At 74.1% G+C, this 114,763-nt stretch carries 103 protein-coding genes, 1 tRNA gene, 1 other RNA gene and 2 pseudogenes (2 of these 107 running past the window's edge); 77 read left to right on the forward strand and 30 right to left on the reverse strand.

Annotated elements, in window-relative coordinates; genetic code table 11:
• Positions 1-880, forward strand: partial view of a mannose-1-phosphate guanylyltransferase gene (locus V6V16_RS00765; protein ID WP_334558506.1) — the 3' portion only. It extends 212 nt beyond the left edge of the window; the window shows 880 of its 1,092 coding nt (coding positions 213-1,092); its start codon lies beyond the left edge, outside the window; the stop codon is at positions 878-880.
• Here V6V16_RS00765 and V6V16_RS00770 read toward each other — a convergent pair.
• Positions 849-1,430: an NUDIX hydrolase gene (locus tag V6V16_RS00770; RefSeq protein ID WP_334558993.1), complete on the reverse strand. Its 582-nt coding sequence runs from the start codon at positions 1,428-1,430 to the stop codon at positions 849-851. The genes V6V16_RS00765 and V6V16_RS00770 overlap by 32 nt on opposite strands.
• Positions 1,431-1,502: 72 nt before the next feature.
• Between V6V16_RS00770 and V6V16_RS00775 the strand changes: the two genes are divergently transcribed.
• Both V6V16_RS00775 and V6V16_RS00780 read left to right on the forward strand, forming a co-directional pair.
• Positions 1,503-2,537, forward strand: coding sequence for a hypothetical protein (locus tag V6V16_RS00775; protein WP_334558508.1), 1,035 nt, complete (start codon positions 1,503-1,505; stop codon positions 2,535-2,537).
• Positions 2,538-2,809: 272 nt separating this feature from the next.
• Complete coding sequence (locus V6V16_RS00780; RefSeq protein ID WP_334558509.1) at positions 2,810-3,814, forward strand: ArsR/SmtB family transcription factor; 1,005 nt, start codon at positions 2,810-2,812, stop codon at positions 3,812-3,814.
• A 97-nt stretch (positions 3,815-3,911) separates the two neighbouring features.
• Here V6V16_RS00780 and V6V16_RS00785 read toward each other — a convergent pair whose 3' ends face one another.
• Together V6V16_RS00785 and cofD are read right to left on the reverse strand one after the other, a co-directional pair.
• Positions 3,912-5,000 carry a coenzyme F420-0:L-glutamate ligase gene (locus tag V6V16_RS00785; RefSeq protein WP_334558511.1) on the reverse strand — a complete coding sequence of 363 codons (1,089 nt, stop codon included), beginning with the start codon at positions 4,998-5,000 and terminating at the stop codon, positions 3,912-3,914.
• On the reverse strand, positions 4,997-5,944 hold the full coding sequence (gene cofD, locus V6V16_RS00790) for a 2-phospho-L-lactate transferase (RefSeq protein WP_334558512.1): 948 nt from the start codon (positions 5,942-5,944) through the stop codon (positions 4,997-4,999). Before cofD ends, V6V16_RS00785 begins: the two co-directional genes overlap by 4 nt.
• Positions 5,945-6,042: 98 nt before the next feature.
• On the opposite strand from cofD, the gene V6V16_RS00795 reads away from it, so the two are divergent.
• The 3 genes from V6V16_RS00795 to V6V16_RS00805 all read left to right on the forward strand — a co-directional run bounded on the left by V6V16_RS00795 (position 6,043) and on the right by V6V16_RS00805 (position 10,544).
• Complete coding sequence (locus V6V16_RS00795; protein WP_334558513.1) at positions 6,043-6,987, forward strand: hypothetical protein; 945 nt, start codon at positions 6,043-6,045, stop codon at positions 6,985-6,987.
• A gap of 170 nt (positions 6,988-7,157) precedes the next feature.
• Positions 7,158-9,665, forward strand: coding sequence for a bifunctional FO biosynthesis protein CofGH (locus V6V16_RS00800; protein WP_334558514.1), 2,508 nt, complete (start codon positions 7,158-7,160; stop codon positions 9,663-9,665).
• 621 nt (positions 9,666-10,286) lie between these two features.
• Entirely contained in the window at positions 10,287-10,544 is a 258-nt protein-coding gene (locus V6V16_RS00805) for a WhiB family transcriptional regulator (RefSeq protein WP_088980572.1), read from the forward strand.
• Between the two features lie 36 nt (positions 10,545-10,580).
• Here V6V16_RS00805 and V6V16_RS00810 read toward each other — a convergent pair whose 3' ends face one another.
• Positions 10,581-11,030 (reverse strand): metallopeptidase family protein, encoded by a 450-nt coding sequence (locus V6V16_RS00810; RefSeq protein WP_089001916.1) that lies wholly within the window; start codon positions 11,028-11,030, stop codon positions 10,581-10,583.
• Between the two features lie 152 nt (positions 11,031-11,182).
• Here V6V16_RS00810 and V6V16_RS00815 point away from each other — a divergent pair, with 152 nt between their 5' ends.
• Positions 11,183-11,551: a DUF3499 domain-containing protein gene (locus V6V16_RS00815; RefSeq protein ID WP_334558516.1), complete on the forward strand. Its 369-nt coding sequence runs from the start codon at positions 11,183-11,185 to the stop codon at positions 11,549-11,551.
• 18 nt (positions 11,552-11,569) lie between these two features.
• Here the strand turns inward: V6V16_RS00815 and V6V16_RS00820 are convergent, their stop codons facing one another.
• Together V6V16_RS00820 and V6V16_RS00825 are read right to left on the reverse strand one after the other, a co-directional pair.
• The gene (locus V6V16_RS00820; RefSeq protein ID WP_334558517.1) at positions 11,570-12,916 is read right to left on the reverse strand and encodes an aspartate aminotransferase family protein; all 1,347 of its coding nucleotides are present in this window, start codon (positions 12,914-12,916) and stop codon (positions 11,570-11,572) included.
• 433 nt (positions 12,917-13,349) lie between these two features.
• A complete protein-coding gene (locus V6V16_RS00825) occupies positions 13,350-13,862 on the reverse strand; it encodes an Lrp/AsnC family transcriptional regulator (protein ID WP_334558519.1) in 513 nt (170 codons plus the stop codon).
• A gap of 203 nt (positions 13,863-14,065) precedes the next feature.
• Between V6V16_RS00825 and V6V16_RS00830 the strand changes: the two genes are divergently transcribed.
• From V6V16_RS00830 to V6V16_RS00860, 7 genes and pseudogenes are all read left to right on the forward strand, one after another.
• Positions 14,066-15,250, forward strand: a complete 1,185-nt coding sequence (locus V6V16_RS00830; protein ID WP_334558520.1) for a polyamine ABC transporter substrate-binding protein — start codon at positions 14,066-14,068, stop codon at positions 15,248-15,250.
• A gap of 5 nt (positions 15,251-15,255) precedes the next feature.
• Positions 15,256-16,422 carry an ABC transporter ATP-binding protein gene (locus V6V16_RS00835; protein WP_334558521.1) on the forward strand — a complete coding sequence of 389 codons (1,167 nt, stop codon included), beginning with the start codon at positions 15,256-15,258 and terminating at the stop codon, positions 16,420-16,422.
• Entirely contained in the window at positions 16,419-17,333 is a 915-nt protein-coding gene (locus V6V16_RS00840; RefSeq protein WP_334558523.1) for an ABC transporter permease, read from the forward strand. The genes V6V16_RS00835 and V6V16_RS00840 overlap by 4 nt, the downstream gene beginning before the upstream one ends.
• 59 nt (positions 17,334-17,392) lie before the next feature.
• Positions 17,393-18,196 (forward strand): ABC transporter permease, encoded by an 804-nt coding sequence (locus V6V16_RS00845; RefSeq protein ID WP_334558524.1) that lies wholly within the window; start codon positions 17,393-17,395, stop codon positions 18,194-18,196.
• Between the two features lie 134 nt (positions 18,197-18,330).
• Positions 18,331-18,835, forward strand: a pseudogene (locus V6V16_RS00850) (NAD(P)/FAD-dependent oxidoreductase); the annotation flags it as partial.
• Positions 18,835-20,037 (forward strand): saccharopine dehydrogenase family protein, encoded by a 1,203-nt coding sequence (locus V6V16_RS00855; protein WP_334558526.1) that lies wholly within the window; start codon positions 18,835-18,837, stop codon positions 20,035-20,037. The pseudogene V6V16_RS00850 and the gene V6V16_RS00855, both read left to right, overlap by 1 nt.
• Before the next feature lie 265 nt (positions 20,038-20,302).
• Positions 20,303-21,148, forward strand: a complete 846-nt coding sequence (locus V6V16_RS00860) for a DUF559 domain-containing protein (RefSeq protein ID WP_334558528.1) — start codon at positions 20,303-20,305, stop codon at positions 21,146-21,148.
• Between the two features lie 261 nt (positions 21,149-21,409).
• Here V6V16_RS00860 and V6V16_RS00865 read toward each other — a convergent pair whose 3' ends face one another.
• Positions 21,410-22,171: an NADPH-dependent F420 reductase gene (locus V6V16_RS00865; RefSeq protein ID WP_334558529.1), complete on the reverse strand. Its 762-nt coding sequence runs from the start codon at positions 22,169-22,171 to the stop codon at positions 21,410-21,412.
• On the opposite strand from V6V16_RS00865, the gene V6V16_RS00870 reads away from it, so the two are divergent.
• Entirely contained in the window at positions 22,147-22,512 is a 366-nt protein-coding gene (locus V6V16_RS00870; protein WP_334558530.1) for a winged helix-turn-helix transcriptional regulator, read from the forward strand. The genes V6V16_RS00865 and V6V16_RS00870 overlap by 25 nt on opposite strands.
• 10 nt (positions 22,513-22,522) lie before the next feature.
• On the opposite strand, the gene gabT is transcribed toward V6V16_RS00870, so the two are convergent.
• Both gabT and V6V16_RS00880 read right to left on the reverse strand, forming a co-directional pair.
• Entirely contained in the window at positions 22,523-23,785 is a 1,263-nt protein-coding gene (gabT, locus tag V6V16_RS00875) for a 4-aminobutyrate--2-oxoglutarate transaminase (RefSeq protein ID WP_334558531.1), read from the reverse strand.
• A 138-nt stretch (positions 23,786-23,923) separates the two neighbouring features.
• Positions 23,924-25,360, reverse strand: a complete 1,437-nt coding sequence (locus V6V16_RS00880) for a gamma-aminobutyraldehyde dehydrogenase (RefSeq protein ID WP_334558532.1) — start codon at positions 25,358-25,360, stop codon at positions 23,924-23,926.
• A gap of 132 nt (positions 25,361-25,492) precedes the next feature.
• On the opposite strand from V6V16_RS00880, the gene V6V16_RS00885 reads away from it, so the two are divergent.
• A complete protein-coding gene (locus tag V6V16_RS00885) occupies positions 25,493-26,932 on the forward strand; it encodes an aldehyde dehydrogenase family protein (RefSeq protein ID WP_334558533.1) in 1,440 nt (479 codons plus the stop codon).
• Positions 26,933-26,935: 3 nt separating this feature from the next.
• On the opposite strand, the gene V6V16_RS00890 is transcribed toward V6V16_RS00885, so the two are convergent.
• Positions 26,936-28,168, reverse strand: a complete 1,233-nt coding sequence (locus tag V6V16_RS00890) for an SUKH-3 domain-containing protein (protein ID WP_334558534.1) — start codon at positions 28,166-28,168, stop codon at positions 26,936-26,938.
• A 74-nt stretch (positions 28,169-28,242) separates the two neighbouring features.
• Between V6V16_RS00890 and V6V16_RS00895 the strand changes: the two genes are divergently transcribed.
• The 13 genes from V6V16_RS00895 (at position 28,243) to ahcY (ending at position 43,587) form a co-directional block, all read left to right on the forward strand.
• Entirely contained in the window at positions 28,243-28,662 is a 420-nt protein-coding gene (locus V6V16_RS00895; protein WP_334558535.1) for a YbaB/EbfC family nucleoid-associated protein, read from the forward strand.
• Positions 28,662-29,000: a hypothetical protein gene (locus tag V6V16_RS00900; protein WP_334558538.1), complete on the forward strand. Its 339-nt coding sequence runs from the start codon at positions 28,662-28,664 to the stop codon at positions 28,998-29,000. Before V6V16_RS00895 ends, V6V16_RS00900 begins: the two co-directional genes overlap by 1 nt.
• 18 nt (positions 29,001-29,018) lie before the next feature.
• The gene (locus V6V16_RS00905) at positions 29,019-33,398 is read left to right on the forward strand and encodes a toxin glutamine deamidase domain-containing protein (protein ID WP_334558540.1); all 4,380 of its coding nucleotides are present in this window, start codon (positions 29,019-29,021) and stop codon (positions 33,396-33,398) included.
• Complete coding sequence (locus V6V16_RS00910) at positions 33,395-33,844, forward strand: hypothetical protein (protein WP_334558542.1); 450 nt, start codon at positions 33,395-33,397, stop codon at positions 33,842-33,844. The genes V6V16_RS00905 and V6V16_RS00910 overlap by 4 nt, the downstream gene beginning before the upstream one ends.
• Before the next feature lie 233 nt (positions 33,845-34,077).
• Complete coding sequence (locus V6V16_RS00915; RefSeq protein WP_334558544.1) at positions 34,078-34,518, forward strand: hypothetical protein; 441 nt, start codon at positions 34,078-34,080, stop codon at positions 34,516-34,518.
• Entirely contained in the window at positions 34,518-35,243 is a 726-nt protein-coding gene (locus V6V16_RS00920) for an endonuclease V (RefSeq protein ID WP_334558547.1), read from the forward strand. The genes V6V16_RS00915 and V6V16_RS00920 overlap by 1 nt, the downstream gene beginning before the upstream one ends.
• A gap of 279 nt (positions 35,244-35,522) precedes the next feature.
• Positions 35,523-36,656, forward strand: coding sequence for a hypothetical protein (locus V6V16_RS00925; RefSeq protein ID WP_334558548.1), 1,134 nt, complete (start codon positions 35,523-35,525; stop codon positions 36,654-36,656).
• 69 nt (positions 36,657-36,725) lie between these two features.
• Positions 36,726-38,111, forward strand: coding sequence for a phosphomannomutase/phosphoglucomutase (locus V6V16_RS00930; RefSeq protein WP_334558549.1), 1,386 nt, complete (start codon positions 36,726-36,728; stop codon positions 38,109-38,111).
• 62 nt (positions 38,112-38,173) lie between these two features.
• Positions 38,174-38,356, forward strand: coding sequence for a Trm112 family protein (locus V6V16_RS00935; protein WP_334558552.1), 183 nt, complete (start codon positions 38,174-38,176; stop codon positions 38,354-38,356).
• Positions 38,353-39,549, forward strand: coding sequence for an SIS domain-containing protein (locus tag V6V16_RS00940; RefSeq protein WP_334558554.1), 1,197 nt, complete (start codon positions 38,353-38,355; stop codon positions 39,547-39,549). Before V6V16_RS00935 ends, V6V16_RS00940 begins: the two co-directional genes overlap by 4 nt.
• A gap of 73 nt (positions 39,550-39,622) precedes the next feature.
• Positions 39,623-40,624, forward strand: a complete 1,002-nt coding sequence (locus V6V16_RS00945; protein WP_334558556.1) for a cation diffusion facilitator family transporter — start codon at positions 39,623-39,625, stop codon at positions 40,622-40,624.
• A 3-nt stretch (positions 40,625-40,627) separates the two neighbouring features.
• The gene (gene manA, locus V6V16_RS00950; RefSeq protein ID WP_334558557.1) at positions 40,628-41,791 is read left to right on the forward strand and encodes a mannose-6-phosphate isomerase, class I; all 1,164 of its coding nucleotides are present in this window, start codon (positions 40,628-40,630) and stop codon (positions 41,789-41,791) included.
• A gap of 296 nt (positions 41,792-42,087) precedes the next feature.
• On the forward strand, positions 42,088-43,587 hold the full coding sequence (gene ahcY / locus V6V16_RS00955) for an adenosylhomocysteinase (protein WP_334558559.1): 1,500 nt from the start codon (positions 42,088-42,090) through the stop codon (positions 43,585-43,587).
• An 89-nt stretch (positions 43,588-43,676) separates the two neighbouring features.
• On the opposite strand, the gene V6V16_RS00960 is transcribed toward ahcY, so the two are convergent.
• The 4 genes from V6V16_RS00960 to V6V16_RS00975 all read right to left on the reverse strand — a co-directional run bounded on the left by V6V16_RS00960 (position 43,677) and on the right by V6V16_RS00975 (position 46,294).
• Positions 43,677-43,844, reverse strand: a complete 168-nt coding sequence (locus V6V16_RS00960) for a hypothetical protein (protein ID WP_334558561.1) — start codon at positions 43,842-43,844, stop codon at positions 43,677-43,679.
• Positions 43,832-44,704, reverse strand: coding sequence for a tetratricopeptide repeat protein (locus tag V6V16_RS00965; RefSeq protein WP_334558562.1), 873 nt, complete (start codon positions 44,702-44,704; stop codon positions 43,832-43,834). Before V6V16_RS00965 ends, V6V16_RS00960 begins: the two co-directional genes overlap by 13 nt.
• A complete protein-coding gene (locus V6V16_RS00970; RefSeq protein ID WP_334558563.1) occupies positions 44,701-45,147 on the reverse strand; it encodes a hypothetical protein in 447 nt (148 codons plus the stop codon). Before V6V16_RS00970 ends, V6V16_RS00965 begins: the two co-directional genes overlap by 4 nt.
• An 85-nt stretch (positions 45,148-45,232) precedes the next feature.
• Positions 45,233-46,294 carry an RDD family protein gene (locus V6V16_RS00975; RefSeq protein WP_334558566.1) on the reverse strand — a complete coding sequence of 354 codons (1,062 nt, stop codon included), beginning with the start codon at positions 46,292-46,294 and terminating at the stop codon, positions 45,233-45,235.
• A gap of 33 nt (positions 46,295-46,327) precedes the next feature.
• Between V6V16_RS00975 and V6V16_RS00980 the strand changes: the two genes are divergently transcribed.
• Entirely contained in the window at positions 46,328-47,326 is a 999-nt protein-coding gene (locus tag V6V16_RS00980) for a stage II sporulation protein M (RefSeq protein WP_442934004.1), read from the forward strand.
• 12 nt (positions 47,327-47,338) lie between these two features.
• Here the strand turns inward: V6V16_RS00980 and V6V16_RS00985 are convergent, their stop codons facing one another.
• Genes V6V16_RS00985 through V6V16_RS01005 form a run of 5 tightly spaced genes read right to left on the reverse strand, consistent with a single transcriptional unit; the run spans position 47,339 to position 52,536 of the window.
• The gene (locus tag V6V16_RS00985; protein WP_334558568.1) at positions 47,339-48,649 is read right to left on the reverse strand and encodes a DUF58 domain-containing protein; all 1,311 of its coding nucleotides are present in this window, start codon (positions 48,647-48,649) and stop codon (positions 47,339-47,341) included.
• A complete protein-coding gene (locus tag V6V16_RS00990) occupies positions 48,646-49,638 on the reverse strand; it encodes an AAA family ATPase (RefSeq protein WP_334558569.1) in 993 nt (330 codons plus the stop codon). The genes V6V16_RS00985 and V6V16_RS00990 overlap by 4 nt, the downstream gene beginning before the upstream one ends.
• A complete protein-coding gene (locus V6V16_RS00995) occupies positions 49,635-51,134 on the reverse strand; it encodes a DUF4350 domain-containing protein (RefSeq protein ID WP_334558570.1) in 1,500 nt (499 codons plus the stop codon). Before V6V16_RS00995 ends, V6V16_RS00990 begins: the two co-directional genes overlap by 4 nt.
• Complete coding sequence (locus V6V16_RS01000) at positions 51,131-51,697, reverse strand: DUF4129 domain-containing protein (RefSeq protein WP_334558572.1); 567 nt, start codon at positions 51,695-51,697, stop codon at positions 51,131-51,133. The genes V6V16_RS00995 and V6V16_RS01000 overlap by 4 nt, the downstream gene beginning before the upstream one ends.
• Positions 51,694-52,536 carry a hypothetical protein gene (locus tag V6V16_RS01005; protein WP_334558575.1) on the reverse strand — a complete coding sequence of 281 codons (843 nt, stop codon included), beginning with the start codon at positions 52,534-52,536 and terminating at the stop codon, positions 51,694-51,696. Before V6V16_RS01005 ends, V6V16_RS01000 begins: the two co-directional genes overlap by 4 nt.
• A 199-nt stretch (positions 52,537-52,735) precedes the next feature.
• Between V6V16_RS01005 and mtrA the strand changes: the two genes are divergently transcribed.
• The 5 genes and pseudogenes from mtrA (at position 52,736) to hpf (ending at position 58,599) form a co-directional block, all read left to right on the forward strand.
• Positions 52,736-53,425: an MtrAB system response regulator MtrA gene (gene mtrA, locus V6V16_RS01010; RefSeq protein WP_334558577.1), complete on the forward strand. Its 690-nt coding sequence runs from the start codon at positions 52,736-52,738 to the stop codon at positions 53,423-53,425.
• Positions 53,426-53,437: 12 nt separating this feature from the next.
• A complete protein-coding gene (gene mtrB, locus V6V16_RS01015) occupies positions 53,438-55,216 on the forward strand; it encodes an MtrAB system histidine kinase MtrB (protein ID WP_334558578.1) in 1,779 nt (592 codons plus the stop codon).
• Positions 55,213-57,003 (forward strand): LpqB family beta-propeller domain-containing protein, encoded by a 1,791-nt coding sequence (locus tag V6V16_RS01020; protein WP_334558580.1) that lies wholly within the window; start codon positions 55,213-55,215, stop codon positions 57,001-57,003. The genes mtrB and V6V16_RS01020 overlap by 4 nt, the downstream gene beginning before the upstream one ends.
• Positions 57,004-57,049: 46 nt before the next feature.
• Positions 57,050-57,714: pseudogene (locus tag V6V16_RS01025) on the forward strand (ComF family protein).
• A gap of 246 nt (positions 57,715-57,960) precedes the next feature.
• Positions 57,961-58,599 carry a ribosome hibernation-promoting factor, HPF/YfiA family gene (gene hpf, locus V6V16_RS01030; RefSeq protein WP_334558581.1) on the forward strand — a complete coding sequence of 213 codons (639 nt, stop codon included), beginning with the start codon at positions 57,961-57,963 and terminating at the stop codon, positions 58,597-58,599.
• Between the two features lie 72 nt (positions 58,600-58,671).
• On the opposite strand, the gene V6V16_RS01035 is transcribed toward hpf, so the two are convergent.
• Entirely contained in the window at positions 58,672-59,781 is a 1,110-nt protein-coding gene (locus tag V6V16_RS01035) for a GNAT family N-acetyltransferase (protein WP_334558582.1), read from the reverse strand.
• Positions 59,778-60,941: a GNAT family N-acetyltransferase gene (locus V6V16_RS01040; RefSeq protein WP_334558584.1), complete on the reverse strand. Its 1,164-nt coding sequence runs from the start codon at positions 60,939-60,941 to the stop codon at positions 59,778-59,780. The genes V6V16_RS01035 and V6V16_RS01040 overlap by 4 nt, the downstream gene beginning before the upstream one ends.
• A gap of 161 nt (positions 60,942-61,102) precedes the next feature.
• On the opposite strand from V6V16_RS01040, the gene secA reads away from it, so the two are divergent.
• A complete protein-coding gene (gene secA / locus V6V16_RS01045; protein WP_334558586.1) occupies positions 61,103-64,024 on the forward strand; it encodes a preprotein translocase subunit SecA in 2,922 nt (973 codons plus the stop codon).
• Positions 64,025-64,096: 72 nt separating this feature from the next.
• On the opposite strand, the gene V6V16_RS01050 is transcribed toward secA, so the two are convergent.
• On the reverse strand, positions 64,097-64,699 hold the full coding sequence (locus tag V6V16_RS01050; protein WP_334558588.1) for an Rv3235 family protein: 603 nt from the start codon (positions 64,697-64,699) through the stop codon (positions 64,097-64,099).
• A gap of 103 nt (positions 64,700-64,802) precedes the next feature.
• On the reverse strand, positions 64,803-65,030 hold the full coding sequence (locus tag V6V16_RS01055) for a helix-turn-helix domain-containing protein (protein WP_334558590.1): 228 nt from the start codon (positions 65,028-65,030) through the stop codon (positions 64,803-64,805).
• Between the two features lie 217 nt (positions 65,031-65,247).
• On the opposite strand from V6V16_RS01055, the gene V6V16_RS01060 reads away from it, so the two are divergent.
• Entirely contained in the window at positions 65,248-65,760 is a 513-nt protein-coding gene (locus V6V16_RS01060) for a DUF6912 family protein (RefSeq protein WP_334558592.1), read from the forward strand.
• A 70-nt stretch (positions 65,761-65,830) separates the two neighbouring features.
• Here the strand turns inward: V6V16_RS01060 and V6V16_RS01065 are convergent, their stop codons facing one another.
• Positions 65,831-66,898 (reverse strand): hypothetical protein, encoded by a 1,068-nt coding sequence (locus V6V16_RS01065; protein ID WP_334558593.1) that lies wholly within the window; start codon positions 66,896-66,898, stop codon positions 65,831-65,833.
• Between the two features lie 327 nt (positions 66,899-67,225).
• On the opposite strand from V6V16_RS01065, the gene pruA reads away from it, so the two are divergent.
• The 9 genes from pruA (at position 67,226) to V6V16_RS01110 (ending at position 75,703) form a co-directional block, all read left to right on the forward strand.
• Positions 67,226-68,854 (forward strand): L-glutamate gamma-semialdehyde dehydrogenase, encoded by a 1,629-nt coding sequence (pruA, locus tag V6V16_RS01070; RefSeq protein ID WP_334558594.1) that lies wholly within the window; start codon positions 67,226-67,228, stop codon positions 68,852-68,854.
• A 109-nt stretch (positions 68,855-68,963) separates the two neighbouring features.
• Positions 68,964-69,767 carry a tryptophan 2,3-dioxygenase gene (locus V6V16_RS01075; RefSeq protein WP_334558596.1) on the forward strand — a complete coding sequence of 268 codons (804 nt, stop codon included), beginning with the start codon at positions 68,964-68,966 and terminating at the stop codon, positions 69,765-69,767.
• Positions 69,768-69,874: 107 nt separating this feature from the next.
• On the forward strand, positions 69,875-70,390 hold the full coding sequence (locus V6V16_RS01080) for a PadR family transcriptional regulator (protein WP_334558597.1): 516 nt from the start codon (positions 69,875-69,877) through the stop codon (positions 70,388-70,390).
• A 287-nt stretch (positions 70,391-70,677) separates the two neighbouring features.
• A complete protein-coding gene (prfB, locus tag V6V16_RS01085) occupies positions 70,678-71,799 on the forward strand; it encodes a peptide chain release factor 2 (RefSeq protein WP_334558598.1) in 1,122 nt (373 codons plus the stop codon).
• A 118-nt stretch (positions 71,800-71,917) separates the two neighbouring features.
• Complete coding sequence (ftsE, locus tag V6V16_RS01090) at positions 71,918-72,598, forward strand: cell division ATP-binding protein FtsE (protein WP_091622236.1); 681 nt, start codon at positions 71,918-71,920, stop codon at positions 72,596-72,598.
• Between the two features lie 65 nt (positions 72,599-72,663).
• The gene (ftsX, locus tag V6V16_RS01095; protein ID WP_334558599.1) at positions 72,664-73,539 is read left to right on the forward strand and encodes a permease-like cell division protein FtsX; all 876 of its coding nucleotides are present in this window, start codon (positions 72,664-72,666) and stop codon (positions 73,537-73,539) included.
• A 136-nt stretch (positions 73,540-73,675) separates the two neighbouring features.
• A complete protein-coding gene (smpB, locus tag V6V16_RS01100; protein ID WP_334558600.1) occupies positions 73,676-74,155 on the forward strand; it encodes an SsrA-binding protein SmpB in 480 nt (159 codons plus the stop codon).
• A gap of 107 nt (positions 74,156-74,262) precedes the next feature.
• Positions 74,263-74,638, forward strand: a transfer-messenger RNA (tmRNA) gene (gene ssrA / locus V6V16_RS01105).
• A gap of 87 nt (positions 74,639-74,725) precedes the next feature.
• Positions 74,726-75,703 carry a hypothetical protein gene (locus tag V6V16_RS01110; protein ID WP_334558602.1) on the forward strand — a complete coding sequence of 326 codons (978 nt, stop codon included), beginning with the start codon at positions 74,726-74,728 and terminating at the stop codon, positions 75,701-75,703.
• Between the two features lie 100 nt (positions 75,704-75,803).
• On the opposite strand, the gene mdlC is transcribed toward V6V16_RS01110, so the two are convergent.
• A complete protein-coding gene (mdlC, locus tag V6V16_RS01115; protein WP_334558603.1) occupies positions 75,804-77,399 on the reverse strand; it encodes a benzoylformate decarboxylase in 1,596 nt (531 codons plus the stop codon).
• A 129-nt stretch (positions 77,400-77,528) separates the two neighbouring features.
• A complete protein-coding gene (locus V6V16_RS01120; RefSeq protein ID WP_334558605.1) occupies positions 77,529-78,332 on the reverse strand; it encodes an S-methyl-5'-thioadenosine phosphorylase in 804 nt (267 codons plus the stop codon).
• A 151-nt stretch (positions 78,333-78,483) separates the two neighbouring features.
• On the opposite strand from V6V16_RS01120, the gene V6V16_RS01125 reads away from it, so the two are divergent.
• From V6V16_RS01125 to V6V16_RS01185, 13 genes are all read left to right on the forward strand, one after another.
• Positions 78,484-79,077: a YqgE/AlgH family protein gene (locus V6V16_RS01125; protein ID WP_334558607.1), complete on the forward strand. Its 594-nt coding sequence runs from the start codon at positions 78,484-78,486 to the stop codon at positions 79,075-79,077.
• Between the two features lie 78 nt (positions 79,078-79,155).
• Positions 79,156-79,228, forward strand: a tRNA-Ala gene (locus V6V16_RS01130).
• Between the two features lie 474 nt (positions 79,229-79,702).
• On the forward strand, positions 79,703-79,861 hold the full coding sequence (locus V6V16_RS01135; RefSeq protein WP_334558608.1) for a hypothetical protein: 159 nt from the start codon (positions 79,703-79,705) through the stop codon (positions 79,859-79,861).
• Positions 79,862-80,095: 234 nt separating this feature from the next.
• Positions 80,096-80,959 carry a JmjC domain-containing protein gene (locus V6V16_RS01140; RefSeq protein ID WP_334558609.1) on the forward strand — a complete coding sequence of 288 codons (864 nt, stop codon included), beginning with the start codon at positions 80,096-80,098 and terminating at the stop codon, positions 80,957-80,959.
• Complete coding sequence (locus tag V6V16_RS01145; RefSeq protein WP_334558610.1) at positions 80,959-81,843, forward strand: JmjC domain-containing protein; 885 nt, start codon at positions 80,959-80,961, stop codon at positions 81,841-81,843. Before V6V16_RS01140 ends, V6V16_RS01145 begins: the two co-directional genes overlap by 1 nt.
• Before the next feature lie 67 nt (positions 81,844-81,910).
• Positions 81,911-83,911: an alpha/beta hydrolase family protein gene (locus V6V16_RS01150; protein WP_334558612.1), complete on the forward strand. Its 2,001-nt coding sequence runs from the start codon at positions 81,911-81,913 to the stop codon at positions 83,909-83,911.
• On the forward strand, positions 83,901-85,175 hold the full coding sequence (locus V6V16_RS01155) for a YcaO-like family protein (protein ID WP_334558613.1): 1,275 nt from the start codon (positions 83,901-83,903) through the stop codon (positions 85,173-85,175). Before V6V16_RS01150 ends, V6V16_RS01155 begins: the two co-directional genes overlap by 11 nt.
• Positions 85,172-85,879 carry a TfuA-like protein gene (locus tag V6V16_RS01160; protein WP_334558614.1) on the forward strand — a complete coding sequence of 236 codons (708 nt, stop codon included), beginning with the start codon at positions 85,172-85,174 and terminating at the stop codon, positions 85,877-85,879. Before V6V16_RS01155 ends, V6V16_RS01160 begins: the two co-directional genes overlap by 4 nt.
• On the forward strand, positions 85,872-87,128 hold the full coding sequence (locus tag V6V16_RS01165; protein ID WP_334558615.1) for an MFS transporter: 1,257 nt from the start codon (positions 85,872-85,874) through the stop codon (positions 87,126-87,128). Before V6V16_RS01160 ends, V6V16_RS01165 begins: the two co-directional genes overlap by 8 nt.
• A 32-nt stretch (positions 87,129-87,160) precedes the next feature.
• Positions 87,161-87,682: a GNAT family N-acetyltransferase gene (locus V6V16_RS01170; RefSeq protein WP_334558617.1), complete on the forward strand. Its 522-nt coding sequence runs from the start codon at positions 87,161-87,163 to the stop codon at positions 87,680-87,682.
• A gap of 15 nt (positions 87,683-87,697) precedes the next feature.
• Positions 87,698-88,723 carry an aldo/keto reductase family protein gene (locus V6V16_RS01175; RefSeq protein WP_334558618.1) on the forward strand — a complete coding sequence of 342 codons (1,026 nt, stop codon included), beginning with the start codon at positions 87,698-87,700 and terminating at the stop codon, positions 88,721-88,723.
• A gap of 46 nt (positions 88,724-88,769) precedes the next feature.
• Positions 88,770-89,462 carry a thiamine pyrophosphate-dependent enzyme gene (locus V6V16_RS01180; RefSeq protein WP_334558997.1) on the forward strand — a complete coding sequence of 231 codons (693 nt, stop codon included), beginning with the start codon at positions 88,770-88,772 and terminating at the stop codon, positions 89,460-89,462.
• Between the two features lie 15 nt (positions 89,463-89,477).
• The gene (locus V6V16_RS01185; protein WP_334558998.1) at positions 89,478-90,377 is read left to right on the forward strand and encodes a transketolase family protein; all 900 of its coding nucleotides are present in this window, start codon (positions 89,478-89,480) and stop codon (positions 90,375-90,377) included.
• A gap of 21 nt (positions 90,378-90,398) precedes the next feature.
• Here the strand turns inward: V6V16_RS01185 and mgrA are convergent, their stop codons facing one another.
• Positions 90,399-91,400 (reverse strand): L-glyceraldehyde 3-phosphate reductase, encoded by a 1,002-nt coding sequence (gene mgrA / locus V6V16_RS01190; RefSeq protein WP_334558620.1) that lies wholly within the window; start codon positions 91,398-91,400, stop codon positions 90,399-90,401.
• 70 nt (positions 91,401-91,470) lie between these two features.
• Here mgrA and V6V16_RS01195 point away from each other — a divergent pair, with 70 nt between their 5' ends.
• The 6 genes from V6V16_RS01195 (at position 91,471) to V6V16_RS01220 (ending at position 99,159) form a co-directional block, all read left to right on the forward strand.
• Positions 91,471-92,439, forward strand: coding sequence for an aldo/keto reductase (locus V6V16_RS01195; protein ID WP_334558622.1), 969 nt, complete (start codon positions 91,471-91,473; stop codon positions 92,437-92,439).
• Between the two features lie 173 nt (positions 92,440-92,612).
• Entirely contained in the window at positions 92,613-93,857 is a 1,245-nt protein-coding gene (locus tag V6V16_RS01200) for a sensor histidine kinase (RefSeq protein ID WP_334558624.1), read from the forward strand.
• A complete protein-coding gene (locus tag V6V16_RS01205) occupies positions 93,854-94,522 on the forward strand; it encodes a response regulator transcription factor (RefSeq protein ID WP_334558626.1) in 669 nt (222 codons plus the stop codon). Before V6V16_RS01200 ends, V6V16_RS01205 begins: the two co-directional genes overlap by 4 nt.
• Positions 94,523-94,599: 77 nt before the next feature.
• Entirely contained in the window at positions 94,600-95,676 is a 1,077-nt protein-coding gene (locus V6V16_RS01210; RefSeq protein ID WP_334558627.1) for a hypothetical protein, read from the forward strand.
• Positions 95,677-95,746: 70 nt separating this feature from the next.
• A complete protein-coding gene (locus V6V16_RS01215) occupies positions 95,747-97,201 on the forward strand; it encodes a magnesium chelatase (RefSeq protein ID WP_334558629.1) in 1,455 nt (484 codons plus the stop codon).
• Between the two features lie 2 nt (positions 97,202-97,203).
• Complete coding sequence (locus tag V6V16_RS01220; protein WP_334558631.1) at positions 97,204-99,159, forward strand: VWA domain-containing protein; 1,956 nt, start codon at positions 97,204-97,206, stop codon at positions 99,157-99,159.
• Positions 99,160-99,256: 97 nt separating this feature from the next.
• Here V6V16_RS01220 and V6V16_RS01225 read toward each other — a convergent pair whose 3' ends face one another.
• Positions 99,257-99,541 carry a DUF427 domain-containing protein gene (locus V6V16_RS01225; RefSeq protein ID WP_334558633.1) on the reverse strand — a complete coding sequence of 95 codons (285 nt, stop codon included), beginning with the start codon at positions 99,539-99,541 and terminating at the stop codon, positions 99,257-99,259.
• 108 nt (positions 99,542-99,649) lie between these two features.
• Between V6V16_RS01225 and V6V16_RS01230 the strand changes: the two genes are divergently transcribed.
• The 8 genes from V6V16_RS01230 (at position 99,650) to V6V16_RS01265 (ending at position 108,057) form a co-directional block, all read left to right on the forward strand.
• The gene (locus V6V16_RS01230) at positions 99,650-101,050 is read left to right on the forward strand and encodes an FAD-binding oxidoreductase (protein ID WP_334558635.1); all 1,401 of its coding nucleotides are present in this window, start codon (positions 99,650-99,652) and stop codon (positions 101,048-101,050) included.
• Complete coding sequence (locus V6V16_RS01235; protein ID WP_334558636.1) at positions 101,047-102,390, forward strand: class I SAM-dependent methyltransferase; 1,344 nt, start codon at positions 101,047-101,049, stop codon at positions 102,388-102,390. Before V6V16_RS01230 ends, V6V16_RS01235 begins: the two co-directional genes overlap by 4 nt.
• A gap of 69 nt (positions 102,391-102,459) precedes the next feature.
• Positions 102,460-103,341, forward strand: coding sequence for an SRPBCC family protein (locus V6V16_RS01240; RefSeq protein ID WP_334558638.1), 882 nt, complete (start codon positions 102,460-102,462; stop codon positions 103,339-103,341).
• Between the two features lie 59 nt (positions 103,342-103,400).
• Positions 103,401-104,240, forward strand: coding sequence for a sugar phosphate isomerase/epimerase family protein (locus V6V16_RS01245; protein ID WP_334558640.1), 840 nt, complete (start codon positions 103,401-103,403; stop codon positions 104,238-104,240).
• Positions 104,241-104,306: 66 nt separating this feature from the next.
• Positions 104,307-104,540 (forward strand): zinc-ribbon domain-containing protein, encoded by a 234-nt coding sequence (locus V6V16_RS01250; protein WP_334558642.1) that lies wholly within the window; start codon positions 104,307-104,309, stop codon positions 104,538-104,540.
• 236 nt (positions 104,541-104,776) lie between these two features.
• The gene (locus V6V16_RS01255) at positions 104,777-105,250 is read left to right on the forward strand and encodes a hypothetical protein (protein ID WP_334558644.1); all 474 of its coding nucleotides are present in this window, start codon (positions 104,777-104,779) and stop codon (positions 105,248-105,250) included.
• A gap of 79 nt (positions 105,251-105,329) precedes the next feature.
• Positions 105,330-106,439, forward strand: a complete 1,110-nt coding sequence (locus tag V6V16_RS01260) for a hypothetical protein (protein WP_334558646.1) — start codon at positions 105,330-105,332, stop codon at positions 106,437-106,439.
• A gap of 61 nt (positions 106,440-106,500) precedes the next feature.
• Positions 106,501-108,057, forward strand: a complete 1,557-nt coding sequence (locus V6V16_RS01265; protein WP_334558648.1) for a hypothetical protein — start codon at positions 106,501-106,503, stop codon at positions 108,055-108,057.
• Between the two features lie 21 nt (positions 108,058-108,078).
• On the opposite strand, the gene V6V16_RS01270 is transcribed toward V6V16_RS01265, so the two are convergent.
• Positions 108,079-108,993, reverse strand: coding sequence for a S41 family peptidase (locus tag V6V16_RS01270; protein WP_334558649.1), 915 nt, complete (start codon positions 108,991-108,993; stop codon positions 108,079-108,081).
• A gap of 56 nt (positions 108,994-109,049) precedes the next feature.
• Here V6V16_RS01270 and V6V16_RS01275 point away from each other — a divergent pair, with 56 nt between their 5' ends.
• Genes V6V16_RS01275 through V6V16_RS01285 form a run of 3 tightly spaced genes read left to right on the forward strand, consistent with a single transcriptional unit; the run spans position 109,050 to position 110,717 of the window.
• Positions 109,050-109,589: an ArsR/SmtB family transcription factor gene (locus V6V16_RS01275; RefSeq protein WP_334558651.1), complete on the forward strand. Its 540-nt coding sequence runs from the start codon at positions 109,050-109,052 to the stop codon at positions 109,587-109,589.
• A gap of 49 nt (positions 109,590-109,638) precedes the next feature.
• Complete coding sequence (locus V6V16_RS01280) at positions 109,639-110,397, forward strand: MerR family transcriptional regulator (protein ID WP_334558652.1); 759 nt, start codon at positions 109,639-109,641, stop codon at positions 110,395-110,397.
• Between the two features lie 35 nt (positions 110,398-110,432).
• Complete coding sequence (locus V6V16_RS01285; RefSeq protein WP_334558653.1) at positions 110,433-110,717, forward strand: putative quinol monooxygenase; 285 nt, start codon at positions 110,433-110,435, stop codon at positions 110,715-110,717.
• A gap of 56 nt (positions 110,718-110,773) precedes the next feature.
• Here the strand turns inward: V6V16_RS01285 and V6V16_RS01290 are convergent, their stop codons facing one another.
• Positions 110,774-112,297, reverse strand: a complete 1,524-nt coding sequence (locus tag V6V16_RS01290; protein WP_334558656.1) for a gluconokinase — start codon at positions 112,295-112,297, stop codon at positions 110,774-110,776.
• A 176-nt stretch (positions 112,298-112,473) separates the two neighbouring features.
• Between V6V16_RS01290 and V6V16_RS01295 the strand changes: the two genes are divergently transcribed.
• Positions 112,474-114,763: the 5' portion of an acylase gene (locus tag V6V16_RS01295; protein ID WP_334558659.1), read on the forward strand. The gene runs 89 nt beyond the window's last position; 2,290 of the gene's 2,379 nt are visible here — the first part of the coding sequence; the start codon lies at positions 112,474-112,476; the stop codon falls past the right edge of the window.

Genomic DNA, 114,763 nt, shown 5'->3' on the forward strand with positions numbered 1-114,763 from the left:
CGGGCTGCCGGAGGAGAACATCCTGGTCGAGCCCTCTCCCCGGGACTCGTGTGCGGCGATCGCCCTGGCCGCCGCGGTCGTCGCCCGGCGCGACCCGGAGGCGGTGATGGGCTCCTTCGCCGCCGACCACCTGATCGGCGACGCGGAGCGCTGGCGGGAGGTCGTCCGGGAGGCGGTACGCGGCGCCGAGCAGGGCCTGCTGATGACCGTCGGCATCACCCCGACCCGGGCCGAGACCGGCTACGGCTATCTGGAGACCGGCGACCCGGTCGACGGCGGCCCGCTGCGGCCGGTCGCCGAGTTCAAGGAGAAGCCGAGCGCCGAGGTCGCCGAGGCGTACCTGCGTTCGGGGCGGCACCTCTGGAACGCCAGCATGTTCGTCTGGCGGGTGGACGTCTTCCTCGCCGAGCTGGCCCGCCAGCAGCCGCAGCTGCACGCCGGCATCGTCGCGATCGCCGAGGCGTGGGGCACCGAGGAGCAGGACGAGGTGCTGGGTACGGTCTGGCCGACGCTGCCCAAGATCTCCGTGGACTACGCGGTGATGGAGGGCGCGGCGACCGCCGGGCGGGTGGCCACCGTGCCCGGCGACTTCGGCTGGAACGACGTCGGCGACTTCCACACCCTGGGCGAGGTGCTGCCGGCCGACGCGGACGGCAACGTGGTGCTCGGCACCGACGCCAAGCCGGGCGTGCTGCTGCGCGACTGCGGCGGGCTGGTGGTGGTGCCGCACTCGGGGCGGCTGGTGGCGGCCGTCGGCGTGCACGACCTGGTCATCGTGGACACTCCCGACGCGCTGCTGGTCTGCCCCCGGGACCGGGCGCAGGACGTCAAGAAGGTCGTCGACGAGCTCAAGGAACGGGGCGAAGAAGGGCTCGTCTGAGTGTCGCCAGGGCCGGGGCCACCAGGTGCGCCGTCCCGCCGGCCAGCGGCTCCGGCAGCCGGTCCGGCGGGAACCAGCCCAGCGCCTCGGACTCCTCGCTGACCCGTTCCGCGGCGCCGGGCGGGGCGAGGACGGCGAAGCGGACGTCGTGGTGCAGCGAGCCGCCCTGGCAGCTCACCGGGTGGATGTCGACGTCGATCGGCACGGGGTCGATACGCAGGCCGGCGATGCCGGACTCCTCGCCCGCCTCGCGCAGGGCGGCACCGGCGAGGGTCCGGTCGCCCGGCTCGCAGTGCCCCCCGAGCTGCACCCAGCGGTGGAACTTGCCGTGCAGGCAGAGCAGCACCCGTGACCCCGTGGAGTCGAGCACCAGCGCGCTCGCGGTGACGTGCCCGGGCAGGTGCGCCCGGCTCATCGCCACCGGACCGGCGGCCAGCAGCGCCACCGTGCGGTCGCGGGCCGTCGCGGCGGCCGGGGCGGTCGGCTCCCAACGGCCCAGCGTCGCGACGGCGTCGGCGTGCAGCGCCGCGTACGCCTCGGTGTCCGGCATCGGTCGGGGCCCGGCGGCGGGGGAGTCGGCCATGCCGACACTCTACGAGCCGGCGCTTCGTACGCTGGCCGGGTGACCCTGCGACTGTTGGAGTTCGTCGTGGCCGGCAACGAGGCCAGCGACCTGCTGCCGGTGCGTTCCGTGCCGTTGCTGCGGGCGCACGGCGCCCGTCGCGGCTTCTGGACGGTGCTGGACGAGGGGCCGGTGGAGCGCTGCCTGGCCCTGCTGCTGGAGCTGGACGACGGCCGCTGGGTGGCGCACCACGTGGCCGCCGACGCCGGGGCGGAGAACGGCCGCACGGAGGACGGCGAGGCGCTCGCCCACCACGACGGCTGGGTGTACGTCTTCGGCTCGCACTTCGGCTCGAAGGGCGGGCCGCTACGCCCGCGGCGTGCCTTCGTGGCCCGGTTCCGGGAGGACGACGCCGCGCGGGGCCGACTGCCCGTGCGGGTGGTGCGCAACCGGTTCCGGCTGCACCGGGCGGTCAACGACGCCCTGCTCAAGGCGGCGTTCACCTCGCTGCCGCCCGGCGCGAACGTGCGCGCCCGCTTCATCGGGGCGACCGTGGCCCGGGGCACCGCCCGCGCGAAGGGCTGGGTCGACCGGCTCGTCGCCGACGACGTGCCGATGAACGTCGAGGCGGCCGTCTTCACGCCGGCCGGCGACGTCCTGCTCGGGCTGCGGTTCCCGGTCACCGTGGACGGCGAGCCGATCCTGGTCGGGCTGACCGGGGTGCCGGGCATGTTCGACCCGACGCCGAGCTGGCCGCGGGCCTCGGGGGCGTACGCCCTGACGGGGGTGACCCCGCCCGGCGCGCTGGCCGGCTTCCGGGCGATCGCCCCGGCGGCCGACGGCGGCTACGCGGCGGTGATCGGGTCGATCGACGCGCTCGGCAAGGGCTCGGTGCTGCTCGACGACCACCCGACCGGCGGCGACGTCACCTCCCGGCACGTCCGGTTCCCCCCGCCCGGCGACGGGCATCTGGTCGCCGGCGAGGTGGTGGCCGACCTGGCGCCGTTCCACCACGTGGAGGGGCTGGCCGAGTGGGAGGGGCAGCGCTTCTACGTCACCGACGAGGACCATCGGGTCGCGCTCTGGGTCGACTGACCGGCGACGGGCCGACGACCGGAGGGCGCCTCCGCGGAACTGGGCCGCAGACCCTCGTGGCGCCGCCCGGCCGTCGATCCTCTCGCACCCGCGCCCGGTTCCGGGCGTGGGTGACGTCCCCGCCCCCGTGCGGGTAGGGGAAGCATGCCCAAGGGGGCCGGGGAGCGTCGAGGTCTTTCAGCCCAGGCTTAAAGACGGAGCCGGGTGCCGGCCCGGGTACAGTGCAAACGGTTGCCGGCTGCCCCCTCTGCCAGGCGACACGGGAGCTGTCCATGCTGAAGATCTACTTTTCCGCCGAGGACATCCTCCGGACCCGGGTGGCTCCGGCGGCGGACCCGGTGTGGGAACTGGTTCTCAGCCTGCACCTGCTACCCGGTCGTGGCCGCGACCCGCTGCTGGCGGGCTGGCGGCGCAGTGTGACGCGCGGGCTGGGCGAGGGCAGCGGCTCGGCGGGGCTGCGACTCCTGCTGGCACTCAACCCGCCCCGCGGCTACTTCCCCGACTTCCTCACCCCGTACGAGAGCGTGTCGGGGTTCGAGGCCGGCCTGGAGGCGGTCCGGAGCACACCCCTGGCACGGCTGCGCCGCGACCTGACGTTGCTCGGCACCGCCGGCACCCTGCCCGCCGACGCGGGGGCGCTGGCCCGGGGGGAGCCCGACACGCTGCGCGGCCTGACCGGCGCGATGCAGCGGTACCGCGCCCTGGCGATCGACCCGTACTGGACCCGGATCCAGGCGGCGGTGGAGGCCGACCGGTCCCGGCGGGCCCGGGCCCTGCTCGACGGCGGGGTGGAGGGGCTGCTGGCCGGCATGCGACCCGCCATGCGCTGGGAGTCCGGGGTGCTGGAGATCCGCGACTACCCGCACAGCCGGGAGCTGCACCTGGACGGGCGCGGGCTGCTGCTGGTGCCGTCGTTCTTCTGCGCGTCCACCCCGGTCGCCCTGCTCGACCCGGCGCTGCCGCCGGTGCTGGTCTATCCGGTGGACCGGCTCGGCGGGCTGTTGCCCGCCCCCGGCGAGGGCGCCGGCCCCGGCGCGCCGGACCCGGGGCGGGAGGCGCTGGCCGCGCTGCTCGGGCGCACCCGGGCCGCCGTGCTGGCGGCGAGCGACGACGGCTGCACCACCGGCGAGGTGGCCCGCCGGCTGAACATCTCGCCGGCCGCGGCGAGTCAGCACACCACCGTGCTGCGCAACGCCGGTCTCCTGGTCAGCCACCGCGACCGCAACACCGTGCTGCACACCCTGACCCCGCTGGGCCGGGCGATGCTCAACTCCTGAGCGCGGCCCCGGCCAGCCCGGGTGCCGGCACCCGGTCGGGTGGGCGCCGGCGGCGGTGCCGGGCCACCGGCGCGCCCCGTCCTGCGGGCGCGGCGGGTCACAGGGCCAGGCAGGCGCTGGCGGTGGTGCCCGGGGGCGGGGGGAGCAGCAGGGAGGCGACGCCCTCCGCCGCCAGGGCGGTACGCAGGCGTTGCAGGTCGGCGCCGAAGCGGACCAGGTCGGCGGGGCCGGCCGGGGTGGCCGGGGAGCCGAGCAGCAGCGCCGTCGCCTCCGCCGGCCAGCCGGGCACCCGGGCCACCAGCCCGGCCCGCAGCTCCTCGTCGGCGACCAGCGTGAAGACCGTGCCGGGCGCGACCACCCCGGCGACGGCGTCGGTCGCCCGCCGTACGGCCGCCGGGTCGGGCGGGGTCGGGTTGGCGCCGTCGCGCAGGGTGGCGGCGGCGGCCAGCCCGGCCGCCTTCGCCTCGGCGGTGCCGAGCGAGAAGAGGTCCATCGAGGCGTCCCGGATCAACGCCGCCGCGCCCTCGCCGTCGTCCGGCCTGGGCGTGCCGAGGTAGCCGCGTACCACCGCGACCGGCACCTGGTCGCACTTGCCCTTGATCAGCTCGCCCGCGCCGGCCAGCTCGTCCACGACCGCCATCTGGGTGATCTGGAGCTCGTTGCCGTACGGGTCGAACTCGCCCCGGTGGTCGCGGATCGCGTCCATCCCGGCGACGCCGAGCGCCACGTCGGTGAGCCCGTTGCGCCAGGGCCGGCCCATCGTGTCGCTGACGATCACCGCGACGTCGACGTGGAACCGGTCGCGCAGGGCGGCGCGCAACGCCCGCGCCGAGGCGTCCGGATCCTCGGGGAGCAGGACCAGCCGGGTCTTGTCCACGTTCGAGGCGTCGATGCCGGCCGAGGCCATCACGAAGCCGTGGTGCGTCTGCACGATCCGGGTGGCGCCCCGGGTCGCCACCACCCGGGCCGTCTCGGCGGCCAGCACCTCGTCCCGCGCGGCGAGCCGCTCGGGCCCGTCCGCCGGGACGTCGACCAGCCGTCCCTCCGCCTTCGACACGATCTTGCTGGTGACCACCAGCACGTCGCCGTCGCGCAGCCAGGGCGCGGCGGTCGCGATCAGCGCGGCCAGGTCGTCGCCCTCGGACACGTGGCCGATGCCCGGCACCGGCAGGATCTCCAGCCTCACGTCAACTCCAGCGCGGCACGGACCATCGCCGCCGTCGCCGCCTCGTCGGTCATCCGCAGCGGCGCCGCGTGGACCGTCACCTCCGGCACCACGGTGCCGGCGTCCTCCTCGGCCACGAGCCACCCGTCGAGCAGGCCGCCGGCCGACCGGCCGCCGTAGAGCCGGCCCACGCCGGCCGCGCTGCACTCCACCCCGAGCACCGCCAGGCAGCGGTCGGCCATGCCGCGCACCGGCGCGCCGCCGATGATCGGCGACACGCCGACCACCGGGGCCGGGCCGTCGGCGACCGCCTCGCGCAGGCCGGGCACGGCCAGGACCGGGGCGATGCTCACCACCGGGTTGCTCGGCGCGATCAGCACCACGTCCGCCCCGGCGACGGCTTCCACCACGCCCGGCGCGGGCCTCGCGCTCTCCGCGCCGACGAAGACGAACCGGTGGGTGGGGACGTCGCCGCGGTGGCGCACCCACCACTCCTGGAAGTGGATCGCCCGCTGGCCGCCGTCGAGGTCGACCACGCAGTGCGTCTCCAGCCGGTCGTCGGTCGCCGGCAGCAGGCGTACGCCGGGCTGCCAGCGGGTGGCCAGCGCCTCGGTGACGGCGTGCAGCGGGTAGCCGGCGTTGAGCATCGTGGTGCGTACCAGGTGGGTGGCGATGTCCTTGTCGCCGAGCCCGAACCAGCTCGGCTCGGCCCCGTAGGCCGCCAGTTCCCCCTTGACCGTCCAGCTCTCCCCGACGCGTCCCCAACCGCGCTCGGGGTCGGCGCCGCCACCCAGCGTGTACATGACGCTGTCCAGATCGGGGCAGACCCGCAGCCCGTGCAGGAGCAGATCGTCGCCGACGTTGACCACGGCGGTCACCTCGGCGCCGACCTCGCGGGCGTACGCCCGCACGCCGACCAGGAAACGAGCGCCTCCGATGCCGCCCGTCAGAACCACGATGCGCATGCGACCATCCTCGCGTACGGGCCGCCCGCGGTCCGCCCGAGGGCCGAGAGACTAGGCTCACGTCGGCAACTGTCCGCATTCGCCCCGAGGGGGAGCCCGTGACCAGCCCCGCCGAGCCCGCGTCGAACGACGCGACGCAGGCCAGCCAGTTGACCAAGCCGTTGCGGGAACTCGCCGCGTTCGCGCTCCTCGGCGCGAACGCCGTGTTCCTCTTCGTCGGCCTGATCCGGCTGGTGACGCCGACCGAGTACAGCACGTTCGGCAGCCGGGCGGGCAGCGCCTTCTTCGCCTTCGTCGGCGTGGAGGCGGTGTTCCTGCCGCTGCTGGCCGTGCTGCTCGCCACGCACGTGCGCCCCCCGGTGCCGAAGGCGAAACTGATCACCCAGGTGGCGCTGGCCGAGTACGCCGTCAGCGCGCTCTTCGGCGGGCTGACCTTCCTCTTCTGGACGGTCAACCGGCTGGCCGAGGGCGAGATCCTCGACGCCTTCCTGGGGCTGCTCAGCCGGGTGGCCTGGCTGGCGCTGCTCGCGGTCGCCGCGTACGTCGTGTTCAAGGTGTGGCGCACCCTCTACCACGTGCCCAAGCCGAAGGCCCAGCCCGGCGTGTACGGCCAGCCGCAGCCCGGCTGGCCCCAGCAGCAGGGCGGCTACCCGGCCCCCGGCCAGCCGGGCGGTCAGCAGGCCCCCGGCCAGCCGGGCGCCTGGTCGCCCCCGGGCCCCTACGGCGCCCCGTACGGCCAGCAGCCGCCGTTCGCCGGCGCTCCGCAGCCCGGCTCGCCGTACAACCCGGCGCCGCAGTCGGCCCCGCCGGCCGCGCCGTACTCCGCGCCGCCGTTCGGGCAGCCGCAGGCCGCCGCGCCGGCCAACCCGCCGCACTCGGCGCCGCCGTTCGGGCAGCCGCCCTCGGCCGACCCGACCCAGGCGATCCCGCGCCAGTCCACCGAGCCCACCGAGCCCACCCAGGCGGTTCCGCGGCCGGCCGACGGCGAGGCCGACCGCACCCAGCGCATCAACCCCGGCGAGAACCCCGACGCCCCCCGCTGAGGCGGACGGAGACCGGTCCCACCGAGCGCCCCGCGCGGTACCGCGCGGGGCGCTCGCCGTCGCGCACCGGGCGTCCGCCGCCGCGCCGCCCGTCCCCCGCCCGGGAAGGGTGCCCTGGTTCACGGTGCGCACCGGGCGGGCGGGCGGAGCCGAGCGCTTAGGCTGGGCGAATGGTTGATCGCAGCGTGCCCGGCCCGACCGACGCGAGCGTGCGGCGGGCCCTGCGCCGGGCCGCGAGCGGGCGGGCCCTCGACGTCGACGAGGCCGCCGCGCTGCTGGCCGCCCGGGGCGACGCGCTGGACGAACTGCTCGACGTGGCGGGCGCCGTCCGCGACGCCGGCCTGCGCGAGGCCGGCCGTCCGGGCGTGGTCACGTACTCGAAGAAGGTCTTCATCCCCCTCACCCGGCTGTGCCGCGACCGGTGCCACTACTGCACCTTCGCGACCGTGCCGCACCGGCTGCCGGCGGCCTTCCTCGACCGCGACGAGGTGCTCGCCGTCGCCCGGGCTGGCGCGGCCCAGGGCTGCAAGGAGGCCCTGTTCACGCTCGGCGACCGGCCGGAGGAACGCTGGCCGGCGGCCCGGCAGTGGCTGGACGAGCGCGGCTACGACTCCACCCTGGACTACCTGCGGGCCTGCGCGGTCGCGGTGCTTGAGGAGACCGGGCTGCTGCCGCACCTGAACCCGGGCGTGCTCTCCTGGTCGGAGTTGCAGCGGCTCAAGCCGGTCGCGCCCAGCATGGGGATGATGCTGGAGACCACGGCGACGCGGCTCTGGTCGGAGCCGGGCGGCCCGCACTTCGGCTCGCCCGACAAGGAGCCGGCGGTCCGGCTGCGGGTGCTCGACGACGCGGGCCGGGTCGGCGTGCCGTTCACCACCGGCATCCTGATCGGCATCGGCGAGACCCCCGCCGAGCGGGTCGACGCCATCTTCGCGATCCGCCGGGCGCATCGCGAGTACGGCCACCTCCAGGAGGTGATCGTGCAGAACTTCCGCGCGAAGCCGGACACGGCGATGCGCGGGATGCCCGACGCCGAGCTGCACGACCTGGCCGCCACGGTGGCGGTGGCCCGGGTGCTGCTCGGGCCGAAGGCCCGGATCCAGGCCCCGCCGAATCTCATCGCGGGCGAGTACGACCTGCTGCTGCGCGCCGGCATCGACGACTGGGGCGGGGTCTCCCCGCTGACCCCGGACCACGTCAACCCGGAGCGCCCCTGGCCGCAGATCGACGAGCTGGCCCGGCACACGGAGAAGTCCGGCTTCACCCTGCGCGAACGGCTGACGATCTATCCCGAGTACGTGCGGGCCGGCGACCCGTGGCTGGACCCGCGGCTGCTGCCGCACGTCGGCGCGCTGGCCGACCCGGCGACGGGGCTGGCCGTCGAGGAGGCCCGGCCGGTGGGCCGGCCCTGGCAGGAGCCCGACGAGACGTACGGCGGTCGGACCGACCTGCACGCCACCATCGACACCACCGGGCGGACCGACGACCGGCGCGGCGACTTCGACCACGTCTACGGCGACTGGTCGGAGGTGGCCGGCAAGGTCACCGCCGGGGGCGGGGCGGGGACGGACGACGACCTGCGGGCGGGGCTGCGGCTGGCGGCCGACGATCCGGCCGCGCTGCTGGAGCCGCGGCACGCCGACGCCGCGCTGGCGTTGTTCGCCGCCGACGGGCCGGCGCTCGACGAGCTGTGCCGCCTCGCCGACGACGTCCGCCGGGCGGCGGTGGGCGACGACGTGACGTACGTGGTCAACCGCAACATCAACTTCAGTAACGTCTGCTACGTCGGCTGCCGGTTCTGCGCCTTCGCGCAGCGGGAGCGCGACGCCGACGCCTACCGGCTCTCCGTGGAGCAGGTCGCCGACCGGGCCGAGGAGGCGTGGGCGGCCGGCGCGAGCGAGGTCTGCCTCCAGGGCGGGATCGACCCGAAGCTGCCGGTGACCGTCTACGCCGACCTCGTGCGGGCGATCAAGGCGCGGGTGCCGGGGATGCACGTGCACGCGTTCTCGCCGATGGAGATCGTCACGGCCGCCGCCAAGGCCGGCGTGCCGGTGCGCGAGTGGCTGACCGGGCTCCGCGAGGCCGGGCTGGACACCATCCCGGGAACCGCCGCGGAGATCCTCGACGACGACGTGCGCTGGGTGCTCACCAAGGGCAAACTGCCGGCCGCCGCCTGGGTCGACGTGGTCGGCACGGCCCACGAGCTGGGCATCCGGTCCAGCTCCACGATGATGTACGGCCACGTGGACCACCCGGCGCAGTGGCTCGCGCACTTCCGGGTGCTCGCTGGGGTGCAGGACCGCACAGGCGGGTTCACCGAGTTCGTGGCGCTGCCCTTCGTGCACACCAACGCGCCGATCTACCTGGCCGGCATCGCCCGTCCCGGGCCGACGTGGCGGGAGAACCGGGTGGTGCACGCGATGGCCCGGCTGCTGCTGCACGGCCGGATCGACAACATCCAGTGCTCGTGGGTGAAGCTCGGCGACGAGGGCACGGCGGCGATGCTCCGGGGCGGCTGCAACGACCTGGGCGGCACGCTGATGGAGGAGACGATCTCCCGGATGGCCGGCTCCGGCAACGGCTCGGCGCGTACGGAGGAGCAGCTGGTCGCCATCGCGACGGCCGCCGGCCGGCCGGCGCGGCGACGCACGACGGCCTACGGCCGCCCCCGGCCGTAGGGAGCGGACGGTGCCGCTCGGCCCGTCCGCCGTCGGCGACTTCGCCGTACCGCCTGGTGGGATTGCTCGCCGTCGGCGACGAATCGTACGTCGACAGTGGAGCGTGTGCCGGATGCCCGGTCGACCAGCGCCCTCATGGCTCTGCGGCGTTCCGTCGACGCCCTGCGGCGGTGCCGTTTCGTCCACATGCTGGGCCGGAGGCCCCCGCTGCTGCGCCACTCGACGGGCGGTCCGCGTCAACTCGGGTTAACCTGTGCCCCACCAAGATCAACGGATCGCGGTGGGTGGATTCCGGGGGCCTTCACCCGGTCGTCCATCCGGCTCCGCGGGGAGGCGCCACGGGAGAAAACTCGGGCAACTCGCCGGAGAGGGCGTTACTCGGCCGGGGTCTGAATCGATAGGGCAGGTTGCGAGGCCGGGTGGTCGGGTGACCGTCCGGAGTGTTGTCGGGAGGGCGACTCCATTATCAAGTCCGGCTTGACGGCGCACGCATTACACGCGTGTAATTTGAATGGGGTTGTTCGCGCGTAACGCAACAAATCGGGACCGTACGGACAAGCACGCCTTCCGCGTGGGGGGTTGCAGCGGCGATGACGCCGGTGCGCGACAAGGAGGCATCTGATGGACGGCCAGCTTGAGGTGGCCGACCTGCTCGGAAACGCGCCGGAGTGGCAGGAGCGGGCGCTCTGCTCGCAGACCGATCCGGAGGCGTTCTTTCCCGAGAAGGGCGGCTCGACCCGCGAGGCGAAGCGGATCTGCTCGCGCTGTGAGGTGAAGACGGAATGTCTCGAATACGCTCTCGGTCACGACGAGCGGTTCGGGATCTGGGGTGGGCTCTCGGAGCGGGAGCGCCGCAAGCTCAAGCGGCGGGTCGCCTGAGCGCTGCCCGGGCCGGGGCGGTGGGGGCCGCCCGGCTCAGGCCAACTCGTCGGGGTCGACCCCGAGCAGGTTGGCCACCTGTTCGATGATCACGTCGTGCACGAGGTCCGCGAGATCCTCGCGGTCCATCGCACGGAACTCCAGCGGCCTCCGGTAGAGCACGATCCGCGGGGGCACCTCCTGCCGGCCCGGCCGGCCGGGCAGCAGCCGGGCGAGCGGCACCTCGCCGTCCTCCAGGACGTCGGAGTCGTAGACGTTCAGGTCCGGCGGAACGTCCTCCACCGCGAACTCGACCCCGGCCAACTCCTTGGCGAACCGCCGTTCGAGCGTCTCGACGGTGTCCAGCACCAGGTCGTCGAAGATCTCCGCCTTCGTGCGGGCCAGCGGCACCGTCGCCGGCACCAGCCGGCCGCGCAGGCCGCGCCCGTGCCGGTCGCGGTGGGCGCGCCGGCCGGGGCCGGGGCGGCGGTGTTCCGGACTGGTCATGAGCAAAGGTTAGCCGCCGTACCGACGTGCCCCACGGCAGCGCCACCGGCGCGGCGCGGCGCGGGCCCGCCGGCCGAATTGTGATCACCACTTCGGGCGTGTCGCAACGCGAAGCAGTGCGCCGGACCCGGTAATGGGGATACCCTGCCGCCGTGAGGTCACCACGGCGCTGCTCCCGTAACGGCTGCCCCCGGCAAGCGGTCGCCACGCTGACCTATGTCTACAACGAGTCGACAGCGGTGGTGGGGCCCCTGGCGGCCTTCGCCGAGCCACACACGTACGACCTCTGCGAGCCGCACGCCCGCAGCCTCACCGCGCCGCGCGGCTGGGACGTGGTGCGCCACGAGGGAGAGTTCGAGCCCCCGCCGCCCACCACCGACGATCTGGTCGCCCTCGCCGAGGCCGTCCGGGAGGCCGCCCGTCCGGTGGCGCCCCGTCCGCCGCAGGACGACGAGACCCTCAACCCCGCCCCCCAGACGGGCCGCCGGGGCCACCTCCGGGTCATCCCCCCGAACCACTGACCCGGTGGGGCTCGCGGGTCACAGGCGGGCCCACGCCTCGGTGAGCACGGCGCGCAGGATCTGCTCCATCTCGTCGAACTGCTGCTGCTCGGCGATCAGCGGCGGGGCGAGCTGCACGACGGGGTCGCCCCGGTCGTCGGCGCGGCAGTAGAGCCCGGCGGAGAAGAGCGCCGAGGAGAGGAAGCCGCGTAGCAGCCGCTCGGACTCGGCCTCGTCGAAGGTCTCCCGGGTCGCCTTGTCCTTGACCAGCTCGATGCCGTAGAAGTAGCCCTCGCCGCGCACGTCGCCGACGATCGGCAGGTCGTGCAGCTTCTCCAGGGTGGCGCGGAACGCCGCCTCGTTGGCCCGTACGTGCCCGGTCAGGTTCTCCCGCGCGAAGACCTCCAGGTTGGCCAGGGCCACCGCGCAGGAGACCGGGTGGCCGCCGAAGGTCACCCCGTGGGCGAACATGCCGGTCTCGGTCAGGAACGGTTCCATCAGCCGGTCGCTGGCGATCATCGCGCCCAGCGGGGCGTAGCCGGAGGTGATGCCCTTGGCGGTGGTGACGAGGTCGGGCTGGTAGCCGTACCGGACGGCGCCGAAGTACTCGCCCAGCCGCCCCCAGGAGCAGATCACCTCGTCGGAGACGAGCAGCACGTCGTACGCGTCGCAGATCTCGCGGACCCGCTCGAAGTAGCCCGGCGGCGGCGGGAAGCAGCCGCCCGAGTTCTGCACCGGCTCCAGGAACACGGCGGCGACGGTGTCCGGCCCCTCCCGCTCGATCGCCCGGCGGATCTCCTCGGCGGCCCAGCGACCGAACGCCTCGGGGGAGTCGCCGTGTTCCGGGGCGCGGTAGAAGTTCGTGTTCGCCACCTTGATCCCCCCGGGCACCAGCGGCTCGAAGTCGCTCTTGATGCCGGGCAGGCCGGTGATCGACAGGGCTCCCATCGAGGTGCCGTGGTACGCGAGGAAACGGCTGACCACCTTGTGCTTGGTCGGCTTGCCGGTGCGCTTGAAGTAGGCCCGGGCCAGCTTCCACGCCGCCTCCACCGCCTCGGAGCCGCCGGTGGTGAAGAAGACCCGGTTCAGGTCGCCGGGGGCGAGCGCGGCGATCCGCTCGGCCAGCTCGACCGCCTTCGGGTGGGCGTACGACCAGAGCGGGAAGTAGGCCAGCTCGCCCGCCTGCTTGGCGGCGGCCTCGGCCAACTCGGTGCGCCCGTGGCCGGCGTTGACGACGAAGAGCCCGGCGAGGCCGTCCAGGTAGCGGCGGCCCTCGGTGTCCCAGACGTACGCGCCCTCGCCGCGCGCGATGGTCGGCACCCCTCCCGGGGGGTAGCTCGCCATCCGGGTGAAGTGCATCCAGAGGTGGTCGGTGGCGTCGGCCATGTCAACCCCATCGGTTCACGGGCCGGTCAGGGGGTGGCACCGGCGCTCTGCCCATGGTTATCCCACAGCCCGGCTGCCGGTTGCAAGTGGTATCGGCAGCGCTCGCGCTTGTCGGCGACGGAATCAGCGGGTACAGGCAGGCGCCGCGACGGATTTCGCACCGGCAATCCGGGCGGGCGCTCCCGACGGTCGACCGCCGGCGCGGGCAGGGTGGGTGGGTGCGGCCCTTTCGAGGTGAGTCGTTTGCGACATCGCCCGGCCGCGTGCGGGTCCGGCCGGCCGAGTCGTTCACGACATCGCCCGGCCGGGTGTGGCCCCCGGCCGGTTGAGTCGTTTACGACATCAGCTCCAAAGGGGCGGGAGGTGGTGGTGGCGCTCGGCGGCGACGCGGCCCCGGCCGGAGCGCGCCGGCCGCCGCGCCCGTGCCGACCGGTCAGGCGGTGCCCCAGGTGTACGTCTGCTTGCGCAGCTTGAGGTAGACGAACGCCTCGGTGGAGAGCACGCCGTCGACCGCCCGCAGCCGTTGCAGGATCTCCAGCAGGTGGTCGTCGTTGCGGCAGACCACCTCGGTCAGCAGGTCGAACGAGCCGGCGGTGATCACCACGTAGTCGACCTCGTCCAGCTCGGCGAGGCGGTCGGCCACGGCCTCCAGGTCGCCGTCGGTGCGCAGCCCGATCATGGCCTGGCGGGAGAAGCCGAGTTGGAGCGGGTCGGTCACCGCGACGATCTGCATCACGCCCGTGTCGAGCAGCCGCTGCACCCGCTGGCGCACGGCCGCCTCCGAGAGCCCGACCGCCTTGCCGATGGTCGCGTACGGGCGTCGGCCGTCCTCCTGGAGCTGCTCGATGATCTGCTTGGCCACGTCGTCGAGCAGGGCATGGCTGGCGCCCCCGCGGACGGTCACCCGTCGCCCGCCGGTGCCGCTGTCGTGCTGCCGGTTCGTCATCGACCGCTCCCCACGTTCGTTCGCGGGCTGAGCCTAGTCCTCGCGCGCGGTCTGGCGTAATTCGTGGTGGATGGCTATTGACGCAACGGAATCCCTTGTAAGCGAGGTCCTCTCATGTCACGATCAGTCGTCACCGCACCTGACCTCCCGCCGGCGCGCCGCCCCCGTCCCGCTCGCCGTCGATGACCTCAAGGAGTCGTCACATGCGAGCTCCCTCTCGGCCCCTGACCCGGCGGGGACTGCTGGCCGGCACCGTGGGCTCGACCGCGCTGCTGGCCGCCGGCGGGGCGCTGGCGGGCTGCGGCACCAGGGCGGCCACCCAGACGGAGACCGGGTGCGTCAGCGAGGACCTCTCCGCCGCCGAGAAGACGCTGACGTTCTCCAACTGGCCGCAGTACATGGACGTGGCCGAGTCCGACGCGTCCAAGCGGCCGACCCTCGACGCGTTCGTGGCCCGCAGCGGCATCAAGGTCGCCTACACCGAGGACGTCAACGACAACAACGAGTTCTTCGGCAAGGTGCGGAACCAGCTCGCCGGGTGCCAGTCGACCGGGCGGGACATCATGGTCCTCACCGACTGGATGGCGGCGCGGATGATCCGGCTCGGCTGGGTCCAGAAGCTCGACAGGTCGAAGCTGCCCAACGTCGAGGCCAACCTGCTGCCCTCGCTGCGCGGGCGCTCCTTCGACACGGAGAACCAGCTGGCGATCCCGTGGCAGTCCGGGCTGGCCGGCCTCGCCTACAACGGCCGGGTGACCAGGGAGCTCCGGACGGTCGACGAGCTGCTCACCCGTCCCGACCTCAAGGGCAGGGTGACCGCGCTATCGGAGATGCGCGACACCATGGGCCTGCTGCTCCAGTCGAACGGCCACGACCCGGCCAACTTCACCGCAGCCCAGTTCGACGACGCGCTGGCCAAGCTCAAGAGGGCCGTCGACTCCGGCCAGCTCCGCCGCTTCACCGGCAACGACTACGCGCCCGACCTCGCCAAGGGCGACATCGCCGCGTGCATCGGCTGGTCCGGCGACGTTATCCAGCTCGGCTTCTCCGACGACAAGGTCAAGTTCGTGGTGCCGGAATCCGGGGCGATGATCTGGTCGGACAACGTGGTGGTGCCGAACAAGGCCACCCACAAGGGCAACGCCGAGCAGCTCGTCAACTACTACTACGAGCCGGCGGTCGCGGCCCGGCTCGCCGCGTTCGTCAACTACATCTGCCCGGTTCGGGGCGCCCGGGCCGAGATGGAGAAGATCGACCCGGCGCTGGCCGCCAACCCGCTGATCTTCCCCGACGACGCCATGCTCGCGAGGTCCGCCGTCTTCATGGCCCTCGACGAGAAGCGGGAACGCGAGTACGAGGGCAAGTTCCAGCAGGTCATCGGGGCGTGAAGGGGATGGGTGGGACGACTGCGGGACGCGGGATTCCGGCCGGCGACCTGCGGCTGGACAACCTCACCAAGCGGTTCGGCGCCGTCACCGCGGTGGACGACCTCAGTCTGACCGTCCCGCAGGGCTCGTTCTTCGCCCTGCTCGGCGCGTCCGGCTGCGGCAAGACCACCACACTGCGGATGATCGCCGGCCTGGAGGAGCCGACCGCCGGGCGGGTGCTGCTCGGCGAGCGGGACGTCACCCGGCTGCGGCCGTACCGGCGGCCGGTGAACACCGTCTTCCAGAGCTACGCGCTCTTCCCGCACCTGGACGTCTTCGAGAACGTGGCGTTCGGCCTGCGCCGGCGCGGGATCCGCTCCGTCGACGACGAGGTCATGAACATGCTCGCGCTGGTGCAGCTCGACGACCACGGCCGTCGCCGTCCCGACCAGCTCTCCGGCGGGCAGCAGCAGCGGGTCGCCCTGGCCCGCGCGCTGGTCAACCGCCCGCAGGTGCTGCTGCTCGACGAGCCGCTCGGCGCGCTGGACCTGAAGCTGCGCCGGCGGATGCAGGTCGAGCTGAAGCGGATCCAGACCGAGGTCGGCATCACCTTCGTGCACGTCACCCACGACCAGGAGGAGGCCATGACGATGGCCGACACCGTGGCGGTGCTGGACAAGGGGCGGATCGAGCAGCTCGGCACCCCCGCCGACCTCTACGAGTACCCGGCCACGGCGTTCGTGGCGAGCTTCCTCGGCCAGTCCAACCTGATCGACGGCGAGGCCGCCGGTGGGGGCGGCGACGGCGTGGCGGTCTCGGCACACGGCAGTCGCTTCTGGGTGCCCGCCGGCCGCGCCCGGGTCGCGCGAGGGCCGGTCCACCTGGGCGTACGCCCCGAGAAGACGCACCTGGTCGACTCCGTCGACCGGGTCCCCGCCGGCTGTCAGCACGTCACCGGGGTGCTCACCGACGCCGCCTACGTGGGGGTGAGCACGCAGTACCTGCTGCGAACGGCCTGGGGCGGGGAGCTGTCGGTCTTCGTGGCCAACAACGGGGCCGCCGCCGCGTTGCCGGTGGGCACGCAGGCGGCGGCGTACTGGGACCCGAGGCACGCCTTCCTGCTGCCCCGCGAGGCCGGCGGGCCCGCCCGGAGCACGCCGACGCGGGACCAGCCGGTGGGCGCACCCTCGTGAGCGCCCTGGCGCGCCTCCCCAGCGGGCCCGGGGACGCGGCACCCGCGGCGCCCCGTCCGCCCGGGCGGCACCGGCTGCTGCCGTACCTGCTGCTGCTGCCCGCGGCGGCCTGGCTGCTCCTCTTCTTCGCGGTGCCGCTGCTCCAGCTCGCCGCCGCGAGCCTCTACGACCCCGCCGGCTCGCTCGCCACCGGCTACGCGATGACCTGGGCGTTCGGCAACTATCCCGATGCCCTCGCCGCGTACTGGCCGCAGTTCTTGCGCTCCTTCGGCTACGCCGGCGCCGCGCTGGTGCTGGCGCTGCTGACGGGCTACCCGTTGGCGTACGCGATCGCGCAGAAGGCCGGCCGGTGGAAGAACCTGCTGCTGGTCTGCGTGGTCGCGCCGATGTTCACCAGCTTCCTGGTGCGCACGCTGGCGTGGAAGACGATCCTGTCGGACAACGGTTGGCTCGTCGGGCTGCTGCGCGCCGCGCACCTGCTCGACCCCGACGGCCGCCTGCTGGCCACCCCCGTCGCGGTGGTGCTCGGCCTGACGTACAACTTCCTGCCCTTCCTGGTGCTGCCGCTGTACGCGAGCCTGGAGCGGCTGGACCCCCGGCTGCTGGAGGCCGCCGCCGACCTCCACGCCGGCCCGCTCGGGGCGTTCCGCAGGGTGACCCTGCCGCTCTCCATGCCCGGTCTGGTCGCCGGCACGCTGCTGTTCTTCATCCCGGCCAGCGGCGACTACATCAACGCCGAACTGCTCGGCACCCCCAACGAGTACATGATCGGCAACGTCATCGACTCGGCGTTCCTGGTCCGGCTGGACTACCCGCAGGGCGCGGCCCTGTCGTTCCTGCTGATGGCGGCGATCCTCGCGGCGGTCTTCGGCTACCTGCGCCGGACGGGCCCGGAGGAGGTGCTCGGGTGAGCGCGAGGGGCGCAGCGCAGCGGAGCCCCGCGGTCGCGAACGAAGGGCGGCGCTGAGAGATGGGACACCGCTTCGGACGATGGTTGGCCGACCGCTGGGTGATGGGGGTGGCGCTGCTGGTGCTCGGCTACCTCTTCCTGCCGATCGCCGTGGTCGCCGCGCTCTCCTTCAACCGGCCCTCCAGCCGCCTCTCGTACGACTTCAACGAGTTCACCCTCGACAACTGGCGCAACCCGTGCGCCACCTCCGACATGTGCGACGCGGTGCTGCGCAGCGTCCAGATCGGCTTCGTCGCGACCGTGCTCGCCACGGTGCTCGGCACCATGATGGCCTTCGCGCTGGTGCGGCACCGGTTCCGCGGGCGCTCCGCGACCAACGTGCTGATCTTCCTGCCGATGGCCACCCCCGAGCTGGTGATGGGCACCTCGCTGCTGGCCCTCTTCGTCTCCGCCGGGGTGCCGCAGGGCTTCTGGACCGTCGTCGTGGCGCACGTGATGTTCTGCGTGTCCTTCGTGGTGGTCACGGTGAAGGCGCGGCTCACCGGAATGGACGCGCGCCTGGAGGAGGCCGCGATGGACCTGTACGCCAGCGAGTGGCAGACCTTCCGGCGGATCACGCTGCCCCTGGTGCTGCCCGGCGTCGTGGCCGCCGCGCTGCTGGCGTTCTCGCTGTCCTTCGACGACTTCATCGTCACGAACTTCAACGCCGGCACCACCGTCACGTTCCCGATGTACGTCTGGGGCGCCGCCCAGCGGGGCATCCCGCCGCAGGTCAACGTCATCGGCACCGCGATGTTCGTGATCGCGCTGCTGCTGGTGCTGGCGGGCAGCCTGCGGGGGCGGCGGACGAAGCGGGCCTCGTGACGCCCCCGCCCACCGGACCTGCGCTCGCCGACGCGGCCCCCGTGCCGTACTGGCTGGACCGCCCCGAGCGCCCCGACCCGCTGCCACCCCTGGTCGGTGGTCGGGGAGGGCGCGGCGACCCCCGGGGGCGGGGCGCTCCCGGCCGGGTGCGGGCGCGGCGGGTGGTGCTCGCCACCAACGCGTTCCCGCCGCTGCTGCGCCGGCTGTGGGCGTACGCGGTGCCCGTCTACGACTACGCCCTGACGACCGAGCCGCTCACCGCCGGGCAGCGCGAAGCCGTCGGCTGGCGCAACCGGCAGGGGCTGGCCGACACGGGCAACCAGTTCCACTACTACCGGATCACCGGCGACGGGCGGATCCTCTTCGGCGGCTACGACGCCGTCTACCACTACGGCAACCGGGTCGCCCCGGAGCTGGCGCAGCGCCCGGCCACCTTCACCGCCCTCGCCGCGCACTTCTTCACCACCTTCCCGCAGCTCGCCGACGTGCGGTTCAGCCACCGCTGGGGCGGCGTCATCGCTGCGAGCCACCGGCATCAACGTCACCCGCTGGTCCATGGCCCGCGCCGACGCGCGTGCGGGCCGGCGCAACCTCTGGCTCCGTACGCTCGACCGTCTTGGTTTGGGGTTTGACTCGTGATGCGGATCCTGCTCGTCGGGGCCGGTGGCGTCGGTTCCGCCGCCGTCGCCATCGCCGCCCGCCGCTCCTTCTTCGAGCTGATGGTCGTGGCGGACCACGACCCCGAGCGCGCGGTCCGGGCGGTGGCCGGCCACGGTGACCGCTTCGTCGCCGGCACCGTCGACGCCGGTTCGGCCGACGCGGTCGCCGCGCTCTGCCGCGCGCACGGGATCACCCACGTGCTGAACGCGGTGGACCCGCGCTTCGTCATGCCGATCTTCGACGGGGCGTTCGCGGCCGGCGCCGACTACCTCGACATGGCGATGTCGCTGTCCCACCCGCACCCGACCCGGCCCTACGCGGAGACCGGCGTAAAGCTCGGCGACGACCAGTTCGCCGTCGCCGACCGGTGGTCGGCGGCCGGCCGGCTCGCGCTCTGCGGCATCGGCGTCGAGCCAGGGCTGTCGGACGTCTTCGCCCGCTACGCCGCCGACGAACTCTTCGCCGAGATAGACGAGATCGGGGTACGCGACGGCGCCGACCTGACCGTCGACGGCTACGCCTTCGCGCCGTCCTTCTCGATCTGGACCACCATCGAGGAGTGCCTGAACCCGCCGGTGGTCTGGGAGGCGGGGCGCGGCTGGTTCACCACCCCGCCGTTCTCCGAGCCGGAGGTCTTCGACTTCCCGGCGGGGATCGGCCCGGTCGAGTGCGTGAACGTCGAGCACGAGGAGGTGCTGCTCATCCCGCGCTGGGTCCGGGCCCGGCGGGTCACCTTCAAGTACGGCCTCGGCAACGAGTTCATCGAGGTGCTCAGGACGCTACGCAAGCTGGGCCTGGACTCGGTGGCCCCAGTGCAGGTCGGCGACGTGTCCGTGTCGCCCCGGGACGTCGTGGCCGCCTGCCTGCCCGACCCGGCGACCCTGGGCGACCGGATGCGCGGCCGGACCTGCGCCGGCACGTACGTGACCGGCACCGGCGTCGACGGCCGGCCCCGGAAGGTCTACCTCTACCACGTCGTCGACAACGAGTGGTCCATGCGCGAGTACGGCCACCAGGCCGTCGTGTGGCAGACGGCGGTGAACCCGGTCGTCGCCCTCGAGCTGCTGGCCGGGGGCGCGTGGTCCGGCACCGGCGTACTCGGCCCCGAGGCCCTCCCCCCGCGCCCCTTCCTCGACCTCCTCATTGCCTACGGCACCCCCTGGCACCTCCAAGACCGCTAACCCCACCCCCCACACCCCACCCCCCCCACCTCCCGCTCCCCGCCCCCCCCGCCCCCGCCCTCTCTGCGCGGCGATCTTGCACTTTCCGCCCGGGGATATCGGGCATTCCTCACTCCGCCAGGGCCGAAAGGGCAAGATCGCGGAGCTCGGGGGCGGGGCTAGCACGGGGGGCGGGAAGGCGGGGGGTTGTGCACAGGGGGCGGGGTTGTCCACAGGGCGGGGTGCGGGGGCCGCCGTCCGGCGGCGAAGTTTCGATGCTGGGCGCATGTCTACTCAGCTGTGGCGTGTCAACGAGCTGATGCGAGGGCTGACCGCGAAGCGGATCCGGACCCGGGTCGGCAGGGCGGAGCTGCTCCGGGTGCGTAGAGGTGTCTACGCCGACCAGTCCTACGGCGACGAGGACGAACTGCGCGCGCTCATGCTCTGCCTGCCCCCGGAGGCCGTCCTGACCCGGCAGAGCGCGGCTCGCCGGTACGGCTTCGGCGTGCTGCCGGAAGCCCTGGTCCACGTCCAGTTGCCCGCGACGGTGCCCAAGCCCCGCCTTCCCGGGCTGGCCGTGCACCATTCGGTGCTCCCCGCTCACCCCGTCGTCGTCCGTGGCCTGCCCTGCGTGCCCGCTGCCCGATGCGTCGTCGACCTGGCGCGTACCGTCCGGCGACTGGACGCCCTGCCCGTGCTCGACGCGGCCCTACGGGCGGGCGCGGTGACGCACGACGAACTGGTCACGGAGGTGTCGGCTCACCGGGCACTGCGCGGTGTACGACAAGCGCGCGAGCTCGTACCGCTGGCGGACGGACGGGCGGAGTGCCGGCAGGAGAGCCAGCTGCGGTTGACCCTGATCGACGGGCGGCTGCCGGTGCCCGAGCCGCAGGTGTGGGTGCACGACCGGGACGGCAGTCCCCGCTACCGGTTGGACCTGGGCTACCGGAGCCGCAGGATCGGCGTCGAGTACGACGGGGTGTCGCACCTGGATCGTGACCAGCTCCGGTACGACCGCGAGCGGATGAACTGGCTCGACGCCAACGGCTGGCGGATGCGCTACTTCACCGACCGGGACCTCTACCACCGCCCCGCCCACATAGTGGCCACCCTCCAAGCCGCCCTCTCCTGACCCCCCCCACCCCCCACCCCCCACCCCCCACCCCCCGCTCCCCGCCCCCGGCTCCCCGCTCCCCGCCCCCGGCTCCCCGCTCCTGCGATCTTGCACTTGTGGCCCCGGCAATCCGCCCAAAACGATCCCTGGCTGGGCGGGAAGTGCAAGATCGCGGGCGACGGGGCGACGGGGCGACGGGGCGACGGGGCGACGGGGCGACGGGCGTGGCGTCGGGTCATGGCCTCGTCGAGGGGACCGTCGGTCGGCTGGTCGTGCCGATCACGCGCTCGGCGACGCCGGGTCCACGTCAGGGACGGCGAGCCTGGGGTTGTACCCCGCCGCCACGACACGCATGACGAATCCCGCGGCCTCCTCCAGTTGGCGTGCGCTGGACAGGTCGCCGACCACCGCGGTCCGTGCGCCGAGATCCCCGGTCAACGCGCCGGCGCGTTCGAGCGCCTCGGGCTGGTCGCCGCAGATCGCCACGACCGGCGCGGAGTCGCGCGGTCCGGCGTAGGGCCAGGACGCCCCGGCGAACAGGTGGAAGGCCTTGACCACGTGGGCGCCCCGCGCAACGCGAGCGACAAGCTCAGCCGCCGAACCAGACGTCGGCTTCAGTCGCCCGGTGGCGAATTCGACGGCGTTGGTGCAGTCGATCACCGTCATGCCGCTCAGGGCGCCATCAGCCCCACCGACGAGAGAAAGTGCCTCCGCCAGGCCCTCCCAGGCGACCGCGACCACGACCACCTCGACCCGGGCTGCGAAGTCGGCGGGAGCGACGGCCTGAGCCGTGCCGCCGACCTCGGTGGCGGCCCGACTGGCGTTCTCCGGGTCGCGGCCCGTCAGCACGATCACGTGGCCAGCTCCCGCCCACGCCCGGCCGAGCGCTGTGGCGAGGTTGCCCGTGCCCAGGATTCCTACGTTCACCATGATCTCCTTCAGCTCTGGGACGACCCGAAGAACGCTAGGAAGCCGGCTCCTACCATCCGGTAGGAGTTCGACGTGACACTGGAAGGATGATCGACGGCAGCTGCCAGACATTCGTGTCGGACTGTCATGTCCGCGCGGCGGTCGAACTCATCACCCACACCTGGGACCCGGTGGTCCTGTCAGCCCTGCGCGCCGGGCCGACGAGACGCAACGACCTGTTCGAACACATCGCAGGCATCAGCGACAAGGTCCTGACGCAGGCGCTCCGCCGGCTACGAGCGCGGGGACTGGTCGTCCGGCAGGACAGCCACGGACGGGTGCCGGGAAGCCGCGGCGCCGTCTACCAGCTGTCGCCGCTGGGCGAATCGTTCGCCAACGGCCCGCTCGCACAACTGGCGCGGTGGGCCGCAGCGAACCACGCAGAACTTCTCCAGGCGTCGACGACGCCATGAGCCGCACGGGTCAGCCGCGGAAGGACGCCTCCAGGACGTCCGCGCCCCGGTGCAACTCGGCGTCGGAGATCACCAGTGGCGGCAGGAGGCGCAGCACGTTGCCGTACGTGCCGCAGGTCAGGACGAGCAGGCCGGCGGCGCGGCAGGCCGCCGCGATCGTCGTCGTGGCGACCGGATCGGGTTCGAGCGTGCCGGGCCGCACCAGCTCCACGGCGAGCATCGCGCCCCGGCCCCGTACCTCGGCGACCCGCGGGTCGCGCCCGGCGATCGCCCGCAGGCGCCCGGCCAGGTACGCGCCGATCCGCCGGGCCGCGCCCGCCAGGTCCAGCTCCCGCATCGTCTCGATCGACGCGAGTGCGGCGGCGCACGCGACGGGGTTGCCCCCGTACGTGCCGCCGAGGCCGCCGGAGTGCACGGCGTCCATCAGGTCGGCGCGGCCGGTCACGGCGGCCAGCGGCAGGCCCCCGGCGATCCCCTTGGCCAGCGTCACCAGGTCGGGCTCGACGCCCTCGTGCTCGCAGGCGAACCAGTCGCCCGTGCGGCAGAACCCGGTCTGGATCTCGTCGGCGACGAAGACCACCCCGGTCGCCGTCGCCCACTCGCGCAGCGCCGGCAGGAACCCCGGCGCGGGTACCACGAAACCGCCCTCGCCCTGGATGGGCTCGATCAGCAGCGCGGCCACGTTCTCCGCGCCAACCTGCTTCTCCACCGTGTCGATCGCCCGCGCCGCCGCCTCGGCGCCGGAGAGCCCCCCGTCGCGCAGCGGATACGACACCGGCACCCGGTAGACCTCCCCGGCGAACGGCCCGAAGCGATGCTTGTACGGCATGTTCTTCGCGGTCAACGCCATGGTCAGGTTGGTCCGCCCGTGGTACGCGTGGTCGAAGACCACCACCGCCGGGGAACCCGTCGCGTGCCGGGCGATCTTCACCGCGTTCTCCACCGCCTCGGCACCCGAGTTGAACAGCGCCGAGCGCTTCTCGAAGTTGCCCGGGGCCAACGCGTTGAGCTGCTCGCAGACCGCCACGTAGGACTCGTAGGGCGCGACCATGAAGCAGGTGTGGGTGAAGCGCTCGACCTGGGCACGGACCGCCTCCACCACCCTCGGCGCGGAGCTGCCGACGTTGGTCACCGCGATGCCGGCGGCGAAGTCGATCCACTCCCGTCCGTCGACGTCCACGACGGTGCCGCCCGACGCCCGGTCCACGTAGGACGCGACGACGCTGCCGACGCCCCGGGCGACGGCCGCCCGCCGCCGCTGGTGCAACTCCACGCTCGGCGAGGGCCCACCTTCCGTCCGCGGTTGCGGGGCTCGCGGGCCCAACTCACTCCTCGCGCTCACGGGGGTCCACCTTTCGTTCGCGGTTGCGGGGCTCGCGGACCCGGCTCACTCCTCGCGCCTCACGGGACGTCAGCTTTCGATGTTGTGCATGACGTGCTTGACCCGGGTGTAGTCCTCCAGGCTGTAGACCGACAGGTCCTTGCCGTGGCCGGAGTGCTTGAAGCCGCCGTGCGGCATCTCGGAGACGAACGGGATGTGGGTGTTCACCCAGACGCAGCCGAAGTCGAGCCGGCGGGTCATCCGCATCGCCCGACCGTGGTCCCTGGTCCACACCGACGCGGCCAGGCCGTAGTCGACCCCGTTGGCCCAGCGCACCGCCTCGTCCTCGTCGGCGTACCGCTGGACGGTGATCACCGGCCCGAACACCTCGTCCTGGATGATCTCGTCGGCCTGGCGCAGCCCGCTGACCACCGTCGGGGCGTAGAAGTAGCCGCGTTCGCCGAGCCGCGTACCGCCGGTGCGGACGTCGGCGTGGTCGCCGAGCCGGTCGACGAAGCCGGCGACCCGGGCGAGCTGGTCGGCGTTGTTCAACGGGCCGTAGGCCACGTCCGCGTCGTCCGGCGCGCCGGTCCTGGTGGCGCGGGCGTGCTCGGCCAGCGCCGCCACGAAGTCGTCGTGGATGCCGGGGCCGGCGAGCACCCGGGTCGCCGCCGTGCAGTCCTGCCCGGCGTTGAAGTAGCCGCCGAGCGCGACGGCCTCCGCCGCCGCCTCGACGTCCGCGTCGTCGAAGATCACCACCGGGGCCTTGCCGCCCAGCTCCAGGTGGGTCCGCTTCAGGTCCGGGGCCGCCGCGGCGGCCACCTCCATGCCCGCCCGGGTCGAGCCGGTGATCGAGACGAGCTGCGGGGTCGGGTGCGACACGAGCGTACGACCGGTGTCCCGGTCGCCGCAGACCACGTTGAACACCCCCGGCGGGAGGAACTCCGCCGCCATCTCGGCCAGCAGCAGCGTCGACACCGGCGTGGTGTCGGAGGGCTTGAGTACCACCGTGTTGCCGGCGGCCAGCGCCGGGGCGATCTTCCAGACCGCCATCATCAGCGGGTAGTTCCAGGGGGTGACCTGGGCGCAGACGCCGATCGGCTCGCGCCGCACGTACGAGGTGTGCCCGGCCAGGTACTCGCCGGCCGACCGGCCCTCCAGCATCCGGGCCGCCCCGGCGAAGAAGCGGAGCTGGTCGACCGTCGGGGGCAGTTCCTCCTCGGCGGTGAGCTGGCGCGGCTTGCCCGTGTTGCGCACCTCGGCGTCGACCAGCTCGGACGCCCGGGACTCGACCGCGTCGGCGAGGCGGAGCAACGCCCGCTGCCGCTCGGCCGGGGTCGCGTCGCGCCAACCGTCGAAGGCCGTGGCGGCGGCCCGCATCGCGGCGTCGACGTCGGCGGCCCCGGAGACCGGCGCCCGCGCGAAGACCTCGCCGGTGCAGGGGTCGATCAAGTCGGCGTACCCGCCGTCGGTCGGCTCGGCGTGCTCGCCGTTGACGAAGTTGCGCAGCTGTTGCTGGTCACTCATGGCGGGTTCACTCCGATAAATGCGTCGGCGGCGGTTATCGCATTCTGTATGCCATCTTCGCTACCGAATTCGCGGCAGACAAGGCCTGGAGCCACTGTTTCCGTGGACAGCGAGTCGTCTAGGCTGGTCGGTGTGGAGTCCGCAGCCTTCTACGTCGCCTCCCGTCCCGACCACGGCGAGGGGGAGCTGACCGTCCGGCACCCGTACGACGGGCGGGCCGTCGGTCGTACCACCCTCGCCACCGCCGACCAGGTCGAAGCGGCCGTCGCGGCAGCCGCCGGGGTGGCCGCGGAGGCCGCGGCCCTGCCCGCGCACGCCCGCGCGGCGGCCCTGGACCACGTGTCCCGCCGGCTCGCCGAGCGGGCCGAGGAGGGCGCGCGGCTGATCACCGCCGAGAACGGCAAACCGCTGAAGTGGGCCCGCGCCGAGGTGGGCCGCGCGGTCTCCACCTTCCGCTGGGCGGCCGAGGAGGCCCGGCGCTTCTCGGGGGAGCTGCAACGCCTCGACACCGACCCGGCCGCCACCGGGCGGATCGCCCTGGTCCGGCGGGTGCCGAGGGGGCCGGTGCTCGGCATCACGCCGTTCAACTTCCCGCTGAACCTCGTCGCCCACAAGGTCGCCCCGGCCATCGCGGTCGGCGCCCCGATCGTCGTCAAGCCCGCCCCCGCCACCCCGCTGTCGGCGCTGCTGCTGGGCGAGCTGCTCGCGGAGACCGACCTGCCACGGGGGATGTTCTCGGTGCTGCCGCTGCCGAACGAGCGCGCCGCCGAACTGGTGGCCGACCCCCGGCTGCCGCTGGTGTCGTTCACCGGCTCCGGGCCCGTCGGCGCGGCGATCCGGCGCTCCGTGCCCGACAAGCACGTGACCCTGGAACTGGGCGGCAACGCCGCCGCCGTGATCTGCGAGGACTGGAACACCGACGAGGACCTGACCTTCGCCGCGCACCGCGTCGCGACGTTCTCCAACTACCAGGCCGGGCAGTCGTGCATCGCCGTGCAGCGGGTCTACGTGCACGAATGGCTCTACGACGCGTTCCTGCCCCGGCTGGTCGCGGCCGTGCAGGAGCTGCGCGCCGGCGACCCGTCGGACCCGCTCACCGACGTCGGGCCGCTGATCTCCGAGGCCGCCGCGCGCCGCGTCGAGTCGTGGGTGGACGAGGCCGTCACCGCCGGCGGCACCATCGAGGTGGGCGGCCGGCGCGAGGGCGCGACCTATCCGCCGACCGTGCTCTCGGGGGTGCCGGCGGACGCCAGGGTCTGCGCCGAGGAGGTCTTCGGACCGGTGCTCGTGGTCGCCCGCGTCGAGCACGACCGGGCCGCGTTCGCCGCCGTCAACGACTCGGCGTACGGGTTGCAGGCCGGCGTCTTCACCCACCGCCTCGACACGGCCTTCGCGGCGCACCGCGCCCTGGAGGTGGGTGGCGTGGTCGTCGGCGACGTGCCGTCCTATCGGGCCGACCAGATGCCGTACGGCGGGGTGAAGGGCAGCGGTGTCGGGCGCGAGGGCCTGCGCAGCGCCATGGAGGACTACACGGAGCCGCGCGTCATGGTGCTGACCGGCGTGTCGTTGTAGCGCTCACCAGGTGCCGTCGTCGCGGACCCGGGCCGGGGCCCGGCCGAGCAGCAGGGTCGTCAGCGCGGCGTCGATGTCGTCGCCGAGGAACCACTCGCCGGCCTGGTCCAGGGCGAAGACCCGACCCCGCTCGTCGACCGCGAAGATGCTGTCACCGTGCTCGGAACCGATCGGAAAGAGCCTCATCCCGAGCACGGCGGCGAAGTCCGCCAGTGTGTCCGTCGAATGCGCGCTACGGAGTGGGTTCGTGGTGAAGCGGCTGATCCACACCTGCTCGCCGGGGCCCCTGCGACTGCTCACGATGGCGGGGAACGCGGTCAGCGCCTGCTCGGCCGCCGGGAACGGCTCGTGGCGGTGCTGCCGGCCGACGACGTCGCACGTCTCCCGGATCGCTCCCATGGCCAGAGCGGCATTGAACTCGCTGTCTTCCCAGCCCGCCTCCATGAGCGCGTTGCTGACGAGGGGCGGAAAGCGGCCAGGATGATGCGGACGCTGTGGCTGCGGGCGCCACTCCGACGTGAAAGCCAGATCCGCCCAGGACAGCGCATTGAAGTGCACCAGAAAATTGACACACGAGTCGCAGGCACGCTCGGCCCTGCCGCCGTGCGGGTCCCCCGGTTCGCGCACCCGGAACACTTCGAAACGCGCGTTTCCCAGCAGTATCTCCGCGTCGGCCATGCCCAGGGGGGCGATGCCCTCGGCGGCGCGGCGGTGGTCGTAGTCGTGCAGGACGTCGGAGACGACGATCAGCTCGGCGTGCCGGTGGGCGCCGCGCACCAGATGCCCGGGGGGCAGTTCCTCCAGGTAGGCGAGCACGAGCGGGTGGTGGTTCAGCACGGTGTCGCCCTTGGCACCCTGGGCGCGGAACAGGCGCCCCTCGACCGTCAGGTGCGCCGCCGTGCCGGGCGTCGGTGACCGGCGGATGTCGCGGAGCAGCTGGCTCGCCGGGTCGACGGTGCGGGGCGCGCCGGGGCCCTCCCGCCGGCTCCGGCGGTACATCTGCTCGACCACGTCGATCGGTACGCGCGGCCAGGTGGTGACCTCGCCGGTCAGCTTGTCCACCACCGTGGTCGGCAGGTCGCCGGGGACCGTCCTCGTCTCCATGGAGACGGTGGACGTGATGACGTAGCCGAGGTCGAACTCGTCGACCGTCGGGCGGCACTCGTATCCCAGGCGCTGTGACTCGCGGCGGGCCCACACGGCGGCGAGTTGCTCGGCCTGCTGGCGATCGATCACGGCTTGAAAGTACCGGACCCCACGGATTCGTGGCGCCCGGTATGGTTCGCCCTACCGACGGTAACCGGGGGAGGGTGGCGTTGGCCGAGAACGTTGACCGGGACGCCAATCGCGCGCTGCGAGCGCGGTTCGACGAGGTCTACGGCGACTACCGACGACTGAGGTCCGGGTTGGACGAGCTGCAGGGCCGGCTCGCAGATCTGCGGGTGACCGAACGTTCCGACGACGGTCAGGTGACGGCGACCGCCGGCGCCCGCGGCGAACTGATCTCACTGGAGCTGCATCCCTCCGTCTACCAGGACCGCGACGCGAGAGCGTTGGGCCGGAAGATCACCGCCACGGTCCACCGGGCCGGTGCGGCGGCGGTCGCCGCCACCCAGGAACTCGTGGCCGGCTACCTGCCCGCCGGCTCCGGTGCGGCGGATTTCCTGCGTACGGGTGACTTCGGTTCGTTGCTGGGGCGGGCCGACGCCGTGCTGCGCCGGGGCGAGTGATGGACGGTCAGCTCTGGCTCGATTCGCAGCGTGCCCGGCGCGGCGGCCTCGACCTCTCGGCGTCCGGCGAGGCGATCACGGCACGCCGTCGGCAGGACGGCGGCGCGATCGCCGCCGCGAGCGCCCGCTCGCCCTGGGGCAAGGACGACATCGGGGCCGCGTTCGAGCAGAAGTACCGGGGCTTCGAGGAGCTGGTGCTGCGGGCGTGGGAGGGCGTGGGCCGCCACCTGGACGGCCTCGGCGCCGACGTGATCCGCTCGGTGGACGCCAACCTGCGGACGGACTCGGCCAGCGCCGGCCGGCTCGGCCGCATCGGCGACCAGCACCGGCAGCGCTGATCCGCGGAGGAGACCCGGATGAGCCTGTTGCCGAGCCCGGTCCCGCACCCGCTCGACTACTCACCCTGGCAACTGCCCGGCTGGGTCTACGAGGCCCTCGACTGGGTCATCGGCGTGGAGTGGCCGGAGGGGAACGAACGCGCGGTCTGGGACCTCGCGGACCAGTGGTACGCGGTGGCCACCGCCCTGGCCGGTCCACGGGTCGACGCCCTCGCCGCCGCGGGCGAGGTACGCGCCGGGTACGGCGGCGTCGGGGCGGTCGCCGCCGCCTTCGACACCGCATGGCGCCGGGTGGCCGAGGGCGACGAGGCGCCGCTGCCCGTGCTGCTCGCCGTCAGCACCGAGCTGGGCCGGCTCGTGGAGGAGTGCGGTTGCGACATCGAGGGCGCCAAGCTCGAGGTCTGGATCGAGCTGGGCATCCTGGTGGTGGAACTGCTCGCGCTGGCCGTCGCCACGGTGCTCACCGCGGGTGCGGCGTCGCCCGCCGCGGGTGCGGCGATCACCGCCACCAGGCTGATCGTGCAGCAGATCTTCAAGCGGTTGATGACGCAGCTGGCCCGCAAGTCGCTCAAGCAGGGGCTCAAGGAGGCCGGTGAGCGGGCGGCGAAGGAGGTCACCAAGGGCGGAATGCGAGGGTTCAGCCGGCGGGCCGCGCTGAGCGGTGTGTCCGAGGCGGCCGAGGAGAGCGGGATCAACCTCGCCACCCAGGCGTACCAGAACTCGACCGGCCGGCGACACGGCCTGGACGTCACGGAGCTTGGCACCACCGCGCTCGGCGGCCTGGCGGGCGGCGCGGTGGCTCCGCTGGCGGGGCTCGGCCGGCACGCCACCGGGCGGGGTGCCCGGGTCGGGGAGCACTTCGGCCGCGAGATGGCCGGCGAGGTGATGGCCGACCAGGCCGCCAGTCTCGCCACCGGCCAGGGGCTGACCTCCGTGGAGGACGCGGCGCGCGCGGCAGCGTCCGGAGCCCGCGGTTCGGCCACCAGCCAGGCCGATGCGGCGTTGCGGGCACGGCTGGACGGCCAACTGAGTGCCCTGGCCGGCGGGTCCCTCGCCCCCACCGAGAGTGTGGCGCCGATACAGACCTCGACTTCCGTCGTCGGCTCGACGTCAGGGGCGGAGGTGCCCCGGCAAGCGCTTTCGACGCCTGGTGTGGCAGCCTCCGTGGCTACGCCCAGCGCCGATGTGACAGCGATCGAGGCGAGATCGCCCAGCACGCTGCCGCCTCCTGATGCCGGTGCACGCGAACCCGGCCTTGTCCCCCAACAACGCGAGGCCTCCTCAACAGTGCCGATTCGGGCTTTCGCCGACCTGTCCGCGACTGCCCCGGTCGGACCGGCAACTGAGGGCCTGCCCGCGGAGAATCGGGACGACCGCCCGTCCGTACCGGGACTGGACCCTAACGTGGACCGGTTCGCAGCGCCGGCGTCCCGCATCGATCTGCCGACGTCGCCGTCCGACCTCACGCTTTCCTCGGTCGTGCCGGACGCTCCTCCGACGGCCGCACATGCCACATCGGTGACCCCCAGTGCCATCGGCGAACCAGCATCGAGTGCGGGGCCAGCCGCACAGAACTCGGGCAGCACGACGGCGGCCGCCTCGACTGCCGCACACCCGGTGACCGCTCTCCATCAACCTCATGCATCGACGGTTGCCTCGCCGCTCTCCGGCCTCCCGGCTCAGGCGTCTCCGGTCACCATCGGGGCGGCGGTGTCCGCCGAGGAGACGAGGACATCCCGTCCGCAGGCTGGCGGTACCGGCCCTCTGCCGCACCTGCCGCAGGGCGCGCCCTTCGTCCCCGAGGGATACGACCGGACCTCTGACCCAGCTTCAAGCCCGTCGAGAGCCACCGGACAACCACCTCCGCGTCCGCGCACGCCGGAGTGGTATGCAGCCAGGTGGGCTGCCGACCGTGATGCGTTCGAGCGACGCCGATACCGAGGGCACTTCGAGTTTCAACGTACGAATCACGAGCAGAATCGCCGCTTGGACAGTGCGGCCCGCCTACGCCAAGCGGCAGACCGAAGATACGACGAAGCCCGTTGGCTGATCAGTGAGGGCCGCCGACTGGCGCAGGCGGGGCATCGCGCCACCTCGGAGCGTTTCTTCCGGGAGGGCAGCGTTCGGGAGCGCTGGTGCCACCAGCAGAGGGATCTGGCCGACGAGGTCCTTGCAGGAACGGCCGCTCCGGTCGTCGTTGCGATCGGCGAGGCGGACTTCCGCCGGATCAACGACGACGTGGGCGACCTGGCGCACGGTGCCGTGGAGACCCCGGACCGCTCGGGGCTGACGGGCGACGACCATCCGCCGCCGATCGACCGGTCGCGGAACTACGGACAGCCCGGAGGCCTCCGCCCGCCGCTGGCCCTGCATCAGACAGACATCGAACGGCGGGTGCCTCGCGAGCCCGACGGCAGCGTCCGCCGGACCGCCGATCCGCGCCTTGGTGGCTGGTTCGGGCTGGTCAACGACGGTGGACCGCAGGCCGACCCGACCCGCGCCATCAACTGCATCGACTGCACCCTGTCGCTGTTCGACACCTGGATGCACGGCCGACCCCGGGTGGCCGCTCCCCGTACCTTCGACGCCTACGTGGCGGGCGATGTCACGCGTCCCATCAACGGTGAGCGGGACGGCATGGGACGGGTGGAAGACATCACCGGGGGACGCTTCCAGCGCCTCTGCCAGCCGACGGAGGACGTCCAGGGCGCCGAGCGGCAGCGGGCCATCGACACGGGATACCGCAACCTGCACGACCAACTCCGGATCGGAGGGCACGGCAGCTTCGCCTTCATCATCAACAGTTGGGAGCGGGGTGGCTCCCACATCTGGGTCGCCCTCAACCAGAACGGCACGATCCTCTACCTCGACCCGCAGACCGGGATCGTGTCGGACGCGCCCCTGTACACCCACGGGGGCACGCCACATCCGTACAACACGGTGGACACCGAGGTCCTGGTGCTCGGCGGGGACGGCAGGCCGATGCCGCTGGGCGGGCTGCGACGCGGCCGGTTCAGCCAGCGGCCGGACCTGCCGGAGTACCCACCCGTCGAGACCGATCAGGGCTACGGCGAGCCGCACCTGAACCGCCTCTACCTGCTCGACGGACCGGGCTCGGCTCCGTCCGAGGGATCGGCGCCGGCAGAGCGTCCGCCACAGCCCGGACAGCCAGGGCCGGTCGACGACCGGGATGACGATCCACTCGCGGGCCTCCGGGCCGCTCGGGAACGCGCACAGGTTGAACGTGAGTCGAGCGGTACGCCGGTCAGCGCGGTCCTGGCCAGCGCCCCCGGCCTGGAACAGGTGTTCGTCGCCGGGGTGACCCCGGCCGAGGTGGCCGCCGGGCTCGATCCGCGGACGCTCCAACGGCTCGTACCGCAACTCGACGAAACCGAAGCCCGAGACGTCGCGCGGTTGTTCGCCGATCCGCGAGTGCGGCGGATGTTGGACGACACCTGGCGGAATCCGCCCCGGCGTGAGTCCATGCTCGCCGAGACGCTCGTGAGTCAACTCGTACGGCGGCCGGACCTGGCGCGGATGATCCTTGCCACGCCCGAGTTGGCGAACTCGCTGACGGCGCGTCCGATGACGCTGCATAGTCTTTCCAGCCATCAACAGGCGATCGACGCCCTCGGTTCTGTGCTTGACGATATTCGGGACAGAGGGGTGGAAGCGGTCGCTGTCGAGACGGTTTCCGAACCCGTGCCCACACCTCTGACAAGCGAGCAGAGACGAATCAGTGCTCGCTACCCCAGCGGCGAGGAGCGAGCGCTGCAACCCGGATTCGATGTGAGCCGTAAGGGTGACAGCAAGTATCGCCGCCAGTATCTCGACCAGCTTTATGTCTCGGCGGCCGAAGCGCAACGGGAGGTCCTCGCAGTTGCCGGGCGTGTCGCCGCTGACACTTCCGGTCATGCCAGGCCCGCAGGTCGCCCCAAACCAAAGGAGAGGAGCCGCGCCGAGGACAAGATCGCCAAGTACCGGTGGGACGTGTCGATGCTGACCGATCTGGCTGCGGCGAAGGTCGTCTTCCGTGAACTGTCAGACCTCTACGCCGCACTCGACGTGCTTGATCAGTACGAAGGGGTGGAGATCGTCGAGTTCGAAGACCGCTTCATTTCTCCTCAAGGTAGCGGCTATCGAGATATCCAGATGATGCTTCGGATGTCGAACGGGCACATCGCAGAGTTCCGTCTGCACCTCCAGGCGCTGGACGACGTGGCGTCCTGGGAGCATGCGTTGTATCAGGTGCGGCGTGACCTCAAAGCGGTCGCAAAGGAGCAGGGTCGTAGCATGTCCGGGATGGAACGCGCCCTCTGGAACGGCGTCCTCAAGGAGGAACAGCAGCACTTCTGGCGGGCGTTGCAGACAACATTGGGTGGAGGCCCGCACGGATGACGGACATGCCTGGCCTCGTGCTTCCAGCCTATTTCAGTTACTACAAGTCACCGGTGAAGATGGCTGAGACGCCCGGCGGGGGCATCAGGGCCTGGCGGTTGTCCCATGATTCGGGCGGCTGGGAGCCCGCTGACGACCTCGTTGAGGAAATACTGGGGGCTGTCGGAGGAGAAATCAGTTCACTGACCGTGGACTCCTTCATCCAGTGGACCGAGCACGACCGTGGCCGCTACCTGCGGGGAGACGGGCCTGTTTTCGCTTTGTACGAAACGATCAGCGCGATCGTTGAGGGCGCTCAGGCTGAAGGGCGTCGCATGACGACGACGGAGCTGGCGTTGGTTCGCGGGATCAGGCGCAAGACGTTCGTCATGTTCGAGGAGGAACTTCAGCGGGCGGGGGACCCGGCGGCGGATCCCTCGTTGGCCGATGGCAGCGGGGCAGTCTGAGTTTCAGCGCAGGTACACCTGTTGCGGCGTGGTTGCTGCTCGGTCTGCTCCGGCAGCCGACTGAGGCGGAGCGGGGCTGGTTCCGGCGGACGGTGGCCGGGACGGCTTCGGGGCGCCGGTGACCGAGCCCGCCCGGGCAGAGCGCGCGCAGCCGAAGCTACTGCTGCGAGGCCGAACCGGCCGGGGGCTCCCGGCGACGGGGCGTTTTTGCGGGAGCGGAATACCCTGGCGAAATGGCTGAACCAGACACCGACCGGAAGTCGTCGGACGCCGAGGGTTGGCAGTCCAACGCCTGGGCGTGGCCGATCGGCATCATGCTCGGCCTGGTCCTCGGCCTGGCTGCCCTGGACGGGGCCGCGGGCATTTGGTTCGGTGTCAGCATCGGTATCGCCTTCGCCGTGGCCCTCGGCGCCGGCAGCCGCTCGGGCACCGACGACGACGACGACGCCGACGCCGACGCCCACGCCGACGACGAGGCCACCGACGCCGACGGCAAGCGACCCGGCGGTGCCAGCGACGCGCGCGAGCGACACGACGCGAACGACGCGGGCGACCGACCCGGCGGAGAACCGGACGCGCACGGGCGGCGCGGGAGGGACGCCGGGCGGGGCCCGGCCGGCCAGGGGTTCGATGAACGGCCCGCCGCCCGGCAGCGCCCCGACCGCTCGTCGTGATGTCCGAGAGGTCGACGGCCGCGTGGGCGGGCCTTCCCGATCGCTCCGAGGTCCGGGTGGGCGAGCCGGCGAGCGTGGCGGAGGCGCTGGCCGTACAGGAGCGGTTGCGGCCCCTCGTAGACACTGCGGGCCCGGGGCCGGAGGCGCCGGCGACGGTCGCCGGGCTGGACGTCGCGTACGCCGAGAGCGGCGACCGGCTCGCGGCGGCCGTGACCGTGCTGGACGCCCGGACCCTCGCGGTGGTCGACTCGGCGGTCAGCGTGGGCCGGCCGGCGTTCGGGTACGTGCCGGGGCTCTTCGCGTTCCGCGAGCTGCCCGCGCTGCTCGACGCGCTCGACGGGTTGACCGTGCGCCCGGAGCTGCTGGTCTGCGACGGGCACGGGCTGGCCCACCCGCGCCGGTTCGGGCTCGCCTGCCACCTGGGCGTGGTGACCGGCCTGCCGGCGATCGGGGTGGGCAAGACGCCGCTGCTGGGCGAGTGGACGCCGCCGGCCGGTGGGCGCGGGGCGTGGGCGCCGCTGCGCGACGGCGACGAGGTCGTGGGTCGGGTGCTGCGCACCCGGGACGGCGTGAAGCCGGTCTTCGTCAGCGTCGGGCACCGGATGAGCCTCGACAACGCGACCGCGCGAGTGCTGGCGTTGACGCCGCGCTACCGGCTGCCGGAGACCACCCGTACCGCCGACCGGCTCTGTCGCGACGCCCTGGCCGGTGCCGGCGCCGGCTGATCCGAGGACGCGGCCCGGACCGGGACGCCGGGGCGGTGCCGGCCGCCGACGACGCGGCCGGGCGGCGGGCGGCGGTACGGGCCGGTCCGCCGCGGCGTGATCGTCGCCGCCACCCCCTCCGATCAGGGGCCCGTCGGTTCCGCCGCGCGGGGCAGGTGCGCGGGGCGACCGCGAGGGTAATAAGGCGCACATCCGGAGCGCTCAATGACCGAGGCCACTCGGGGCGCGGTAGTAGCCTGACCGGCGGACCCCCGTCGGGGGAGGAACGGCGAGGTGATCATGGCGGTACGTCGGCACGCGGCGCGGCTCGCGACGGCCTGTGCGTTGCTGGGCGGCCTGGTGGCGCTCGGCGCGACGCCGGCGTTCGCCGATGACGACTCGGTCCGGGTGCGGTCGGCCGGCAGCTTCACCGCCGGTGGCTCCGCGGAGGGCGTCACGATCGAGGTGCGCAAGCGCAGCGAGGGGTGCGTGCTGGTGCGTACCGCGTTGGGGCTGCGCCTGTCGGGCCTGCGCGCGGACCAGGCCAGTGTGCAGGTCAACGTGGGTGGGCGCTGGTTCCCGGTGTCGCTTTCCGGTGGCCGGGGCAGTGCGGCCACCTCGGCCACGTCGCCGCTCAACCCGAGGCTCTGCAAGGGCAGGAGCGTCGCGGTGCGCTACCGGGTGGAGTTCGCCTCGGACGCGCCGAACGGCCGGTTGACGGTGACCGGGGCGGCCACCGACGCGCTCGGGCGCTCGGTCGGGCGGGGCGCCGCGGCCTCCCGGGTGGTCGGCGGCAGGGAGACACCGTCGCCGTCGCCGAAGCCCTCGAAGAAGCCGTCGCCCACCCCGAGCGCCCTCGCCACCGACGTGCGGCCCGCCGGGGAGGCGCCGACCCTGGCCGCCGTCGGCGGATCGGGCGCGGGCGCAGCCGGCAACGCCGCCGAGGAGGAGTCCTCCGGCGGGTCGATGATCATGTACTTCGGCGTCGCCATGGTCGCCGTGGGGATCCTCCTCATCGTCCTGCTGTTCCGCCGCTCGCGGGCGGACCGGCGCCCTGCCGACGACGTCCCGGGTCACGTTCCGCTGCCCCGCAACCCCGGCGGCACCACCTACCGCTCCGCGCAGGGCCCGCCCGCCGTCCCGGGCCAGCCCGGCCAGGTGTACGGCCAGCAGCCGCCCGCCCCCGGCGTGTACGGCGGCACCCCCGCCCCGCGCCCGTCCGGCGGCGTGTACGGCAGCCGCCCGGAGGCGACCCAGGTGGTGCCCGGCCCGCCGGCGTCCCCGCCGGTGTCGGCTCCCCCCGGCGGTCCGGTGTCGGCCCCGCCGTCGCCCGGACGGTACGGGGCGCCGGGCGCTCCCGGCAGGCCCGGCGACCAGCCTCCGGAGGAGGGCGGCGGCGACCACACCGTGTTCATGCCCCGGCTCCCTGGCTGAGCCGGGGCGCCGCGCACCCCTCCGATACGCTCAGGCCGTTGACGACCTGCGGCGCGAGGAGCGATACCGGTGTCTGATCTGTCCCAGATCGTGAAGGCCTACGACGTCCGTGGGACGGTGCCGGACCAGTGGGACGAGCGTGCCGCCGAGGCCCTCGGCGCGGCCTTCACGCAGGTGCTCAACGGCTTCGGTGAGCACGGCGAGGCGGTGCTCGTCGCGCACGACATGCGCGCCACCGGCCCCGGCCTGGCCGCCGCCTTCGCCGCCGGGGTGCGCGCCGAGGGGCGTGCGGTCGTCGAGCTGGGTCTCGCCTCGACCGACATGCTCTACTACGCCTCCGGCAGCCTGGGGCTGCCCGGGGCGATGTTCACCGCCAGCCACAACCCGGCGCAGTACAACGGCATCAAGATGTGCCGCTCCGGTGCCCGCCCGATCGGGCAGGACACCGGGCTCGCCGAGATCCGCGAGCGGGCGCAGGCCCTGCTGGACAAGGACGAGGCCCGCCCGGCCGGTGAGCCGGTCGCGCCGGCCGAGCGCCGGGACCTGCTGGCCGACTACGCGGCGTACCTGCGGCAGCTGGTGGACCTCTCCCGCATCCGGCCGCTGAAGGTGGTCGTCGACGCCGGCAACGGCATGGGCGGCTACACCGTGCCGACCGTGCTCGGCGACGCCGCCCTGCCGGCGCTGCCGCTGGAGATCGTGCCGCTCTACTTCGAGCTGGACGGCACCTTCCCCAACCACGAGGCCAACCCGCTGGATCCGGCCAACCTGGTCGACCTCCAGCGCGCGGTGGTCGAGCACGGCGCCGAGATCGGCCTGGCGTTCGACGGCGACGCCGACCGCTGCTTCGTGGTCGACGAGCGCGGCGAGCCGGTCTCGCCGTCGGCGATCACCGCCCTGGTGGCGGCCCGCGAGCTGGCGAAGCACCCCGGTTCGACGGTGATCCACAACCCGATCACCTCCGCCGCCGTACCGGAGATCATCCGCGAGCACGGCGGTGAGCCGGTCGTCGCGCGGGTCGGGCACTCCTTCATCAAGGCGGAGATGGCCCGGACGAACGCCATCTTCGGCGGCGAACACTCCGCCCACTACTACTTCCGCGACTTCTGGTTCGCCGACACCGGCATGCTCGCCGCGATGCACACCCTGGCCGCCCTGGGTGAGCAGTCGCTCCCGCTCTCCGTGTTCGCCGCCGAGTACGAGCGCTACGTCGCCTCCGGTGAGATCAACTCGACGGTGGCCGACCAGGCCGCGAAGGTCGCCGAGGTGCGCGCCGCGTACCCGCAGGCCGACGTGGAGGAGCTGGACGGGCTCACGCTGCGCTTCCCGGACGGTGCGTGGTTCAATCTGCGCGCCTCCAACACCGAGCCCCTGCTGCGGCTCAACGTCGAGGCCCCGACGCGGGAGCGGATGGCCGCCCTCCGTGACGAGGTGCTCGACCGGGTTCGCCGATAAGATCCCCTGCGCCGGTCGGCACCGCCGATCGGTGAGACCGCATACGTGGAAGGAGCCGCGCCGTGGCCCTGGACCCGCAGTTGCTGGAAATCCTCGCCTGTCCGGACACGCATCACGCCCCGCTCGCCTACGACGCGGAGGCGCAGACGCTGACATGCACCGAGTGCGGCCGGATCTTCGAGGTCCGCGACGACGTGCCGGTGCTGCTGCTCGACGAGGCGCGCGGCCCCGCGGAGCGGTCATGATCGACGGTACGGCCGGAGTCAGCGGCCGCCGCGAGCCCGACGAGGCCCTTCTCGACGACCCGGCCGCGCTCGCGGAGCACGACCCCGGCGGCATGCTGCGGCACACCGCCTCCGCCGGGGCCCAGGTCCGCGAGACGGCCGCCCTGGCCGCCGAGGCCAACCTCCAGGTGCTCGCCGACGAGGGGCGCCCCCGGGCGGTCGTCATCGCCGGTATCGGCACCGCCGGGCGTACGGGCGACGTGCTGGCCACCGTCGCCGGGCCGCGCTGCCCGGTGCCGGTCATCCCGCACCGCAGCGCCGGCGTGCCGGGCTGGGTGGGCGCCGCCGACGTCGTCATCGCCGTCAGCGCCTCCGGCCGCAGCCCCGAGGCGCTGGGGGCCGCCGAGGCGGCGCACCGGCGCGGCGCCCGGCTGGTCGCCGTGGGCGCGCCCGACTCGCAGTTGCAGTCCGTGGCCGAGCGGGCCCGGGCGCCGTTCATCCCGGTGCCCCGGCGCGCCCCGGCCCGGGCCAGCCTCTGGGCGCTCACCGTGCCGGTTCTGCTCGCCGCCCGTACGCTCGGCCTCGTGAAGGTCAACGAGGCGGATCTGGCGGAGACCGCGGCCCGGCTGGACGCGGAGGCCGACCGCTGCCGTCCCACGGCCGAGTCCTTCGTCAACCCGGCGAAGTCGCTGGCGCTGGGCCTGGCCGGCTCGGTGCCGATCGTCTGGGGCTCGTCGCCGCTGGCCACCGTCGCGGCCCGCCGGTTCGGCGACACCCTCTCCGCCAACGCCCGCTACCCGGTGGTCAGCGGGGCGCTCGGCGAGGCCGGTCGGGGGCGGGTCGGCCTGCTCGACGGCGTCTTCGGCGGCCTGGCCGAGGGGGAGCGGGACATCTTCGCCGACCCCGACCAGGAGGAGCCCTCGGGTACCCGGCTGCGGCTGGTGCTGCTGCGCGACGGCGGGCTGAACCCGGAGGACGACGCCGACGAGCCCCTCGACGTGGAGGAGCGCCGCGCGGACGCGGTGCAGACCCTCGCCGAGCGGCGGGGCGTGCGCTGCGACGTGGTGACCGCCGAGGGCGGCTCCGCGCTGGAGCGGCTCGCCTCGCTGGTGGCCGTGCCGGACTTCGCCTCGATCTACCTCGCCCTGGCACACGGACTGGATCCGATGGCCGTACCGGCCATCACCGAGATGAAGGAGCTGGCAAACCAGTGAGCGATAGCAGCGGACGGGTCGAGCGGCGCGCCGCGTCGGCGCCCGTCGGTGCCCGGCGGAACGGAGCGACGGCGTGAGCGCCAATGGTGGTACGAAGGCGATCGTCGCCGCCCTGTTGGCCAACTCCGGCATCGCCGTCACCAAGTTCGTCGCGTTCCTGCTGACCGGGTCGTCGTCGATGCTGGCCGAGTCGGTCCACTCGGTCGCCGACGCCGGCAACCAGGGGTTGCTGCTGCTCGGCGGGCGGCGGGCCAAGCGCGCGGCCACCCCGCAGCACCCCTTCGGCTACGGCCGGGAGCGCTACGTCTACGCGTTCATCGTGTCGATCGTGCTTTTCAGCGTCGGCGGCCTGTTCGCCCTCTACGAGGCGTACCACAAGTGGTCGCACAAGGAGGGCATCACCTCGTGGCACTGGGTGCCGGTCGCAGTGCTGGTGGCCGCGATCATCATGGAGATCTTCTCCTTCCGCACCGCCATCCAGGAGTCCAACCTCGTCCGGGGCAACCAGTCCTGGGTGAAGTTCGTCCGGCGCGCCAAGGCCCCCGAGCTGCCGGTGGTGCTGCTGGAGGACCTGGGCGCGCTGGTCGGCCTGGTCTTCGCGCTCTTCGGCGTGGGCATGACGCTGATCACCGGCAACGGCCGGTGGGACGCGGCGGGCACCGCGATGATCGGTGTGCTGCTGGTGGTCATCGCGGTCATCCTGGCCATCGAGACCAAGAGCCTGCTGCTCGGCGAGGGCGCGGAGGCGAGCGAGGTCGCCGCGATCGAGAAGGCCGTCACCGACGGTCCGGAGTTCGAGCGGATCATCCACATGAAGACGCTCTACCTCGGCCCCGAGGAGCTGATGGTGGCCGCGAAGGTCGCCGTGCCGGCCGGGGACAACGCCCAGGAGCTGGCCCGCAGCATCAACACCGTCGAGGGCCGGATCCGCGCCGCCGTGCCGACCGCCCGGGTGATCTACCTGGAGCCGGACATCTACCGCGTCTCCGCCGAGCAGGCGGGCGCCGGGAGTACGCCGGTCGTGGCCGCGCCGGCAGCCGAGTCGGGTGAGGCCGCCGGGCGGCCCGGGAGCTGACCGGTGGAACTGCTGCACGGGTCGATCAGGGACTACGCCTGGGGTTCCCGCTCGGCGATCGCCGAGTTGCAGGGGCGGCCGGTGCCGAGCGACGGCCCGGAGGCGGAGCTGTGGCTGGGCGCCCACCCGGGCGGCCCGGCCCTGGTCGACCGCGACGGTGACCGGGTGAGCCTGACCGACCTGCTGCTCGCCGAGCCGGACCACTGGCTCGGCGAGCGGCTCGTCGGCCGGTTCGGCACCCGGCTGCCGTTCATGCTCAAGGTGCTCGCGGCGGACGCCCCGCTCAGCCTCCAGGCGCACCCCGACGCCGAGCAGGCCCGCGCCGGGCACGCGGCCGACGCCGACCGCCCGGACGGGCAGCGCAACTACGTCGACCCGTACCACAAGCCGGAGCTGCTGGTCGCGCTCTCGCCGATGGAGGCGCTCTGCGGGTTCCGGGACCCGGCCGCCTCGGCGGCGACGCTGGCCAGCTTCGGCGTACCCGGGCTGGAGCCGGTGCTGACGGCGCTGCGCGGCGGGCCGGCGGGGCTGCGTGACGCCGTACGGCTGCTGCTGACCTGGCCCGCCGGGGAGCGCGACGCGCTGGTGGCGGCCGTGGCGTCGGCGCCGGTCGCGGGGCCGGACGGGGAGCTGGCGCGGGGTCTGGCCGCCGCCTACCCGGGCGACCCGGGGGTGCTGGTGGCGATGCTGCTCAACCGGGTGCGGCTGGCGCCCGGCGAGGCGATCTGGATGCCGGCGGGCAATCTGCACGCCTACCTGCGCGGCACCGGCGTGGAGATCATGGCGGCCAGCGACAACGTGCTGCGCGGCGGGCTGACGCCGAAGCGGGTGGACGTGGACGAGCTGCTGCGGGTGCTCCGCTTCGAGGTGCTGCGCGAGCCGGTGGTGCCGCCGCTGGAGGTCGCCCCGGGCCTGGTCACCTGGCCGGTGCCGGTCGACGACTTCGCGCTGCACCGGGTGACGGTGGGTGCGCGGCGGCCGGAGGTGACCGTCCCGGTGCCGGGGCCCCGGGTGGTGCTCTGCGGCGCGGGCGAGGTCCGCGTGGACGACGGGGCGGGGACGGTGACGCTGGGGCCGGGACGGGCCGCGGTGGGGACCGCCGCCGGCGGGCCGCTGCGCCTGGCCGGCGCCGGTGAGGCGTACGTCGCGAGCTGCGGCCTGAACTGACCGGCGCGGCTGCCCGGACGAGTCCGACTTTCCCGGAATGGCTTGACGCTTCGTTGGCGCAGTGTGACTCTATGAGTACGCAGCGTTATCGCGACGAAGGTCCGAGAACGCGCGGGGGAACCAAACCGGGGGGATGCACGGGGCGGCGGCTGGTGGACGGGACTCCGTCCGGCACCGACCGCCCCGTGCGCTGTGCACCGACGCCGTCGTGCTCTCTTCACCGACCGGTCCTGACCGTGGCGGCTCGCGCGCGTAAGGTGAATGGTCGCGCAGCACATCGTCCGACAGGAGATTCCATGACCAGCACCCTCCCGGCGTCCGCCAGCGGCACGCCGACCGAGGCCCGGCCGAGCACTCTCGCCGAGGGCGACTTCAAGGTGGCCGATCTGTCGCTCGCCGAGTTCGGGCGCAAGGAGATCCAGCTCGCCGAGCACGAGATGCCCGGCCTGATGGCGATCCGTCGGGAGTTCGCCGCCGCGCAGCCGCTCGCCGGTGCCCGGATCACCGGATCGCTGCACATGACCATCCAGACCGCTGTCCTGATCGAGACCCTGGTCGCGCTCGGCGCGCAGGTCCGCTGGGCGTCCTGCAACATCTTCTCCACCCAGGACCACGCGGCCGCCGCGATCGTGGTCGGCGCGGAGGGCACCCCCGAGGCCCCCGCCGGCGTCCCGGTCTACGCCTGGAAGGGCGAGAGCCTGGAGGAGTACTGGTGGTGCACCGAGCAGGTGCTCACCTGGCCCGACGGGCAGGGCCCGAACATGATCCTCGACGACGGCGGCGACGCCACCCTGCTCGTGCACAAGGGCGCCGAGTTCGAGAAGGCCGGCTCCGTCCCGCCCGTGGAGTCCGCCGACTCCGAGGAGTACGCGGTCATCCTCGGGCTGCTGCACCGCTCGATCGCCGAGGACGCTCAGCGCTGGACCCGGATCGCCGCCGGGATCAAGGGCGTGACCGAGGAGACCACCACCGGCGTGCACCGGCTCTACGAGATGCACCGCGCCGGCACCCTGCTCTTCCCCGCCATCAACGTCAACGACTCGGTGACGAAGAGCAAGTTCGACAACAAGTACGGCTGCCGCCACTCGCTGATCGACGGCATCAACCGGGCCACCGACGTGCTGATCGGCGGCAAGATGGCGGTCGTGCTCGGCTACGGCGACGTGGGCAAGGGCTGCGCCGAGTCGCTGCGCGGCCAGGGCGCCCGGGTCGTGGTGACCGAGGTCGACCCGATCTGCGCGCTCCAGGCCGCGATGGACGGCTACCAGGTGGCCACCCTGGAGGACGTGGTCGAGCAGGCCGACATCTTCATCACCGCCACCGGCTGCTTCGACGTCATCACCAACGAGCACATGGCCCGGATGAAGCACCAGGCCATCGTCGGCAACATCGGCCACTTCGACAACGAGATCGACATGGCCGGCCTGGCGAAGCGTTCCGACGTCGAGCGGGTCAACATCAAGCCGCAGGTCGACCTCTGGAAGTTCGCCGACGGGCACGCCATCATCGTGCTCTCGGAGGGCCGCCTGCTGAACCTGGGCAACGCCACCGGCCACCCGAGCTTCGTGATGTCGAACTCGTTCGCCAACCAGACGATCGCCCAGATCGAGCTCTACACCAAGACCGACCAGTACCCGACCGGCGTCTACGTGCTGCCCAAGCACCTCGACGAGAAGGTCGCCCGGCTGCACCTGGCGGCGCTCGGCGCCAAGCTGAGCACCCTCACCGAGGAGCAGGCCAGCTACCTCGGCATCTCCGTCGAGGGCCCGTTCAAGCCGGAGCACTACCGCTACTGACCACCGAACGCACCGACCGGGGTCGGCCGCTCACCCGAGTGGCCGACCCCGGTCGCCGTTCGCGGTCAGGTGCCGTCGCTCCGGCCCGGTCAGCCCGGGCGGGAGCGACGGCGGGCGGGGCGGAGCCAGCTCCACACGCACCAGGCGAGCCAGGCGAGCGAGACCACGGCGGCCAACGCCCCCAGCCGCAGCGCGTCGAGCAGCAGCACCAGGGCGAGGACGGCCAGCCACGGCCCGAAGGCCCTCACGCCCGCCACCGGCCGAGCACCATCCGGCGGACCAGCGGCGGGGCGATCCACGACCAGACGCAGAAGAGCATCCAGGCCACGGCGAACAGGGCGGCGAGCACGTTCAGCCCCGCGGCGCCGAGCAGCACGATCGTGCCGACCGCGATCAGCCAGGTGCGGAAGATCCCCAGCCGGTAGAGCGGGCGCAACGGCAGCAGCAGCGGGTGCGCGTAGACCCGGGTCTCCCAGGCCGCGTCGGCGTAGTCCGCGTCGGTCGGGTCCTGGGCCGCCGCCTGGCCGAAGGCGCGGTGCGCGGTGCCCACCCGGCCGCGCCGGGCGGCGGCGACACCGTGCAGGGCGAGCGCCACCGGATTGCCCGGCCACGCCCCGAGGAACTCCTGCGCGATCCGCTCGGCCGCCCGGTCGTCGCCCCGCGCGTAGGCGAGCTGGAACCGGGAGGCGAACACCGCCGGCGCGTCCGGGACGACGGCCGCCGCCCGGGCCAGCAGGCGCTCCGCCTTGTCCGTCTGGCCCACGGTGGCGCAGAGGTCGGCGTACTGGCAGAGCAGCCACGGATTCTCCGGCTCGATGGCGAGCGCGTCGAGCAGGGCCCGCTCGGCGAGCGGGTACTCGCGGCGGTGCCGCAGCGCGAGGCCCAGCCGGCCGAGCAGTTCCGCGTCCGGCCCCGCCTCGGCCAGCCCTCGCCGGGCGACGTCGACGACGTCGTCCCAGCGGTCGAGCAGGGTCAGTGCGCCGGCCCGCAGCCGGAACGCGAGCAGGCTGGTGGCCAGCGGGGCGGGCAGCCGGTCGATCTCCGCCAGAGCCTGCTCGGGACGGCTCACCTCCAGCAGCTGGGCGGCCCGGGCGAGCTGCGTCTCCGGGGCGGTCACGCGGCGGCCACCAGGAAGATCAGGAGGGCCTCGACGAAGCCGATCACGAGCACCGCCCCGAGGCCGGGCAGCCAGAGCGACGCCGGCTCGCCGCCACGCAGCTCGTACGCCCGGAACCGGCGCTTCTGGGTGGCGGCGGCCACGAGCCAGACCAGCCCGCCGGCCAGCGCCCCGGCCAGCCGGACCGGACGGTTGGACCCGTCGCCGGAGATCGCGAGGGTCATCGCCAGCCGGGCGGCCAGCCCCGCCAGCCCGGTGCCGAGCACCGCCAGGTAAGCCCGGTGGGACACCCCGAGCCGGCGCCCGTTGAGCAGGGCCAGCACGGTGACGGCCGCCGGGCCGCCGAGGAGGGCGGGGAAGATCAGCGACTGGGGTCGCCACGGCGGGCGACGCGCCTCGTCCGCCGCCGGTGAGATCGTGGGGGTGAACAGGTCGTCGGCCACGGTGGTCCCGTCTCGGTAGGGGCGAGCCGGATACTGCCACAGCCGGCGCCCGGCGCGCTTCCCCGAACGGCTCCGGCCCGCCCGCTCAGCCGCCGGCGCCGACGCCCGGCGCCGGAGCGGCCACCGCCGGCCGTACCGCCGGGCCGACCCGGGCGGACCCGGCGGGCGCCGGCACCGGCGCGGGCAGCGCGGGGTCGGGGGCCGCGGGCCGGATCTGGTTGGGGGGCCCGTCGGTGCCGGGCCGGGAGGTGGCCGGCGGGACCGGGCCCGGTGCCGGGGGCGGGGAGGGCGTCAGCTCCGGCCAGAGCGTCCCCGCCAGCGACCGGTCGCGCCCCAGCCGGTGCCTCGCCCGCCGGTGCCGTTCGCCGAGGACCGCGGCCAGGTAGACCGACTCGGGCATGCCCGCCGGCGGGGGTGGCGCGGTCACCGCCGAGATCTCGGCCCACAGCCCGCGCCCCAGCCGTCCGCGGGCCGGCTCCGCGAGCTGGTGCACCCGGGCCAGGTACTGCCGCGCGGCCAGCGCCAGGCCGTCGTCGAGCCGGCTGAGGTCCATCGTGTACGCCCAGCCGACCAGCGCCGGCACCGCCGTCGGGACCGGCCGCCAGGCGGTCGCCGTGCGGGTGTGTACGACCAGCGTGCCGGCCACCAGGTCGCCCAGCCGCCGACCGCGCCGGTCGGTCAGCATCACCGTCACCCCGGCCACCCAGCTCAGCAGCGGCAGTACCAGACCGGGCCACTCCACCGCCACGCCGACCAGCGCCCGGGTGAGCGACTGCCGAGCCCCCACCGGGGCGCCGTCGGCGCTGACCACGCGCAGCCCGATCGCCATCTTGCCCAGCGTCCGGCCGTGGTTGAACCGCTCGCAGAGCACCGGGTAGCCGACCAGCACCAGGATCAGCCCCACGGTGGCGAGCCCACCGGCCAGGGCGCCGTCGACCAGTCCGTCCGGCAGGCCGAGCAGCGCGGCGCCGACACACATCGCAAGGGTCAGCATGAGGGCCGCCTGGACCAGGACGTCGATCAGGAGCGCGAGCACCCGGGAACCGACCCGGGCGGCCCGGACGTCCAGCTCCACGGCCTCCCCGCTGACCAGCCCCGCGTCGCCCCACGAGGCGGGACGGGCCGGCGGTCGTGGTTGCGCTCTCACCCGGACAGTGAACACTATGATCGCCGGACGGGGGTGACGGTGGATCTCGACGCGTACGTCGCGGAACACGGCGGGGAGTGGCGGCGCCTGGAGGAGCTCGCCGGACGCCGCCGGCTCGACGCCGCCGAGGTCGACGAACTGGTCGCCCTCTACCAGCGGGCGACCACCCAGCTCTCGGTGCTGCGCAGCCGCTCACCCGACCCGGCCCTGGTCGGCCAGCTCTCCCAGGTGGTGCTGCGCGCCCGCGCCCGGCTCACCGGCCGGCCCCGCCCGTCGTGGGCGGCGGTCGGGCGGTTCTTCGTGGTGGGGTTCCCCGGCGCGGTCTACCGCGCCTGGCCCTGGTGGTGCGGGGTGGCGACGGCGTTCAGCCTGCTCAGCCTCTTCCTGATCTGGTTCGTCGCCGGCAACCCGGAGACGGCGGGCGCCTTCATCGGCGAGGCGGCGGCCGCCGACCTGGTCGAGTCCGGCTTCGCCGGCTACTACACCGAGTTCGCCGCGCCGACCTTCGCGTTCCACCTGTGGACGCACAACGCCTGGCTCGCCGCCCAGTGTCTCGCCGCCGGGGTGCTCGTCGTCCCGGTGCTCTACCTGCTCTGGCAGAACGCCCTCAACATCGGTGTGGTCGGCGGGGTGATGGTCGCCTACGGCCGGGCGGACGTCTTCTTCGGCCTGATCACCCCGCACGGGCTGCTGGAGCTGACCGGGGTCTTCGTGGCCGCCGGGGTGGGCCTGCGCGTCGGGTGGGCGTGGATCGCGCCGCCCACCGAGCTGACCCGGGGGCAGGCGGTGGCCCGGGCGGGACGCGAGGGCGTCCTGGTCGCCGTCGGGCTGGTGGGGCTCTTCGCGGTCTCGGCCGTCATCGAGGCGTTCGTGACCCCGGCGCCCGTGCCGGTGCCGCTCCGCGTCGCCGTGGGCGCCGCCGTCTGGCTGGCCTTCCTGGCGTACGCGGTGCTCCTCGGCCGCCGCGCGGGCGCCGCGCCCTCCGGCGCGCCCGACGCGGACGACGTCCTCGAACTCCACTCCGGACGTTGATCCGGGGTCGGGTCAGAGCGCACCCAGGGACTTGAGGCGCAGGTAGGTGTCGGCCAGGGCGGGGGCGAGGCGTCCCGCCGGGGCGTCGACGACCGTCACGCCGTGGCGGCCCAGGGCGGCCCGCACCCGGTCGCGTTCGGCGAGCGCCCGCCAGGCCGCCGCCGCGGCGTAGGCGTCCCTCGGGTGCTGCGGGGTGGCGGTGGTCAGAGCGGTGAGCACCGGGTCGTGCGTCGCCGCGAGCACCACCCGGTGCCGGGCGGCCAGCCGGGGCAGCACCGGCAGCAGCCCCTCGCCGAGGGCACCCGCCTCCAGCGCGGTGAAGAGCACCACCAGGCTGCGCTGGCGCTGCCGGCGCAGCAGTTCGCCGGCGATCAGGTCGAAGTCCGTCTCGGCCAGCGCCGGCTGGAGCGGGGCGAGGGCGTGCACCACCCGGGAGAGCAGGGCCGGCCCGCTGCCGCCGGTCACCGTGGCCCGGACGGCCGTGTCGGCGGCGAGCAGGTCGACCCGGTCGCCGGCGCGGGCGGCCAGGGCGGTGAGCAGCAGCGCGGCGTCGATCGCGGTGTCCAGCCGGGGCTCGTCGCCGACCCGCACCGCCGACGTCCGGCCGGTGTCCAGCACGCACAGCAGCCGACGGTCCCGCTCCGGCCGCCAGGTGCGCACCAGCACGTCGGCGCGGCGCGCGCTGGCCCGCCAGTCGATCGACCGTACGTCGTCGCCCACCACGTACTCGCGGAGGGTGTCGAACTCGGTGCCCTGACCGCGTCCGCGACTGACCTGCGTGCCGTCGATCACCCGCAGCCGGGACAGCTTCTCGGGCAGGTGCCGGCGGGAGTCGAAGCGCGGCAGCACGCGCAGCGTCCAGGGCGGGGTGGCCGGCCGGCCGGAGCGCTGCCGGAACCCGAGCCCCAGCGGCCCGAACGAGCGGACGGTCAGCGCCACCGCCGGCCGGTCGCCCCGCCGCTGCGGGGTGAGCCGGCTGGGCAGCGCCACCGTCGCGCCCGGCTCGACGCGCACCAGCCGCGACGGGGGCACGTCGGGGCGGGCGCCGGCCGAGGGCACCCAGGCGTCGCGGACCCGCGCCCGCAGCGTACGGGCGGAGGGGTTGTGCAGCAGCAGCGCGACGGTGGCGGTGCCGCCGAGCCGGACCGCGCGGGCCCCCTCCCGGGCGGCCGTGAGCGCTCCCGGCGGAACGGCCAGCGCCCGGTCGAGCAGCACCAGCAGCAGCACCGCCCCGGTCATCACCAGCAGCCCGGCGAACGGCGACGGCCAGGCCGGCAGGGTCAGCGCGCCGACCGCCAGCAGGAGTGCCGCCCGCCAGGTCATCGGGGTGTCGGCACGGTGGCGAGCACCGTGTCCAGCACCGCGTCCACGCCGACGCCCTCCAGCTCCACCTCGGGGCGCAGCCGCAGCCGGTGCCGCAGCGTCGGCCGGGCGACCGCCTTCACGTCGTCCGGCACGACGTGGTCACGACCGGCCAGCCAGGCCCAGGCCTTGGCCGTGTTGAGCAGCGCGGTGGCGCCCCGGGGCGAGGCGCCCAACTCCAGCGCCGGGATGGCGCGGGTGGCCCGGCAGAGGTCGACGACGTAGCCGAAGAGCGGCTCGGCCATGTGTACGCGGCCGACCGCCGCCCGCGCCGCGGCCAGGTCGGCGGCACTGGCCACCGGCCGTACGCCGGCCGCGGCCAGGTCGCGCGGGTCGAAGCCGGCGTGGTGGGCGCGGAGCACCCCCAGCTCCTCCTCCCGGCTGGGCAGCGGCACGGTGAGCTTCAGCAGGAACCGGTCGAGCTGCGCCTCCGGCAGCGGATAGGTGCCCTCGTACTCGATCGGGTTCTGGGTGGCGGCGACGATGAACGGGTCGGGCAGCGGGCGCCGGTCGCCCTCGACCGAGACCTGCCGCTCCTCCATCACCTCCAGCAGCGCCGACTGGGTCTTCGGGGGCGTCCGGTTGATCTCGTCGGCGAGGAGCAGGTTGGTGAAGACCGGGCCCTCGCGGAAGGTGAAGGCGGCGGTGCGCGGGTCGAAGATCAGCGAGCCGGTGACGTCGCCCGGCATCAGGTCCGGGGTGAACTGCACCCGCTTGGACCCGAGGTCGAGGGCGGCCGCCACGGTGCGGATCAGCAGGGTCTTGGCAACGCCCGGCACGCCCTCCAGCAGCACGTGCCCGCGGCAGAGCAGGGCGATCACCAGGCCGGTGACGACCGCGTCCTGCCCGACGACCGCCTTGGCGACCTCGGCGCGCAGCCGGTGCAGGGCGGCGCGGGGGTCGGCGGGGCCGATGGTCGACGGCTCGGCGGTGCCGGCGGGTCGGGTCACCGGGATTCTCCTTCGGGTCGGTGCGGGGGCGGTGCGACGGGCGGCGCGGCGGCCGGTGGCGGCCCGTCGGCGGGCTGCGGCGCGGCAGCCCGGGGCCGCCCCTCCGAGGGCTGCGGGGTGACCGCGTGGGTCAGCCGGTCCAGGTCGCGGGCCAGGTCCAGCAGTTCCTGGTCGGTGCCGGGCTGGTCGCCGTGCAACACCTCGCCGGCCCGCCGGGGGTCGTCGCCGGTGCGCGCGGCGACCGCGGCGGCCACCTCGGCCGGCGGCGCGGTGGGCGGCAGGTGCAGCCGGGGCAGCAGGCGGTCCAGGGCGGCGGCCCGCAGGGTCTGCGCGGCCGCGTCCCGGGCGCCGGCCTTCTCGTAGAGCCGGGCCCGGCCGAGCACCGTCTCCGCCGAGCGGACCGTGACCGGCAGCGGTTCCGGCGTCGGGGGCCCGAGCCGGCGGCCCCGCCAGAGGGCGGCCAGCAGGGCGGCCACGGCGAGCTGGGCGAGCAGTGCCCACAGCCAGGGCGGGAAGGCCGACCAGAGCGGGTTGGGCGGGTCGGGCGGGTCGGCCCGGGGCTCGCCCTCGCCCTCGCCGTCGGGGTCGCCGCCGGGGCCGCCGGGACCCCCGTCGCCGGGATCCCCGTCGCCGGTGCCGTCGCCGGTGCCACTGCCCGGCCGGCCGTGCTCGGTGGAGCCGCCCGGCGTGGGCGACCAGGCCGGCTCGCCGCGGCCGCCGTCGCCGACGGTCGGCGGGGGCTCGGGCCCGTCGAGGTCGAGCCACACCACCCGGCCCGCCCCGCCGAGCAGCGCGGTGGCGAACGCCCGGTTGTCCCACTCGTCGATCCGGTCGTTGCGGAACGGGTCGCCGGCGCCCACCACCACCGTGCTCTCGGGGACCCGGAGCAGCCGGGCGAGCCCGCCGTCGAAGCAGAGCTGCACGGGCGCCGAGCCGCCCGGTGCGGCCGCATAGCGTTGCAGCCCGACCGCCACGCGCCCGAGCGGGCGCAGCTCGGGCATGGGGCAGGGCAGGCCCTGCGCGTCGGGCCCCACCGCCTGCGCGGCCCACCGGCGGCCGGCGGGTTCCAGCGGCAGCCGGACCGCCTCCAGCACCCGCCGGGGCGGGTCCACCAGCACCAGCCTCGTCGTCGAGGGGAGCGCGGTCAACGCGCCGACCGTGTCCCGGTGCAGCAGCTCCGGCGCGGGTACGAAGAGCGTGGCCGCCCCGCCGCGGGCGGCCAGCAGGGCGCGCAGCGTCTCCGTCTCCCGCTGCACCGCCACCCCGCGTCCGCGCAGCGCGTCGGCGAGCCGGCTGCCCCCGTCGTCCCCGGTGGCGACGGGGGAGAGGAAGCCCCCGTCGCCGGGGTCGGGCTGGTCGACCGCGTGGGTGACCAGGGTGGTGGTCAACAGCAGGGCCGCCACGCCCAGCGGGACCAGTAACCGGTGCCGGCGGCGTCGCCGGCGGGGCACGTCGCCGGTGCGCGGAACCGGTGGGGCGGTCGCCTGTGCGCTCATGGCCGTGGCCCGTCCTCGGCCGGACCGGTCAGCACCCGGTCCAGGTCGGCGGCGTGTTCCCGCATCCGGCGGTCGTGTTCGACGCAGGCGGGGCGCTGGCCGTACCAGAGTTCGGAGAAGATCTCGCCGGCGGCGCCCAGCGCGGGGCCGACCTGCGGCCGGGCCTCCGTGGCGGCACGCACCACCTCCGCGACGGTCATGCCGGGCCGTGGCCGCACCAGCCGCCGGGCGTCCAGCTCCCGGATCATCGCGCGCAGCCGCTCCCGGACGGACTCGGCGTACCGGCCCTCGGCGGCCAGCCGGTCCGCGAGCGAGACGTACGCGGCGGCCGGCAGCTCCGCCTCCGGCTCCCGGGGAGCGGGTACGAGCGGCGGCGCGACCGGCGGGCGCTCCCCGCGGCGTCGGCGCAGCCGGGGCAGCCGCCGGGGCACCCAGGCCGGGAACGTGTACCAGCCGGCCGCGACCAGCACGGCCGCGAGCACCAGCAGCAGCGCGGCCAGGGGCAGCGGCACCCGGTCGCCGAGCGCGGCCGTGGTCTCGGTCCACCAGCGGCTGAAACTCATCGCATGACCGCCAGCAGGACGGTCTCCGGGGTGCCCGCCCGGGCCCGGGAGAGCCGGATGTCCAGTCCCTCGGTACGCATCCGGGTCTCCAGGTGCAACACCGCGTCCAGGCAGGCCAGGGCGGGGTAGGCGACGGCGTTGACGCCGGCCCAGACCGCCATCGACAGCCACCACGCCCAGGCCGGGTCGACGAGGTCCAGCGAGTTCAGCCCGACGTGGACGCCGATGCCGAGGCCGAGGCGGACGATCCACCAGACCAGGTAGCCGAGCAGCCGGATCCAGCCGGCCCGGCCGCCGCCACGCACGGCCAGGGCGGTGGCCCGCAGCGGCGCGCGCAGCGGGTGCACCCGGTCGACGACCAGCGCGGGTGCCACGGCACCGAGCAGGGCGAAGCCGACGATCCAGGCCGGCCCGAGCAGCGCCAGCCCGCCCATCAGCAGGCCGGTCAGGACGGCGAGCAGCCCGGTGGCGCCCCAGCGGGCGCCGGCCGGGCGGAGCAGTTCCCGCGCGCCGGCGGCGCGGCCGAGCAGCGCGGCTCCGGCGGCCCGGGCGGCCGGGTTGCCGAGCAGCAGGATGATCGCCGCCTCGGTCGCCGCGCCGACCGCCAGCAGCACCCAGTACACCCCGAACCGCTCGAACTCCACGAGCCAGGCCGGCGGCCCGGTGCTGGCGACCTGCCGCAGCGGGTGGAGCAGCAGCTGCTCGGCCACGGTCAGCACCAGCGCCACCGGCACCAGGACGTGGGCCTGGCCGCGCAGCAGCAGGACCGCGGAGTCCAGCAGCTCGCCGACCGTGAGAGGGCGGCGCGGGAGCACGGCGGTGGGGCCGGCGTCGAGCACGCGTACTCCTGGGGACGGGCGACGGTGGCGCGCGACGGCGCACGCGGGGATCATGGTGACACGCGCGGTCCGATCGGGTGGACCCGCACGCCGGGGCGGCGATGCCGGCGTCGGTTGCTGGGCGGCGGCGTTTCCACGGCAGTAGCGTGCCGGGTGACGCGGACCCCACCGAACTGAACGGGATGGAAACATTAACCCCATGAGAGCCCGGGTACTGGTGGTCGACGACGACCCCGCGCTCGCCGAGATGCTCGGCATCGTCCTGCGCAGCGAGGGGTTCCTACCCTCCTTCGTCGCCGACGGGGAGCGGGCCCTGGCCGCGTTCCGCGAGAACCGGCCCGACATCGTCCTGCTCGACCTCATGCTTCCCGGCATGAGCGGGATCGACGTGGCCCGGGCGATCCGGGCCGAGTCGGGCGTGCCGATCGTCATGCTGACCGCCAAGAGCGACACCGTCGACGTGGTCCTGGGCCTGGAGTCCGGGGCCGACGACTACGTGGTCAAGCCGTTCAAGCCCAAGGAACTGGTCGCCCGGATGCGGGCCCGGCTGCGCCGGGGTGAGGACGTCGCCCCCGAGATGCTGACCATCGGGCCGCCCGGCAACCAGATCAGCATCGACGTGCCGGCGCACACCGTCAGCCGCAACGGCGAGGAGGTGAAGCTGACGCCGCTGGAGTTCGACCTGCTGGTGGCGCTCGCGCGCAAGCCGCGCCAGGTCTTCACCCGCGAGGTGCTGCTGGAGCAGGTCTGGGGCTACCGGCACGCGGCGGACACCCGGCTGGTCAACGTGCACGTGCAGCGGCTGCGGGCGAAGATCGAGCCGGATCCGGAGCGGCCGGAAATCATCCTCACCGTGCGGGGCGTGGGCTACAAGGCGGGTACCGGATAGCCTGGTCGCACTGTGGCCACCTCCGCGTTCCCGGACCCCCCGACGGCAGCCCCGCGCCGCCGCGTAGCCGCGCGTGAGCTGTGGGACGCCCTGAGCGGCCGGGGGGCGCGCCTGCTCGCCGGGCTGCGCCGCAGCTGGCGCCGGTCGCTCCAGCTGCGGGTGGTGACCATCACACTTGTCGCGTCCAGCCTGCTGGTCGGGGGCTTCGCCTACCTGATCGCAGACAAGATCACCGGGATCCTGGTGGAGAACGCCGAGACCGACGTGCGGGTGCGGCTGGACAGCGGCGCGGCGTACGCGGCGAAGCAGTTCGGCCTCTTCAACCAGCCGCAGGAGGCGCAGCTCCAGGAGACCATCGACGGCACGGTCAACTACCTGGCCGGTGGCGACCCGCAGCAGACGACCGGCGTGATCGTGGCGCTGACCGCCGACAACCACTCCGGGATCATCCAGCCCCGGTCCTCACCGGCGGTCAACGTCCGGCCCCTGATCAGCCGCGAGCTGCGCGCGACGGTCGCCGGGGGGAGGGTGGCCAGCCAGATCCGCACCGGGCGGCTCGGCGGGGAGCGCACCAAGTACCTCATCTACGGCTCGCCGGTGCCCACCCGGTTCGGCCAGGTGGAGCTCTACTACCTCGTGCCGCTGACCCGGCACGACGCCACGGCCGCCGCCGCCGGGACCACCGTGACCGCCACCGGGGCGGCCCTGGTGCTCCTGCTCGCGCTGCTCGCCGGCCTGGTCACCCGGCTGGTGGTGACCCCGGTGCGGGTGGCCGCCCGCACGGCCCAGCGGCTCTCCGCCGGCCTGCTCGACCAGCGGATGGTGGTCAGCGGCGAGGACGACCTCGCCCTGCTCGCCGCGTCGTTCAACCAGATGGCGACCAACCTGCAACGGCAGATCCTGCGGCTGGAGGAGATGTCCCGGCTGCAACGCCGCTTCACCTCCGACGTCTCGCACGAGCTGCGTACCCCGCTCACCACCGTGCGGATGGCCGCCGACCTGATCTTCGCCGAGCGCGACGAGTTCGACCCGGCGGTGGCGCGCAGCGCCGAACTGCTCCAGGCCGAGCTGGACCGCTTCGAGGAGCTGCTGACCGACCTGCTGGAGATCAGCCGCTTCGACGCCGGCTTCGCCATGCTGGACGCCGAGCCGACCGACCTGGTGCCGGTCGTGCACCGGGTGGCCGACCGGCTGGCCGGCCTCGCCGAGCGCGTCGGGGTGGCCATCGAACTGGATGTCCCGGGCACTCCGGTGATCGCCGAGGTGGACCCGCGACGGGTGGAGCGGGTGCTGCGCAACCTGGTCGGCAACGCCGTCGAGCACGGCGAGGCCAAGCCGGTGCTGATCACCCTGGGCATGGACGAGACGGCGGTCGCGATCACCGTCCGCGACCACGGGGTGGGACTCAAGCCGGGCGAGGAGAAGCTGGTGTTCAACCGCTTCTGGCGGGCCGACCCGTCCCGGGCCCGGCAGACCGGCGGCACCGGGCTCGGGCTCTCGATCAGCCTGGAGGACGCCCGGCTGCACGGCGGCTGGCTGGAGGCGTGGGGCGCGCCCGGCCAGGGGGCCCAGTTCCGGCTCACCCTGCCGGCCCGGGCCGGCGACCGGTTGACCACCTCACCGCTGCGGCTGGTCCCGGCGGACGCCACGCTGCCCTTCGGCGGCCCCCGGCCGGGCGGGCTGCTGGCGATCGGCCCCGGCAGCGGGGGCGCGCTCGCGATCGGCCCGGCCCCCCAGGGCGCGGTGCCCGTCGGACCGGGCACGGGAGGACACGCGGAGGTGGGATCGTGAGACGTCGGCTGCTCGCCGGTCTCCTCGGCGGCGTGCTGCTGGTCGGCGCGGCCGGCTGCGGCATCCCGCAGAACACCGAGGTCCAGGTGGACGGGCCGGGTCCGGCGGCCGAGGGCGCCGCGAACAGCGGCAGCCGGGGCGCGCCCCCGAGCCGCGCCGAGAGCGGCACGCGCGAGCAGTTCATCGAGAACTTCCTCTCCGCCGCGGCCGGGGAACCCGACCGCGCCTACCAGCGGGTACGCCAGTTCATCGCGCCGGCCGACCACCACCGCCTCCAGGACAAGCAGGGCAGCGAGGTCACCCTGACCGTCGTCCGGCTCACCGAGGAGCCGGTGATCGTGAACGCCCCGGAGAAGACCGAGGTCACGCTCAACGTCCAGCAGGTCGGGCAGTTGCGTACCGACGGGACCCTGGCCCCGCCGGAGACGAGCGCCACGACCTACACGTTCGAGCTGCGCGGCGCACCGGGGGAGCAGGGCAGGGCGGACGCGGGGTTCTACGTGGCGAACCCGCCGGGCGTGCTGCTGCTCAGCGTCGAGGCGCTGGAGGAGTACTACCAGAGCCGGCCCATCTACTTCTGGAACAGCGACCGCAGCCGGCTCGTTCCCGACCAGCGCTACCTGCCCTTGGCCGTGCCCGACGAGCGGCGGGTCAGCGAGGTGGTGAAGTGGCTCACCGCCGGCCCCTCGGACTGGCTCCGCACCGGCGTCAGCCTGCTGCCGGACAACACCCGCCTGATCAACAACGCCACCCGGACGGACGGCCGCTGGGAGGTCGACCTGGACATGCAGGACGGCAAGCCCTTGCTGGAGCTGCTCGCCACCCAGCTCGCCTGGTCGTTGGAGGATCTCGACGGGCCGTTGGAACTCAAGATCCGCAACCAGTCCCGGGTCGTCATCCCCGACCTGGAGGCACACCGCCGCGCGCATCCGGTGCACCCGCTGGTGGAACTCCCGAAGCGGTTCTGCGTCTACGAGGGCGCCGTCCACCCGCTGGCCGGGGCCGGTGAGCCGTCCGGTCCGGTGCCCCTGGACGCCAGGGGGAACCGGAACGTCGTGTCGGCCGGGCTCAGCCGCGCCGGGAACCAGATCCTGGCGGCGCTGGTCGTCACCGACGCCAACCGGCAGTGGCTCTCGGTGGGCACGGGCCCCGATCCGGTGGCCGTGTTCGCCCGCGGCGCCAAGGGCTACGCGGCCATGAGCCGGCCGGTCTGGTTGCGCTCGACGTACCGGGGGCAGCCCGCCGGTCTGGTGGTCGCCGACGGCAGCCTGTACCGCTTCGACACCGGCGCCCAGCTGACCCCGGTGTCGCTGAACGTGCGTGGCCCGGTGACCGCGGTGGCCGCCTCCCTGGACGGGCACCGGATCGCCGTCATCGCCGGCGGGGCGCTCTACGTCGCCGCGCTGATCCTGGACGGGACGGGGATCAGCGCCGGCCCCGCCCGCCTGCTGCCCACCCGGCTGACCGGTCTCTCCGCCGTCGACTGGTACGGCGAGAACAGCCTGATCCTCGCCGGCTCGGTCAACCGCCCGGCCGTCTACGAGGTCAGCGTGGACGGGGCCCGGGAGAGCCGGCTGGAGGACAAGATCGGCGCCCGGGTGAACCACCTCGCCGCGTATCCGGCCAACCCCACCGTGCGCCTCGGTGCCGCGATGTACGAGGCGAACGGGGTGGCGTACCGCAGCGGCCCGCTCGAACGGATCCAGCCCGAGCAGGTGCAGCAGGTCTCCCCGCCGCAGGCCGGGGCCCGCACCGGCAACCCGACCGCCCCCTTCTTCCTCTACTGATCCCGTGCGCGACCTCGGCGGGCTCTGGTCGGACCTCACCGACCTGGTGCTGCCCGTGGAGTGCGCGGGTTGTCGGGAGCGGCGGCCCGGGCTGCGGCACGGCGTCTGCCCGCGGTGCGTGGCGGCGCTGGGCGCGCTGCGGCCCGGGGCGGTACGCGCCCGACCCCCGCCCCGGCCGGCCTGCCGCCCTGCGTCGCCCTCGGCCCGTACGCCGGCCCGCTGCGGGAGGCGCTGCTGGCGTACAAGGAGCATGGCCGGCACGGGCTGGCCCGGCCGCTGGGCGCGCTGCTGGCCGAGGTCGTGGCGGCGGCGGTCGGCGAGGCGCGCCCGGTGACCCTGGTGCCGGTGCCGGACACCGCGGCGGCGGCGAGGGCCCGCTACGGCGACCATCTCGGCAGGCTGACCCGGCACTGCGCGCACCGGCTGCGTCGGGCGGGGTGGCCGGTGCGGGTACGTCGGCCCCTGCGGGCGTTGCCCCGCCCCGACTCGGTGACCCTCGACAGCGCGGGGCGGGCCGCGGCGGCCGACTCCGCCTTCCGGGTCCGCCCGCTGAGCGCGTCCGCCCCCGACGGGGCGGCGGTCGTGGTGCTCGACGACATCCTGACCACGGGAGCCACCCTCGCCGCCGTGGGGCGCGCGCTGACCGCGAGCGGGCTGTCACCCACGGTCGCCGCGGTGCTCGCCGCGACCGAGAAACGGCGCCGGTCGTAACTGATCGTGTCTGCGTTTCACCCTTTGGTGTATGGGTCGTGAAAAAAATGTGGCCGTCGCGGCGGCCGGGGGTGACTGTTCGGCGAACAGGAGTTAGCGTTTTCCTGTCGGGGGTAGGAGGTCTTTCCCACCCGCCCCCGGCGGTGAAAGGAGGCGTAGCCGTACTGACCGGTCGACGCCGAGTGGGACCTCCCCCGGGGCGCGACCGGATGCCGATCGAAGGACCGTCCGAACTAGGGAGGTCACATGGACATCGTGGTCAAGGGCCGTAACGTCGAAGTGCCGGATCACTACCGGGTGCACGTGGCGGAGAAGCTGGCAAAGATCGAACGTTACGATCACAAACTCATTCGTGTCGATGTAGAGCTGTTTCACGAGCGCAATCCGCGGCAGTCGGACCACTGCCAGCGCGTCGAAATCACCTGCGTTTCCCGTGGCCCGGTGATGCGGGCGGAAGCCTGCACGAACGACTTCTACAGCGCGCTCGACGCGGCCATCGCCAAGCTCGACACCCGGTTGCGCCGGGCGGCCGACCGCCGCCGCGTGCACCGGGGCCGGCACGCGCCGCTCTCCGTCGCCGCCGCCACCGCCGGCCTGCCGGTCGCCGACCTCGACGGGCCGCTGGGCGCGCTCGCCGACGGCGCCCGTTCCGGCACCGCCACCGCCGTCGCCGAACGGGTCGAGGAGGAGGAGCGCGACCAGCCCTGGCACATCGCCCGGGAGAAGGTGCACCCCGCGGAGCCGATGACCGTCGACGACGCCCTGTTTGAGATGGAACTCGTCGGCCACGACTTCTACCTGTTCCAGGACAAGGAGTCCGGCCGCCCGAGCGTCGTCTACCGGCGGCACGCCTACGACTACGGAATCATCTCCCTCGCCGTCTGACCCCTTCGCGCCGTGGTGGCGGCCCGCGCCGCCACCACGGCCGGTCGGAGGCTCCGGCCAGCGAGCCGTACGTCAGCGCAGCTCGTCGGGGAGCAGCCCGAAGACCAGGTCGTCGAGCCGGGTGCCGGCCAGTCCCGGCAGCCGGCCGCGCAGCAGGCCCTCCCGGCGGAATCCCACCCGCTCCAGCACCCCGTGCGAGGCCACGTTGTCGGGCACGGTGCCGGCGACCAGCCGGGCGAGCCCGGCCGGGCCGAACGCCCAACCGGCCAGGAGCCGCAGCGCCCTGGTGGCCAGCCCGCGCCCACGCGAGTCGGGCAGGAGCGCGTAGCCGACCGACCCCTCGCCGGCCTCCGGGTCGGAGAGGCTGAGCCCGCAGCTGCCCGCCGGCTCGCCGGTGGCCGCGTCGAGGATCAGCAGGCGGGCGATGGTGCCGGTGAGCCACCCGCTCTCGGCCGTCCGGCAGCGCCGCTCCATGGCCGCCCGGGCCGGCGGCACCGGCGGGGCCTGGTTCGCCACCACTTCCGGCCGGGTGTGCAGGCGGTACATCACGTCGACGTCGTCCGGGCCGAGCCGGCGCAGGGTGACCACGCCGTCGGTGAGCCGGCCGTCGGGCAGGTCCGGCAGGAGCCGGGGGGCCGGGCCGGGCGGGTCGTCGGCGAGGCGGGTCCACGCGAGCAGGTCCGACCTGCCGCCGCCGCGCAGCTGGCCCGCGGCCCGGCGTACGCCCTCGTGGCGGAAACCGGCGGCGAGCGCCACCCGCTGGCTGGCCGGGTTCTCGGCGTGGGTCAGCAGCTCCAGCCGGTCGAAACCGTGCCGCAGCGCGGAGTCGGCCAGGGCCCGCGCCGCCGCGGTGGCGACCCCGCGCCGCCGCGCCCACGGCGCCACCCAGTAGCCCACCTCCACCTGCCGGCGCTGCCCCACGACCTGGCCGAGGCCCGCGCCGCCGACCAGCCGGTCGGTGGCCGGGTCGGCGACGGCGTACGCGGCCCCGCCGGTGGCCCAGGCCGCCGGGGCGCCCTCGGTGATCCACCAGCGGGCGTCGGCCTCGGTGTACGGCTGCGGCATGCCGGGGTTGAACCGCAGGTTGACCGGGTCGCCGCAGCCGGCGGCGAGGTCGGCCTCGTCGGCGGGGCGGAACTGCCGCAGCCGCACCCCGTCGGCCTCGATCGCCTCCGGTGTCACGCCAGGTCCCCGGCGAGCAGCGCGCCGACCCAGGCGTCCACCCGCTCGTCGCGGTGGGTGAGCCCGCCCCGGGCGGTGCCCTCGATGACGAAGCCGGCCTTCTCGGCGACCCGGCGCGAGGCGGTGTTCCCGACGTTGGCCCGCCACTCGACGCGGGCCAGCCCCAGCGTGGTGAAGCCCCAGGTGGCGAGGGCGGTCAGGGCGGCCGGCATGAAGCCCCGGCCCCGGCTCGCCGGCGCGGTCAGGAAGCCGACGTCGGCCAGCAGCGGATCGGCGGGGGAGAGCCGCAGGTCGATCGAGCCGACGAAGCGGTCGTCGGCGTCGGCGACCACGAAGCAGGCGCTGGTGCCGCCCGCCCAGGCGTCGCGCGAGTAGGTCAGGTAGGACTCGGCGTCGGCCGGCTCGTACGGGTCGGGCACGGTGGTCCACCGGATGGTTTCGGGGTCCCGGCAGGTCTGCACGATCGCCTCGAAGTCGCGCTCCTCCATGGGGCGCAGCCGCAGCTCGGTGGCGCCGGTGGTGGCGAAGAGGACCGGTTGCGCCGCGCCGAAGGCGGCGGCGCGGCGGGCCTCCAGGGTGCCCGGTCCGGCCGGCCCGGTCGCCCGGGGTTCGGGCACCTCGCCGGGGAGCAGCGAGCCGACCCAGCCCTGCGCGCCGCCGCCCGGGGCGGGGTCGGCGAGCCGCAGCCGGCCCTCCACGCGGAAGCCCGCCCGGAGCGCGACCAGGCGGGACGCGTGGTTGCCCACCTCGGCCTGCCAGATCAGCCGGCGCAGCCGCAGCGAGTCGAAGGCCCACCGGGCCACGGCCCGGGTGGCCCGGACGCTGACGCCCGCGCCCCGGGCCCAGGGCGCGGTCCAGTAGCCGACCTCGCCCGAGCGCAGCACGGTGTCGATCGAGACCAGCCCGCAGGAGCCGACCAGCTCGCCGGTCGCGGCGTCGCAGACCGCGAACGGCGCCCCGGTGCCGGCCGCCCAGTCCGCCGGGGCCACCTCGGTCACGAACGCCTGCGCGTGTTCGGGCCGGTACGGGCGCGGTACGGTGGTCCAGCGCTGGATGTCCGGGTCCTGGCAGGCCCGGTGCACGGCGTCGGCGTCGGTCGCCCGCCAGGGCCGCAGCAGCAGGCCGTCCTCGGTGATCTCCACAGGTTCCACCCGAGCCATCGTGCCGGACCGTTCGCGGACGGCGTAACCGGATTACCGGGGGGCGGTCCCGAGTGCGGCGTGTTATGTCGGTTTCGCCGACTCGGAGGGCCGCCACCAGTGACCATTGCGCCGTCGGAGCGCCTACGATGGTTCGAGACTGTCTAGGGGAGCGTTGATCCGTGTCGATTCTGGAAAAGGTCCTCCGCGCGGGCGAGGGCCGTATGGTGCGCCGGCTCAAGGCCATCGCCGCCGCCGTCAACTCGATCGAGGACGACTACGTCAACCTCACGGACGACGAGCTGCGCGGCATGACCGACCAGTTCAAGGAGCGGCTCGCCGATGGCGAGACCCTCGACGACCTGCTGCCGGAGGCCTTCGCGGTGTGCCGGGAGGCGGCCGCCCGGGTGCTCGGCCAGCGGCCGTACGACGTCCAGGTGATGGGCGGCGCGGCGCTGCACTTCGGCAACATCGCCGAGATGAAGACCGGTGAGGGCAAGACGCTGACCTCGGTCATGCCGGTCTACCTCAACGCGCTCTCCGGCGACGGCGTGCACGTCATCACGGTCAACGACTACCTGGCACAGCGCGACGCCGCCTGGATGGGCCGGGTGCACGAGTTCCTGGGGCTCACCGTCGGCGTGGTGCTGCCCAACCGGCCGGCCACCGAGCACCGGGCGGCCTACGAGTGCGACATCACCTACGGCACCAACAACGAGTTCGGCTTCGACTACCTGCGCGACAACATGGCGTGGTCGAAGGAGGAGCTGGTCCAGCGCGGCCACAACTTCGCCGTGGTCGACGAGGTCGACTCGATCCTCATCGACGAGGCCCGCACCCCGCTGATCATCTCCGGCCCGGCCGAGCACTCCGCCCGCTGGTACGGCGAGTTCGCGGGCGTGGTGGCCCGGCTCCAGCCCGGCAAGGACGGCGAGGGCGACTACGAGGTCGACTACGCCAAGCGCACCATCGCGGTCACCGAGCGCGGCGTGGCCAAGGTCGAGGACCGGCTGGGCATCGACAATCTCTACGAGTCGGTCAACACCCCGCTGGTGGGCTACCTCAACAACGCCATCAAGGCCAAGGAGCTCTACAAGCGCGACAAGGACTACATCGTCAGCGACGGCGAGGTCCTGATCGTCGACGAGTTCACCGGCCGCATCCTGCACGGCCGCCGCTACAACGAGGGCATGCACCAGGCGATCGAGGCCAAGGAGGGGGTGGAGATCAAGCAGGAGAACCAGACCCTGGCCACCATCACCCTCCAGAACTACTTCCGGCTCTACGAGAAGCTCTCGGGCATGACCGGTACCGCCCAGACCGAGGCGGGCGAGTTCAACAAGGTCTACAAGGTCGGCGTGGTGACCATCCCGACCCACCGGCCGATGGTCCGGCAGGACCGGCCCGACGTCATCTACAAGACCGAGAAGGCCAAGTTCAACGCCGTGGTGGAGGACATCGCCGAGCGGCACACCCTGGGGCAGCCGGTGCTCGTCGGCACCGTCTCGGTGGAGAATTCGGAGATCATCTCCCAGCTGCTGCGTCGTCGCGGCATCCCGCACTCCGTGCTGAACGCGAAGTTCCACGCCCGCGAGGCCGAGATCGTCGCCCAGGCCGGCCGCAAGGGCGCGGTCACCGTCGCCACCAACATGGCCGGCCGTGGCACGGACATCCTGCTCGGCGGCAACGCCGAGTTCCTCGCCGCCAACGAGCTGCGCCAGCGTGGCCTCGACCCGCTGGAGCACGAGGAGGAGTACGCCAAGGCGATGGAGGAGGTCCTGCCCAAGTGGAAGCAGGCCTGCGACGCCGAGGCGGAGGAGGTGGCCGACGCCGGTGGCCTCTACGTGCTGGGCACCGAGCGGCACGAGTCCCGCCGGATCGACAACCAGCTGCGCGGCCGGTCGGGCCGCCAGGGTGACCCGGGCGAGTCCCGCTTCTACCTCTCGCTCCAGGACGAGCTGATGAAGCGCTTCCGTTCCGGCGCGGTCGAGGCGGTCATGGACCGTTTCAACATCCCGGAGGATGTGCCCATCGAGTCGAAGATGGTCACCAAGCAGATCAAGAGCGCCCAGGCCCAGATCGAGGGCCAGAACGCCGAGATCCGCAAGAACGTCCTCAAGTACGACGAGGTCATGAACAAGCAGCGCCAGGTGATCTACGCCGAGCGCCTGCGGGTGCTCAACGGCGAGGACCTCTCCGACCAGGTCCGCAACATGATCGACGACGTCGTCGAGGCGTACGTGCGGGGGGCCACCTCCGACGGCTACGGCGAGGACTGGGACCTCGAGCAGCTCTGGACCAACCTCAAGCAGCTCTACCCGGTGGGCGTGACGATCGAGGAGCTGGAGGAGGAGGTTGGCGGCTCCCGGGCCGGCATGGACGCGGACTTCCTGCTCTCCCGCCTCAAGGAGGACGCGCACGCCGCCTACGGCCGGCGCGAGGAACAGCTCGGCGAGGAGGGCACCCGCCAGCTCGAACGGATGGTCCTGCTCCAGGTCATCGACCGCAAGTGGCGCGAGCACCTCTACGAGATGGACTACCTCCAGGAGGGCATCAGCCTGCGGGCGTACGCCCAGCGCGACCCGGTGGTGGAATACCAGCGCGAGGGCTTCGACATGTTCGCCACCATGATGGATGGCATCAAGGAGGAGACGGTCGGCTTCCTCTACAACCTGGAGGTCCAGGTCAACGAGCCGGAGCCGGAGCCCGAGGAGGTCCAGCTGCTCGACAAGCCCGTCGAGATCCGGGCCAAGGGTCTGGGCCGGGCACCGCAGCAGCAGGGCCTTCAGTACTCCGCGCCGACCATCGACGGCGAGGCCGGCGCCGGTGCGGTGGCCGTCGAGCGCGTCGAGGAGCAGGCACCGGCGCTCGGTATCGGCCGCCCGGCACCGGCCGCTCCCGCCTCGCCCGGCACGACCGCCCCGTCGGCGCCTCAGCGCCCGGCGAGCGGCCTGCGCGGGCCGGGCGTGCCGGCCGCCAGTTCCCGCCGGCCGGCGCCGGGGCAGGCGGAGGCCGGCAACGGCCCGTCCCGCAACGCGCCGTGCCCGTGCGGGTCCGGCCGGAAGTACAAGCGCTGCCACGGCGCTCCCAACGGTGGCGCGTGATCAGCAGCTGAGCGGGCGTACGCCCGTCCGGACGGTCGAGCCGCGGTCCTCGGGACCGCGGCTCGACCGCGTTCACAGCACCCGCAGGGCGGTGCAGAGCCAGGCGCCGCGGCGGTGTTCGAGGCGCAGCGCCATCGCCCAGCTGTGCCCCGCGGGGCCGGCGAGCACCGCGGCCGCCTCGACCACGGCGCTGCGTGGCTCGCAGACCCGCAGCCGGCGCAGCCGGACCGTGGGCCGGGTCGACCGGCGACGCACCGGGCCGGACCGGGCGGTGGCGCGGGCGAGCTCGGGCAGCAGCCCCGCCGCGCGGGCCGGGTCGAGCAGCGGCCGGAGCTGCCCGGGCGGGCGGTAGCCGTTGAGCACCTCGACGCAGGTGCAGACGAAGCGGTGGGCGGCCCGGGTCGCCTCGGCGGTGGCGCTCACCAGCGCGCCCGGGGGCAGTGGGTCGGCGGGTCGGCGGCCGGGCCCCGCCGGGGTCGGCGAGATCCGCGCCCGGCGGCCGGGCGGCCGGTCGGGATCGCGCCGGGCCGGCTCGGACAGGTCGAGGGCGAGTTGGACGTGCGCCGGGGCGGGCCAGTGGGCGACGTCGTCGTCCGCGAACGGCGGCTCGCACGAGGGGGCGGGGCGTAACCGGACGGGAGGGCGCGGCGGGCCGGGACGGCGCGGGTCGGTCATCCGGGAGCCTCCGTGATCTTGTGTTTGCCTACGTTTGCGTCCGACTGACTCCATTCTCGGGCATGGCAGAGCGGGCGGTCAATGCCTGTGCGGGGTGGCGCGGTTACTCCGGGTCGCGTTCCGTCAGTGGGTTGCCCCGCACCCACTCGGCGGTCTCGGCGTACTTGCGCTCGATGTACTCCTCCAGCCGCACGCGCTCGACGCGCCACTGGCCACGACCGCCGATCTTGATGGCGGGCAGTTCGCCGCTGCGCACCATGTGGTAGACCTGCGAGTCCGACACGTTCAGCTCGGTGGCCACGTCGGAGAGCAGCAGGAACCTCGGCTCCACGGAAACTCCCGGGGTCGGTGTCGTTTGGCTCAGTTTGCCACCGGCGACCGACACCGCCCAGCCCGCCGGGCGGGCCCGGGGACCGCCGCCCGGCGAGACACACCGGCCGGGAGCTTCCGCCGGGCAGGTGCCGGGTGTATGACGGTCACGGCGTACGGCATGATCTGCGCCGGACCGGCGGAGGGCCGGCGGAGGACCTGAACGGGGGAGAAGACCGGTGACCCAGGAGCTTGTCCGGGTGTACGTGCCCGCGACCGTCCCGATGCTGACCCTCCTGCGCGGCCCGGGGCTGCCCGTGGCCGCCGCCCACGCGGTGACGCCCGCCCTCCGGGAGTGGTACGCCGAGGGCGACGAGGAGGAGCTGGAGTACGTCGCCTTCACGCGCGCCGCCCAGGACGCGTTGCAGCTGCTCCGGGCCGATCCCGACGCGCCGCGTCGCCGGGTGGTCGTCTCCGTGGACCTGCCCGCCGCGAAGGCCGGCCGGGGCGACGGCGAGCTCGGGTCGAGCGCGGTCGACCTGGACGAGCCCGTGCCCGTCGCCGCCGTCGCCGCCATCCACGTGGACGGCGCCGACGCGGTGCGGGACGTGACCGCGGCGGTGGAGGTGGTGACCGAGGCCCTCGCGGGCGACCCGGACGCCCAGTTCACGGTCGACGGCGCCGAGGATCACGAGCTGGAGTGGTACGACGTATCCGAGCTGGACGTCCTGCTCCACGCCGCCGCCTCCTGAGCCGACCGAGCCGCCGCCCCCGACCGCCCCCGGCCGTCGCGCCGCCGGTGGGCGCGGACGACGTCCCCGGTCAGCGGGCGGCCTCGGCCTCGGCCGGCTCGTCGTCGTCGGAGCGGGCCGGCCCCAGGGTGCGGCCGAAGGCGATCATCGCGGTCAGCGCGCCGACGAAGAGCACCCAGATCCCGTTGTCGACCCGCGAGGTGCCCAGCGAGGTCTGCGCGACCGCGTCCGCCTCGCTCAGGGCCCCGGCCAGGTCGAGCAGGGAACGCCCGCCGACCCGGATGATCACCTCGGCGAGGAGCAGGAGGAGACCCGGGCCGGCCCCGGCCAGCAGGTAGGCCGGCCAACGTGGCGCGGGCGTCGCCGCGTCCCGCCGGGCCGCCCGACGCCGGGCCCAGGTCAGGTAGCCGAAGGCCAGCAGCCCGGCCACCAGCCCGGCCAGCAGCGACTCGGTGCGGGAGACCCACTTCGCGGCGCCGAGCAGCGACTCCTGCGTGTCACCGGCGCCGAAGAGCTCGAAGAGCGGGTCGCGGGCCCGGCTGAAGGCCACCACGAAGAGCAGCGTGCCGAGGGCGGCGGCGACCACGGCCCCGACCACGGGCGCGTTGCGGGCGCCGGCGATCGCCCCGCCGATGGTCGCCGCGGCGGCGGTGGTGCCGGCGATCACGTTGGTGGTGGTGTTGTCGGCGTACGTCAGGTTGATCGCGAACGCGGCGGCGAGCGCGACCAGCAGGCCGGTGCCGATCGCGGCCACGAAGCGCAGGGTGACCCGGTCGCTGCCCCGCCGGGCGAGCAGGTCGACGCCGAAGAGGGCGAACGCGGCGCCAGCGACCAGCGCGGCCGAGATCACCCCCGGCAGCGCGAACGCGGAGAGGCTGATCGCGGTGATCCCGGCGGCGGACGAGTTGATCACCTCACGGGTGGACCAGAGCATCGCGACCAGCCAGCCGAGGGCCAGGAGCGCGAGCACCGGTGTGCCGGGCGCGACCGCGGGGAGCGGGCCGTGCGTCGCGTCGGCCGGGCCGTCCGCCCCGGCGGCGGCGTCCGTCGGCCCATCGGGACCGGTGCCGGTCGCGTCGGCGGCCGGGGCCGGCCGGTCCGACTCCGCGGGGGCGGAGCTGCCGGGCTGCTTGGTCATCGTCTTCCCTCCGACGGACGCCCGGCCCCGTACGGTGGCCGGCAGTTCACCGGCCACCCAGCGTACGCGCCCGCGACCGCGCCCCCGACCACCCGCGTCCCCGGCCGGTGACCAGGGGCGCGGCACCTCGGTCTCGCCGCCCTCCTGCGGCGGGTGCGGCGCCGGCGGGCGCGGTGGCGTGCGGAGGGGGCGGCGCGGGCCGTGGAAGAATCGGGGGAGGTCCCGCCGCCGAGACCGGTCAACCCGGCACGGCGTCCGGCCCCGGTCGCCCGGCCGGTGCCCGCGGGTCCGATTTCGCCACCGCTGTCGAGATCGCCAGGAGCGCTGATGGACGCCGTGTTCTCCGTACCCGAGCCGCGTAACGAGCCGGTGCGCAACTACGAGCCGGGCAGTGCCGACCGGGAACGGCTCCAGCGGCGGCTGACCGAGCTGGCCGCCGACCGGATCGACCTGCCGATGACCATCGCCGGTGAGCAGCGGATGGCCGGTGGCGAGTCGATCGACGTCGTGCAGCCGCACAGGCACGCGCACGTGCTCGGCGTCACCGCGCACGCCACCCACGACGACGCCCGCGCCGCCGTGAAGGCCGCCAAGGACGCCGCCCCGATGTGGCGGGCCCTGCCGTTCGAGGAGCGGGCCGCGATCTTCCTGCGCGCCGCCGAGCTGCTCGCCGGCCCCTGGCGGGACACGCTGAACGGGGCCACGATGCTCGGCCAGTCGAAGACCGCCATCCAGGCCGAGATCGACTCGGCCTGCGAGTTCGTCGACTTCCTCCGGTTCAACGTGCACTTCGCGCGGCGCCTGCTCGAAGAGCAGCCGATGTCCTCGCCGGGGGTGTGGAACCGCTTCGACCACCGCCCGCTGGAGGGCTTCGTCTACGCGGTCACCCCGTTCAACTTCACGGCCATCGCCGGCAACCTGCCCTCGGCGCCGGCCCTGCTCGGGAACACGGTGGTCTGGAAGCCGGGCCCGACCCAGCAGTTCGCCGCGCACTTCACCATGCGGCTCTTCGAGGCGGCCGGCCTGCCGCCCGGCGTGATCAACATGGTCACCGGGCGCGGCGAGGAGGTCTCCGACGTCGTGCTGGCCGACCCGGACCTGGCCGGCATCCACTTCACCGGCTCCACGAAGGTCTTCCAGCACCTGTGGCGGACCGTCGGCGAGAACATCTCCCGGTACCGGGGCTACCCCCGGCTGGTCGGGGAGACCGGCGGCAAGGACTTCGTCGTCGCGCACACCAGCGCCGACGTCGACGCCCTGCACACCGCCCTGATCCGGGGCGCCTACGAATACCAGGGCCAGAAGTGCTCCGCGGCGTCCCGGGCGTACGTCCCGCGGTCGCTCTGGGAGGGCGGGCTGCGCGACCGGCTGGCGGCCACCGCGGAGTCCCTCAGCTACGGCGACGTCACCGACTTCGGCAACTTCGGCGGCGCCGTGATCGACGCCAAGGCGTTCGACCGGCACTCGGCCGCGCTGGAGCTGATCGCCGGCGACGACGCCTGCCGGGTCCTCGCCGGCGGCACCGCCGACGACTCCGTCGGCTGGTTCGTGCGGCCGACGCTCTTCGAGTGCACCGACGCCGCCCACGAGACGTTCACCACGGAGTACTTCGGGCCGATCCTCGGCGTGCACGTCTTCGACGACGCCCGCTTCGACGACGTCGTCGCCCAGGCCGAGTCGATCGCCCCGTACGCGCTGACCGGCTCGATCTTCGCCACCGACCGCCGGGTGGTCGACGCGGTGGCCGAGAAGATGCGGTACGCCGCCGGCAACTTCTACATCAACGACAAGCCGACCGGCGCGGTGGTCGGGCAGCAGCCCTTCGGTGGCGCCCGGGCCAGCGGCACCAACGACAAGGCCGGCTCCTGGCACAACCTGCTCCGCTGGACGTCACCCCGGACGATCAAGGAGACCTTCGTCGCGCCGACCGACCACGTCTACCCCCACATGGGCTGAGGCGCGTGGGCAGGGCCGTCTCCCGTCGCCCCGTCGGCGGGAGCGGCCCTTCCCACACCCGCAGGGGGGTGGGCGCCGGGGCGCCGCGCCCGGCGGTACCGTGGCCGCTGTGACCCACCCCACCCCCGCGCACGACCCGCACTTCGGCGAGCAGGGTGGCCTGCTCACCTACACCGACTATCTGCGGCTGGCCGACCTGCTGGCCGCGCAGGTGCCCGAGTCCGACCCGGCCTCCCACGACGAGCTGCTCTTCATCACCATCCACCAGGTCTACGAGCTGTGGTTCAAGCTGCTGCTCGCGGAGCTGACCGACGCCCGGGACCGGATGCTCGCCGGCGAGACCTACCTGCCCCGGGTGCGGCTGGAGCGCTGCCACGTCGTGGAGCGGGTGCTCATCGGCCAGGTCGACGTGATCGACACGATGACCCCGCAGGACTTCCTGGCCTTCCGCACCAAGCTCGCCCCGGCCTCGGGCTTCCAGTCCGCCCAGTTCCGGGAGATCGAGTTTCTCTCCGGCCTCAAGGACCCGGACTACCTGCGACGCTTCCGGGGGCTGCCCGACGTCGAGCGGGAGCGGTTGGAGCGGCGGCTGGCCGAGCCGAGCCTCTGGGACGGCTTCCTGGCCGTGCTCGGCCGGGCGGGCTTCGACGTCGCCGAGGATGAGGCGCGCTTCGCGGCCTACGCCACGATCGCCGGGGACCGGGAGCGGTTCGGGCCGCTGTGGGACCTCGCCGAGGCGCTGGTCGCGCACGACCAGGCGTTCTCGCTGTGGCGGGCCCGGCACGTGCTGATGGCCGAGCGGCAGATCGGCACGAAGCCCGGCACCGGTGGCTCGGCCGGCGGGGCATACCTGCGCTCCCGGGTGGAGACCCGGTTCTATCCCGAACTGTGGGAGCTGCGTAGCAGGCTGTGACCTCCCCGGCGGACTGTCTCGCGCCGACAGTGCACTTAGGAACCCGACCGGGTGGCGAAAACGCCAAATCCTGGACGCCGCGTCGGCAAAGTGGCAGCGTGAGGGGCATGGCGGATTCCGGAGTCAACCCCACGGCGGCGGCCCTGCTCGGGCTGCTCCACGAGGGCCCCATGACAGGTGGCCAGTTGATGGCCGCCGCCGAGCGCCGGCTGGCGCCGTACTGGTCGATGACCCGCAGTCAGGTCTACCGCGAGTTGCCGGTGCTGGCCGAGCGGGGCCTGGTCCGGATGGGCAAGCCCGGTCCGCGCTCCAGTCAGCCGTACGCGCTCACCGCGGCGGGAAAACGGACATTTTCCCGCTGGCTCGCGGAGGAGCCGGGGCGGGACACGATCCGCAACCCGATCGCCCTGCGGATCGCCTTCGGCGACCTGCACTCGGCCAGCCAGCTCAAGAACCTCCAGGCCGCGGCCAACGATTACCACACCGAGGCCCTGGCCAAGGTCCGGGAGCAGGTCAAGAACGCGAAGAAGGAGGGCGACGCGTACGACGCCAGCGCGCTGGAGTTCGCCGTCGCCTACCACAAGGCCGCCCTGACCTGGTTGAAGAGCGCCCCGGTCGGCTGATCGCCGGTCCCCTCCGGCTCGTGACTGCGGGGCTCGCGGGTTGACTCCTCGCACGGGCTGCGCCTTTTGGCTCGTGACTGCGGGGCTCGCGGGTTGACTCCTCGCACGGGCTGCGCCTTTTGGCTCGTGACTGCGGGGCTCGCGGGTTGACTCCTCGCACGGGCTGCGCCTTTTGGCTCGTGACTGCGGGGCTCGCGGGTTGACTCCTCGCACGAGCTGCGCCTTTTTGGCTCGTGACTGCGGGGCTCGCAAGCTCACTCCTCGCACGAGCAGTACCCTTGTTTGTCGTGACCGCTGCCGATTACGCCGAACAGCTCAAGGGCCTCGACGCCACCCTTCGAAACATCGAGGCGGTGCTCGACGTCGACCGGCTGCGCGAGGACAAGGCCCGCCTCGAGCGGGAGGCCTCCGCGCCCGACCTGTGGGACGACCAGGCCAAGGCGCAGCAGGTGACCTCCCAGTTGTCGTACGTCAACAGCGAGATCAGCAAGCTCGGCAGCCTCCGGTCCCAGCTCGACGACGCCAGGGTGCTGCTGGAGCTGGCCGAGGCCGAGGCCGACCCGGGGGTGCTGGTCGAGGTCGAGGGGGAGATCGCCGGGCTCTCCAAGGCCATCGAGGAGATGGAGGTCCGCACCCTGCTCTCCGGCGAGTACGACTCCCGGGAGGCGCTGGTCGCCATCCGGGCCGGCGCCGGCGGGGTGGACGCGGCGGACTTCGCCGAGATGCTGCTGCGGATGTACCTGCGCTGGGCGGAGCGGCACGGCTACCCGACGGAGGTCTACGAGACCTCCTACGCCGAGGAGGCGGGCCTCAAGTCGGCCACCTTCACGGTCAAGGTCCCCTACGCGTACGGCACGCTCAGCGTCGAGTCCGGCACCCACCGGCTGGTCCGGATCAGCCCCTTCGACAACCAGGGTCGCCGGCAGACCAGCTTCGCCGGCGTCGAGGTCCTGCCCGTGGTGGAGCAGACCGACAGCATCGAGATCCCCGAGAACGAGATGCGGATCGACGTCTACCGCTCCTCGGGCCCCGGCGGGCAGAGCGTCAACACCACCGACTCGGCCGTCCGGATCACGCACATCCCGACCGGCATCGTGGTCACCTGCCAGAACGAGAAGTCGCAGCTGCAGAACAAGGCCTCCGCGCTGCGGGTGCTCCAGGCCCGGCTGCTGGAGCGCAAGCGCCAGGAGGAGCAGGCCAAGATGCAGGGCCTGAAGACGGACGCCGCCGGCTCGTGGGGCGACCAGATGCGCTCGTACGTCCTGCACCCCTATCAGATGGTGAAGGATCTGCGGACCGAGCAGGAGACGGGCAATCCGACCGCGGTCTTCGACGGCGATCTGGACAAGTTCCTCGAGGCGGGCATCCGCTGGCGCAAGCAGCAGCAGCTCGCCGGCGACGCTGCGTGATCAACCGCGGGCGGAGCGCGTCATCGATCTCTCCGGTACGCCCGAAATAGATGACGCGCCTCGCAACGGCGGGGCGTGGGGCTTGGCTCCCCGGTTACACCGCGTAGACTCACCACCCGTGATTCAGCTTGAGCAAGTGACGAAGACGTACCCGAAGGCGTCCCGGCCTTCGCTCGACAACGTGTCCGTCTCGATCGAGAAGGGCGAGTTCGTCTTCTTCATCGGTCCATCCGGCTCCGGCAAGTCCACCATCATCAAGCTGCTGCTGCACGAGGTCGCGCCCAACAAGGGCCGGGTCGTCGTCAACAGCAAGGACGTCACGTCGATGCGTTCGTGGAAGCGACCCCACTTCCGACGCTCCATCGGCTGCGTGTTCCAGGACTTCCGGCTGCTGCCGAACCGCACCGCGTACGAGAACGTGGCGTTCGCCCTCGAGGTGATCGGCAAGACCAAGGCGGTCGCCCGCCGGGTCGTGCCGGAGGTGCTGGAGCTGGTCGGGCTCGGCGGCAAGGAGCACCGCTACCCGCACGAGCTCTCCGGGGGCGAGCAGCAGCGGGTGGCGGTGGCCAGGGCGTTCGTGAACCGACCGCTGATCCTGCTCGCGGACGAGCCGACCGGAAACCTCGACCCGGACACCTCGATCGAGATCATGCGCCTGCTGGACCGGATCAACCGCACCGGCACGACCGTCGTGATGGTCACGCACGACTCCAACATCGTGAACCAGATGCGCCGCCGGGTCATCGAGATCGAGAGTGGCCGCATCGTGCGCGACCAGGCCCGCGGCGTCTACGGCTGAGCCGACGCCACCCCTGCGCAGCCTGACGACGAACACCTCATGCCGGAGACCCGGAGGAAATCCCGATGCGCGTGAAATACGTCCTGTCCGAGGTACTGGTCGGACTGTGGCGCAACGTGACCATGACCATCGCGATGATCATCACGATGGCGGTCTCGCTGACCATGCTCGGCGCCAGCGGTCTCATGTACCGCCAGGTCGACGACATGAAGGACCTGTACTACAAGAACATCCAGGTCTCGATCTTCCTCGACCAGGAGGTGAGCCCCGAGCAGCGTGACGCGCTGGCCGCCAAGCTGGAGGGCGACCCGCTGGTCAAGGAGAGCATCTACGTCAACAAGGACGAGGCGTACAAGCGCTTCCAGGAGATGTTCCAGGACGCTCCTGACCTGCTCAGCGCCGTCAAGGCGGACAGCCTGCCCGAGTCCTTCCGGCTCACGCTGAACAACCCGGAGCAGTACAAGAGCATCTACGACCAGTACAAGGAGGCCGAGGGCGTCGACGAGATCGTCGACCAGAGCCGGCTGCTGGACAAGATCTTCGACATCCTCACCTCGATCCAGAACATCGCCCTGGCGGCCGCGATCGTGATGGCCATCGCCGCGTTGCTGCTGGTCGCCAACACGATCCAGGTGGCGGCGTACAGCAAGCGGCGCGAGGTCGCGGTCATGAAGCTGGTCGGCGCGTCGAACTGGTTCATCCAGGCGCCGTTCGTGCTGGAGGCCGTGGTCGCCGGCCTGATCGGCTCGCTGCTCGGCCTGGTGGCCCTCATCGCGGCGAAGTACCTGCTCTTCGACGGCTCGCTCCAGGCGCTCCAGGGTCTGCTCTCCCCGATCGGCTGGGGCGACATCCTGGTGGTGTTCCCCTTGATGGCCGGCGTCGGCGGCGTGGTCAGCGCGGTCACCGCCTGGGTCACCCTCCGCTTCTACCTGCGGGTCTAGCTTCCGTTCGCCCCGACCAGGGGCCCTCCCGCGCCAGGAATAAACGGCGCGGGAGGGCTCTTGTCGTTCGGGTAGCATGATCTCCGCCCGCGGCCGGTCACCTCCGGCGCGGAGCACCGGAAAGGGGGTGGCGCCGATGCCACGGGAAAAGGGACGCAAGGTCGTCGCCTCCAACAAGAAGGCCCGGCACGACTACTCGATCCTCGACACCTACGAGGCGGGCATGGCGCTGACCGGCACCGAGGTCAAGTCGCTGCGGGCCGGGCGCGCGTCGCTGGTCGACGCGTTCGCGCAGGAACGCAACGGCGAGCTCTACCTGCACGGCATGCACATCCCCGAGTACACGCAGGGCACCTGGACCAACCACGAGCCCCGGCGGACCCGCAAGCTGCTGCTCAACCGCCTGGAGATCGACCGGCTGATCGGCAAGACACGCGAGGGCGGCCTGACCATGGTGCCGTTGCAGGTCTACTTCTCCGACGGCTGGGCGAAGGTCGAGATCGCCCTGGCCAAGGGCAAGAAGTCGTACGACAAGCGGCAGGACCTCGCCAAGCGGGACGCGGACCGGGAGATCGCCCGGGTCGCCGGCCGGCGCGGCAAGGGGATGGACGACTGATCTGTCCGCTCGTGTCCGGTTCGGCGTGTCCGGCCGGCACCTCGGGATGAAACCCGTTGCGGCAGGCGTTAGGCTTGGTGGTGCCGCCGACAGGGGCGGCCCGTCGAGGGGGTGACTGGTTTCGACTTCGTACGTTGCGGCAGGGGAAGCGAGCCGAGGAAGCCGACGTCGTCTCGAGAATCGGTCGTCGGAAACCAATAAGCGCCAAGAACAATCGCGCTGACTTCGCTCTCGCCGCCTGAGGCGAGTAGTGAGTCTGTCGGCCTGGGAGTGCCTTCGACCCAGTTAGCCGGCATCAGCTAGGAGGCTGGCCAATCGGACCCGGTCGCGGGGTCCGTGCGGCGAGATCAATCAGCGACTGGGCCCGTCACACCGACTCGCTCGCGTGATCGGAGGGGCCGAGTAGAGGCACAGCGAGCTGCGCTCGGAGAAGCCCTGTCAAACCGGCGAAGGACCCGGGTTCGATTCCCGGCACCTCCACCACCAGCGATGCGCCCCGGTCCAGCGGACCGGGGCGCATCGTCGTGTCGGGCGGGGGAACCGGCGGGGGCGGGCCGGCGTCCAACCGACATGCGCCGTACCGCCGCCCTGCTGGGCCTACCGCTGTTGATGATCGTCGCCGGTTGCGCCGCGGCCGGCACCGAGCCGGGCCCCGCCCCGGCCGGCTCCGACGCCGGCCAGGACGCGTTCGCGAAGCGGGCCACCGAGGTGGCCGGCGCGTGGCGGCCGGCACCGGTGTGGGGGAGCGGCTACGTGCCGTTGCAGGACCCGACCGTGCTGCTCGGCGACCCCGGCTTCACGCCGGAGACCGAGGCCGCCTTCCGCAGCGGCTGGTACCGCGACCAGGTCGATCTGCCGGCGGGGAAGCCCGCCGACGGCACCATCCGGTTCCCGGACGGCACGCTCACCGTGCCGCTGGTCGACGCCGCCACCGCGTACGGGGAACTCGACCACGGCGACCCGCCGCAGTGCACCGGCCGCCCGAAGGGTCCCGCCGGGCCCAAGTACCCCGGCCGCCCCGGGGCCGGCGGCCCCACCGTCGAGCCGGGGCCCGACGGCCCGGTCAGCAGCGCCCCGCAGGCCGGCTGCGTCCCGCTGACGGTCACGGCGGTCACGCTGGGCACCGCGCCGGTACGCACCAGCCGGGGCGAGGCCCAGGTGCCGGCCTGGCTGTTCACCGTGGAGGGGCTCTCCGCGCGGGTGGCGCGGCTGGCCGTGGCGCCGCAGGCCGTCACCGCCCCGTCCGCGCCGAGCGTGCCGGCCGCTCCGGCGCCGGAGGGCGTCCTCGGCGCCCAGGACCTACGCGCCGTGGACGGCGCCACGCTGACCTGGCGGCTCGGCGCCGGCGCCTGCGACTCCGGGTTCGCGCCGCTGGTACGGGAGACTGACGACGCGGTGGTGGTCGGCGGCAGCGCCGTGACCGCCACCGGCCCGTGCAACGCGATGCTGAAGCTCGAACCGGTCACCGCCACCCTGAAGGCGCCGCTCGGCGACCGGCCGGTCCTCGACGTGCTCACCGGCGCGCCGCTGCGGCTCACCCAGTTCTGACGGGCGGCCCGCGGCGGGCCCGTTCCGACCCGGGCCCGCGCCACGGGGGCGTGCCGGGCGCCGGCCAGCCGGGCGCCCGTCCCGTTACCGGCGGCGCGGTTCAGAGGAGCGGGGGCACCTCGGTGTCGACCGGCACCGGCAGCACCGTCGGGCCGTCCGCCCGCAGGCCGACGGCCAGGGCGTCGCCGAGCTGGTCCCCGGCCTCCACCACGGTGGCCGCGCAGCCGTAGCCGCGGGCGATGGCGGTGATGTCCAGCCCGGGCAGGTCCAGCCCGGGCACCCCCGGGGTGTCCTTGAACTCGGCGAAGGCCTTCAGGATGGCGTACTGCTGGTTGACCGGCACCACGACGACCAGGGGCAGGCGTAGTCGCGCGGCGGTCCAGAGGGCCTGCACCGAGTAGTGGAACGAGCCGTCCCCGATCACCGCGACGACCGGCCGGCCCCGGCCGGTGTCGCGCTGCGCCAACGCGATGCCGACCGCCGCCGGCAGGCCGTAGCCGAGGCCGCCGCTGGCCATCGTGTAGTACGACCCGGGGCGGGTGCTGGGCAGCCGGCGGCGCAGCGCCGGCAGGCTGGACGGCGACTCCTGGACCAGGATTCCGTCGGTGGGCCAGTGCCGGGCCAGCGCCGCGAAGAGCGCGTCCGGGGTGAGCGGCGGCGGCTCGGCCGGCGGTGGCGGGGCCGGGCGGGCCACCGGCGCCGGACGGCCGGCCGCCGGGAGCAGGTCGACCAGGGCGGCCAGGGCCAGTCCGGCGTCGCCGAGCAGGCTGTCGCCCACCGGGGCCCGCGCCGCCTCGTCCGGGTTGTCGGTGACGTGCAGCAGGCGGGCCCCGGCGGGCAGGTGGTCGCCCGGCACGTGGGGGTAGTAGCGGAACACCGGGGCCCCGACCACCAGCACGGTGTCGTGCCCTTCCAGCGCCTCCGACAGCGGGCCGATGGCGAACGGGAGCACCCCCCGGAAGTGCGGATGGTCCTCGGGGAAGGCGGCCCGCTCCGGCGCGGGGGCGGACCAGACCGGCGCGGCGAGCCGCTCGGCCAGCGCCACCGCCGCCGGCCAGCCGCCGGCCCGGTCCACGGCCGCGCCGAGCACCAGTACGGGCGCGCGGCTGGCCGCCAGCAGGGCGGCGAACTCGCGCAGCCGCCCGGGGTCGGGCGCGAACCGGGTGGCGACCGTCCGCACGGGCGGCGGCGGGTCGGCGGGCTGCGCCCAGTCGTCGAGGGGCAGCGAGAGGAAGACCGGCCCGGTGGGCGGCTGCACCGCGGTCGCGTAGGCCCGCATGAGCGCGGCCGGGACGTCCTGGGCACGGACCGGCTCGTAGCTCCACTTGACGTACGGCTCGGGCAGCTCGGTGGCCCGCCGGGCGGCCAGCCGCGGCTCGATCAGCAGCATCTCCCGGGTCTGCTGCCCGGCGGTGACGATCAGCGGGGTCCGGTTGTGCCACGCGGTGACGAGGTTGCCCATGCCGTTGCCGGTGCCGGGCGCGGTGTGCAGGTTCACGTGCGCCGGCCCGCCGGTGGCCTGGGCGTAGCCGTCCGCCATGCCCACGGCGGACGCCTCGTGCAGGGCGAGCACGTAGTGGAAGTCGTCCGGGAAGTCCCGCAGGAACGGCTCCTCGGTGGAGCCCGGGTTGCCGAAGACGGTGGTCAGGCCGAGGGCGCGGAGCAGGTCGTACGTGGTGTCGCGGACCGTTGCCATCGCCTCCCAACCTATCGGGCGACATCGGGCGTCCCGGGCCTTTCGCCGTGGCCGCCGGGCGCGGTCCGGGACGGCGCGCTTCATGATCGCGCGGTCCGGGGGCGGCGCGGTCCGGGGCGGCGCGCCTCGTCAGGGCAGCGCGAAGGGCAGGGTGATCCCGTCCAGCGCCCGCCCGCAGCCGCAGTCGCGCTCCGCCGGCAGCGCGGAGACCGCCTCCAGCAGCAGGCCCCGTAACCGGTCGGTGTTCTCGCCGAAGACCCGGAACACCTCCTCGTGCGTCACCGCCTCACCGCCCGCCACGCCCGCGTCGTGGTCGGTGACCAGCGCGATCGAGGAGTAGCAGAGGGCCAGCTCGCGGGCGAGCACCGCCTCCGGGTGGCCCGTCATGTTGACCACCGCGCCGCCGATCGAGGCGTACCACCGCGACTCGGCGCGGGTGGAGAAGCGCGGCCCCTCGACCACCACCACCGTGCCGCCGTCGACCGCCGGCACGTCCCGGCGGGCCGCCGCGGCGAGCAGGGTGCGCCGGCCGGCCGGGCAGTACGGGTCGGCGAAGGAGACGTGCACCGCGCCCCGGTCGTAGTAGGTCTGCACCCGCCCGCTGGTGCGGTCGATGAGCTGGTCCGGCACCACGAACGTGCCCGGCCCCAGCTCCGGGCGCAGCCCGCCCACGGCGCACGGGGCGAGCACCTGCCGCACGCCGAGGGAGCGCAGCGCCCAGAGGTTGGCCCGGTAGGGGATCAGGTGCGGCGGGAAGCGGTGGTCCCGGCCGTGGCGGGGCAGGAACGCCACCCGCCGACCGCCCAGCTCCGCGATGGTGACGGCGTCCGACGGCGGGCCGTACGGCGTCTCCACCTCGTGCTCGGTGGCGCCGTCGAGCAGCGCGTAGAGCCCCGAACCACCGATCACCGCGAGTTCCGCCGTGGCGTCCACCGGCCCGCCCTCCCCGTCCGTAGATCAACCGCACGTCAGACCTTAGCCACCGCACCGGAGGCAGGCTATGGTGCCAGGCATGGCGTTAACAGCGCGGATGACACCGGTGCCCCCGGGCGTCCCGGTCCGGTCGGTCTGACGGGTGTCCGGCATGCAGGGAGAGGGGCGGGCGATCGGCGGCGGGCGGGCAACAGGGTCGATGACCGGGCGGCTGCTGGTCGCGACTCCGGCCCTGAAGGACCCGAACTTCGACCGTACGGTGGTGCTGCTGGTGGCCCACGAGCCCGCCGGCGCCCTCGGCGTGGTGCTCAACCGGGCCACCGAGGTGCCGGTCGCCGACGTGCTCGGCGACTGGAGCGACCTGGCCCGCGAACCGGCGGTGCTCTTCGAGGGTGGGCCCGTGCAGCCCGACTCGGCGATCTGCGTGGCCCGGCTGCGCCACCCGACGCAGCGGGCCCGGGGTTTCCAGCAGGTCTCCGGGGCGGTCGGCACCCTCGACCTCTCCGCGGACCCGGGGCCGCTGCGGGAGAACTTCGCCGGCCTCCGGGTCTTCGCCGGCTACTCCGGGTGGGGCTCGGGGCAGTTGGAGCAGGAGATCGAGGAGGGCTCCTGGTTCGTGCTGGACGCGCTCCCCGGCGACGCCTTCGTCGACCGGCCGGACGACCTGTGGCCCATGGTGCTGCGCCGCCAGGGCGGCATGATGGCGGCGGTCGCGCACTTCCCGCCGGACGTGGCGCTCAACTGAGCACCGGGCCCCCGCGAGATGACCATGCGGAGGTCGCTGTGTATAGTTCTCTCGTGCCCGGGCAACCGGGTGAGGCAAGGGGCCGTGGCGCAGCTGGTAGCGCACCACACTGGCAGTGTGGGGGTCAGGGGTTCGAGTCCCCTCGGCTCCACCCTTGCGGAACGCCCTGGTCGGAGACTGGCTCTCCCGCCAGGGCGTTTCCTCGTTTCTGCCGCTCTGGCAGACCGTGCCAGAGCGGGCGCTGACCGTCGCGGCCCTGACCGGGGTGGCACTCGATCGCCGGCCCGCGCGCCGTGCTCCGCACGGTGCGACGCGGCAGCCAGGAAGCGGATCGAATAGGGGGGGTCGCCCCCCTTGCCCGGCCGACGACTGGCGTCGTCAACCGACCCCCGGTGCGCCCGCGGGGGCCCGTGCCCCCGGGACGGCTCGGTGATGCCCGCCTGCCCGGGGCGCTCGGGACCCCGCGGGCGGGAAGACCGGCGCGAGCGCGTGCCAGCGGTCACCCGTGTATCGGCGTACATCGACCCCTATTCCCTGTCTGGGCACTTGTCGGCGGAGGCGGCCATCTCGTGAACTAGCCATCACGGCAACCCGATCCCGGGTTGCACGGCTGAAGGGAGTCACGATGGCCATCAAGGACATCATGGAGTCGCTGGACGAGCTGAACGGCCCGGCCGTTCAGGCCACCAGCGAGGAGCTCATGCTCGCCGCCGCCGACATCAAGGTCGACGACATGTTCGACTACGAGCGGCCGATGGTGCACAGCAACATCAACGAGGCGTGAGTCTGATCTCTCGGCTCCACTAGGCCAGGGGAGCCTTCCGCGCCGAGCCGGCGCGGAAGGCGCTCCCCGCCCCGCCACCGCCACCGTCCGATCCCGCGGCGGCCGACCGCCGGACAGGCGAGGACGTGGCGACGACGCGGCCAGCCCGGCGCGTACCCGCCGACCCCGGCGCCGTCGCCGCTCCCGTCCGACGATCCGCAACGTCCACCGCCGCTGTGACCGATTGGATCCGACGTGCCCACCCCGCATCCCCTCACCCGCCTGGTCCGCGAGGCCGACGTCTTCGGCGAGCGGAACTGGAACAGCCGCCACGTCCTGCTGAAGCAGGCCCTGCCGCTGTCGGCGTTCATCGACGAGGACGAGCTTCAGCGCATCATCGACATGCCGCTGTTCCGCCGGCCCTACTTCTCCGTGCTGAAGGAGGGCGTCTGGGCCAACCCCGAGCGGGTCACCCGGACCGAGACGCGGGACGGGGTCGAGATCGAGGGTCTCGCCAACCCGACCGGGATCCGGCAGGCGCTCAAGCAGGGCGCGACGCTGAAGCTCAACCAGCTCGAGGACTGGCACCGGCCGACCCGCGACCTCGTCCGCGAGATCGAGACGCTGGTTCCGGCCGAGGTCAAGTCGTACATGTTCTACACGCCGCAGGACAACACGGGGATGCTGCCGCACCGCGACGGCTCCCACGTGCTGGCCGTGCAGCTCACCGGGCGCAAGGAGTGGCGGCTCTACGCCTCCCAGATCGACGGCCGGCCCGGCCTCGACGTGGACCCGGACGCCCAGACCCACGAGTTCGTGATGGACCCGGGCGACGTGCTGTACCTGCCGCACGGCTACCCGCACGCCGCCACCGCCCGCGGCGGCAGCTCCCTGCACCTGACGCTGACCATCACCGAGCCCGGTCCGCTGGAGCTGATCGAGGCGCTCCTCGCGACCTTCACCGAGGAGAACGACTACCTGATGCGGCACCATCCGCGGATGCGTGTCGACGACAAGGCGGCGGCCGTCTCGCGGGCGTTGCTCGCCCACCTCGACGAGGTCGAGTCCGGCCGGCTGGTGGAGCAGGCCCTGGGCCAGATGCGTCGGAGGATCGTGTGATGTCGAACCCGTCCGTGTCGTCCGTCGACACCCCCCAGCGGCCGGCCGTACGCAGCCTCGCCGATCTGGTCGGCCCGCCCCGGGAGTTCCTCGACGACGTCTGGGGGGTCTTCCCCCGCCAGTACCGCGCCGAGACCGCCGCCGGTCTGCTGACGAGCCGCCGGATTTGGGACGAGCTGGACTGCGGCCTCGTCGTACGCCCCTTCGTGCGGCTGGTGGCCGCCGGCGACCCGGTGCCGTACGAGGAGTTCTGCCACACCCGCAACGTGGTGAACAACCCGCTCGTCGGCTACCCCGACGCCGTGGTCGTCCGGCACCGCCACGACGGCGGCGCCACCGTCGTGCTGGACCGGCCCGAACGGTGGAGCACCGACGTCGCCGACCTCGTCGCCGGCCTCGCCTCCTTCTTCCGGGCGGAGGTCTGGTCGACGGCGTTCCTGACGCCGCCCGGGGCCGCGGCCGACCTGGCCGCCGACCCCGCCGCCCACTGCTTCGTCGTCCAGCTGGAAGGGGCGACGTCGTGGTCGCTCGCGTCCACCCTGGGCGACGAGCGCGAGGCGGTCCCGGGCGGGCTGGCCGCCCCGACGCTCCGGCCCGGCGACGTCCTGTACCTGCCGGCCGGCACGACCGGCGGCGCGACGGCGGGGGACAACGGTGCCCTGCACCTCGTCGTCGGGGTACGGGAGGTGGCCGCGCGCCGGCTGGCGGAACTGATGCTCGCCGTGTTCCTCAAGGGGCCGGTGGCCGAGGCCGCCGCCGTCGACCACCACACGATGACGCTCGACGAGAAGGTTTCCTGGCTGCGCGGCGCGCTCCGGGAGCACCTGGCCGGGCTGGACCTGGGCAAGGTCGTGGAGCTGGCCCGTCGGCAGCAGGGGCGATGACCGGTCAGTGCCACCCGTCCGGCGCGCGACGTCCCAGGAGCACGCCCCGGGCGCGGGCCGAGCGCCGATGACGGGGCACGACCGTCGCCCGGGGGAGAAGCTGTTCGAACTGATCAGCGGGCAGCGGCGCGTCCAGCACGCGCAGCGCTGGGGCACGGACCTGCTGGTCGAGGTCGAGACCCGGCGGCCGGGCCGGACCCACCTGGTGCCGTACCTGCTCCGCTACTCCCTCGACGCCGAGGGCCGGTGGACGATGACCCACGCCCACGGCTCGGCCACCCGGGCGCGCGTCGTGGACGCGGAGCGCTACCTGTACCTGGGCCCGGCTGCGGAGAGCGACCGGACGGGCGGCCCGGTGATCTGGTCGTACCGTGCCGGCGCGGCGACGCCGGGCGACGCCACCGAGCTGTTCGCGCCGCCGCGCGGGGTGGTGGCGTTCGCCGCCGCCGGAGCCGTGGCGGTCGCCGTGGTCTGGGCGGACCCGCGGTCGGAGTCGCTCGCCGCGGACCGGACGCGCCACGAGGCGTGGCGGGCCTCGGGCGAGCACCTGCACCTGGCCGGGCGTAATCTCTGGCCCCAACTCGGCCACCGTCCCGACCACGCGGTGCCGCGCCTGGTCCGCGTCCCGCTCGACCGTACGCGGGAACCCGACCTGCTCGCCCCGCGGCTGGCCGCCGACGTGGAACTCACCGGCGAGGTCGAACTGACCCCCGACGGGGCGTGGTGCGCGGCCGGCCTCGTCCATCTCCTCCGCGACGGGCACCGCCGGTTCGGTCTGTACGTCTTCGCGGTCGACCGGCCGGAGGCGGGCCGGTCGGTCTGGGCCGGGCGGGACCTCTCCGCCCCCGTCGCGTCGCCGGACGGCGCCTGGTTCGCGTGCACCGCCGAGCTGGTGGCCACCCCCGAGGTCGCGCCGCACCAGGGGGTGGCCCTCGTCTCCTCGGACGGCGCCTCCGTCGTCGACGTGGCGACGGGGGACGACCTGTGGCTCACGCCCCGGGCCTGGCACGGCGCGGGCGAACTGCTCTGCCTTGGCGAGCGGGACGGCCGCCGGCTGCTGTGGCGGCTGGACCCGAGCACCGCCGCACCGGTGGCGGTCGGCCTTCCCGGCTCGGCCCAGTCCGTGGCAGTCGACGGCGACCACGCGCTGGTCGTCCGCTCCGACATCGGCACCCCGCCGGAGCTGGTGTCCGTCCCGCTCGACGCGGCGCCGCCCGCGCCGCCCCGGGTCCTGCTCGCCCCCGCCGGGGCCGCGCGGTCGCGCCGGCGCCCGGAGCGCCGCACGGTACGGGCCGGGGACGGCACGTCGTGGTCGAGCTGGCTCTGCCTGCCCGACAGCGAGGACGGCGGCCCCTGGCCGGTCCTGGTCTGGTGCCACGGCGGGCCGCTGCTGAGCTGGACCGACTGGTCCTGGCGGTGGAACCCGTGGCCGTTCGTGGCGGAGGGCTACGCGGTCCTGATGATCGACCCGCCGCTCTCCCTCGGCTACGGGCGGCAGGCGGTGGCCCGTGGCTGGGGACGATGGCGTACGGAGGTGGCCCGCGTCGCGGCGGAGCAGGTCCGCGCGGTCTTGGCCGCCGACCCGAGGCTGGACGGCACGCGCACGGCGGTGATGGGCGCCAGCTTCGGCGGGTGGCTGTCCCTGGCGCTCGGCACGCTGCTGCCCGACGTCCGGCTCGTCGTGAGCCACGCGGGCTGGGTGGAGCTGGCCGCCGTCGCGCGGACCTGCGACCTGCACTGGCACTGGCTGCGCGAGTACGGGCCCGTGGAGTCGTCCGAGGCGTACGCCCGGGAGACGGTGCGGCTCACCGAGCTGGACCGGCGGACGCGGGTGCTGCTGTCGCACGGCGTCCGCGACGGCCACGTGCCGGTCTACGAGGCGCTCGGAATACACCGGAGCCTCGACGCCCGGGGCCACGACGTCGGGCTGATGCTCCTGCCCGACGAGGGCCACAGCATCAGACGACCCGAGAACGTCCTGTCCTGGTTCGACTGGGTCAGGCGGGCATGCGACGAGAACGTGGCCCCGGCCGGTTGGCGAGACGAGGACCGACGGCATGACGGATGAACGCAGGATCGGGCGGCCCGCCGCCCCCCGCGACCACTGGCTGACCGACCCGCTGGCGGACTCCGCCGGCGCGACCGGCACGTCCCTGCGGGTGCGGTCGCTGGCGGAGACCGAGGCCGTCGCCCGGCAGTGGCTGGAGCCGTGCGGCATCACCCGGATCGCCGACGTGACCGACCTCGACCGGGTGGGCATCCCGGTGTTCCACAGCGTCCGGCCCGCCGCCGCGCCGGGGCTGAACACCGTCACCAGCGGCAAGGGGACGACCGTCGCCGCGGCCCGGGTGTCGGCCATGATGGAGGCCATCGAGCGCTCCTGGTGCGAGCCGTACGACGACGTCCCACCCGTCGCGTCGTACGCGGAGCTGACGGAGCGCGGAACGGCCGCCCTGGACCCGCGCCGGCTGATGCTGCGCCGCTCGCACACCTGGTCCGAGGAGGCGCCCATCGGGTGGTGGCCGGCGCGGGAGCTGGTCGGCGGCAGCGAGGTCCTCGTGCCGGCGCTCGCCGTCCTCACCCCGTACGCCCACGAGCACGGCATGTTCAGCTCGAACACGATCGGGCTCGCCGTCGGCAACAGCCCGCAGGAGGCCCTGCTGCACGGCCTGCTCGAACTGGTCGAGCACGACTGCGCCGCCTTCGGCGAGGTGCTCAAGCAGGCGTGGAGCGTACCCGTGGAGTCACTGCCGCCCGGGCCGACCGCACTGGTCGAACGGTTCGCCGCGGCGGGCGTCGAGGTGCGGGTCTTCCTGTACCTGACCGACACCGGCATCCCCACCGTGCACGTCACCACGGAGGACACCCACGCCCAGGACGGGATGCTCTTCAACGGCGGCGCGGGCTGCCACCTCGACCCGGAGGTGGCCCTCACCCGCGCCCTCACCGAGGCGGCGCAGTCCCGGCTCAACGTCATCGCCGGTGCCCGCGAGGACTTCGACCAGCAGGCGTACCGGCGGCACACCTCGTACGAGCAGCTGCGCGACCGGTACGCGTCGTGGGCGTCGGGGCGGGACCAGATGGACTTCGACCAGATCCGGGCCGCGAGCACCGGCACCACCGCCGGCGACCTGGAACGGGTCGTCGAGGCGCTGTTCGGCATCGGCGCGCGGACCATCCTGGCGACGGAACTCGCCCCGTCCCGGCTGCCGTTCTCCGTCACCAAGGTGATCGTGCCCGGGCTGGAGGTCTTCCACGAGGACCGGGAACGCATCGGGCCCCGGATGCACCGCGCGCTGACCCGGCTCGGCCTGGCGGGGGCGCTGTCGTGACCGGCCCGTCGACCGCCGCCGGCGGCCCGCAGCGGGCCGTCACCGTGTTCACCGGCCCCTCCCTGCGCCCCGACGACCGGAGCCGGCTGCGGGAGCTGGCCACGGCCAACGGGGTACGCCTGGACGTCCGGCCGCCCGTGCGCCGCCACGACCTGCTCGCGCTGCGGGACCTGCCGGCCGACCATCGCGTGCTGATGCTCGACGGCGAGTTCGGCCAGAACCTGGCGGTCAGCGTCACGGAGATCCGTGCCGTGCTGCGGGCGGGGATCCGCCTGCACGGCGCCTCCTCGATGGGGGTGCTGCGGGCGGTGGAGTGCCGGACGCTCGGCATGACGGGCAGCGGCTGGGTCTACGAGCAGTACGCCTCCGGCCGCATCGAGTCCGACGCCGAGGTGGCGCTGCTGTTCGACCCGTACGACTTCCAGCCGGTGACCGTCCCACTGGTCAACCTCCGCTGGCTGATCGGGGAGAGGGTGCGCGCTGGGCGGATCACCACCGCCGGGGGGACCCTGGCGCTGGAGGTGGCCCGGGCGATCCACTACCGCGACCGCAGGCCCTCGGTGGTGGCGGCGCGCTGGCGCTCGCACCTGCCGCCGGAGGTCCGGGCGGTCCTGGAACCGGAACTCGACGAGGAGCGCATGGACGGCTGGGACCGCAAGCGGCTCGACGGCCTGGCGGCACTACGGGAGGCAGTGGGTGGGTAGGGTGCGGCACAAGCTGGCGCGTACGGCGGTCGGTCATCTCCGCGAGAGCCTCGTTCCCGAGGGGCGCGACGCGCGGCTGCTGGGCGCGCTCCACTTCGCCGACGCGGCGGGCAAGGGCGTGTTCCTCAGCGGCAGCGCCATCTACTTCACGTCGGTGACCGGCCTGTCGGCCACCCAGGTCGGCATCGGCCTCTCCGCGGCGGGCGCGTCCGGCTTCGTGGCCTCCCTGCTCCTCGGCGTCGCGGCCGACCGGGTCGGTGCCCGGCGGCTGCTGTTCGCCATGCTCGTCGCGCAGTCCGTCGGCTTCGCCCTGTATCCCCTGGTGGGCGGCGCCGCCGCGTTCTACGCCCTGGTCACCGCGGTGGGGTTCGCCGAGTACGGCGGCGGGCCCGCGTTCGGCTCCATCGTGGCCTCGCTGTTCGAGCCGAAGGACCGGGTCCGGGTGCGGGCGGTGCTGAGATCGCTGTTCAACCTGGGCTTCAGCCTGGGCAGCGGGGTGACGGCGCTGGCCGTGCTCCTCGGGGGCCCGGCGGTACGCGCGCTGCCCCTCGTCACCTGCGCCCTGCTCGCCGGCTCCGCCGCGCTGACCCTGCGGCTGCCGGCCGGTGGCACCGTGGCCGGCCCGTCGACCCGCTGGTTCGGCGCGGTGCGGGACGTGCGGTTCATGCGCGTCGTGGCCCTCTCGGCGCCGCTGGCGCTGCACGCCTCCATCATCCTGGTGGCCCTGCCGCTGTGGATCGTCACCCAGACCGACGCGCCGCCGGTGCTCGTGCCCATCCTGCTGGTCAGCAACACCGTCCTCGTCGTGCTGCTCCAGGTGCGGGCGAGCCGAGGCGCGGAGACCGTGCTGGGTGCGGCGTCGGTGGCGCGGCGCTCGGGGCTCTGGCTGGCCGGCGGCTGCCTGCTGGCCGCCGTGGCGGGCGTGCTCGGCAGCGTCTCGGCAGCCCTGCTGATCTGCGTGGCCATGCTGCTGCTCACCGTCGCCGAGTTGCAGCAGGCGGCTTCGGCGTGGGGCCTGGCCCACGGGCTCGCCCCGGAGTCGTCGCAGGCCGAGTACCTCGGCGCGTTCAACCTGCACGGCGTGGCGCAGAACGTGTTCGGGCCGGCGCTGCTGGTGGCCGCGCTCGGCGCGACCGGCCCGTGGGGATGGGTGATCGTCGCGGCGGTCGCGGCCGTGGCCGCGCTGCTCATCCCGGGCGCCGCCGCGGCGGCGCAACGCGTGGAGCCCGCCCCGGCTGCCGTACGGTGACCTGCCCGACCCCTGAGACGGAGATCATTGACGTGCGGCACACCCGGCTCATCTCGCCCGACGACGCCCCCGCGCTGACCGAGCGGCTGCGGGAGAACCGCGACTTCCTCGCCCCCTGGGACCCCCTACGCGACGACGCCTTCTTCACCCTCGACGCCCAGCGCGACGCGATCGCCCAGGCGCTCCAGGCGTACGACCGGGGCACGATGGTGCCGCTGGCCATCGTCGACGCCGACGACCGGCTGATCGGGCGCATCAACGTCAACGGCATCACCCGGGGCGCGTTCCAGTCGGCGGCGATCGGCTACTGGGTGGGCGCGTCGCACAACGGTCGGGGCGTGGCGACCGGCGCGGTGGCGGAGGTCGCGGAGCTGGCCTTCGGCGAGCTGGGACTGCACCGCCTCCAGGCGGAGACGCTCATCCACAACACGGCGTCCCAGCGGGTGCTGACCCGCAACGGCTTCGTCCCGTACGGCATCGCGCCGCAGTACCTGAAGATCGCGGGCGAGTGGCAGGACCACATCCTCTACCAGTTGCTGGCCCCGGCCGGCTGACGTGGAGCTGACGACATGAAGCACCGGAACCTGGGCCGCAGCGGGCTCAAGGTCAGTGAGATCGCCTACGGCGGCTGGATCAGCCGCACCGAGGGCGAGGCGTTGGAGGTGGCGCGGGCCGCCGTGGACGCGGGCATCACCACGTTCGACACGGCGGACGTCTACGGCGGCACCCGGGCCGAGGTGGTGCTGGGCGCGGTGCTCAAGCACGTCCGGCGGGAGTCGGTCGAGGTCTGCACGAAGGTCTTCGCCCGGGTCGGGCCCGGCGCGAACGACCGGGGCCTGTCCCGCAAGCACATCATGGAGGCGGCGCACGCCTCGCTGCGCCGGTTGCGGGTGGACTACATCGACCTCTACCACGCCCACCGGTACGACCCGGACGTGCCGTTGCGGGAGACCCTGCGCGCCTTCGACGACCTGGTCCGGCAGGGCAAGGTGCTCTACGTCGGCGTCTCCGAGTGGACCGCCGACCAGATCGCCGACGCCCTGCGCATCGCCGACGAGCTGGGCCTCGACCGCATCGTCGCCAACCAGCCGCAGTACAACCTGCTCTGGCGGCCCGTCGAGGCCGAGGTGCTTCCGCTGTGCCTCCGGGAGGGCATCGGGCAGCTGGCCTGGTCCCCGCTCGCCCAGGGGCTGCTCACCGGCAAGTACGCCCCCGGCGCCCCGCCGCCGCCCGGTTCGCGGGCGGCCGGGCCGGTCCGACACAAGTTCGCCTCCGGGGGCCTGGCCGACGACGTGCTGTCCCGCATCGCCGAGCTCGGCACGCTCGCGGCCGACCGGGGCCTGTCGCCGACCCAGCTCGCCCTCGCCTGGGTGCTGCACCGCCCCGGCGTCGCCACGGCCATCGTGGGGGCCAGCAACCCGGATCAGGTCCGGCAGAGCGTGACCGCCTCGGGCGTCACCCTCGACGCCGAGACGCTGGACGAGATCGAGCGGATCATCGGCCCGGTCGTGGAGCGCGACCCGGGACGCATCCCGTCCCAGCCGGACGACTACCGGCGGGACCGGGCGGGCGGCGACGAGGCGGGGGTGGAGTGACGTGACGGACCGGCGGTTCGAGGACGTACACCGGCTCATGGAGATCATGCGCGGCGACGCGAAGCACGCCGAGGCGGCCGGGTCGACGCTCGACGCGCTCTGGGTGCTCTACGACCGCGTGCTGCGGGTGACCCCCGAGATGCGCGAGGACCGGGACCGGTTCTACCTCTCCAAGGGCCACGGCCCGATGGCCTACTACGCGGTGCTCGCCGCCAAGGGGTTCGTCGACCCGGTGGAGCTGTACCAGTTCGGCACGTTCCACTCCCAGCTGGGACACCACCCGGACCGGCTCAGGATCCCCGGAGTCGAGATCTCCAGTGGCTCGCTCGGGCACGGGCTGCCCCTGGCCATCGGTTCCGCGCTGGCGTTCCGGGCCCGTGGCCTCGCCGACCCCACGTTCTGGGTCCTGCTCGGCGACGGCGAGCTGGACGAGGGCTCCAACGCGGAGGCGATCGCCTTCGCGGGCCGGCAGAACCTGGACAGCCTGCACGTCGTCGTGGTCGACAACCACTCGGCCAGCCTCGGCTGGCCCGGGGGCGTGGAGGCGCGCTTCGCCCTGGAGAACTGGTCCACCGCGCGGGTGGACGGCAGGAACCACGACGAGCTGTACGCGGCGTACCGGGCGCCGCACCCGGGGCAGCCCCGGCTGGTGGTGGCGGACGTCGGAAGCGCCGCCGACCGCCGGGCCGGTGGGCAGCGGAGCGCTGCCGGCGGCACGTCGACCGACGGAGGGAGCTGAGTCATGGCCGGTGTCATGCGGGAACGGTTCGTGGCGGTGGCGGGGGCCCTGCTCGACGAGCGGCCCGACCTCGCCGTACTCACCGCGGACCTCAGCTCGGAGATGTTCGCCCCCGCCCGGCGGCGGCACCCGGACCGGGTGGTCAACGTCGGCATCCGCGAGCAGCTGCTCGTCGGCGTGGCCGGGGGCATGTCGCTGGCGGGGATGCGCCCCATCGCGCACAGCTTCGCCCCGTTCCTCGTCGAGCGGCCCTTCGAGCAGATCAAGCTCGACCTGAACCACCAGGGGGTGGGGGCGATCCTGGTCAGCGCGGGCGCCTCGTACGACATCGCCAGCGGCGGCCGTACCCACCAGGCCCCGGCCGACGTGGCGCTGCTGAACACCCTGCCGGACTGGACGGTGCACGTGCCCGGCCACGCGGACGAGGTCGAGCGGCAGCTGCGCCGCGCCGCCGCCGGCCGGGACCTGGTCTACCTCCGGCTGTCGAACCAGTCCAACCGGCAGGCGTACGACGACGACGGCGCCCCCGGCTTCCGTACCCTGCGCCGGGGCACCCGGGGAACCGTGGTCGCCGTGGGACCGCTGTGCGACACCGTCCTCGCCGCGACCGAGGGCCTGGACGTCACCGTGCTGTACGCGGCCACCCTCCGTCCGTTCGACGCGGCGGCCGTGCGGCACGCGGTGGCCGGCCAGCGGGAGGTCGCTGTGGCCGTGGTGGAGCCGCTGCTGGAGGGCACCTCGGCGGGGGAGCTGACGCGGGCCCTCGCGGACGTGCCGAGCCGGATCCTGTCGGTCGGGGTCGCCCGGGAGGAGTTGCGCGCGTACGGCACCGCCACCCAGCACGCGATCGCGCACGGTCTCGACGCGGCCGGCGTGCGCCGTCGCCTCGGCGCGTTCCTCGCCCCCGCCGGCTGACCCCGCCCGGGGGCGGCGGAGTCAACCGAGGTGGCGCTCGATCTCGGCCAGCTCCTCGGCACCGAGGTCGAGGTTGTCCAGGGCGGCGACGTTCGCCTCCAGCTGCGGCACGCTGCTCGCCCCGATGATCAGGCTGGTCATCCGCGGGTCGCGCAGCGCCCAGGCGAGCGCGAGCTGCGCCAGCGACTGGCCGCGCCGCTCGGCGATCGCGCCGAGCGCCCGGATGGTGGCCATCCTCTCCTCGCCGAGGTCGCTCTCGTCGAGGAAGACGCTGGTGCGTACCCGGGAGTCCGCCGGGATGCCACCCAGGTAGCGGTCGGTGAGCAGCCCCTGGGCGAGCGGACTGTAGGCGATGCAGCCCGCGCCGACGCGCTCCAGCGTGTCCAGCAGGCCGTCGTCCTCCGTCCAGCGGTTGAGCATCGAGTACGACGGCTGGTTGATCAGCAGCGGCGTACCCAGGTCGCGCAGGATCGCCGCGGCCCGCGCGGTCTGCTCGGAGTCGTAGTTGGAGACGCCGACGTAGCGCGCCTTGCCGGAGCGGACGGCGGCGTCGAGGGCGCCCATCGTCTCCTCCAGCGGGGTGTCCGGGTCGAAGCGGTGCGAGTAGAAGACGTCGACGTGGTCCAGCCCGAGGCGGCGCAGCGACTGGTCCAGCGAGGAGAGCAGGTACTTCCGGGAACCCCACTCCCCGTACGGGCCGGGCCACATCAGGTAGCCGGCCTTGGTGGAGACGACCAGCTCGTCGCGGTACGGCTTCAGGTCGGTGCCGAGGATCCGGCCGAAGTTCTCCTCCGCGGCGCCCGGCGGCGGCCCGTAGTTGTTGGCCAGGTCGAAGTGCGTCACGCCGAGGTCGAAGGCGCGCCGGACGATGTTCCGCTGCCGCTCGAACGGCCGGTCCGGGCCGAAGTTGTGCCAAAGCCCGAGCGAGATCGCCGGCAGCCGCAGCCCGCTGCGTCCGCTGCGCCGGTAGGTCATCTGGTCGTAGCGCTGGTCCGCGGCGAGATACGTCACGAGCGAGACCATATCTCCGCCGGCACCGGCCGCGCGCGGCGATCCGGCCTGCCGCGACGGGCGCCGGGGTAGTTTCGGGACCATGCGTTTCGTCCAGCTCGACACCCCGAAGCCCCTGTCCAAGATCGGCCTCGGCACCTGGCAGTTCGGGTCCCGGGAGTGGGGCTACGGTCCCGAGTACGAGCGCCGGGCCGCCGACATCGTCCGGCGCGCCGTCGAGCTCGGCATCACCGTCTTCGACACCGCCGAGCTGTACGGCTTCGGCCGCAGCGAGCGGATCCTCGGCGAGGCGCTCGGCGACGACCGGCCGAAGGTGGTGCTCGCCACCAAGATCTTCCCGATCCTGCCGGTCGCCCCGGTGGTGCAGCAGCGGGCGGTCGCCTCGGCCGCCCGGCTCGGCGTCACCCACCTCGACCTCTACCAGGTGCACCAGGCCAACCCGCTGGTCGCCGACCACACCACCATGCGCGGCATGCGCGCGTTGCAGGACGTCGGGCTGGTCGGCGAGGTCGGCGTCAGCAACTACGGCCTGCGCCGCTGGCAGGTGGCCGAGGCGGCGCTCGGCCGGCGGGTGCTGAGCAACCAGGTCCGCTACAGCATGCTCGACCGCGGGCCCGAGCACGACCTGCTGCCGTACGCGAAGCAGGCCGGCCGCGTCGTCGTCGCGTACAGCCCGCTGGCCCAGGGCTTCCTCTCCGGCCGGTACGACGCGAAGAACCCGCCGAGCGGGGCGGTGCGCCGGGCCAACCCGTACTTCCTGCCGGAGAACCTGGAGCGCGGCGCGACGCTGATCGACACGCTGCGCCAGGTGGCCGACGCGCACGACGCCACGCCCAGCCAGATCGCCCTGGCCTACCTGCTGCGGCACCCGAACGTGCTGGCCATCCCCGGCGCCTCCGGCGTGGAGCAGGTCGAACGCAACGCCGCCGCCGCCGAGATCGACCTGGCCGACGACGAGCACGCCGCGCTCGCCCGGGCCGCCAGGGAGTTCCGCCCGGTCACCGGGCTGGCGGCGGCGCCCCGCCTGCTCCGGGCCCGGGTCGGACGCTGACCCGAGCGGCGTCCCCCGAGCCGCGTGCGGAGCCGGGTCGCCGCCGAGTTGGCCGTGCCGGCGTCGTCGCCTGCCGGCCGCGCCGGGCGTCGTCGCGCGGAACTTCGGCCGGGTCGCCGATCTCCCCGACGCGGGGGAGTCGGCGCGGGGCGGGACGGGGACAGAATGGGCGGGTGAAACCCGGCCCGGTCCTCGCCCCGCTGGTGGCCGGCAGCACCTGGCGGCGCGGCGTGTTCCTGCTGCTCGGCGGGGTGCTCGTGCTGCCGTACGTGCTGTTGGCGGCGGCGTTCGCCCAGATGCTGACCCGCTCGGACGCGCCCCGGCCGCTGGTGCTGGCCCTGCTCGCCGTCTCGGCGACCATCGCGGCGGTCCCGGTCTTCCTCGACGGCCCCCGGGCGTTGGAGATCGCCGCCGCGCGTGCCCTGCTCGGCGTCGACCTGCCGGACCCGGCGCCCGGGCACGCCGCCGACCGGGAGACCCGGCTGCGCTCGGCGCTCTGGATCGGGCTGCACCTGGTCAGCGGCGGGCTCGTGGTGGCCGCCCTGTTCAGCGCCGTGCCGATGGCGCTGGCCTTCATCGGGCAGCACTTCGGCCTCGACACCGGGATGACCGGCGGCGACCGGTTCGGGCCGTTCGACGGGCGGGACACCGGCTGGCTGACCCTCACCGCGATCGTCGTGCTGGTGGCGTTCGGCTACGCGGTGGCCGGGCTGGGCGCGTTGGCGGTGTCGATGGCGCCGGTGCTGCTCGGCCCGGCCCAGGCGGAACGGATCGCCGCCCTGGAGGCGCGCACCACCCGTCTCGCGGAGCGCAACCGGTTGGCCCGGGAGCTGCACGACTCGGTGGGCCACGCCCTCACCGTCGCCACCCTCCAGGCCGGCGCCGCCCGCGAGCTGCTCGACCGGGACCCGGAGTTCGTCCGGCGCGCGCTGGGCGCGATCGAGGAGGCGGGGCGGACCGCCATGGACGACCTGGACCACGTGCTGGGACTGCTCCGCGAGCCCGACGGCCGGTCGGCCGCGCCGGCGCCGCAGCGTACGCTCGCCGACCTGGACCGGCTGGTGGCCGACACCCGGGCGGCCGGCCTGCCGGTCGACGCCCGGCGCGGCGGGGACCCGGCCGACCTGCCGGCGGCGGTCTCCCGGGAGGGCTACCGGATCGTCCAGGAGGGGCTGACCAACGCGGCCCGGCACGGCCGGGGCCCGGTCACGCTGCGCCTCGACGTGCACGCCGACGCGCTGGAGCTGGAACTGGACAACGCGGTGGGCCGGAGCCGCCGCGCCGACCCGGGGCGGGGCGGCCGGGGCCTGGACGGGATGCGGGAGCGGGTGCTGCTGCTCGGCGGCCGGCTGACCGTCGGGCCGGACGGCGACCGCTGGCGCATCCGGGTGCGACTGCCGTTCGAGGGGGCCCGATGACGACCGGAACCGCGCCGAGCACCGGCGTGCTGATCGTCGACGACGACGAGCTGATCCGGGTCGGGCTGCGGGCGATCCTCGACGCCCAGCCCGACCTGCGGGTGCTCGGCGAGGCCACCGACGGCGCGGAGGTGCCGCCGCTGGTCGCCCGGCTCCGCCCCCGGGTGGTGCTGATGGACGTGCGGATGCCCGGCATCGACGGCATCCAGGCCACCCGGCGACTGCTCGCCACCTCGGCCGACCCGCCGCGGGTGCTGGTGGTCACCACGTTCGCCAACGACGAGTACGTCTACGACGCGCTCCGGGCCGGGGCCAGCGGGTTCCTGCTCAAGCGGGCCCGGCCCGCCGAGGTGGTGGAGGCGGTCCGGGTGGTGGCCAGGGGCGAGTCGCTGCTCTTCCCCGCCGCGATCCGGCGTCTCGCCGGGGCGTACGGGGCGCGGGGTGCCGACCGGCTGGCCGCCGCCCGGCTCACCGACCGGGAGGCCGAGGTGCTCCGGCTGATGACCACCGGACTGTCCAACCCGGAGATCGCCGCGCGCCTGGTGGTCGGGGTGGAGACCGTGAAGACCCACGTCGGCAACGTGCTCGCCAAGCTCGGCGTGCGCGACCGCACCCAGGCGGTGATCGCGGCGTACGAGTCAGGGTTCGTCACCCCGTCGGGCTGAGCGTTCCCTCCCGCGGGGGAGCCGGTTCACCGCCGCCCGGGAGGGCGTACGCGGGTCGTCGGCCGAGGCTGGGAAGCATGACGACGACCACCGCTCCCACCCGCCGCCCGGCCCCCGACCGGCCCGACCGGCTCGCCCCGCTCGCCGCCGGCTGGCTCGGTCTCTGGGGCCTGCTCGCCCTGGTCAGCGCCGTCACCGGCGCCGGCTACCCGTTCGGGGCGAACGATCCGCACGGCGGCGAGGTCAACCTGCTCCGGCTGGTCCCGACCGACGTCGGGCCGCCCCTGTTCGCCGTGCTGCTGCTCGGCGCCGCGGTGACCGCGCTCGCCATGACCGGCCCGGTACGCCGGCCGGCCCGGCCGCTGCGCACCCTGCTGCCGGCGTACGCCTGGGCGGTCGCCTTCCTGCTCGCCGTCGTCGTGCCGGACGTGGGGGTGCTGACCATCCTCGGCTACGCCCCGATCCTGATCGTCGGCGCGCCGTTCGGCTGGCCGCCGGTGGAGTACGCCGACGTGTTCACCTGGGCGCTGTCCGCCCGGTTCGCGGCCGTGGTGGGCGGGGTGCTGCTGGCCGGGGCGGTGCTGCGCTGGCAGCGGCGCACCGTCGACGCCTGCCCGGCGTGCGGGCGCGACGGCACCGACCGCGGCTGGACCACGCCCGCCTCGGCCGCCCGGTGGGGGCGCGTGGCGGCCTGGACGGCGGCCACCATCCCCGGCCTGTACGCGGTCACCCGGCTCGCCTGGGCGGTCGGCGTCCCGCTCGGCATCGAGCGGTCGTTCCTCGACGAGATGCGCGGGTCCGGCTTGGTCTGGGCGGGTGCCGGGCTGGGCGGCTTCGCCCTGGTGGGCGCGGTACTCACCCTCGGGCTGGTGCACCGGTGGGGGGAGCGGTTCCCGCGCTGGACGGTCGGCCTGGCGGGGCGGCCGGTGCCGGTCGGGCTGGCCGTCGTACCGGCGACCCTGGTCGCGGTGGCGGTCACCGCGGCGAGCCTCGGCCTGCTCGCCAGCCCCGACTTCTGGGACTTCTCCGACGGGCTCAGCCTCGCCACCGCGCCGATGCTGCTCTGGCCGATCTGGGGCGTGGCGCTCGGCGCCGCCACGTACGCGTACCACCTGCGCCGCCGGGGCGGCTGCCGGCGCTGCGGGCGCGGCTGAGCCGTCCCGCCGGCGGGGTGCCCGGTCGACGGACCGGGCGTCCCCGCTTCCGTGAGCTAGCGTTGGTCGGGTGACTGCGCCTTCCCCGGTTATCCCGGCCCCACCGGCCGACCTGCCGCGCACGCTCGGTCAGCTGCGGGCGGCCGGCCACGCGTACCGCACGGTCAAACAGGAACTCCGCGACAACCTGCTGGCCCGGATGCGGTCCGGCGCCGACCGCTTCCCCGGCATCGTCGGCTACGACGACACGGTGCTGCCCGAGGTCGAGCGGGCCCTGCTCGCCGGGCACGACATGGTGCTGCTCGGCGAGCGGGGGCAGGGCAAGACCCGGCTGATCCGCTCCCTGGTCGGCCTGCTCGACGAGTGGACCCCGGTGATCGCCGGCTCCGTGCTCAACGAGCACCCGCTGCACCCGCTCACCCCGGGCTCGCGGGCGCTGGTCGCCGAGGCCGGCGACGACCTGCCGGTCGGGTGGCTGCACCGCTCGATGCGCTACGGCGAGAAGCTGGCCACCCCCGACACCAGCGTCGGCGACCTGATCGGCGACGTCGACCCGATCCGGATCGCCGAGGGGCGCACCCTCGGCGACCCGGAGACCATCCACTTCGGTCTGGTCCCGCGCACCAACCGGGGCGTCTTCGCCGTCAACGAGCTGCCCGACCTGGCCGAGCGGATCCAGGTGGCGCTGCTCAACGTCCTGGAGGAGCGGGACATCCAGGTCCGCGGCTACCAGCTGCGGCTGCCCCTGGACCTCTTCCTGGTGGCCAGCGCCAACCCGGAGGACTACACCAACCGGGGCCGGATCATCACCCCGCTCAAGGACCGCTTCGGCGCCGAGGTCCGCACCCACTACCCGCTCGAACTCGACCTGGAGCTGGCCCTGATCCGGCAGGAGGCCGACCTGGTCGCCGAGGTGCCGGAGCACGTGCTGGAGGTCCTCGCGCGGTTCGCCCGCGCGGTGCGTGAGTCGCCGTCGGTGGACCCGCGTTCCGGGGTCTCGGCCCGGTTCGCCATCGCCGCCGCGGAGACCGTCGCCGCCGCCGCGCTGCGCCGCGCCGGCCTGCTCGTCGCCGCCGAGCGGCCCGCAGGGGTACGCCCGGAGGCGCCGGTCGCCCGCGTCGGCGACGCGGTGTCGGTGACGAGCACGCTGCGCGGCAAGGTGGAGTTCGAGAGCGGCGAGGAGGGGCGCGAGGTGGAGATCCTCGGCCACCTGCTGCGGGCCGCGACCGCCGAGACGTTCCGGGCCCGGCTGGCCGGGTTGGACCTCTCCGGCTTCACCGCCCTGGTCGACGAGGACGCGGTGGTCGAGACCGGCGAGCTGGTCGGCTCCGCCGAGCTGCTGCGTCAGGTGGGTACGGTCCCCGGTCTGGCCAAGGCGCTGGACCGGCTCGGGCTGGGCGACGCGCCCAGCCCGGAGCAGGCGGCGGCCGGCGTGGAGTTCGTCCTGGAAGGGCTGCACCTGACCCGCCGGCTCGGCAAGGACGTCACCGACTCCGGCCGGACCCGCTACGGCGGCCGGGCCTGATCATGGCCGGCAACCGGTTCCGGTACGGGCAGTGGCGGGGCGGCCCCGACCCGCTCGCGCCCCCGTACGACGTGCGGGGCGCGGTGGACGCGGTCGGCACCGAGGTGCTGGCCGGCGGCAGCCTGCGGGAGGCGCTGCGGGACCTGCTGCGCCGGGGTCCCCGGGGCGGTGGCGGCCTCGACGACCTTGCCGCCCGGGCCCGGCGGCTGCGCCGGGAGGCGTTGCGCCGGGGCGACCTGGACGGGGCGGTGACCCGGTCGCGGGCCCTGCTCGACCAGGCGCTCGCCGCCGAACGGGACGAGCTGCGGGGGCGCGACGACGACGCCGCGCGGTTCGCCGAGGCGGTGCTGGACAACCTGCCCCGCTCGACGGCCCGCGCCGTCGAGGAGCTGGCCGGCTACCGCTGGGCCAGCGAGGAGGCCCGCGGGACGTACCAGCGGATCCTCGACGGGCTGCGCGACGACGTGCTCGGCCAGCGCTTCGCGGGGCTGCGGGACGCGGTGCGCGCCTCGGCGGACCCGGCCGCGCAGCGGCGGCTGGCCGCGATGATGCGCGACCTGAACGACCTGCTGGCCCGGCACGCCCGCTCGGAGGACACCACCGACGCCTTCGCCGAGTTCATCCGCCGGCACGGCGAGTTCTTCCCGGAGCACCCGGCGGACGTCGACGAGCTGGTCGACGTGCTGGCCCGGCGGTCGGCCGCCGGGGAGCGGCTGATGCGCTCGCTGTCGGAGCCGCAGCGCGCGGAGCTGGCCGGCCTGATGCGGCAGTCGCTCGGCGACCGGCTCGCCGGCGAGCTGGCGGCGCTGGACGCCAACCTCCGCGCGCTCCGCCCCGACCTGCACCAGGGCCGGGCCGAGCGGGTGCGCGGCGACCAGCCGCTCGGCTACGGCGAGGCGGCCGGCGCGCTCGGCGAGATCGCCGAGCTGGACGAGCTGCTCGACCAGCTCGACCAGGAGCATCCGGGGGCGACCCTGGACGACGTCGACGTCGACGCGGTGGCCCGGACGCTGGGCCGCGACGCCGCCGACGACGTACGCCGGCTGCGCGAGCTGGAGCGGGAGCTGCGCCGGCAGGGCTGGGTGAGCCGGGACGCCGAGGGGCTGACCCTGAGCCCGAAGGCGCTGCGCCGGCTCGGCGGCACCGCCCTGCGGCGGGTCTTCGCCGACCTGACGGCCGGGCCGCGCGGCCAGCACGACCTGCGCTCGGCGGGCGCCGCCGGCGAGGTCAGTGGCGGCTCACGCCCCTGGGAGTACGGCGACGAGCAGCCCCTGGACGTGGTCCGGACGCTGACCAGGGCGGTCGGCCGCACCGGGACGGGCCTGCCGGTGCGGCTCGCCGTCGAGGACTTCGAGGTGGTGGAGACCGAGCGACGCGCGGCGGCGGCGGTGGCCCTCTGCGTCGACCTCTCCTACTCGATGATCTCGCAGGGCCGGTGGGGCCCGATGAAGCAGACCGCGTTGGCGCTGGCGCACCTGATGGCCACGCGGTTCCCGCAGGACGCCCTCCAGATCATCGGCTTCGGCCGGCAGGCGCTGCCCCTGACCCAGCAGGAGCTGGCCGCCGTCGAGCCGGACATGCAGCAGGGCACCAACCTCCAGCACGCGCTGCGGCTGGCCGCCCGGCACCTGCGGCGGCACCCGGACGCCGAGCCGGTGGTGCTGGTGGTGACCGACGGGGAGCCGACCGCCCACCTGGACCCGGAGGACGGGGAGGCGCTGTTCCACTGGCCGCCGCTGCCGGAGACGATCGAGGCGACCGTCCGCGAGGTGGACCGCCTGACCCGCTACGGCGCCACGCTCAACCTCTTCATGCTCGGCGACGACGACGGCCTGCGCCGCTTCGTCGACGCCGTGGCGCGGCGCTCGAAGGGGCGCATGTTCACCCCCGACCTGGAGGACCTCGGCGAGTACGTGGTCTCCGACTACCTGCGCTCCCGGCAGTCCCGCCGCCGGTGACCCGGGCCCACCCCGGAGCCGCACGCGCGCGTCCACACTGCCGAGGCAGTGGCGCGGCTCCGCATGCTCCGCGCCCGGTGACGCGGCGAGGGGGCGGTCAGTCGACGACCCGGACGTCCTTCCAGAAGGCCACCCGGTCGCGGACCATCTCGGCCTCCGGCTTCGGCGCGGGGTAGTACCAGACCGCGTCGGCGCTGGTCCGGCCGTCGTGTTCCAGGCTGTAGTAGGACGCGGTCCCCTTCCACGGGCAGACGGTGTGCGTGTCGGACTCGCGGAGGACGTCGTCGCGCAGGGCCGCGCGCGGGAAGTAGTGGTTCCCCTCCACCAGCACGGTGTCGTCGCTCTCGGCCACCACCAGGTCGTTCCACAAGGCTCTCGGCATGGCTCCACGCTATGCCGGTCGGTCCGGGTCGGCCAGTCGCCCGGCCGCGACGCGGGCGCGCCCGTGGACGTCCCACGCGGCGGGCTTCGCGGCGCGTACAGTGACCGCATGTGTGCGGTCCGTGTGGATCATCATCCGGTCGACCACGAGGGTGCGGTGGCCCAGCTGAGACGGTCGTACGCGGCGGTGCCCGCGGGCGAACCCGTCCGGCTGGCCAAGCGCACGTCCAATTTGTTCCGTCCCCGGGCCGCCCCGCGCACACCGGGCCTGGACGTCAGCGGGCTCACCGGGGTGCTCGCCGTGGACCCGGTCGCCGGCACGGCCGACGTGCAGGGCATGTGCACCTACGAGGACCTGGTCGACGCGACCCTGCCGCACGGGCTGATGCCGCTGGTGGTGCCGCAGCTGCGCACCATCACCCTCGGCGGGGCGGTGACCGGGCTCGGCATCGAGTCGACCTCGTTCCGCAACGGCCTGCCGCACGAGTCCGTGGTCGAGCTGGACGTGCTCACCGGGGCCGGCGCGATCGTCACCGCCCGGGCGGAGGGGGAGCACGCCGACCTCTTCGCGGCGTTCCCCAACTCGCTGGGCAGCCTCGGCTACGCCACCCGGCTGCGCATCCAGCTCCAGCCGGTACGCCGGTTCGTGGCCCTGCGCAACGTCCGGTTCACCCGGCTGGAGGCCCTCACCGACGCGCTCGCCGAGGTCACCGCGACCCGTTCCTGGGCCGGGGCGGCGGTGGACGCCATGGACGGGGTGATGTTCAGCCCCGGCGAGGCCTACCTCGTGCTCGGCACCTTCACCGACGACGCGTCGGGCGTCAGCGACTACACGGGCCAGGACATCTACTACCGGTCGCTGCGCCGGCGCACGCGCGACGCCCTTACCGCGTACGACTATCTCTGGCGCTGGGACACCGACTGGTTCTGGTGTTCCGCGGCCTTCGGCGTGCAGCACCCGGTGCTCCGGCGGGTCTGGCCGGCGCGGTGGCGGCGCAGCGACGTCTACCACCGGCTGGTCCGGTTGGAGCACCGGCACGGCGTGGCCGCCCGGATCGACCGGCTGCGCGGCCAGCCGGCGCGGGAACGGGTCGTGCAGGACGTGGAGATCCCGCTGGAGCGGACGGCGGAGTTCCTGCGCTGGTTCGCCGCCGACGTCGGGATGACCCCGGTCTGGCTCTGCCCGTTGCGGCTGCGTGAACCGGCCGGCCCGGGGTCGGCCCGGGCCTGGCCACTGTATCCGCTCCAGGCCGGACAGAACTACGTGAACATCGGCTTCTGGGGCAGCGTGCCGATCGCGGAGGGCGCCGCCGACGGCGACGTCAACCGGGCGATCGAGCGCAGGGTGTCGGAGTCGGGCGGGCACAAGTCGCTCTACTCCGACGCGTACTACGACCGGGAATCCTTCGACCGGCTCTACGGCGGCGCGACGTGGCGCGCGGTGAGGGACCGCTACGACCCGGAGCACCGGCTCACCGGACTGTACGAGAAGGCGGTAGCACGAGCATGAGCCTGACCGAACGAGACCAGGGGGCGGCGAGCGTCCCCGCCACCCCGCCGGCGGGGGGCCGGCGTCCGGGCCCGACCGTGGCGGACGTCGTCCGCGCGTTGACCACCGGGGCCCTCCCGGTGCGGGTCACCGGGTACGACGGCAGCGCCGTGGGCCCGGCCGACGCCGGGATCACCCTGTCGATCCGCTCCGAGCGGGGCCTGACCTACCTGCTCACCGCCCCGGGCGACCTCGGCATGGCCCGGGCGTACGTCGGCGGCGACCTGGCGTTGCGGGGGGTGCACCCGGGCGACCCGTACGAGGCGCTGCGGGTGCTCAAGGACGAGCTGCGGCTGCGTACGCCGTCGCTGGCCGAGGGGCTGGCCCTGGTGCGCGGGCTGGGCTGGGAGCGGCTGGTGCCGCCCCCGCCCCCGCCGCAGGAGGCGCAGCCGCGCTGGAAGCGCCTGGTGAACGGGCTGCGGCACTCCCGGGGCCGGGACAGCACCGCGATCTCGCACCACTACGACGTCTCGAACGCCTTCTACGAGAAGGTGCTCGGCCCGTCGATGACGTACACCTGCGCGCTCTTCCGCTCGCCCGACGACACGCTGGAGCAGGCCCAGGCGGCCAAGTACGACCTGGTGGCGCAGAAGCTGGCGCTCGGGGCCGGGATGCGGCTGCTCGACGTGGGCTGCGGGTGGGGCGGCATGGTCCGGCACGCGGCCCGCGAGTACGGCGTCAAGGCGCTCGGGGTGACCCTGTCCCGGGCGCAGGCCGAGTGGGCCCGGGCGGCGATCGAACGGGAGGGGCTGACCGGCCTCGCCGAGGTGCGCCACCTCGACTACCGGGACGCGCCGCGCGAGCAGTTCGACGCGATCTCCTCGATCGGCCTGACCGAGCACATCGGGGTGCGCAACTATCCGGTCTACTTCGCCGCCCTGTCCGACCGGCTGCGGCCCGACGGCCGGCTGCTCAACCACTGCATCACGCGGGCCGACAACCGCGCGCCGCACCGCTCCGGGGCGTTCATCGACCGGTACGTCTTCCCGGACGGGGAGCTGGCCGGCCCGGGGCGCGTGATCAGTGAGATCCACGACGTCGGGCTGGAGGTGCGGCACGAGGAGAACCTGCGCTCGCACTACGCGCTGACGCTGGCCGGCTGGTGCCGCAACCTCGCGGCGCACTGGGACGCCTGTGTCGCCGAGGTGGGGCCGGGCACGGCCCGGGTGTGGGGCCTCTACATGGCCGGGTCCCGGTTGGCGTTCGAGCGCAACGGCATCCAGCTGCACCAGGTGCTCGCCACCCGCAACGGCCCGGAGGGGGCGAGCGACTACCCGCTGCGCCCCGACTGGCTGGCCTGATCCGCCCTCGACAGCCGCGCCGTCCCCCCGGCGCGGCTCGCCGTGGCCGCTGTCCGAAGGGGAAAGACCGTGACTGAACCGATGAGGCTGCCCGTCCGCCTCGCCGCGCCGGCCGGGGCCGTCCGCCGCGCCCTGACCGACCCGGCCGAGCTGCGCGGGTGGCTCGCCGAGCACGCCGAGGTCGAGCTGCCGCGACGGTACGAGTTCTGGGGGCGCCACACTCCCGAGGGCGACGCCCCGCACCAGCGGCTGCTGCACGTCGACGACGAGACGCTGCGCTTCGGTTGGCTGCTCGACGGGGTGGAGACCACCACCGAGTTCGCCCTGCGCGCCGAGGGCCCCGACACCACGGTGCTGACGCTGAGCCAGAGCCACTTCGACTTTGCAGAGGCGATGGACGGCAGCACGATCCGCGGCGTGCTCCAGACGTACTGGAGCCTGTCGCTCGCCAACCTCGGGGCGCACCTGGAGGGCCGCCCGCTGCTGCCGAAGGTCGACTTCACCTCCGCCGACCTGCGCGGCGAGCTGCTGATCGACGCGCCGACGGCGAGGGTGTTCGAGTCGCTGACCGACTCCGGGCAGGCCAGTGCCTGGTTCGGCTACCCGATCGGCATCGAGCCCTGGGTCGGCGGCCGGTACGCCATGGGCGGCTTCGAGTCCGGCTACGCGGCCAGGGTCGTCGACCTGGAGCCGGGCCGGAAGCTGTCGGTGGACTGGGGGCCGACGGGCGTCAGCACCTGGGAGCTGGCCGAGTCGCAGGGGAAGACGAAGCTGACCTTCGCGCAGTCCGGCTTCGACGAGCAGAACCCGCCGTACGGGGCCTGGGCCGGGTCGGTCTCGGGGCTGGCCGAGCTGCGCCGCTTCCACGAGATGAAGGACTGGCAGCCGATCTGGCTGCCGGCGCAGGTGCCGGGCCTGGAGCAGCCGGAGGCCACCGAGGCGACGGGCTGACGTCGACGCGCTCCCGCAAGATCCTCTACAGTCGACGGATCTCGGGCGAGGGGGCGGCGATGAGGATCGGCATCAACACCTGGGCGTGGGTGGCGCCGCTGACCGACGACGACCTCGCCCGGCTCGCGCCCCGGATCAGGGCGTGGGGCTTCGACGCCGTCGAGCTGCCGGTCCAGGCGCCCGGGGACTGGGACCCGGTGCGGGCCGGCGAGCTGCTCGCCGGGCTGGGCCTGGCGCCCGCCATCTGCGCCGGCCTGCTGCCCGAGCACGACCTGCTGGCCGACGACGACGAGGTCGTACGCCGTACGACCGACTTCGTGCGGTACTGCCTGCGGGCCGCGACCCAGGTGGGGGCCGCTGTCGTGGCCGGCCCGCTCTACGCCCCGGCCGGCCGGAGGTGGCCGCTCGACCCCGACGCCCGGCGCGCCGCCACCGCGCGGCTGGTGGAGCGGCTCCGGCCGCTGGCCGACGAGGCCGCCGGGCGGGGCGTGACGATCGCGCTCGAACCGCTCAACCGGTACGAGACCAGCCTGATCAACACCGTCGACCAGGCGCTGGAGGTGGTCGACGGCGTCGCCGGCCTCGGGATCGCGCTGGACACCTTCCACCTGAACATCGAGGAACGCGACCTGCCCGCCGCCATCCGGGCCGCCGGCGACCGCCTCGTCCACGTGCAGGTCTGCGGAAACGACCGGGGCGTGCCCGGCGGGGACCACCTCGACTGGTCGGCGATGCTGGCCGCCCTGGCGGACCTCGGCTACTCCGGCCAGCTGAGCATCGAGTCGTTCACCGCGCCGGCCCTGGCCGTGCCGATGTCCGTGTGGCGGCCCCTCGCCGCGGACCCCGACACCCTCGCCGTCGAGGGGCTGGCCTTCCTGCGCGCGAGCTCGGCCGGCTGACGGGTCCGCGCGACGCCGCGCGATTCGGGTGGTGATTGTCGGCCCCCCAGTGGGTACTGCGGAGCGATGTTCTTCATCTTCGGGCTCCGCACCAAGGTCAGTCAGTCCGGCGTGGCCCAGCAGGTCTGCCGCAACTGCCACAACCACGCCGCGCAGGTGATCACCCGGCGGTCCACGCGGTTCACCCTCTTCTTCGTCCCGATCATCCCGATCCGCACCCGCTACGTGCAGCAGTGCACCTTCTGCGGCGCCCAGTACGACATCTCCCGGTCCGAGGCCGGCCGCCTCCCGGTCGGCTGAGCCGACCGATGGCCCGTTTCCTCTGCTGGCTGATCGGCCGGCAGCCCGCCCCGGCGCCCGTGCACACCGTCTCCCGGCCACCCTGCACCCCCGGGCGTCGCCGCCGTCGGCGCGACCGCCGACCGCTGGCCGGCACCGCCCTGCCCCGCTCGCCCTGGAACCGCTCCGCCGGCCGGTGACCGCCCTGTGATCGCCGGCCGCTCGGTCGGCGTGCGGGCCCGTGTGAGGATGTGCCCGTGTCGTATCCCCCTCCCGCGTCGTACCCGCCGGTGCCCGGCGCCGTGACGCCCCTGGTGTACCCCCACCCCATCGCGCCCCCGCCGGGCTACGCGGTGCTCGTCGTCACCGTGAACCGTGGGCCGTACCTGGTGCCCGCCCCGACCACGAGCAGGCTCAAGGTCGACGGCCAGCAGGTGCCGATCCCCGGCGAGGGCACCTGGTACGTGGTGATCTCCGCCGGCCCGCACGACGTCCGTTACACCGACTTCATGGGCCTCCCGCTGATCACCACGGCGCTGGTCGCCCACCCCGGCGCGGCGCACCACCTGTCGTTCCGCTTCGGCGGCTGGCGCAACCGCGTCCACGACGCGCACGGCACCGACGTGACGAGGTTCGGGCTCTGGTCGAACTACAGCATCGCGCTGCTCACGTTCGGCGTCATCGGGCTGCTCTGCTGCGGTCTCGTGGTGCCGTTCACCACCCTGCTCTGACCCGGGCACCGTCGACCGGGTGCCGCCGGCCGGGGCGGTGCCCGGCGCGGGCGGCGGTGACCGCCTATCGTGGCGGATCGTGACGAGCAGCGAGGAGCGACTGGCCGCGATCCGTGGGGGCGTGCCGCCGAAGCGGCACAACGCCCGCACCATCGCCGCCCTGACCGGCAACCCGGGCTGCACCCGGCGGGCCGTGCTGGACGGCGCCGGGGTGGACAAGCCGAAGCTGGCTGAGCGGATCGGGTTCCCCGCCCGGTTCGGGCAGTCCCGGTTCGCCATCACCCGGGGCAACGCGTTCGAGGCCCAGGTCAAGGCCGACAACGGGGCGGAGCTGCTCCGGCTGGTCGCCGAGCGGTTGGGCGTACCGGTGCCGGCGGCGGCGAGCTGGACGGATCTCGGCGACGGCGTCGCGGACGACACGGCCGCCCGGCACCGGCGCTCCGCCGAGCTGCTGACCCGCGCCACCTCCGGCGGAGCGGAGGACGCCGCGGCGCTCTTCGACCACCCGCTGCTGGGCCTGGACGTCGCCGGCAGCCGGGTGCACCTGGAACCGGACCTGGTGGCCGCCCGGCTCGCCGGCCGGTTCCACGTGGTGGAGATCAAGTCGTTCCCGGTGGTGGACGGGCAGGCCGACCCGGCCAAGGTGTCGGCCGCCGCGATCCAGGCCGCCGTCTACGTGCTGGCCCTGCGCGAGCTGCTCGCCGCCGCCGGGCACGACCCGGAGCTGGTGTCGCACGACGCGGTGCTGGTCTGCCCCCGCGACTTCGCCAACCAGCCGGTGGCCAGCCTGGTCGACGTACGCAAGCAGCTGCTGGTGCTGCGTCGCCAGCTCGACCGGACGGCCCGGGTGGACGCGCTGCTGGCCGCCGTGCCCGAGGACTTCACCGCCGACCTGACCGCCGAGCCCGCGGCGCTGCTCGCCGCGCTCTCCCGGGTGGAGGCCCGCTACGCGCCGGACTGCCTCGCGGCGTGCGAGCTGGCGTACTTCTGCCGGCACGAGGCGCGCGGCCACACCGGCGCGCTCGGCCGGCCCGTCCGGGAGGCGCTGGGCGGGATCGCCGACGTCGACGAGGTGCTGGCGCTGGCCGCCGGGGAACGCGCGCCGGACCCGGGGCGCGAGGAGGCGGCCGCGCGGCTGCGCGCCGCCGCGCGGCTGCGCGCCGAGGCCCTGGCCGGAACCCCCGCATGAGTACGCCGCCCGCGGCCCACGCCGCACCGGTCCGGGCCCGCCGCACGCCGGGTGGGATCGCGTGAGCACCCTCCGCGCGCTCGCGAAGGCCGAGGCGCTCGCCGCCGGGGTGGCCCGGCCGGTGGCGACCGTCCGGCACCTGCACCTGGCCGAGCGCCCGCTGGTGCTGGTGCCGCTGGCGATGGCCGGCGAGGCGAACGCCCCGCTGGCGGCGATGGTCGGCGACGCCCCGGACGCGGCGCGGCTGCTGATCGTGGCGCAGCCCCGCAACCGCGACCAGCGGTTCGCGTTCGCCGCCGAGCTGGCCGCGATCGTGCTGCCCTACCTGGACGGGTTCCGGGGGGTGTCGGAAGCGGTGCCGGCCGACCGGGGCAGGGACGTGCGGTACCGCCACGCCGACGCCCCGCAGCTGCTGGTGCCGAACCCCGCCGGGATCGCCTTCCTGCGGCTGTTCGGCCGCTCCACCCGCTTCCGCCGTGCCGACGGCGACTATCCGGTGCACCCGGCGGTGCCGGTGCTCGGGCGCTGGCTGACCTTCTTCGCCGAGCGGGCCGAGCATCCCGGCTCGTCGGCGCTGGTGGCGATGACCGACGCGCTGGCCCTGCACTGGGCCACCGGACAGAGTGCGGTGGAGGACCTGCACCTGCCGGCGCTGCTCGGCTGGATCGACCCGCCGACCGGGCTCACCGGCGTCGAGGCGGCGGCCCGGGCCGAGGACCCGGAGCGCTGCCCGCCGGCCGGCCCGGCCACCGACCCCGACTTCGACAACCGCCGGCTCGCCCCGGCCGTCGCCGCGTACGCCGCTGCCGAAGGGGACCCGGTGGCGCGCGCCGAGGCGTACGCGGAGCTGGAAAGGCTGCTGCACGACCAGCTCGCGCCCACCTGGGAGCTGGTGTGGCGCGGCGTGGGGCTGTTGCGCGGCCTGGCCCCTGGCGCCCGGGTGGCCGGCCGCTGGGACGGCGACAAGGACGCCTTCACCGGCTACGCGGAGCACGTCGACGCCGGCGGCGCGCCGCAGCCCCGCCGCGACGGGGCGGTCTCCGCCGCCCAGCGGCTGCACCGGCTGGAGCGGGCCCTGACCTCGTACGCCGTGCAGCGCGCCTACGACGACCCGCTGGTGATGGCGGAGCACCGGCTGACCGGCGAGGCGTTCGTCGGCGAGGTGCTCCTGGCGGACCCGAAGCGGGTGGACGACACCGGCAAGCGACCGGTGCTGCGACCCCGCATCCAGCTCGTCACCGCCGAGCCGGTGCTCGTGCCGGTCGGCGCGGCGCTGCACTCGCCGGCCCGGCCGGCGCAGAAGGCCCGGGTGGTCTTCGTGACGCCGGCCGCGGACGGCAGGACCGAGGTGGTGCTGGAGCTCTCCGGCGGGATGGGTCGGGGGCTGACCGCGCCGCCGGGCAGCGTGCCGGAGGTGGGGGAGCGACTCTGCTACACCACCCTGTCGGACGCGTTCATGCCGGCGGGGGCCTTCCCGGCGGTCGAGGAGACGCCGTGGACCCACGGCGGCCCGCCGGCCGCCGCCGCGCCTCCGCCCGGCCCGGAGGGCGCCACCCCGCGACCCGTGCCGGGCGGGACGGGACCCGGGGGCGCCGACGCCGACGAGGAGTGGGCCTGACCCGGGCCACGGTCGCCCGGCTCAGGCGCCGGCGGCGAGCCGGCGGTGGGCGACCGCCGGGGCGTCGGCGGCCGGGACCTCGACGTCGGGGGCCACCCCGGCACCCTCCCAGTTGGTGCCGCTGACCGGGTTGACCGGGCTGGCCACCGGCACGGAGAGGTGCAGGTGCGGGTGCACCTGGAAGCCCGTGCGGGGATGGGCGCCGCCTCCGGTCCGCTCCCCGACGACCGTGGCCCGGCCGTGCTGCTGGAGCGCGTACGCGAGTGACTCGCCGCCGGAGAAGGTCGTCGCGCTGGTGAGCACGGCCAGCGGGCGCTCGCCGCCGAACCGGGCGCCGGGCAGCGGCGCAGGGCTCCAGAACTGCCGGTCCGGCCGGTCGCGCTGGCGCATCGTGTAGAGGTGCGTCGGCCGGTCGAAGAGGTGCCCGCAGACCAGCGCCTCCATCTCCGGGTCGCCGCCGATGGTCTCGCGCAGGTCGAGGACCAGGGCGTCGGCGTCGGCGACCAGGCGCAGCGCGGCGGTCATCGCCGCCCCGGCGAGGGTCGGGGAGAAGAGCGCGGGTTCGATCCGCACCAGGCCGACGTTGCCGCTGAGCCGCTCCACCCGGTGGATGCCGCCCAGGCTGGCGCGGGCCATCCGGGGCAGGTCGTCGGCGAGCGGATCGCCGCCGCCCTCCGGCAGCGGCCGGTCGTGGAACCTGACCCCCAGGTGGCGGTCGCCGTTGAGCGACCGGAGCGTACGGGTGAGCGCCCCGGCGAGCGTCGACCAGGACCGCTCCCGCCGGTGCCGCGCCGCCTCCGCCCGGAGCAGCCCGGCGAGTCGGGCGGCGACGTCCGGCAGGACGTAGTGCTCGTCGACCAGCCGGGCCGTGCGCTCGACGACCTCGGCGATCTCCTCCTGCGTGCCGGGCTCCGCCCGGGTGTCGAGGGTTGTCATGCCGGCAGTAGAGCAGCCGCGTTGACAAAGCGTCAAGAGACGCAGACACTTTCGGCATGACGTCGCCCCCCGCCGGACAGCCGCCCGACGAGCTGCTGGAGGTCACCACCCCGGCCCAGTTCAGGGCGCTCGGGCACCCGCTGCGCCAGCGGCTGCTCTTCGCGCTCGGGCAGCGTCCCGCCACCATCAGCCAGCTCGCGGCGACGCTCGGCGCGGCCAAGGGCAACGTCGGCCACCACCTCAGGGTGCTGCGCGAGGCCGAGATGGTCCGGGTCGTGCACACCCGGCAGGTCCGCGGCGGCACCGAGCAGTACTACCAGCGCAGCGCCCGGCGGATGCGCGTCGCGCCCGGGCACGCCGCCGCGACCGCCGCGATGCTCGGCGCGGTCGCCGAGGAGGTATCCGCCGCCGACGAGCCGCTGCTGCACCTGCGCCACCTGCGCCTCACCGCGGCCCAGGCCGCGCGGCTCGGCGCCGCGCTCAGCGAGCTGGTCGACGACGCCGAGGACGCCGGCGAGGGCGAGCCCCGCCACGGCGTGCTGGTCGCCCTCTACCGGCAGACGCCGGCGCCCGCAGCGGCGCAGAATGAGGCTTGACCCTCACGTAACGGCAGGCTGGAGCCTGGTTGCCGGAAGGGAGGGGACCATGGCCTACACGGTGGGACAGGTGGCGAAGGCGGCCGGCGTGACCGTGCGGACGCTGCACCACTACGACGAGATCGGGCTGCTCTCGCCCGGCGGGCGCAGCGGCACGGGCTACCGGCGCTACGACGACGCGGACCTGCAGCGGTTGCAGCACATCCGCTACTACCGGGAGCTGGGGTTCCCGCTGGAGCAGATCGCCGCGATCCTCGACGACCCGGCGGGCGACCCGGCGGCGCACCTGCGCCGCCAGCACGAGCTGCTGACCGCACGGATCAGGAGGCTCCAGGAGATGGTCGCGGCGATCGAGTTCGCGATGGAGGCGAGCAGGTTGAACATTCCACTCACCCCGCAGGAGCGCTTCGAGGTCTTCGGCGACTTCGACCCGGAGGCGCACGCCGAGGAGGCCGAGCGGCGCTGGGGCGGCAGCGAGGCGTACCGGGAGTCGAACCGGCGCGTGTCCCGCTACACCAGGGAGGACTGGCTGCGGAACAAGGCCGAGAACGAGGACTGGGGGCGGCGCTTCGTCGAGGTGGTCGCCGCCGGCGCGCCGCCGGAGAGCCAGGCGGCGATGGACCTGGCCGAGGAGCACCGGCAGCTGATCAGCCGCTGGTTCTACGAGTGCTCGTACGAGATCCACACCGGGCTGGCCGACATGTACCTGGCGGACGAGCGGTTCGCCGCGTACTTCGAGAGGATCAGGCCGGGATCGGCCGCGTACCTGCGCGACGCGATCCACGCCAACGCGATCACCCGCGCCTGACCGGGCGCGGCGCGCCCGCCTCCCGGAGGTCACCGATGCTCATCGTCGCCGGCAGTCTCTACGTCGATCCGGACCGGCGGGAGGCCTACCTGGCCGACTGCGTGGAGGTGGTCCGGCAGGCGCGCTCCGCGCCGGGCTGCGTCGACTTCGCGATCAGCGCCGACCTGGTGGAGCCGGGCCGGATCAACGTCTACGAGCGCTGGGAGTCCGAGACGCGGCTGCTGGAGTTCCGGGGCGCGGGCCCCGCCGATGAGCAGGCGGTCGCCATCCTCGGGGCGGAGGTGCGGAGGTACCTCATCTCCGCCGTCGAGGCCCCCTGACCGGGCCCGCCCCGCGCCGCCCCGCCCCGTCCCGCGCCGGCGGGCCGGGGCGGCGGTCAGTCCGGCGACAGGCCGGGGGCGAGCCGGCGCAGCGAGGCGAACGTGGGGGCCAGCGCCTCGTACAGCTCGGAGAAGAGCGGCAGCAGGGCGGCGTAGGTGGCGGCGGCGGCCGGGGCGGGGCGGGCGGTCTGCTCGATCCGTACCAGATCGGCGGCGACGTCGACGGAGGGGATCAGCCCGAGCGCCTGCATGCCCAGCAGCGCCGCGCCGAAGCCGGAGCCCTCGTGCCCGGCGGGGAAGCGCACCGGCATGCCGAGCACGTCGGCGAGCATCTGCCGCCACAGCGGGCTGCGGGCGAAGCCGCCGCTGGCCCGGATCTCCAGGACCTCGTTGCCGGCGGCGCGCACCGAGGCCAGCACCAGCGCCAGCTGTTGGCAGACCCCCTCCAACGCGGCCCGCACCAGGTGCGGCCGGCGGTGCCCGGTGGTCAGCCCGACGTACGCGCCGCGCGGCAGCGCGCTCCAGTGCGGGGCGCGCTCGTTGAGCAGGTACGGCAGCATGATCAGGCCGCCGGAGCCGACGGGGGCCCGGGCGGCCACCGCGAGCAGTTCCTCCTCGGCGTGGTCGCCCAGCTCCGGCGCGAGCGCCTCGCCGACCCAGTCCAGCACGATGCCGCCGTTGTTGATCGCCCCGCCGACCACCCAGCGCCGCTCGGTCAGCGCATAGCAGAACACCCCGCCGAGCGGGTCGACCGCGGGGTGCTCCACCATCACCCGCATGGCGCCGCTGGTGCCGACCGTGCAGGCCATCACGCCCGGGGCGACCGCGCCGAGCCCGAGGTTGGCCAGCGGACCGTCCCCGGCGCCGACGACCACCGGCGTGTCCCGGGGCAGCCCGGTCGCCGCCGCGGCCTCGGCGGTGAGGCCGGGCAGCACGGTGGTGGTGGGCACCAGCTCCGGCAACTGCGCCGCGGTGATCCCGGCGACGCCCAGTGCCTCCTCGTCCCAGGAGAGCTGGCGCAGGTCCATCAGCCCGGTGGCGGAGGCGACCGAGTGGTCGGTCACCAGGGCGTCGCAGAGCCGCAGCAGCACCCAGTCCTTGATGCCCACCCAGTACGCGACGCGGCCGAACAGCGCCGGCTCCTGCTCGGCGAACCAGAGCAGCTTGGGCAGCGGAGCCATCGGGTGGACCGGGGTGCCGGTGCGGCGGTGCAGCGCCAGCCCCGACGGGGCCGCGCGCAGCCGCTCGGCCTGCCGGCTGGCCCGCGCGTCCGCCCAGGTGAGCGACGGGGTGAGCGGGTGGCCGTCCGGATCCAGCCCGATCAGGCTGTGCATGGCCGTGCTGAACGACAGCCCGGCGATCGACGGGGGCGTCTCCGCCACCACCGTACGGACCGACTCCAGCACCGCCGCGTAGATGTGCCGGGCGTCCTGTTCGGCGTAGCCGGGCTGGGGCTCGTCGAGCGGGTACCCCACCGAGTGGTGGGCCAGCTGGACACCGTCCACGTCGTACGCCACGGCCTTGGTGCTGGTGGTGCCGATGTCGACGCCGATCACCAGCGGGCGGCGCGGGTCGGCCAACGGTTCCACCCCCTTCGCTGACCCCGGGTGCCGCTGACGTTACCCAGCGCCCGGACGACCCGTGGGGGAACAACCCGTTTGCCGGCGGGGTCTTCCTCGACGCGCGCTCGCGCGGCGAGAATGCGGGAGCAGCCGCGAGCATCCCACGCGTTCGTCCCGACACAGGAGGAGAACCGATGAGGCCAAAGCCGGCGTGCGCGCTGGTCACCGCCCTCGCCACGGTCGTCACCACGGCGGTCGCCGGCGTTCCGCCGGCCGCCGCGCGGCACGGTGACGGCGGCTACTCGGCGGAGATCCGCCGGGCGTCCTACGGCGTCCCGCACATCACCGCCCGCACCTTCGCCAGCCTCGGCTTCGGCGTCGGTCACGTGCAGGCGGAGGACAACATCTGCGTCATCGCGGAGAAGGTCGTCACGGTCAACGCCGAGCGGTCCCGCTACTTCGGAGCGGCGAGCCCCACGGACGCGAACGTCCGCAGCGACCTGTTCTTCCGCAAGGCGATCGACGACGGCACGGCGGAGCGGCTGCTGCGGGGGCCCCGCGACGGCGTGCACTCCCCGTCCGAGGAGGTCCGCGACCAGATCCGTGGCTTCGTCGCCGGCTACAACAGCTATCTGCGCCGCACCGGCGCGGCGAACCTCACCGACCCGGCCTGCCGGGGCAGGCCGTGGGTGCGTCCGCTGACCGAACTGGACATGTGGCGGGCGAGCTGGGCGAGCATGGTCCGGGCCGGCTCGCGGGCGGTGCTCGACGGGATCGTCGCCGCCGCCCCGCCCACGGCCACCGGCCCGGCCGCCGCCCTCGACGCGCCGGGCGCCGCGGCGGTCCTCGCCGCCCGCGACGGCGCGCCCGCCGGCGTCGGCAGCAACGCGTACGGGCTGGGCGCGCGGGCCACCACGCACGGCGGCGGGATGGTGCTGGCCAACCCGCACTTCCCGTGGGAGGGGGCGGAACGCTTCTACCGCATGCACCTGAAGGTTCCCGGCCGCTACGACGTGGAGGGCGCGGCGCTGGTCGGCGACCCGATCATCGAGATCGGGCACAACCGCACGCTCGCCTGGAGCCACACCGTCTCCACCGCCCGGCGCTTCGTCTGGCACCGGCTCGCGCTGGTCCCCGGCGACCCTACCTCCTACTACGTGGACGGCGAGGCCCGGAAGATGACCACCCGCACGGTCACCGTCCGGGTGCCCGCCCCGGGCGGCGGCACCGTGCCGGTCAGCCGGACCTTCCACGACACCCACTTCGGCCCGGTGGTCGTCGTCCCCGGCACCTTCGACTGGACCACCACCGCCGCGTACGCGATCACCGACGTCAACGCGACAAACAACCGCGCCTTCGACGGCTGGCTCCAGATGGGCCGGGCGAAGACCGTACGCGACCTGAAGCGGGTCCTCGACCGGCACCAGTTCCTGCCCTGGGTGAACGTGATCGCCGCCGACGCCCGTGGCGAGGCGCTCTACGCCGACCACTCGGTGGTGCCCCGGGTCACCGACGAGCTGGCCGCCGCCTGCATCCCCGCGCGGTTCCAGCCGCTCTACGCCAGCAGCGGCCAGGCCGTCCTCGACGGCTCCCGGTCGGCCTGCGCGCTGGGCCGCGACCGCGACGCGGCGGTGCCCGGCATCCTCGGCCCGGCCAACCTGCCGCTTCTGTTCCGCGCCGACTACGTGACCAACTCCAACGACAGCCACTGGCTGGCCAACCCGGAGGCGCCGCTGGAGGGCTACCCGCGGATCATCGGCAACGAGCGCACCGAGCGCAGCCTGCGTACCCGGCTCGGCGTGGAGCAGGTGCGGGAGCGGCTCGCCGGCACCGACGGGCTGCCCGGGCGGGGCTACACCACGTCCCGGCTCTGGCAGACCGTCTTCGGCAACCGCGCGTACGGCGGCGAACTCGCCCGCGACGACCTGGTGGCGCTCTGCGCCGCGCACCCCACCGCGACCGCCTCGGACGGCAGCACCGTCGACCTGCGCGGGGCCTGCGCGGCCCTGCGGGGCTGGGACCTGCGCGTCGACCTGGGCAGCCGGGGCGCGCACCTGTTCACCGAGTTCGCCCTGTCGGGCGGCCTCCGGTTCGCCGACGCGTTCGACGCCGCCGACCCGGTGCGTACCCCGAGCCGGCTGAACACCGCCGACCCGCGGGTGCTCACCGCGCTCGCCGACGCGGTCCGCAGGCTCGCCGGCATCCCGCTCGACGCGCGCCTGGGCGACATCCAGACCGAACCGCGCGGCGACCGGCGCATCCCCGTCCATGGCGGGCGCGCCGAGGCCGGCGTCTTCAACATGATCATCGGCCCGCTGGCGCCCGGCGTCGGCTACCCGAAGGTGGTGCACGGCTCGTCCTTCGTGATGGCCGTCGAGTTGGGTCGCCACGGTCCCTCCGGGCGGCAGATCCTCACCTACTCCCAGTCGTCCAACCCGAACTCGCCCTGGTACGCCGACCAGACCCGGCTCTACTCCGGCAAGG

The sequence above is a fragment of the Micromonospora sp. CPCC 205561 genome (assembly GCF_036906775.1).
In the GTDB taxonomy this organism is placed as follows: Bacteria; Actinomycetota; Actinomycetes; order Mycobacteriales; family Micromonosporaceae; genus Micromonospora.

Coding starts and splice junctions, on each gene's coding strand:
- V6V16_RS00770 (WP_334558993.1), bottom strand. CDS start 1,430: ATGCCGGACACCGAGGCGTACGCGGCGCTGCACGCCGACGCCGTCGCG.
- V6V16_RS00780 (WP_334558509.1), top strand. CDS start 2,810: ATGCTGAAGATCTACTTTTCCGCCGAGGACATCCTCCGGACCCGGGTG.
- cofD (WP_334558512.1), bottom strand. CDS start 5,944: ATGCGCATCGTGGTTCTGACGGGCGGCATCGGAGGCGCTCGTTTCCTG.
- V6V16_RS00800 (WP_334558514.1), top strand. CDS start 7,158: ATGGTTGATCGCAGCGTGCCCGGCCCGACCGACGCGAGCGTGCGGCGG.
- V6V16_RS00805 (WP_088980572.1), top strand. CDS start 10,287: ATGGACGGCCAGCTTGAGGTGGCCGACCTGCTCGGAAACGCGCCGGAG.
- V6V16_RS00810 (WP_089001916.1), bottom strand. CDS start 11,030: ATGACCAGTCCGGAACACCGCCGCCCCGGCCCCGGCCGGCGCGCCCAC.
- V6V16_RS00820 (WP_334558517.1), bottom strand. CDS start 12,916: ATGGCCGACGCCACCGACCACCTCTGGATGCACTTCACCCGGATGGCG.
- V6V16_RS00825 (WP_334558519.1), bottom strand. CDS start 13,862: ATGACGAACCGGCAGCACGACAGCGGCACCGGCGGGCGACGGGTGACC.
- V6V16_RS00830 (WP_334558520.1), top strand. CDS start 14,066: ATGCGAGCTCCCTCTCGGCCCCTGACCCGGCGGGGACTGCTGGCCGGC.
- V6V16_RS00835 (WP_334558521.1), top strand. CDS start 15,256: ATGGGTGGGACGACTGCGGGACGCGGGATTCCGGCCGGCGACCTGCGG.
- V6V16_RS00845 (WP_334558524.1), top strand. CDS start 17,393: ATGGGACACCGCTTCGGACGATGGTTGGCCGACCGCTGGGTGATGGGG.
- V6V16_RS00855 (WP_334558526.1), top strand. CDS start 18,835: ATGCGGATCCTGCTCGTCGGGGCCGGTGGCGTCGGTTCCGCCGCCGTC.
- V6V16_RS00860 (WP_334558528.1), top strand. CDS start 20,303: ATGTCTACTCAGCTGTGGCGTGTCAACGAGCTGATGCGAGGGCTGACC.
- V6V16_RS00870 (WP_334558530.1), top strand. CDS start 22,147: ATGATCGACGGCAGCTGCCAGACATTCGTGTCGGACTGTCATGTCCGC.
- V6V16_RS00865 (WP_334558529.1), bottom strand. CDS start 22,171: ATGTCTGGCAGCTGCCGTCGATCATCCTTCCAGTGTCACGTCGAACTC.
- V6V16_RS00880 (WP_334558532.1), bottom strand. CDS start 25,360: ATGAGTGACCAGCAACAGCTGCGCAACTTCGTCAACGGCGAGCACGCC.
- V6V16_RS00900 (WP_334558538.1), top strand. CDS start 28,662: ATGGACGGTCAGCTCTGGCTCGATTCGCAGCGTGCCCGGCGCGGCGGC.
- V6V16_RS00905 (WP_334558540.1), top strand. CDS start 29,019: ATGAGCCTGTTGCCGAGCCCGGTCCCGCACCCGCTCGACTACTCACCC.
- V6V16_RS00910 (WP_334558542.1), top strand. CDS start 33,395: ATGACGGACATGCCTGGCCTCGTGCTTCCAGCCTATTTCAGTTACTAC.
- V6V16_RS00915 (WP_334558544.1), top strand. CDS start 34,078: ATGGCTGAACCAGACACCGACCGGAAGTCGTCGGACGCCGAGGGTTGG.
- V6V16_RS00920 (WP_334558547.1), top strand. CDS start 34,518: ATGTCCGAGAGGTCGACGGCCGCGTGGGCGGGCCTTCCCGATCGCTCC.
- V6V16_RS00925 (WP_334558548.1), top strand. CDS start 35,523: ATGGCGGTACGTCGGCACGCGGCGCGGCTCGCGACGGCCTGTGCGTTG.
- V6V16_RS00940 (WP_334558554.1), top strand. CDS start 38,353: ATGATCGACGGTACGGCCGGAGTCAGCGGCCGCCGCGAGCCCGACGAG.
- ahcY (WP_334558559.1), top strand. CDS start 42,088: ATGACCAGCACCCTCCCGGCGTCCGCCAGCGGCACGCCGACCGAGGCC.
- V6V16_RS00985 (WP_334558568.1), bottom strand. CDS start 48,649: ATGACCTGGCGGGCGGCACTCCTGCTGGCGGTCGGCGCGCTGACCCTG.
- V6V16_RS00995 (WP_334558570.1), bottom strand. CDS start 51,134: ATGAGCGCACAGGCGACCGCCCCACCGGTTCCGCGCACCGGCGACGTG.
- V6V16_RS01000 (WP_334558572.1), bottom strand. CDS start 51,697: ATGAGTTTCAGCCGCTGGTGGACCGAGACCACGGCCGCGCTCGGCGAC.
- mtrA (WP_334558577.1), top strand. CDS start 52,736: ATGAGAGCCCGGGTACTGGTGGTCGACGACGACCCCGCGCTCGCCGAG.
- hpf (WP_334558581.1), top strand. CDS start 57,961: ATGGACATCGTGGTCAAGGGCCGTAACGTCGAAGTGCCGGATCACTAC.
- V6V16_RS01040 (WP_334558584.1), bottom strand. CDS start 60,941: ATGGCTCGGGTGGAACCTGTGGAGATCACCGAGGACGGCCTGCTGCTG.
- V6V16_RS01050 (WP_334558588.1), bottom strand. CDS start 64,699: ATGACCGACCCGCGCCGTCCCGGCCCGCCGCGCCCTCCCGTCCGGTTA.
- V6V16_RS01065 (WP_334558593.1), bottom strand. CDS start 66,898: ATGACCAAGCAGCCCGGCAGCTCCGCCCCCGCGGAGTCGGACCGGCCG.
- pruA (WP_334558594.1), top strand. CDS start 67,226: ATGGACGCCGTGTTCTCCGTACCCGAGCCGCGTAACGAGCCGGTGCGC.
- V6V16_RS01080 (WP_334558597.1), top strand. CDS start 69,875: ATGGCGGATTCCGGAGTCAACCCCACGGCGGCGGCCCTGCTCGGGCTG.
- ftsX (WP_334558599.1), top strand. CDS start 72,664: ATGCGCGTGAAATACGTCCTGTCCGAGGTACTGGTCGGACTGTGGCGC.
- smpB (WP_334558600.1), top strand. CDS start 73,676: ATGCCACGGGAAAAGGGACGCAAGGTCGTCGCCTCCAACAAGAAGGCC.
- V6V16_RS01110 (WP_334558602.1), top strand. CDS start 74,726: ATGCGCCGTACCGCCGCCCTGCTGGGCCTACCGCTGTTGATGATCGTC.
- mdlC (WP_334558603.1), bottom strand. CDS start 77,399: ATGGCAACGGTCCGCGACACCACGTACGACCTGCTCCGCGCCCTCGGC.
- V6V16_RS01125 (WP_334558607.1), top strand. CDS start 78,484: ATGCAGGGAGAGGGGCGGGCGATCGGCGGCGGGCGGGCAACAGGGTCG.
- V6V16_RS01135 (WP_334558608.1), top strand. CDS start 79,703: ATGGCCATCAAGGACATCATGGAGTCGCTGGACGAGCTGAACGGCCCG.
- V6V16_RS01145 (WP_334558610.1), top strand. CDS start 80,959: ATGTCGAACCCGTCCGTGTCGTCCGTCGACACCCCCCAGCGGCCGGCC.
- V6V16_RS01150 (WP_334558612.1), top strand. CDS start 81,911: ATGACGGGGCACGACCGTCGCCCGGGGGAGAAGCTGTTCGAACTGATC.
- V6V16_RS01155 (WP_334558613.1), top strand. CDS start 83,901: ATGACGGATGAACGCAGGATCGGGCGGCCCGCCGCCCCCCGCGACCAC.
- V6V16_RS01175 (WP_334558618.1), top strand. CDS start 87,698: ATGAAGCACCGGAACCTGGGCCGCAGCGGGCTCAAGGTCAGTGAGATC.
- V6V16_RS01180 (WP_334558997.1), top strand. CDS start 88,770: ATGCGCGGCGACGCGAAGCACGCCGAGGCGGCCGGGTCGACGCTCGAC.
- V6V16_RS01185 (WP_334558998.1), top strand. CDS start 89,478: ATGCGGGAACGGTTCGTGGCGGTGGCGGGGGCCCTGCTCGACGAGCGG.
- mgrA (WP_334558620.1), bottom strand. CDS start 91,400: ATGGTCTCGCTCGTGACGTATCTCGCCGCGGACCAGCGCTACGACCAG.
- V6V16_RS01195 (WP_334558622.1), top strand. CDS start 91,471: ATGCGTTTCGTCCAGCTCGACACCCCGAAGCCCCTGTCCAAGATCGGC.
- V6V16_RS01205 (WP_334558626.1), top strand. CDS start 93,854: ATGACGACCGGAACCGCGCCGAGCACCGGCGTGCTGATCGTCGACGAC.
- V6V16_RS01210 (WP_334558627.1), top strand. CDS start 94,600: ATGACGACGACCACCGCTCCCACCCGCCGCCCGGCCCCCGACCGGCCC.
- V6V16_RS01220 (WP_334558631.1), top strand. CDS start 97,204: ATGGCCGGCAACCGGTTCCGGTACGGGCAGTGGCGGGGCGGCCCCGAC.
- V6V16_RS01225 (WP_334558633.1), bottom strand. CDS start 99,541: ATGCCGAGAGCCTTGTGGAACGACCTGGTGGTGGCCGAGAGCGACGAC.
- V6V16_RS01230 (WP_334558635.1), top strand. CDS start 99,650: ATGTGTGCGGTCCGTGTGGATCATCATCCGGTCGACCACGAGGGTGCG.
- V6V16_RS01235 (WP_334558636.1), top strand. CDS start 101,047: ATGAGCCTGACCGAACGAGACCAGGGGGCGGCGAGCGTCCCCGCCACC.
- V6V16_RS01245 (WP_334558640.1), top strand. CDS start 103,401: ATGAGGATCGGCATCAACACCTGGGCGTGGGTGGCGCCGCTGACCGAC.
- V6V16_RS01250 (WP_334558642.1), top strand. CDS start 104,307: ATGTTCTTCATCTTCGGGCTCCGCACCAAGGTCAGTCAGTCCGGCGTG.
- V6V16_RS01270 (WP_334558649.1), bottom strand. CDS start 108,993: ATGACAACCCTCGACACCCGGGCGGAGCCCGGCACGCAGGAGGAGATC.
- V6V16_RS01275 (WP_334558651.1), top strand. CDS start 109,050: ATGACGTCGCCCCCCGCCGGACAGCCGCCCGACGAGCTGCTGGAGGTC.
- V6V16_RS01280 (WP_334558652.1), top strand. CDS start 109,639: ATGGCCTACACGGTGGGACAGGTGGCGAAGGCGGCCGGCGTGACCGTG.
- V6V16_RS01285 (WP_334558653.1), top strand. CDS start 110,433: ATGCTCATCGTCGCCGGCAGTCTCTACGTCGATCCGGACCGGCGGGAG.